Annotated in this window: 119 protein-coding genes, 2 other RNA genes, 1 pseudogene, 1 riboswitch and 2 other annotated features (1 of these 125 only partly in view); of the genes and pseudogenes, 15 read left to right on the top strand and 107 right to left on the bottom strand. The window is 44.5% G+C overall.

Annotated elements, in window-relative coordinates:
- Window positions 1-378 precede the first annotated feature (378 nt).
- The 32 genes from F9802_RS00900 to gpr all read right to left on the bottom strand — a co-directional run bounded on the left by F9802_RS00900 (window position 379) and on the right by gpr (window position 30,303).
- Window positions 379-1,185 carry a pyruvate, water dikinase regulatory protein gene (locus F9802_RS00900; protein WP_404799133.1) on the bottom strand — a complete coding sequence of 269 codons (807 nt, stop codon included), beginning with the start codon at window positions 1,183-1,185 and terminating at the stop codon, window positions 379-381.
- 31 nt (window positions 1,186-1,216) lie between these two features.
- Window positions 1,217-1,852: a helix-turn-helix transcriptional regulator gene (locus F9802_RS00895; protein WP_152149267.1), complete on the bottom strand. Its 636-nt coding sequence runs from the start codon at window positions 1,850-1,852 to the stop codon at window positions 1,217-1,219.
- A 257-nt stretch (window positions 1,853-2,109) separates the two neighbouring features.
- Entirely contained in the window at window positions 2,110-4,182 is a 2,073-nt protein-coding gene (gene glyS / locus F9802_RS00890) for a glycine--tRNA ligase subunit beta (RefSeq protein WP_152149266.1), read from the bottom strand.
- On the bottom strand, window positions 4,175-5,065 hold the full coding sequence (glyQ, locus tag F9802_RS00885; protein ID WP_152149265.1) for a glycine--tRNA ligase subunit alpha: 891 nt from the start codon (window positions 5,063-5,065) through the stop codon (window positions 4,175-4,177). The genes glyS and glyQ overlap by 8 nt, the downstream gene beginning before the upstream one ends.
- 55 nt (window positions 5,066-5,120) lie before the next feature.
- Window positions 5,121-5,292: a binding site (T-box leader), on the bottom strand.
- Window positions 5,293-5,341: 49 nt separating this feature from the next.
- A complete protein-coding gene (gene recO, locus F9802_RS00880) occupies window positions 5,342-6,115 on the bottom strand; it encodes a DNA repair protein RecO (RefSeq protein WP_152149264.1) in 774 nt (257 codons plus the stop codon).
- Window positions 6,116-6,139: 24 nt separating this feature from the next.
- A complete protein-coding gene (locus F9802_RS00875; RefSeq protein ID WP_152149263.1) occupies window positions 6,140-6,295 on the bottom strand; it encodes a YqzL family protein in 156 nt (51 codons plus the stop codon).
- Between the two features lie 111 nt (window positions 6,296-6,406).
- The gene (gene era, locus F9802_RS00870) at window positions 6,407-7,312 is read right to left on the bottom strand and encodes a GTPase Era (RefSeq protein WP_152149739.1); all 906 of its coding nucleotides are present in this window, start codon (window positions 7,310-7,312) and stop codon (window positions 6,407-6,409) included.
- A 7-nt stretch (window positions 7,313-7,319) separates the two neighbouring features.
- A complete protein-coding gene (locus tag F9802_RS00865) occupies window positions 7,320-7,718 on the bottom strand; it encodes a cytidine deaminase (protein ID WP_152149262.1) in 399 nt (132 codons plus the stop codon).
- Between the two features lie 87 nt (window positions 7,719-7,805).
- Window positions 7,806-8,195: a diacylglycerol kinase family protein gene (locus F9802_RS00860; RefSeq protein ID WP_152149261.1), complete on the bottom strand. Its 390-nt coding sequence runs from the start codon at window positions 8,193-8,195 to the stop codon at window positions 7,806-7,808.
- Entirely contained in the window at window positions 8,173-8,646 is a 474-nt protein-coding gene (gene ybeY, locus F9802_RS00855) for an rRNA maturation RNase YbeY (RefSeq protein WP_152149260.1), read from the bottom strand. Before ybeY ends, F9802_RS00860 begins: the two co-directional genes overlap by 23 nt.
- Window positions 8,618-8,776 (bottom strand): hypothetical protein, encoded by a 159-nt coding sequence (locus tag F9802_RS19470; RefSeq protein ID WP_191991720.1) that lies wholly within the window; start codon window positions 8,774-8,776, stop codon window positions 8,618-8,620. Before F9802_RS19470 ends, ybeY begins: the two co-directional genes overlap by 29 nt.
- Window positions 8,777-8,830: 54 nt before the next feature.
- Window positions 8,831-9,793 (bottom strand): PhoH family protein, encoded by a 963-nt coding sequence (locus tag F9802_RS00850; protein WP_152149259.1) that lies wholly within the window; start codon window positions 9,791-9,793, stop codon window positions 8,831-8,833.
- Entirely contained in the window at window positions 9,744-10,985 is a 1,242-nt protein-coding gene (gene yqfD, locus F9802_RS00845; RefSeq protein WP_152149258.1) for a sporulation protein YqfD, read from the bottom strand. Before yqfD ends, F9802_RS00850 begins: the two co-directional genes overlap by 50 nt.
- Before the next feature lie 12 nt (window positions 10,986-10,997).
- Window positions 10,998-11,282 (bottom strand): sporulation protein YqfC, encoded by a 285-nt coding sequence (yqfC, locus tag F9802_RS00840; RefSeq protein ID WP_152149257.1) that lies wholly within the window; start codon window positions 11,280-11,282, stop codon window positions 10,998-11,000.
- Between the two features lie 58 nt (window positions 11,283-11,340).
- Window positions 11,341-11,724 (bottom strand): hypothetical protein, encoded by a 384-nt coding sequence (locus F9802_RS00835; RefSeq protein ID WP_152149256.1) that lies wholly within the window; start codon window positions 11,722-11,724, stop codon window positions 11,341-11,343.
- 33 nt (window positions 11,725-11,757) lie between these two features.
- Entirely contained in the window at window positions 11,758-12,756 is a 999-nt protein-coding gene (gene floA / locus F9802_RS00830; RefSeq protein ID WP_152149255.1) for a flotillin-like protein FloA, read from the bottom strand.
- A gap of 12 nt (window positions 12,757-12,768) precedes the next feature.
- Entirely contained in the window at window positions 12,769-14,037 is a 1,269-nt protein-coding gene (locus tag F9802_RS00825) for an NfeD family protein (protein ID WP_152149738.1), read from the bottom strand.
- 452 nt (window positions 14,038-14,489) lie between these two features.
- Window positions 14,490-14,936: a GatB/YqeY domain-containing protein gene (locus F9802_RS00820; protein WP_152149254.1), complete on the bottom strand. Its 447-nt coding sequence runs from the start codon at window positions 14,934-14,936 to the stop codon at window positions 14,490-14,492.
- A 19-nt stretch (window positions 14,937-14,955) separates the two neighbouring features.
- Window positions 14,956-15,129 carry a 30S ribosomal protein S21 gene (rpsU, locus tag F9802_RS00815; RefSeq protein ID WP_007087607.1) on the bottom strand — a complete coding sequence of 58 codons (174 nt, stop codon included), beginning with the start codon at window positions 15,127-15,129 and terminating at the stop codon, window positions 14,956-14,958.
- A 135-nt stretch (window positions 15,130-15,264) separates the two neighbouring features.
- Window positions 15,265-15,948 (bottom strand): deoxyribose-phosphate aldolase, encoded by a 684-nt coding sequence (deoC, locus tag F9802_RS00810; RefSeq protein WP_152149737.1) that lies wholly within the window; start codon window positions 15,946-15,948, stop codon window positions 15,265-15,267.
- Between the two features lie 159 nt (window positions 15,949-16,107).
- Entirely contained in the window at window positions 16,108-17,451 is a 1,344-nt protein-coding gene (mtaB, locus tag F9802_RS00805; RefSeq protein WP_152149253.1) for a tRNA (N(6)-L-threonylcarbamoyladenosine(37)-C(2))-methylthiotransferase MtaB, read from the bottom strand.
- A 4-nt stretch (window positions 17,452-17,455) separates the two neighbouring features.
- Window positions 17,456-18,208: a 16S rRNA (uracil(1498)-N(3))-methyltransferase gene (locus F9802_RS00800; protein ID WP_152149252.1), complete on the bottom strand. Its 753-nt coding sequence runs from the start codon at window positions 18,206-18,208 to the stop codon at window positions 17,456-17,458.
- A gap of 50 nt (window positions 18,209-18,258) precedes the next feature.
- The gene (gene prmA, locus F9802_RS00795; protein WP_152149251.1) at window positions 18,259-19,200 is read right to left on the bottom strand and encodes a 50S ribosomal protein L11 methyltransferase; all 942 of its coding nucleotides are present in this window, start codon (window positions 19,198-19,200) and stop codon (window positions 18,259-18,261) included.
- Window positions 19,201-19,222: 22 nt separating this feature from the next.
- Window positions 19,223-20,335, bottom strand: a complete 1,113-nt coding sequence (gene dnaJ / locus F9802_RS00790) for a molecular chaperone DnaJ (protein ID WP_152149250.1) — start codon at window positions 20,333-20,335, stop codon at window positions 19,223-19,225.
- A gap of 169 nt (window positions 20,336-20,504) precedes the next feature.
- A complete protein-coding gene (dnaK, locus tag F9802_RS00785; protein WP_152149249.1) occupies window positions 20,505-22,334 on the bottom strand; it encodes a molecular chaperone DnaK in 1,830 nt (609 codons plus the stop codon).
- A gap of 41 nt (window positions 22,335-22,375) precedes the next feature.
- Window positions 22,376-22,954, bottom strand: a complete 579-nt coding sequence (grpE, locus tag F9802_RS00780) for a nucleotide exchange factor GrpE (RefSeq protein ID WP_152149248.1) — start codon at window positions 22,952-22,954, stop codon at window positions 22,376-22,378.
- A gap of 111 nt (window positions 22,955-23,065) precedes the next feature.
- Complete coding sequence (gene hrcA / locus F9802_RS00775) at window positions 23,066-24,094, bottom strand: heat-inducible transcriptional repressor HrcA (RefSeq protein ID WP_152149247.1); 1,029 nt, start codon at window positions 24,092-24,094, stop codon at window positions 23,066-23,068.
- Window positions 24,095-24,158: 64 nt separating this feature from the next.
- Window positions 24,159-25,355 carry a radical SAM family heme chaperone HemW gene (hemW, locus tag F9802_RS00770; RefSeq protein WP_152149246.1) on the bottom strand — a complete coding sequence of 399 codons (1,197 nt, stop codon included), beginning with the start codon at window positions 25,353-25,355 and terminating at the stop codon, window positions 24,159-24,161.
- A gap of 72 nt (window positions 25,356-25,427) precedes the next feature.
- Window positions 25,428-27,257, bottom strand: a complete 1,830-nt coding sequence (gene lepA, locus F9802_RS00765; RefSeq protein ID WP_152149245.1) for a translation elongation factor 4 — start codon at window positions 27,255-27,257, stop codon at window positions 25,428-25,430.
- A 122-nt stretch (window positions 27,258-27,379) separates the two neighbouring features.
- Complete coding sequence (locus F9802_RS00760) at window positions 27,380-27,676, bottom strand: hypothetical protein (RefSeq protein ID WP_152149244.1); 297 nt, start codon at window positions 27,674-27,676, stop codon at window positions 27,380-27,382.
- Between the two features lie 12 nt (window positions 27,677-27,688).
- Window positions 27,689-28,870, bottom strand: coding sequence for a stage II sporulation protein P (gene spoIIP, locus F9802_RS00755; protein ID WP_152149243.1), 1,182 nt, complete (start codon window positions 28,868-28,870; stop codon window positions 27,689-27,691).
- Window positions 28,871-29,199: 329 nt separating this feature from the next.
- Window positions 29,200-30,303, bottom strand: coding sequence for a GPR endopeptidase (gpr, locus tag F9802_RS00750; protein ID WP_152149242.1), 1,104 nt, complete (start codon window positions 30,301-30,303; stop codon window positions 29,200-29,202).
- 198 nt (window positions 30,304-30,501) lie between these two features.
- Between gpr and rpsT the strand changes: the two genes are divergently transcribed.
- On the top strand, window positions 30,502-30,756 hold the full coding sequence (gene rpsT, locus F9802_RS00745; protein WP_152149241.1) for a 30S ribosomal protein S20: 255 nt from the start codon (window positions 30,502-30,504) through the stop codon (window positions 30,754-30,756).
- A 129-nt stretch (window positions 30,757-30,885) separates the two neighbouring features.
- Here rpsT and holA read toward each other — a convergent pair whose 3' ends face one another.
- Window positions 30,886-31,914, bottom strand: a complete 1,029-nt coding sequence (holA, locus tag F9802_RS00740) for a DNA polymerase III subunit delta (protein ID WP_152149736.1) — start codon at window positions 31,912-31,914, stop codon at window positions 30,886-30,888.
- A gap of 284 nt (window positions 31,915-32,198) precedes the next feature.
- Between holA and F9802_RS00735 the strand changes: the two genes are divergently transcribed.
- On the top strand, window positions 32,199-32,330 hold the full coding sequence (locus F9802_RS00735) for a YqzM family protein (protein ID WP_152149240.1): 132 nt from the start codon (window positions 32,199-32,201) through the stop codon (window positions 32,328-32,330).
- Between the two features lie 71 nt (window positions 32,331-32,401).
- On the opposite strand, the gene F9802_RS00730 is transcribed toward F9802_RS00735, so the two are convergent.
- From F9802_RS00730 to F9802_RS00720, 3 genes are all read right to left on the bottom strand, one after another.
- Window positions 32,402-34,696: a DNA internalization-related competence protein ComEC/Rec2 gene (locus F9802_RS00730; protein ID WP_152149239.1), complete on the bottom strand. Its 2,295-nt coding sequence runs from the start codon at window positions 34,694-34,696 to the stop codon at window positions 32,402-32,404.
- A gap of 21 nt (window positions 34,697-34,717) precedes the next feature.
- Window positions 34,718-35,131, bottom strand: coding sequence for a deoxycytidylate deaminase (locus F9802_RS00725; RefSeq protein ID WP_152149238.1), 414 nt, complete (start codon window positions 35,129-35,131; stop codon window positions 34,718-34,720).
- A 75-nt stretch (window positions 35,132-35,206) separates the two neighbouring features.
- On the bottom strand, window positions 35,207-35,863 hold the full coding sequence (locus tag F9802_RS00720) for a helix-hairpin-helix domain-containing protein (RefSeq protein WP_225435086.1): 657 nt from the start codon (window positions 35,861-35,863) through the stop codon (window positions 35,207-35,209).
- Window positions 35,864-35,941: 78 nt separating this feature from the next.
- Here F9802_RS00720 and comER point away from each other — a divergent pair, with 78 nt between their 5' ends.
- Window positions 35,942-36,766, top strand: a complete 825-nt coding sequence (gene comER, locus F9802_RS00715) for a late competence protein ComER (protein WP_152149237.1) — start codon at window positions 35,942-35,944, stop codon at window positions 36,764-36,766.
- A 147-nt stretch (window positions 36,767-36,913) separates the two neighbouring features.
- Here the strand turns inward: comER and F9802_RS00710 are convergent, their stop codons facing one another.
- Genes F9802_RS00710 through F9802_RS00675 form a run of 8 tightly spaced genes read right to left on the bottom strand, consistent with a single transcriptional unit; the run spans window position 36,914 to window position 41,923 of the window.
- Complete coding sequence (locus tag F9802_RS00710) at window positions 36,914-37,672, bottom strand: class I SAM-dependent DNA methyltransferase (protein ID WP_152149236.1); 759 nt, start codon at window positions 37,670-37,672, stop codon at window positions 36,914-36,916.
- Window positions 37,669-38,025 carry a ribosome silencing factor gene (gene rsfS, locus F9802_RS00705; RefSeq protein WP_152149235.1) on the bottom strand — a complete coding sequence of 119 codons (357 nt, stop codon included), beginning with the start codon at window positions 38,023-38,025 and terminating at the stop codon, window positions 37,669-37,671. The genes F9802_RS00710 and rsfS overlap by 4 nt, the downstream gene beginning before the upstream one ends.
- Window positions 38,025-38,597, bottom strand: coding sequence for a bis(5'-nucleosyl)-tetraphosphatase (symmetrical) YqeK (yqeK, locus tag F9802_RS00700; RefSeq protein WP_152149234.1), 573 nt, complete (start codon window positions 38,595-38,597; stop codon window positions 38,025-38,027). Before yqeK ends, rsfS begins: the two co-directional genes overlap by 1 nt.
- The gene (locus F9802_RS00695) at window positions 38,587-39,159 is read right to left on the bottom strand and encodes a nicotinate-nucleotide adenylyltransferase (RefSeq protein ID WP_152149233.1); all 573 of its coding nucleotides are present in this window, start codon (window positions 39,157-39,159) and stop codon (window positions 38,587-38,589) included. The genes yqeK and F9802_RS00695 overlap by 11 nt, the downstream gene beginning before the upstream one ends.
- The gene (gene yhbY / locus F9802_RS00690; RefSeq protein ID WP_152149232.1) at window positions 39,156-39,449 is read right to left on the bottom strand and encodes a ribosome assembly RNA-binding protein YhbY; all 294 of its coding nucleotides are present in this window, start codon (window positions 39,447-39,449) and stop codon (window positions 39,156-39,158) included. Before yhbY ends, F9802_RS00695 begins: the two co-directional genes overlap by 4 nt.
- Entirely contained in the window at window positions 39,436-40,284 is an 849-nt protein-coding gene (gene aroE, locus F9802_RS00685) for a shikimate dehydrogenase (protein WP_152149231.1), read from the bottom strand. Before aroE ends, yhbY begins: the two co-directional genes overlap by 14 nt.
- A 14-nt stretch (window positions 40,285-40,298) precedes the next feature.
- The gene (yqeH, locus tag F9802_RS00680) at window positions 40,299-41,405 is read right to left on the bottom strand and encodes a ribosome biogenesis GTPase YqeH (protein ID WP_152149230.1); all 1,107 of its coding nucleotides are present in this window, start codon (window positions 41,403-41,405) and stop codon (window positions 40,299-40,301) included.
- A complete protein-coding gene (locus tag F9802_RS00675; RefSeq protein ID WP_152149229.1) occupies window positions 41,402-41,923 on the bottom strand; it encodes a YqeG family HAD IIIA-type phosphatase in 522 nt (173 codons plus the stop codon). The genes yqeH and F9802_RS00675 overlap by 4 nt, the downstream gene beginning before the upstream one ends.
- Window positions 41,924-42,283: 360 nt before the next feature.
- Here F9802_RS00675 and sda point away from each other — a divergent pair, with 360 nt between their 5' ends.
- Window positions 42,284-42,421: a sporulation histidine kinase inhibitor Sda gene (gene sda, locus F9802_RS00670; protein WP_152149228.1), complete on the top strand. Its 138-nt coding sequence runs from the start codon at window positions 42,284-42,286 to the stop codon at window positions 42,419-42,421.
- A gap of 30 nt (window positions 42,422-42,451) precedes the next feature.
- Here sda and F9802_RS00665 read toward each other — a convergent pair whose 3' ends face one another.
- Window positions 42,452-43,231, bottom strand: coding sequence for a phosphatidylserine decarboxylase (locus F9802_RS00665; RefSeq protein WP_152149227.1), 780 nt, complete (start codon window positions 43,229-43,231; stop codon window positions 42,452-42,454).
- Between the two features lie 123 nt (window positions 43,232-43,354).
- Here F9802_RS00665 and pssA point away from each other — a divergent pair, with 123 nt between their 5' ends.
- On the top strand, window positions 43,355-43,894 hold the full coding sequence (pssA, locus tag F9802_RS00660) for a CDP-diacylglycerol--serine O-phosphatidyltransferase (RefSeq protein ID WP_152149226.1): 540 nt from the start codon (window positions 43,355-43,357) through the stop codon (window positions 43,892-43,894).
- Window positions 43,895-43,954: 60 nt separating this feature from the next.
- On the opposite strand, the gene F9802_RS00655 is transcribed toward pssA, so the two are convergent.
- Complete coding sequence (locus tag F9802_RS00655) at window positions 43,955-45,082, bottom strand: carbohydrate-binding protein (protein ID WP_191991719.1); 1,128 nt, start codon at window positions 45,080-45,082, stop codon at window positions 43,955-43,957.
- Window positions 45,083-45,282: 200 nt separating this feature from the next.
- Between F9802_RS00655 and sigK the strand changes: the two genes are divergently transcribed.
- Window positions 45,283-45,993 carry an RNA polymerase sporulation sigma factor SigK gene (sigK, locus tag F9802_RS00650; RefSeq protein ID WP_152149225.1) on the top strand — a complete coding sequence of 237 codons (711 nt, stop codon included), beginning with the start codon at window positions 45,283-45,285 and terminating at the stop codon, window positions 45,991-45,993.
- A 213-nt stretch (window positions 45,994-46,206) separates the two neighbouring features.
- On the opposite strand, the gene mtnN is transcribed toward sigK, so the two are convergent.
- The gene (gene mtnN, locus F9802_RS00645; protein ID WP_152149224.1) at window positions 46,207-46,908 is read right to left on the bottom strand and encodes a 5'-methylthioadenosine/S-adenosylhomocysteine nucleosidase; all 702 of its coding nucleotides are present in this window, start codon (window positions 46,906-46,908) and stop codon (window positions 46,207-46,209) included.
- Window positions 46,909-47,042: 134 nt separating this feature from the next.
- Between mtnN and F9802_RS00640 the strand changes: the two genes are divergently transcribed.
- Window positions 47,043-47,249: a DUF2536 family protein gene (locus F9802_RS00640; protein WP_152149223.1), complete on the top strand. Its 207-nt coding sequence runs from the start codon at window positions 47,043-47,045 to the stop codon at window positions 47,247-47,249.
- A 38-nt stretch (window positions 47,250-47,287) separates the two neighbouring features.
- Here the strand turns inward: F9802_RS00640 and F9802_RS00635 are convergent, their stop codons facing one another.
- The 18 genes and pseudogenes from F9802_RS00635 to F9802_RS00545 form a co-directional block, all read right to left on the bottom strand.
- Window positions 47,288-47,920 carry a DUF1510 family protein gene (locus F9802_RS00635; protein ID WP_152149222.1) on the bottom strand — a complete coding sequence of 211 codons (633 nt, stop codon included), beginning with the start codon at window positions 47,918-47,920 and terminating at the stop codon, window positions 47,288-47,290.
- Window positions 47,921-48,040: 120 nt separating this feature from the next.
- The gene (greA, locus tag F9802_RS00630) at window positions 48,041-48,511 is read right to left on the bottom strand and encodes a transcription elongation factor GreA (RefSeq protein ID WP_152149221.1); all 471 of its coding nucleotides are present in this window, start codon (window positions 48,509-48,511) and stop codon (window positions 48,041-48,043) included.
- 207 nt (window positions 48,512-48,718) lie between these two features.
- Window positions 48,719-49,354, bottom strand: coding sequence for a uridine kinase (gene udk / locus F9802_RS00625; RefSeq protein ID WP_152149220.1), 636 nt, complete (start codon window positions 49,352-49,354; stop codon window positions 48,719-48,721).
- Between the two features lie 5 nt (window positions 49,355-49,359).
- Window positions 49,360-49,536 (bottom strand): annotated as a pseudogene (locus F9802_RS19840) (U32 family peptidase C-terminal domain-containing protein); the annotation flags it as partial.
- A 127-nt stretch (window positions 49,537-49,663) separates the two neighbouring features.
- Entirely contained in the window at window positions 49,664-50,308 is a 645-nt protein-coding gene (locus F9802_RS00615; protein WP_152149218.1) for an O-methyltransferase, read from the bottom strand.
- Between the two features lie 312 nt (window positions 50,309-50,620).
- Window positions 50,621-51,736, bottom strand: coding sequence for an endolytic transglycosylase MltG (mltG, locus tag F9802_RS00610; RefSeq protein WP_152149217.1), 1,116 nt, complete (start codon window positions 51,734-51,736; stop codon window positions 50,621-50,623).
- A 307-nt stretch (window positions 51,737-52,043) separates the two neighbouring features.
- Window positions 52,044-52,331, bottom strand: coding sequence for a DUF1292 domain-containing protein (locus tag F9802_RS00600; RefSeq protein WP_152149216.1), 288 nt, complete (start codon window positions 52,329-52,331; stop codon window positions 52,044-52,046).
- 10 nt (window positions 52,332-52,341) lie between these two features.
- Window positions 52,342-52,761: a Holliday junction resolvase RuvX gene (gene ruvX, locus F9802_RS00595; RefSeq protein WP_152149734.1), complete on the bottom strand. Its 420-nt coding sequence runs from the start codon at window positions 52,759-52,761 to the stop codon at window positions 52,342-52,344.
- 6 nt (window positions 52,762-52,767) lie between these two features.
- A complete protein-coding gene (locus F9802_RS00590) occupies window positions 52,768-53,034 on the bottom strand; it encodes an IreB family regulatory phosphoprotein (RefSeq protein WP_152149215.1) in 267 nt (88 codons plus the stop codon).
- Between the two features lie 82 nt (window positions 53,035-53,116).
- Entirely contained in the window at window positions 53,117-55,750 is a 2,634-nt protein-coding gene (gene alaS / locus F9802_RS00585; protein WP_152149214.1) for an alanine--tRNA ligase, read from the bottom strand.
- 335 nt (window positions 55,751-56,085) lie between these two features.
- Window positions 56,086-57,165, bottom strand: coding sequence for an AI-2E family transporter (locus tag F9802_RS00580; protein ID WP_152149213.1), 1,080 nt, complete (start codon window positions 57,163-57,165; stop codon window positions 56,086-56,088).
- Between the two features lie 345 nt (window positions 57,166-57,510).
- Window positions 57,511-57,699: a hypothetical protein gene (locus F9802_RS00575; protein WP_152149212.1), complete on the bottom strand. Its 189-nt coding sequence runs from the start codon at window positions 57,697-57,699 to the stop codon at window positions 57,511-57,513.
- Window positions 57,700-57,771: 72 nt separating this feature from the next.
- A complete protein-coding gene (gene recD2 / locus F9802_RS00570; RefSeq protein WP_152149210.1) occupies window positions 57,772-60,174 on the bottom strand; it encodes an SF1B family DNA helicase RecD2 in 2,403 nt (800 codons plus the stop codon).
- Window positions 60,175-60,195: 21 nt separating this feature from the next.
- Window positions 60,196-60,858, bottom strand: coding sequence for a tetratricopeptide repeat protein (locus tag F9802_RS00565; RefSeq protein ID WP_152149209.1), 663 nt, complete (start codon window positions 60,856-60,858; stop codon window positions 60,196-60,198).
- 115 nt (window positions 60,859-60,973) lie between these two features.
- Window positions 60,974-62,089, bottom strand: coding sequence for a tRNA 2-thiouridine(34) synthase MnmA (gene mnmA, locus F9802_RS00560; RefSeq protein ID WP_152149207.1), 1,116 nt, complete (start codon window positions 62,087-62,089; stop codon window positions 60,974-60,976).
- Between the two features lie 33 nt (window positions 62,090-62,122).
- Window positions 62,123-63,268: a cysteine desulfurase family protein gene (locus F9802_RS00555; protein WP_152149206.1), complete on the bottom strand. Its 1,146-nt coding sequence runs from the start codon at window positions 63,266-63,268 to the stop codon at window positions 62,123-62,125.
- A 15-nt stretch (window positions 63,269-63,283) separates the two neighbouring features.
- Complete coding sequence (gene cymR, locus F9802_RS00550; protein WP_152149205.1) at window positions 63,284-63,706, bottom strand: cysteine metabolism transcriptional regulator CymR; 423 nt, start codon at window positions 63,704-63,706, stop codon at window positions 63,284-63,286.
- Window positions 63,703-64,386, bottom strand: a complete 684-nt coding sequence (locus F9802_RS00545; RefSeq protein WP_152149733.1) for a YczE/YyaS/YitT family protein — start codon at window positions 64,384-64,386, stop codon at window positions 63,703-63,705. Before F9802_RS00545 ends, cymR begins: the two co-directional genes overlap by 4 nt.
- Window positions 64,387-64,543: 157 nt before the next feature.
- Here F9802_RS00545 and F9802_RS00540 point away from each other — a divergent pair, with 157 nt between their 5' ends.
- Window positions 64,544-65,809, top strand: coding sequence for a replication-associated recombination protein A (locus tag F9802_RS00540; RefSeq protein WP_191991718.1), 1,266 nt, complete (start codon window positions 64,544-64,546; stop codon window positions 65,807-65,809).
- A gap of 191 nt (window positions 65,810-66,000) precedes the next feature.
- Window positions 66,001-66,789, top strand: coding sequence for a DUF2935 domain-containing protein (locus F9802_RS00535; RefSeq protein WP_152149203.1), 789 nt, complete (start codon window positions 66,001-66,003; stop codon window positions 66,787-66,789).
- Here F9802_RS00535 and F9802_RS00530 read toward each other — a convergent pair.
- Window positions 66,680-67,735, bottom strand: coding sequence for a YndJ family protein (locus F9802_RS00530; RefSeq protein ID WP_152149201.1), 1,056 nt, complete (start codon window positions 67,733-67,735; stop codon window positions 66,680-66,682). The genes F9802_RS00535 and F9802_RS00530 overlap by 110 nt on opposite strands.
- Complete coding sequence (locus tag F9802_RS20175; RefSeq protein WP_152149200.1) at window positions 67,732-67,932, bottom strand: DUF4166 domain-containing protein; 201 nt, start codon at window positions 67,930-67,932, stop codon at window positions 67,732-67,734. Before F9802_RS20175 ends, F9802_RS00530 begins: the two co-directional genes overlap by 4 nt.
- A gap of 81 nt (window positions 67,933-68,013) precedes the next feature.
- Window positions 68,014-68,175: riboswitch (cobalamin riboswitch) on the top strand.
- Between the two features lie 163 nt (window positions 68,176-68,338).
- Here F9802_RS20175 and metE point away from each other — a divergent pair.
- Window positions 68,339-70,636, top strand: coding sequence for a 5-methyltetrahydropteroyltriglutamate--homocysteine S-methyltransferase (gene metE, locus F9802_RS00520; RefSeq protein ID WP_152149199.1), 2,298 nt, complete (start codon window positions 68,339-68,341; stop codon window positions 70,634-70,636).
- Between the two features lie 189 nt (window positions 70,637-70,825).
- Here the strand turns inward: metE and F9802_RS00515 are convergent, their stop codons facing one another.
- From F9802_RS00515 to hisS, 9 genes are all read right to left on the bottom strand, one after another.
- Window positions 70,826-71,773, bottom strand: coding sequence for an ABC transporter permease (locus F9802_RS00515; protein ID WP_152149198.1), 948 nt, complete (start codon window positions 71,771-71,773; stop codon window positions 70,826-70,828).
- Complete coding sequence (locus F9802_RS00510) at window positions 71,773-72,693, bottom strand: ABC transporter ATP-binding protein (RefSeq protein ID WP_152149197.1); 921 nt, start codon at window positions 72,691-72,693, stop codon at window positions 71,773-71,775. Before F9802_RS00510 ends, F9802_RS00515 begins: the two co-directional genes overlap by 1 nt.
- On the bottom strand, window positions 72,690-73,394 hold the full coding sequence (locus F9802_RS00505) for an ABC transporter ATP-binding protein (protein ID WP_152149196.1): 705 nt from the start codon (window positions 73,392-73,394) through the stop codon (window positions 72,690-72,692). Before F9802_RS00505 ends, F9802_RS00510 begins: the two co-directional genes overlap by 4 nt.
- Window positions 73,387-73,770, bottom strand: a complete 384-nt coding sequence (locus F9802_RS00500) for a GntR family transcriptional regulator (RefSeq protein ID WP_152149195.1) — start codon at window positions 73,768-73,770, stop codon at window positions 73,387-73,389. The genes F9802_RS00505 and F9802_RS00500 overlap by 8 nt, the downstream gene beginning before the upstream one ends.
- 3 nt (window positions 73,771-73,773) lie before the next feature.
- Entirely contained in the window at window positions 73,774-74,550 is a 777-nt protein-coding gene (locus tag F9802_RS00495) for a hypothetical protein (RefSeq protein ID WP_152149194.1), read from the bottom strand.
- 371 nt (window positions 74,551-74,921) lie between these two features.
- Window positions 74,922-75,689 carry a tRNA threonylcarbamoyladenosine dehydratase gene (locus F9802_RS00490; RefSeq protein WP_152149193.1) on the bottom strand — a complete coding sequence of 256 codons (768 nt, stop codon included), beginning with the start codon at window positions 75,687-75,689 and terminating at the stop codon, window positions 74,922-74,924.
- A 163-nt stretch (window positions 75,690-75,852) separates the two neighbouring features.
- A non-coding RNA gene (gene ssrS, locus F9802_RS00485) (6S RNA) lies at window positions 75,853-76,042 on the bottom strand.
- 69 nt (window positions 76,043-76,111) lie between these two features.
- The gene (aspS, locus tag F9802_RS00480; RefSeq protein WP_152149192.1) at window positions 76,112-77,887 is read right to left on the bottom strand and encodes an aspartate--tRNA ligase; all 1,776 of its coding nucleotides are present in this window, start codon (window positions 77,885-77,887) and stop codon (window positions 76,112-76,114) included.
- Window positions 77,888-79,165 (bottom strand): histidine--tRNA ligase, encoded by a 1,278-nt coding sequence (hisS, locus tag F9802_RS00475; protein ID WP_152149191.1) that lies wholly within the window; start codon window positions 79,163-79,165, stop codon window positions 77,888-77,890.
- A 68-nt stretch (window positions 79,166-79,233) separates the two neighbouring features.
- Window positions 79,234-79,467: a binding site (T-box leader), on the bottom strand.
- 588 nt (window positions 79,468-80,055) lie between these two features.
- Between hisS and F9802_RS00470 the strand changes: the two genes are divergently transcribed.
- The gene (locus tag F9802_RS00470) at window positions 80,056-81,390 is read left to right on the top strand and encodes an N-acetylmuramoyl-L-alanine amidase (RefSeq protein ID WP_191991716.1); all 1,335 of its coding nucleotides are present in this window, start codon (window positions 80,056-80,058) and stop codon (window positions 81,388-81,390) included.
- Between the two features lie 114 nt (window positions 81,391-81,504).
- Here F9802_RS00470 and F9802_RS00465 read toward each other — a convergent pair whose 3' ends face one another.
- A complete protein-coding gene (locus F9802_RS00465) occupies window positions 81,505-81,867 on the bottom strand; it encodes a winged helix-turn-helix transcriptional regulator (protein ID WP_152149189.1) in 363 nt (120 codons plus the stop codon).
- Window positions 81,868-82,001: 134 nt separating this feature from the next.
- On the opposite strand from F9802_RS00465, the gene F9802_RS00460 reads away from it, so the two are divergent.
- Window positions 82,002-82,535 (top strand): YceI family protein, encoded by a 534-nt coding sequence (locus F9802_RS00460; RefSeq protein ID WP_152149188.1) that lies wholly within the window; start codon window positions 82,002-82,004, stop codon window positions 82,533-82,535.
- 161 nt (window positions 82,536-82,696) lie between these two features.
- On the opposite strand, the gene dtd is transcribed toward F9802_RS00460, so the two are convergent.
- The 8 genes from dtd to F9802_RS00420 form a co-directional block, all read right to left on the bottom strand.
- Complete coding sequence (gene dtd, locus F9802_RS00455) at window positions 82,697-83,140, bottom strand: D-aminoacyl-tRNA deacylase (RefSeq protein WP_152149187.1); 444 nt, start codon at window positions 83,138-83,140, stop codon at window positions 82,697-82,699.
- A gap of 13 nt (window positions 83,141-83,153) precedes the next feature.
- Window positions 83,154-85,352, bottom strand: coding sequence for a RelA/SpoT family protein (locus tag F9802_RS00450; RefSeq protein ID WP_152149186.1), 2,199 nt, complete (start codon window positions 85,350-85,352; stop codon window positions 83,154-83,156).
- A gap of 241 nt (window positions 85,353-85,593) precedes the next feature.
- Window positions 85,594-86,109, bottom strand: a complete 516-nt coding sequence (locus F9802_RS00445; RefSeq protein ID WP_152149185.1) for an adenine phosphoribosyltransferase — start codon at window positions 86,107-86,109, stop codon at window positions 85,594-85,596.
- Window positions 86,100-88,466 carry a single-stranded-DNA-specific exonuclease RecJ gene (recJ, locus tag F9802_RS00440; RefSeq protein ID WP_152149184.1) on the bottom strand — a complete coding sequence of 789 codons (2,367 nt, stop codon included), beginning with the start codon at window positions 88,464-88,466 and terminating at the stop codon, window positions 86,100-86,102. The genes F9802_RS00445 and recJ overlap by 10 nt, the downstream gene beginning before the upstream one ends.
- A 123-nt stretch (window positions 88,467-88,589) precedes the next feature.
- On the bottom strand, window positions 88,590-88,919 hold the full coding sequence (locus F9802_RS00435; RefSeq protein WP_152149183.1) for a LapA family protein: 330 nt from the start codon (window positions 88,917-88,919) through the stop codon (window positions 88,590-88,592).
- Between the two features lie 19 nt (window positions 88,920-88,938).
- Window positions 88,939-89,847, bottom strand: coding sequence for a cation diffusion facilitator family transporter (locus F9802_RS00430; protein ID WP_152149182.1), 909 nt, complete (start codon window positions 89,845-89,847; stop codon window positions 88,939-88,941).
- A 412-nt stretch (window positions 89,848-90,259) separates the two neighbouring features.
- Complete coding sequence (gene secDF, locus F9802_RS00425) at window positions 90,260-92,524, bottom strand: protein translocase subunit SecDF (protein WP_152149181.1); 2,265 nt, start codon at window positions 92,522-92,524, stop codon at window positions 90,260-90,262.
- A 143-nt stretch (window positions 92,525-92,667) separates the two neighbouring features.
- Complete coding sequence (locus F9802_RS00420; RefSeq protein ID WP_152149180.1) at window positions 92,668-92,979, bottom strand: post-transcriptional regulator; 312 nt, start codon at window positions 92,977-92,979, stop codon at window positions 92,668-92,670.
- A gap of 114 nt (window positions 92,980-93,093) precedes the next feature.
- Here F9802_RS00420 and spoVB point away from each other — a divergent pair, with 114 nt between their 5' ends.
- Entirely contained in the window at window positions 93,094-94,632 is a 1,539-nt protein-coding gene (gene spoVB, locus F9802_RS00415) for a stage V sporulation protein B (RefSeq protein ID WP_152149179.1), read from the top strand.
- Window positions 94,633-94,640: 8 nt separating this feature from the next.
- On the opposite strand, the gene F9802_RS00410 is transcribed toward spoVB, so the two are convergent.
- Window positions 94,641-95,285 (bottom strand): DUF421 domain-containing protein, encoded by a 645-nt coding sequence (locus F9802_RS00410; protein ID WP_152149732.1) that lies wholly within the window; start codon window positions 95,283-95,285, stop codon window positions 94,641-94,643.
- A 97-nt stretch (window positions 95,286-95,382) separates the two neighbouring features.
- Between F9802_RS00410 and F9802_RS00405 the strand changes: the two genes are divergently transcribed.
- Entirely contained in the window at window positions 95,383-95,754 is a 372-nt protein-coding gene (locus F9802_RS00405) for a TIGR04086 family membrane protein (RefSeq protein ID WP_318636084.1), read from the top strand.
- A 318-nt stretch (window positions 95,755-96,072) separates the two neighbouring features.
- Here the strand turns inward: F9802_RS00405 and yajC are convergent, their stop codons facing one another.
- The 8 genes from yajC to F9802_RS00360 form a co-directional block, all read right to left on the bottom strand.
- On the bottom strand, window positions 96,073-96,336 hold the full coding sequence (gene yajC / locus F9802_RS00395; protein WP_152149177.1) for a preprotein translocase subunit YajC: 264 nt from the start codon (window positions 96,334-96,336) through the stop codon (window positions 96,073-96,075).
- A gap of 27 nt (window positions 96,337-96,363) precedes the next feature.
- Window positions 96,364-97,509: a tRNA guanosine(34) transglycosylase Tgt gene (tgt, locus tag F9802_RS00390; protein ID WP_191991746.1), complete on the bottom strand. Its 1,146-nt coding sequence runs from the start codon at window positions 97,507-97,509 to the stop codon at window positions 96,364-96,366.
- Window positions 97,510-97,791: 282 nt separating this feature from the next.
- Window positions 97,792-98,820, bottom strand: coding sequence for a tRNA preQ1(34) S-adenosylmethionine ribosyltransferase-isomerase QueA (queA, locus tag F9802_RS00385; RefSeq protein ID WP_152149176.1), 1,029 nt, complete (start codon window positions 98,818-98,820; stop codon window positions 97,792-97,794).
- Window positions 98,821-98,839: 19 nt separating this feature from the next.
- A complete protein-coding gene (locus F9802_RS00380; RefSeq protein WP_152149175.1) occupies window positions 98,840-99,046 on the bottom strand; it encodes a DUF2905 domain-containing protein in 207 nt (68 codons plus the stop codon).
- Window positions 99,043-100,044, bottom strand: coding sequence for a Holliday junction branch migration DNA helicase RuvB (gene ruvB / locus F9802_RS00375; RefSeq protein ID WP_152149174.1), 1,002 nt, complete (start codon window positions 100,042-100,044; stop codon window positions 99,043-99,045). The genes F9802_RS00380 and ruvB overlap by 4 nt, the downstream gene beginning before the upstream one ends.
- 23 nt (window positions 100,045-100,067) lie before the next feature.
- Window positions 100,068-100,679 carry a Holliday junction branch migration protein RuvA gene (gene ruvA / locus F9802_RS00370; RefSeq protein ID WP_152149173.1) on the bottom strand — a complete coding sequence of 204 codons (612 nt, stop codon included), beginning with the start codon at window positions 100,677-100,679 and terminating at the stop codon, window positions 100,068-100,070.
- A gap of 174 nt (window positions 100,680-100,853) precedes the next feature.
- The gene (locus F9802_RS00365; RefSeq protein ID WP_152149172.1) at window positions 100,854-101,159 is read right to left on the bottom strand and encodes a BofC N-terminal domain-containing protein; all 306 of its coding nucleotides are present in this window, start codon (window positions 101,157-101,159) and stop codon (window positions 100,854-100,856) included.
- Window positions 101,160-101,250: 91 nt separating this feature from the next.
- On the bottom strand, window positions 101,251-101,472 hold the full coding sequence (locus tag F9802_RS00360) for a hypothetical protein (RefSeq protein ID WP_152149171.1): 222 nt from the start codon (window positions 101,470-101,472) through the stop codon (window positions 101,251-101,253).
- A 121-nt stretch (window positions 101,473-101,593) separates the two neighbouring features.
- Here F9802_RS00360 and ssrS (F9802_RS00355) point away from each other — a divergent pair.
- A non-coding RNA gene (ssrS, locus tag F9802_RS00355) (6S RNA) lies at window positions 101,594-101,780 on the top strand.
- Between the two features lie 159 nt (window positions 101,781-101,939).
- Here ssrS (F9802_RS00355) and rpmG read toward each other — a convergent pair.
- The 13 genes from rpmG to nadB all read right to left on the bottom strand — a co-directional run.
- The gene (gene rpmG / locus F9802_RS00350) at window positions 101,940-102,089 is read right to left on the bottom strand and encodes a 50S ribosomal protein L33 (protein WP_152149170.1); all 150 of its coding nucleotides are present in this window, start codon (window positions 102,087-102,089) and stop codon (window positions 101,940-101,942) included.
- A gap of 21 nt (window positions 102,090-102,110) precedes the next feature.
- Entirely contained in the window at window positions 102,111-103,295 is a 1,185-nt protein-coding gene (locus F9802_RS00345; RefSeq protein WP_152149169.1) for a GTP-binding protein, read from the bottom strand.
- Window positions 103,296-103,341: 46 nt separating this feature from the next.
- Window positions 103,342-104,520, bottom strand: a complete 1,179-nt coding sequence (locus F9802_RS00340) for an FAD/NAD(P)-binding protein (RefSeq protein ID WP_191991715.1) — start codon at window positions 104,518-104,520, stop codon at window positions 103,342-103,344.
- A 192-nt stretch (window positions 104,521-104,712) separates the two neighbouring features.
- Window positions 104,713-105,654, bottom strand: coding sequence for a TIGR03943 family putative permease subunit (locus tag F9802_RS00335; RefSeq protein ID WP_152149168.1), 942 nt, complete (start codon window positions 105,652-105,654; stop codon window positions 104,713-104,715).
- Between the two features lie 22 nt (window positions 105,655-105,676).
- Window positions 105,677-106,678, bottom strand: coding sequence for a permease (locus F9802_RS00330; protein ID WP_152149167.1), 1,002 nt, complete (start codon window positions 106,676-106,678; stop codon window positions 105,677-105,679).
- Between the two features lie 292 nt (window positions 106,679-106,970).
- Entirely contained in the window at window positions 106,971-108,383 is a 1,413-nt protein-coding gene (locus tag F9802_RS00325) for a LysM peptidoglycan-binding domain-containing protein (RefSeq protein WP_152149166.1), read from the bottom strand.
- 415 nt (window positions 108,384-108,798) lie between these two features.
- Window positions 108,799-109,218 carry a hypothetical protein gene (locus F9802_RS00320; protein WP_225435180.1) on the bottom strand — a complete coding sequence of 140 codons (420 nt, stop codon included), beginning with the start codon at window positions 109,216-109,218 and terminating at the stop codon, window positions 108,799-108,801.
- 68 nt (window positions 109,219-109,286) lie between these two features.
- On the bottom strand, window positions 109,287-109,958 hold the full coding sequence (locus tag F9802_RS00315) for a YhcN/YlaJ family sporulation lipoprotein (protein ID WP_152149165.1): 672 nt from the start codon (window positions 109,956-109,958) through the stop codon (window positions 109,287-109,289).
- Between the two features lie 66 nt (window positions 109,959-110,024).
- The gene (locus tag F9802_RS00310; protein WP_191991714.1) at window positions 110,025-110,996 is read right to left on the bottom strand and encodes an aminoglycoside phosphotransferase family protein; all 972 of its coding nucleotides are present in this window, start codon (window positions 110,994-110,996) and stop codon (window positions 110,025-110,027) included.
- Window positions 110,986-112,323 (bottom strand): SafA/ExsA family spore coat assembly protein, encoded by a 1,338-nt coding sequence (gene safA / locus F9802_RS00305; protein WP_152149163.1) that lies wholly within the window; start codon window positions 112,321-112,323, stop codon window positions 110,986-110,988. Before safA ends, F9802_RS00310 begins: the two co-directional genes overlap by 11 nt.
- A gap of 303 nt (window positions 112,324-112,626) precedes the next feature.
- Window positions 112,627-113,730, bottom strand: coding sequence for a quinolinate synthase NadA (gene nadA, locus F9802_RS00300; protein WP_152149162.1), 1,104 nt, complete (start codon window positions 113,728-113,730; stop codon window positions 112,627-112,629).
- Window positions 113,708-114,586, bottom strand: coding sequence for a carboxylating nicotinate-nucleotide diphosphorylase (nadC, locus tag F9802_RS00295; protein ID WP_152149161.1), 879 nt, complete (start codon window positions 114,584-114,586; stop codon window positions 113,708-113,710). The genes nadA and nadC overlap by 23 nt, the downstream gene beginning before the upstream one ends.
- Window positions 114,555-115,343 carry the 3' portion of an L-aspartate oxidase gene (gene nadB / locus F9802_RS00290; protein WP_152149160.1) on the bottom strand. Its footprint extends 810 nt past the window's final position, so the window shows 789 of its 1,599 coding nt (coding positions 811-1,599); its start codon lies beyond the right edge, outside the window; the stop codon is at window positions 114,555-114,557. Before nadB ends, nadC begins: the two co-directional genes overlap by 32 nt.

The following is a 115,343-nucleotide window of genomic DNA, read 5'->3' as shown; positions in this document are numbered from 1 at the left end:
GGCTGATTTTTTCTCGAAAGCCCCGTCCAACCCCCTCCATAGAGCATTATTGTTGTTTTTTTGCTGCCGGGTCGGCGGATGGAAAGAAAATCGACAAATATTATCATATTTCTCTTTCTTTCCTATGCATTATAATTCTACAAGCTTGATTAGAATCCTTCTCCAATGCGAAATATCCTAAAAAAAAACCGAACTATTGTCCGCTATTGAGAAAATGCGTTTCTGGGCAGCACATAATTAGTTTATTCCTTTATTCAAGGCGTTAAACCTGTTTTAAATACATTTTTATCACAATTTTTTATTATAGTATATTTCCTTTAAAAAGACCATTGATTTTTTATGACAAAAAAGAAAAGCACACAATCAGAAGATTATGCGCTATTTTCTCTTGTGGTACTTGCTTAAAATGATGTTGGCTGTTTCTTCCACTGCTTTATTCGTCACATCAATGACTTCACAGCCGATGCGGTTCGTAATTTTTTCGAAGTAAGAAATTTCCGCTTTAATCCGCTCAAGGTCTGCATAACTCGCGCTGTCGTTCAAACCAAGCGAGATGAGGCGTTCTTTGCGAATTTGGTTCAGCTTTTCCGGGCTGATTTTTAAGCCGAAACATTTCTCCGGGGGAATGGCAAATAATTCTTCAGGAGGATCTACTTCCGGAACGAGCGGAACGTTCGCCACTTTCAGGCGCTTATGGGCAAGATATTGAGAAAGCGGCGTTTTTGATGTCCGCGAGACGCCGATTAAGATCACATCCGCTTTTAGCAATCCACGCGGGTCGCGTCCATCATCATATTTCACTGCAAATTCAATCGCTTCCACTTTTTTAAAATACTCTTCATCCAACTTTCTAACAAGGCCCGGCTCCATCAAAGGAGGACGCCCATACAATGATTCAAGTTCATCCATCAATGGACCGATCAAATCAAAAATGACAATGTTCTCTTTTTGCGCCTGCTGTTTCATATAATTTCTGATTTCCGGTTTAACAAGCGTATAAACAATAATGCCTTGCTCGTTTTTCGCCAAGTCGATCACTTCATCAATGTTAGCAATGTCTTCTACGTATGGAAATCGTTTAATCACGGCATGCGATCCGTTAAACTGGCTAACAGCCGCTTTTGTGACAAGCTCAGCTGTTTCACCTACTGAATCGGAAACAATATATATGATTGGATCATTCAGCAAAAATTAGGACCTCCTCTTCAAGCGTGCATCAGTCGTCATCTGCCAGCGAAACAAACGCCTTGGCAATACTTGTTTTCGTAATGCGGCCGGTTACTTCATAGCCTGTTTCTGCCTTTTTGACGACCGGCACTGCATCTATTTGTTTTTCAATTAAATTTTTAGCAACGTCAATCAGCAAGTCATCTTTTTCACAAACTGTAATATTTGGCATTCTCGTCATAATAATATTGACTGGTATCGCATTTAAATCCTGTTTGCCGATGCTTGCTCTAAGTAAATCTTTCCGCGAAAGCACTCCGGCTAAATGGCTGTGTTCATCCACAACAAATAACGTGCCGACATCTTCTAAAAACATCGTTACAATTGCTTCATATACAGAGACATTTTCTCGTACGACAACCGGGATCGCCTGATAGTCTTTTACGTATATTTTCATTAAGTTTTCCGTGAGAAGCTGAGTGCCTGACTTCCCTGTATAAAAGTATCCGACACGCGGTCTTGCGTCCAAAAAGCCAGCCATCGTTAAGATAGCCAGGTCCGGCCGCAATGTCGCCCTCGTTAAATTCAATCGCTCGGCAATATTTTCACCGGTAATTGGACCATTATCTTTGACAATTTGCAAGATTTTTTCTTGACGATTATTAAGTTCGATCTTCCTCACCACCTAACGCGCAATAGCAGCATAGGCACCTGTTTTTTTCTGTTGAAAATCATCAAAAGCTTGATTTCCTCATTATTCATAGCTGCAAACAGGCGCCTACACTTCAATCGTTCAAAAGTGTTATACCATATAATAAATATTATATACTATTTAACCGAAATGAAAAGAAAAGTTTCCATACGACCGTTGCTTTTTTGCGCTGGCATAGCTGGATAATCGAAACATATAAAATGTTTTATTGCAACGCCTGCGAACATGCGTTACTTCACTAATAATTTATTGAAATCTGCAAATTCCAAAATAAGGGCAGCCAATTTTCTCATTTGATTTAAGCGGTTTTCTTTTACAGCCGCATCATCTGCCATAACCATCGTATGATCAAAGTATTGTTCAATAGGCTGCTTTAAGCTTTCAAGGAGAGCAAATTGTTCTTCTGCCTCTCCCGTCTCTTCCAGTCCTTGCTGCACACGAAGAAATTCTTTATATAATACTTTTTCTTCTTTATTTTCGAAGAGCTGCTCATTAATCGAAGATTGCACTTCTGCTTTTTTGGCAATATTGGCGACGCGGCTGAGCGCTTCCGCTGTTTCTTTAAAGCCCGCTTCTTCTTTGTGAGTCATTAACACAGCTGCCTTGGCAAATAAGGAAGGCAAGGAACCGACACGACCTGCCAGCACTGCATCAATAAAGTCATAACGGACATTTCGTTCTTGCAGGCTGTGTTTTATTCGAAGCTTGAAGAAAGCAGTCAACTCTTCTAAAAGAAGGCCGGTTTCTTTTTCTCCAATTCCGTCTTCTTTCACGACAGCAATGGCTGTCTCTAAAACGGTTTCCAGCGGAATATTCCATTTCTTTTCCTCTAAAATAAGCACAATGCCTGCCGCTTGTCTTCGCAGAGCATAAGGGTCCTGAGAGCCTGTTGGAAGAATGTCTACAGCGAAACAGGACACAATCGTATCCAATTTGTCCGCCAGACTGACAATCGCACCAGTGAATGCTCTTGGCGCCTCTCCATCTGCATGACGCGGTTCATAATGCTCATTGACCGCTTGGGCGACTTCACGGTCTTCTCCTTTTTGCAACGCATATTTCTCCCCCATGATCCCTTGCAACTCGGGGAATTCATACACCATTTGTGTCACAAGATCAAATTTACATATTTCTGCTGCCCGGTCGACTTTTTCCTGTTCTTCTTTCATAGCACCGGCTAGCTCGCTCAACTTGGCAGACAGACGGCGAATGCGGCTCACTTTTTCAGCTAATGTGCCGATTTTTTCATGGTATACGATCGCCTGTAATTTGCTTAAAAAAAAGTCAATGTCTTTACTTTGATCTTCTTTATAGAAAAAGTCGGCATCTGCCAGCCGGGCCCGAAGCACTTTTTCATTTCCACGGGCTACTTTATCAAGGGAGCGGCTGTCGCCGTTTCTGACAGTCACAAAAAAAGGAAGCAATGTATTCGTTTCATCTTTCACCGGAAAATAGCGCTGGTGCTCTTTCATCGATGTAATCAACACTTCTTCTGGCAGCTCAAGAAACTCTCTGTTGAAGGAACCGGACAGAGCTGTCGGATATTCGACTAAGTTGTTTACTTCTTCAAGCAGCCCTTCATCGACAGGAATGACCCATGAATTTTCCGCTTCTAGCTGAGCGAGCTGACGACGAATCATATCTTTTCGTTCAGCAGGATCTGCAATAACAAATTGGGCTTTCAGCTGTTCTTCATATTCTGCCGGGGAAGTAATTGTCACTGTTTCACCTAAGAAACGGTGCCCTTGAGTTTTTTGCCAAGTGGACACATTGATGATTTCAAAAGGAATCACTTCTGATCCGAATAATGCGACGATCCATTTAATCGGCCGAATATAGCGGAGCTCATTATCCGCCCAGCGCATATTTTTCCCGAAGTGCAGCCCGACGATAACCTCCCGCAGCTGTGGCAGCAAATCGATGGCCGGCTTTCCTTTTACAAATTTATTCACATGAACATACTCAACACCGTTTACTTCTTTAAAGTAAATGTCTTCCACCGACATCCCTTGTCCCCGCGTAAAGCCGATGGCCGCTTTTGACCATGAACCGTCTTCTTGCAGCGCAATTTTCTTCGCAGGCCCTTTTGCTTCTTCTTCAATATCTTCTTGCGCTTCGGCCACTCCTTGAACAAAGACAGCTAAACGGCGGGGTGTCGAATAAAGTTTGATATTACCATAAGAAATTTTTCGTTCCTGCAAAAATTCTTCCACCCGGCTGCCAAGCTGATTCATCGAGTCTGTAACAAAGCGGGCCGGCATTTCCTCCAGGCCAACCTCTAACAGCAAATCTCTTTTATTCATGTTCCGGCTCCCCTTTCCCTTTTAACATTGGAAATCCTAGTTTTTCCCGTTCTTCGTAAAATGTTTTTGCTATTTGTCTCGCCAGACCGCGCATGCGTCCGAGGTAAGCTGTTCGTTCTGTGACTGAAATGGCCCCTTTCGCATCAAGAATGTTAAATACGTGGGAACATTTCAACACATAATCGTACGCCGGATGGACGAGCCCTTCATCCATTTGGCGTTTTGCTTCTTTCTCATAAACAGTAAATAAGTGAAACAGCATATCCGCATCTGATGTTTCAAACGTATATTTAGAATGCTCAAATTCAGGCTGGTAAAAAATATCTCTCACTGTAAACCCTTTTGTCCATTCAAGATCAAAGACGTTTTCTTTTTCCTGAATGTAGGATGCGAGCCGTTCAATTCCGTATGTAATCTCCACTGAAACCGGCTTGCACTCGAGTCCGCCGACTTGTTGAAAATATGTGAATTGGGTGATTTCCATACCATCGAGCCAGACTTCCCAGCCAAGGCCCGCACAGCCAAGAGACGGGTTTTCCCAGTTGTCTTCTACAAAGCGGATATCATGCTCCAGCGGGTCAATGCCGAGCGATCTTAACGAATCAAGATACATTTCCTGAATATTGTCAGGAGATGGCTTCATAATTACTTGAAACTGGTGGTGCTGATACAAGCGGTTCGGATTTTCTCCATAGCGGCCGTCTGCCGGGCGCCGGCTCGGCTCCACGTAGGCAACATTCCATGGTTCTGGACCGATTGCCCGTAAAAATGTATACGGGCTCATCGTGCCGGCTCCTTTTTCAACATCATACGCCTGCATTAAAATACACCCGTGATCAGACCAATGTTTTTGCAAAGTTAAAATCATTTCTTGAATATTCATAGCTATGCCCCTCTCTCTTAAATAAAAAAACTCTCGTCCCTATGCACATAATGTGCATAGGGACGAGAGTTACCCGCGGTTCCACCCTATTTGCCGTATTCACACGGCCTCTTTTAAAAAAACTGCTCCGGACCGCCTTTCCCTGATGCTCTTTCCCCCGGCTTCCACCATCCCGGGTTCGCTTGTAAAAGAGGAAATCAAGTACTCTATTCCTTCACTGCAGCTAATATTTATTTCGATTGGATATAAAAAACTTAAACGAAAATGAGCGATTTGTCAATCGTCATCTTTCTTTTCTCCAAGCATCGCCTGCATTTTCTCCATTTGGTCAAGAAACCTGCGGGACTTTAAATACAGACCTGAATATTCGTCGTAATACATCGAGATAGCTGCCCGCAGTTCTTTTTTCGTCTCTTCTTTTACGTTGATGCTGCCGAGCCGGCTTAAATCGAAGAAATAAAACAGCCGCAACAGTTTGACCGCGGCTGGTGACAGCGGCAGCAAATATGGGTCGATGTCAAAACAGCGGTGACAGAGCAGGCCGTTTTCTCGAATAGAAAAAGCAAACCGGCCTTCCTGACTGCCGCAGTTCACACAACTCGACAGTTCGGGACGAAGACCGATTACTTGCAGCATTTTCATTTCGAATATATTCGTTAAGATTTCGGCATCATAGCCTTCATTCAAGTAATGAAGTGACTGCTCGAAAAACTCATATAAATAAGGGTTCGGCTGCTTTTCTTCGGTGCTTTTATCAAGCAGTTCAGCCATATAAGCAGCGTAAGCGGTTGCCATTAAGTCTTCGCGAATATGCCGCATGGATGATAACATTTCCCCTTGTTGCAACGTGCCAAGGCCGCTTCCAGAATGGGCTAAAAAGCTGCCGTGGGTAAATGGCTGGGTAACGGAAGAGAGACGGCTGTTCGGCTTCTTAGCTCCTCGTGCCATAAAAGCGAGCTTCCCTTTCTCCCGCGTGAAAATCGTTACTATTTTATTTGTTTCACCGTAATTAGATGTTCGAATTACAATTCCTTCGATCTTTTGAAGCATGAGAAGGCCGCCCTTCTATCCTCCTCAATTCGTCATCCGGGTAACCGGGAAGTCAAGGCCAGCCAGCCGGTGCTCTTGTTCAAATGGGGAGTTCTCGTTGTCTTTTTCAATTTCCTTGTATAAAAGGTACACTTCTACACTTCCTGTCTCCAAAAAGACCTTCCACGTAAGATCCAACATGTTTTTTCCCGCCTTTCTTAATTTGAAACTGGCATTCACCTGTGGCTTCCTTATTAGCTTCACCGATTACTTTTTGATTATGAGGAGCAAAAATTTCTAATTTTTCCTTACTTAATATTCGTCTTCACGGAATCCAAAATCACGAAGATTGGAGGCTTTATTACGCCAATCTTTTTGGACTTTCACCCACAATTCCAAGAACACCTGGGAGCCGAGCAGGTTTTCAATATCATGCCGTGCCCGCTGGCCGATTTCTTTCAACAAAGCTCCGCGCTTGCCGATAACGATGCCTTTTTGGGAATCGCGCTCCACTACAATTGTCGCCATTACATTGATGATGTCTTTATCTTCGCGGCGCTCCATTTTATCGATAACGACCGCGATGGAATGAGGTACTTCTTCCCGCGTTAAATGAAGCACCTTTTCCCGAATGAGCTCAGAAACAATAAAACGCTCCGGGTGGTCTGTCACTTGATCGGCAGGATAATATTGCGGTCCTTCCGGAAGATTTTCTTCAATTTGATCGAGCAGACGCTCCACATTATTTCCTTCCAGGGCAGAAATAGGAATGATTTCCGAAAACGGATACAAATCTTTATACTGATCAATCAGCTCCATCAATTGATCGGGATGAACACGGTCAATTTTATTCATAACGAGAAAAACAGGCGTCTGAGTACCTTTTAGTTTTTCAATAATAAATTCGTCGCCACGGCCATAACCTTCTTCTGCATTCACCATAAACAGCACGAGGTCAACTTCCCTTAACGTATTGACAGCTACCTTCATCATGAAGTCTCCAAGCTTGTGCTTTGGCTTATGAATGCCCGGCGTGTCTATAAAGATCATTTGTGCGTCTTCTTTCGTATATACACCCTGTACTTTATTTCTCGTCGTTTGCGGCTTATCGCTCATGATAGCAATTTTTTGTCCGATTACCCTATTCAAAAAAGTGGATTTGCCGACATTCGGGCGGCCGATAATCGAAATAAAACCAGATTTGTATGTTGAATTCATTTCTTGTCTACTCATGTAAATCCTCCGGTGAAAATGCCCCTGGCAGCAAATTCTCAACAGTTAGTTCTTCTATATCTCCCTGCAAGTTCGTTAAAATTACTTTCATATCAGATGTGCAAAGCTCGGAAATCACTTGACGGCATGCACCACACGGAGACACAGGACGTGCTGTATCAGCAATAACAGCCATCGCTGCAAATTCCTTCTCCCCTTCAGACCATGCTTTAAATAAAGCCGTTCTTTCTGCACAATTACACATACTGTAGGCGGCGTTTTCTATATTGCATCCGTGAAAGACTTTGCCATCTTTCGTCAGAAGCGCAGCTCCTACTGGAAATTTTGAATAAGGAACATAAGCGCGTTCTCTAGCTGCTTTAGCTTCCTGAATTAATTGTTCTCTTTTCAAATTAATGCTCCTTTACTTTCTATTTTAATATAAAACAGCTCATTTGTAATCCATTTACTGAAAATATTTCTGAAAAATCTAAATTATCTAAAATAATCGCCAGACCTTCGGCAGGAAGATGATTGCTCCTGTCAGAAGAGCTAGACAAGAAAAAAGCAGGACAGCTCCCGCTGCTAAATCTTTCGCTTCTTTCGCCAACGGATGGAGATCTTCCGTAACTAGATCAACTGTTTTTTCGATTGCAGTATTTACGACTTCAAGCGCCATCACACCAAAAATCATAATTAGGATGAACAGCCATTCTGTACGTGTCAGAGACAGCCAAAAGCCTGCCATTGCGACTGCTGCCGCGGAAGCTAAGTGAAAGCGGAAATTAGGCTCTTTCGCAGCGAGACGCAGGCCGTTGAGCGCAAATCGAAAAGAGGCCACGAACCGTTTCCAGCGAAAAATATACTTATCGCTGCAGCCCGAATTCATCAAGAATTTCCTTTTGCCTTTGAAACATCTCTTTTTCTTCTTCTTCTGTCATGTGGTCATATCCGAGCAAGTGAAGAAGTCCGTGCACGGCAAGAAAACCAAGTTCCCGCTCAAAGGTGTGTCCATACTCTTCTGCCTGTTCCTTTGCACGAGGAACGGAAATGACAATGTCTCCAAGTACACGGGGCAGGTCATCCGCGCCGCTGATTTCTATTTCCTCTCCGTCCATTTCCTCGAGCGCAAAAGAAATAACATCTGTCGGCTCATCTTTCTGGCGATATTCACGGTTAATTTCCCTTATCCTTTCATTGTCAGTGAACGTTACCGACACCTCGCTGTCTTGTGCGGCGCCTTCCTTTTCTGCTGTCAACTTTAACAGCGCTTCTACAAGTTGAAAAGCTTCGGCTTTTAGTCCTTCCGTTTCATCGATTATATCTATCACTAAACTCATCTTCTTTTCCTCCGTTCTCACCGGGCACCTCTGCCGCAGCCAAGAGCTGCCGATACGGCTTTTCCATTCTTGCAGAAAATCTTTTTAGCGTTTCACGTAAAATCATAACAGGTTTCACTAAAAAAATCATGTGCCGCTCCCATGAAAGAAAAAATAGTAAAACAGACAGCCCGCAGGCTGCCTGTTAACTTTCAGCTTCTTCATACGCCTGGATGATCCGGGCAACGAGCGGATGGCGGACGACGTCACTCTGTTCTAAATAAATAAAGGAAACAGAAGACACACGATTTAAAATCTGTTCCGCCGAAATGATCCCCGATTGCGCTCCTTTTGGCAAATCAATTTGTGTGCGGTCACCGGTAATCACCATTTTCGATCCGAAACCGAGCCGTGTTAAAAACATTTTCATTTGCGCTTTAGTCGTATTTTGCGCCTCATCCAATATCACGAACGCGTCATCAAGCGTCCGGCCGCGCATGTACGCAAGCGGTGCCACCTCAATCGTACCTCTTTCAATCAGCCGCTGTGTATGTTCAGTGCCAAGGACATCGTGAAGAGCATCGTAAAGCGGCCGCAAATACGGATCTACTTTTTCCTTCAAGTCCCCAGGAAGAAAACCGAGACTTTCGCCTGCTTCTACTGCCGGACGCGTTAAAACAATTCGTTTGACCTGTCCAGTTTTCAAAGCATGAACCGCCATAACCACTGCTAAATATGTTTTCCCTGTTCCTGCCGGGCCGATGCCGAATACAAGATCCCGTTTACGGATCGCTGTTACATATTCCTGTTGGCCAAGTGTTTTAATGCGTATCGATTTTCCCTTTGCATTTTTCGTGATTTCCTGGTCATACAGTTCATCCAAGTATTCAATCGTCCCGCGCTTCGCCATTTGCACTGCATTCATAACATCCCGTTCGCCAATATTAATTCCTTTACGAATAATTAATAACAAACGGTAAATAATTTCTTTGACGAGTTCCGTTTTCTCTTCTTCGCCGGCGATATGAATCGATTCACCTCTTGTTACAATAGATACATCAAACTCTTCTTCTAAAACGCTTAGATTTTTATCTGATACCCCAAATAAGGCCGCGGCTTCATTCGGGTTTTCGAGCTGAATATTCATTATGTTTTTTTCTTCTGGCATTCTTTTTGTCTCCTTGAGTGATTGGTTTCCCTACTGCTATATTTTCTAGTACTTGGAAGTGTACAGACAATTTTACTTTACCATTCGTGAACTGCCTCTGCAAAACTTTTTCACCGCTGATAACCGCTTTTTCAGACAATTTCGCCTGCAAATCTTCTCTCGCTGCCTTGAGCGCATGAAGTTCAGCCTCTTTTTCTGTGTAAGAGCGGCTTGTCTGCTCGCTTTCATAGTACGTTTTTTCCACATAGTTCACTGGCAGTTTTATACCGAGAAAAGAAACAGAATGCACTTGCTCGTCCTTTTTATGATTAGCAAAAGAGTGATTTTTAAATCCCCATACAGGCACTCTCAATGTTTTCATTTCCAGCAAATGCTTTTGCACCTGACGGCCGGTCAAAACGTGAAAATCAGTCGTTACAGGCATTTCCACTGTTGTTTTGTACCAAGTTTCTCCTAACACTTCCCCATCAGCTGCTATTTTTGTTTGTTTTTCTTCCGTGCCGATCAATCCTGAGACGAGCAGCTGCCCTTTATGGACAAACTGGTTTCTCTTCACAGCGGCCTGTCCCTTTTTAACAAACAACTTCACGATTACAGCATCTTTTGCTGCTACGAGATGCCTCGGACCTTTCTGCTTTTTTTCCTTCGGTTCGGTTTTTTCCACGACACGAAAATGAAAGGTGCTTCCTTTTACTTCTACGCCAATCCATGTCAGCCCTTCCACGCGGTTTAACAATTTTTTCTGTACTGTTTCAGGATCGTCTAAACCAAGGATAAATTTTCCTTTTTCGACGCCCATGCGAGAAAGCTCTTTGCGTATTTCGTGTTCCATCTTCGGGCTGGCTCCGCCGATATTTATTCGCCAGACAACATTAGATAACAGCAATATAATGACCAAAAAACCAACCGCGCCGATCACAAAACCCGAACTTTTTAGCAGCCTTTTCAGTAAAAAAGGGAAACCTTCCCCTCTATAGAAACGGACATCCCCTTCGAAGGCCCGCGCTGCTTTTCTCACCTCATGGATATGCTTGAGAGAACAGGAGAACGAAATGGTCTGTTCCCCCTGTCTGCTCACTTGCCAAACTGGGACACGGGAACGGCTCAGCCGATTGATGAACCGTTCTGCTCCTTGCCCTTGCACTTTCACTACGACAACTCCTTGAAAAAAAGCAAGCCACTGATTGTTCAAGCTTTTTCCCCCTTACCCTTCCAAATAAACGAGTTTCTCAATTTTTCCTTCAATCAATATTTCTTCCGGCAAAATGGTTTTGATCGTAAACGCCTGCCCTTTAATTAAAAGCTGGCCTTTTGCAAGCAGCAGCCTCACTTCTTTATCCGAAAAAGCAAGCAGTCCTCTGTGGTTTTCAATATAAATATGCAACTGACCGATCATCGTGATCCGGGGAAGGTCCATCATGACATCTTCGGGCAGATTCATCGATTTTGTCAGCCAGCCTTTCATTTGCTCTCCCCACTTTTTCGCCATAAAAAAGAACCCCCCTCTCTTTTCATATGTATGAAAAGAGAGGGGGGAACATGTCAGTTTATTTCCTCCTTAAAGCCTTGGGAGGAGCAAGGATTTCGGAGAAAATGACTCCTCTGGCTAAATCATCAGATTCGATTTCAAAGCCGAATTCATTAGAATCTGCCGTTTCTTCTTTTTTGACACTTTCCTCCTGATAGCGGCTCAGCCGCCCCGGTGATCGCTCGCGCCTGCCTGCTTCTTTTCTGGCTTCTTCGTACTTTTCATTTAATGCCGGTCTTGCTGTTTTAATCTTTTGTTCCACCTGTGTAAAACTTTTTGCTGATGCCGGCCTTGATGGTTTATTTTTTTTAGGAGCTGATTTTTTCTCTTTCTCACTGCCGCTTTTCCGATTGGTTATGAGGGAGAAAAGCCCGACTAGAATGGCTATAATAATTGTTTCCATCGCAAAACCCTCCCTTCAAACAAGGCCGGTTGGTTAGCTTTCATCGCCTTTGCCGTCTTTTTTGCCGCCGGCCATTTTACCGATCGAACCGCGCATGCCAGTGTCAGCATCAATATTTTTATAATTCATATAATCCATAACGCCAATATTGCCAGTGCGAAGTGCTTCTGCCATCGCAAGCGGTACATCTGCTTCCGATTCCACAACTTTTGCACGCATTTCCTGTACGCGCGCTTTCATTTCCTGCTCACTCGCAACAGCCATCGCCCGGCGCTCTTCTGCTTTCGCTTGGGCAATCTTTTTATCCGCTTCCGCCTGCTCTGTCTGAAGCTCGGCGCCAATATTTTTGCCGATATCAACATCAGCAATATCAATCGATAAGATTTCAAATGCTGTACCTGCATCCAATCCTTTGCTTAAGACCTTCTGTGAAATCATATCGGGATTTTCAAGCACTTTCTTATGATTGTCACTTGAACCGATTGTAGAGACGATCCCTTCACCGACACGGGCGACGACTGTTTCTTCACCCGCTCCCCCGACTAGGCGTTCAATATTGGCTCGAACGGTGATGCGCGCTTTCGCTTTCACTTCAATTCCATCCATCGCCACACCAGCGATAAAAGGCGTTTCAATAACTTTCGGATTGACACTCATTTGCACCGCTTCCAATACGTCACGACCGGCCAGATCAATTGCTGCACACCGTTCGAAAGATAATTCGATATTAGCCCGTTGTGCTGCAATTAACGCATTGACGACACGATCTACATTTCCTCCTGCTAAGTAATGGCTTTCCAGCTGATTTGTCGTGACATTCAGCCCTGCTTTTGACGCTTTAATCATCGGATTGACGACACGGCTCGGAATAACCCGGCGAAGTCTCATACCGACTAACGTGAAAATACTGACTCTTACTCCTGCTGCTAACGCGGAAATCCACAGCATGACAGGAACAAACGTGAAGAAAACTGATAAAATAATGACACCCACTACAATTACTGCAAGAGTTAACATCAAACTAGGATCCATTCTTCTTCCTCCCTATTCTTCTAATTCTCGGACGACAATGCGCGCTCCTTCTACCTTCACTACCTTCACTTCTTTTTCCGCACCGAGAAAGCCTCCTTCGGTGACAGCATCAATTCTTTCACCATCAATCACAACAGTCCCAGCTGGGCGGAATGGGGTTTTTGTGATTCCGATTTTCCCTAAAAGTTCAGTTCGGTTTACATTTGACACATAACCGCTTTCCGAATTTGTAGAATCTGTTAAAATAATTTTTTTGAAAAATTTCATCTTTTTACCAAGCACCTTTACCATTAAAATCATGGCAGTAATGGCTACCGCCATGGCTATTATTAAAGATAAGCCCATCCATCTCACATCATCGCCCGCGAGCAAAATGCTTCCTGTTACAGCTGCAATGCCTAATATGCCGGCAATCCCGCCCGGAAGAAAAAGCTCAGCAACAATGAGTATAGCCCCTACAATAAACAGCAATACCGATTCATACCCCGCGAGACCTGCTACTAAATGACCGTAAAAAAACAACAAAAGCGAACTGAGGCCGATAGAACCAGGTAAACCAAATCCAGGCGAATACAACTCGAGAATCAACCCGAGACTAGCCAACGATAATAAAATGGGAACAACAATCGGATTCGTTACAAACCGGGCCACTTTCTCCGCCCAACTTTCTTTTAATTCCACTACGGCCGCCCCTTCTGCCTTTTCAAGCTGCAGCACCTCATCCAGGCGGCTGACTGTCGCTTTTGAATAACCCGTTTCGAGCGCTTCTTTAGATGAAAACGTTAACAATTCGCCTTTGCCGGCATTGTATTCTGGTATATTTACGTCCGGGTCGGCCATCGCAATGGCATATTTCGGGTCGAGGCCGCTTGTTTCCGCAGCGCTTTTCATCGCCGAGCGCCAGTAGCTTTGCGCTTTTTTATCCGCCATATTTCCTTGTTGATCAATGATCGCCGCAGCTCCCATTTGCGCATTCGGCACCATGTAGATTGCATCGGCGTGAAGAGAGATGAACGCACCCGCCGACAGCGCCCGGTCATTAATAAACGCAACCGTCCGGATATTCGTTTCATCCATCAGCTTGCCGATTTCTCCAGCTGCATCAACCGCTCCCCCCGGTGTATGAATATCCAATACAATTAACTGCGCCCCGTGTTCTTGCGCCTCTTTAAACGAGCGCTTCATAAAAGCATACAGCCCTTTTTCCACCTCATTATGCACCGGTACTACATACACCAACGGCTCCTTCGCCTGCGTAACAGCCGGCATTCCCAGCCCCATCAAAAACAAGGCAAGCCCAAACAACAAAGCGACATATTTCCTTATCAAACTCACCACCCCTCAAAAAACCCTCTTCCTCCTATACGTTCATTGTAAAGCAAAAGTTTCATAAATATAACTAGAAAAGCGGAAGCGCCTTGGTCAGCCCCGACAAGCAAATGTTCTTCTCCCAAAGAAGTCGCTCTTTGACTTCATTGGGAGAAGGTTATTTGACCTCGAGGGGCTAGGCGCTGCAGCTGGACACCAGAAAAGCGGAGCCGACTGTTTTGGGGCGACAAGCATATGACAGGCTGACGAAATGGTGCCTTTCAACCATGCAGTCAGACTGGCATATGCCCTCGAGCCCCAAGGAGGCGCAGTTAGACCCGCTCCATTAGCAAAGTTATCCACACTATGATTATTTTATAGTTTCCTAAACAGCAAAAAAGACGGCAGGATCACCTGCCATCTTTTTATGAGAGTTTTTGCTGCACGAGCTTGTTGACGAGACCGCCATCGGCCCGGCCTTTTACTTTCGGCATCAAAGCGCCCATTACTTTGCCGATATCTGCTTTAGAGGAAGCATTTACTTCCGCAATCGTTTCCTGAACAATTGCTTCTAGTTCTTCCTCTGAAAGCTGTTCTGGCATGTATATGTTCACGTAAGTCAGTTCAGTTTGAATTTTCGAAACGAGGTCAGCGCGACCCGCCTTTTCAAATTCATGGAGGGAGTCTTTGCGTTGTTTCACTTCGCGAGAAAGAACTGCCAATTCATCATCTTCTGATAATCCTTTGCTGCCTGCTTTAATCGCTTCATTTTGCAAGGAAGCTTTCAGCATGCGGATTACAGTTAATTTGTCTTTTTCTTTATTTTTCATCGCTTGCTTGATATCATCATTTAAACGCTCGAGAAGACTCAAAGTAATACCCTCTCTCTCATTAGAACTTACGTTTTCTAGCCGCTTCTGATTTCTTTTTACGCTTTACGCTTGGTTTTTCATAAAATTCACGTTTTCTAGCCTCTTGTAAAGTTCCAGTTTTGGAAACAGTACGTTTGAAACGACGTAGAGCGTCTTCAAGCGATTCGTTTTTACGAACAACTGTTTTTGACATATCTCTTTCCCTCCCTCCGAACACTTACGATTACATGTTCCGTAACGGAAATTCCATGTACTAAATAATTATAATACAAGCTAATATGACGGTCAAGAAATTTTCTTTACAATCGCTTCGATGTTTATTCAGACTTTAATAGTCTGACTCTCCTTTTAAGCCCTGGACAATTTTCACGCCTGAGCTGGCTCCAATTCTTGTCGCCCCTGCTTTAATCATTCCCGCAGCGTCTTCCTGGCTGCGTACGCCTCCAGAAGCTTTCACGCCAATATCAGGGCCGACAGTTTTTCTCATTAGCTGGACATCTTCGACTGTAGCTCCTCCCGTGGAAAAACCAGTAGAAGTTTTCACATAATGAGCTCCAGCTTGGACAGCAAGTGTGCACGCTCTTTCCTTTTCTTCATCTGTTAACAGGCTTGTTTCAATAATCACTTTTGTCAGCGCTTTCCCTCGTGCAGCAGCAGTGACTGCCTGAATGTCTTTTAACACGGTTTCATCATCCCCGGCTTTTAAAGCGCCAATATTGATGACCATGTCGACTTCTGTCGCTCCGTTTTGAATCGCATTTTTCGTTTCAAAAGCTTTTACTTCTGTTGTTGTTGCTCCTAACGGAAAACCGATCACTGTGCAAACTTTTACTTTTGTTCCTTCTAACTGCTCACCTGCATAAGCCACCCACACAGGGTTAATGCACACGGAAGCAAACTCATATGCTCTCGCTTCTTCACAAAGCTTCTTTACTTCTTCTTTCGTTGTTTCTGCTTTTAATAATGTATGGTCAATTGTTTTTGCCATATCGCTAAATTGATTTGTAATCATCAAAGAACAATCTCCTTTTCAACAAGTTGTCCGTACCTCTATATAGTACCATCGAATAGATAAAATGGCGAGTCCTGATCATTTTCTTTATAAAATACCCTATTTTCACAATAATAAAAGCCTTTCATGCATTTTAGGCATAAAAGGCTGCTTTTTACATCACACGGTCGGCTCTAATTCTTCTTCTATCACACGGACAAATTGTCCTTCATTATAAGGATAACCGGCTTTCGTGATTTTCACTTTCACAAGCTGACCGACCATTTCTTCTGTGGCCGGGAAGACAACTTTTAAATAATTATCTGTATACCCTACATATAAACCTTCTTCAGATCCTTCTTTAAATGGTTCTTCAGGAATCACTTCAAGCACTTCACCTTCGAAGCGGGAAGCATATTCTTTTGCCAGTTGGTCAGAAAGAGAGATAAGACGGTGCACCCGTTCATTTTTCACTTCTTCATCGACTTGGTCATCCATGCGGGCAGCAGGTGTGCCTGTCCGCTTCGAATAAGGAAACACATGAAGCTCAGAAAATTTGTGTTCTTTAATAAAATTGAACGTTTCCATAAATTCTTCTTCAGTTTCTCCCGGGAAGCCGACGATGACATCAGACGTAACCGCAAGCCCCGGAAGAGCTTTTTTCAAACGGTTTAAGCGGTCGGCGAAAAATTCCATCGTATATTTCCGGCGCATTCTCTTTAAAACTGTATTGGAACCGGATTGAAGCGGCACGTGCAAATGTCTGACGACAATGTTGGAGCGGTCGATCACTTCAATGACTTCATCCGTTAACTGGCTTGCTTCAATGGAAGAAATCCGGATGCGCTTCAAACCTTTCACTTTTTCTTCCAAATCAGTTAACAACATCGCTAAATTATAGTCTTTCATATCTGAACCGTAGCCGCCTGTATGAATACCGGTCAGCACAATTTCTTTATAGCCGGCATCTACAAGTTGCTGTGCCTGACGGATCACTTCTTCCGGATCACGGGAACGCATTAAACCGCGTGCCCACGGAATGATGCAAAACGTGCAAAAGTTGTTGCAGCCTTCCTGAATTTTCAACGAAGCCCGCGTGCGATCTGTGAAAGCGGGAACGTCCAGCTCTTCATACACCCTGTTTTTCATAATGTTGCCGACACCGTTAATAGGCTGGCGCTCTTCTTTATATTGCTCGATGTATTCAAGCATTTTAATACGGTCCTGTGTACCAACGACCACGTCTACTCCCGGAATGGCCATAATTTCCGCAGGGGACGTTTGCGCATAACAGCCGGTTACACAAATAACTGCATCGGGATTTTTGCGGACGGCACGCCGGATCACTTGCCGGCTTTTTTTGTCGCCTGTATTCGTTACTGTGCATGTATTGATGACATACACATCAGCGGTCGATTCAAATTCCACGCGATCATAATTCCGGCTTTTAAATAACTGCCAGATTGCTTCTGTTTCATAATGGTTTACTTTACATCCAAGTGTTTGGAATGCCACTGTAGGCATAATCTCACCTCATTAGTTCAAAATGGTAGGAGATGGCGGATAAGGCATAAAGGGGAGCGGTTTCTGTGCGTAAAATCCTCGGACCGAGGCCGCATGCGATAAAACCGCTGCTACGGAGCTGTTCTGCTTCTTTTTCCGATATTCCGCCTTCCGGGCCAAATACAATTAACAGCGCATCTCCTTGTTTCATTTCACTCAACAAGTGATGAAACGCTGCTTTTTCTCCTTGCTTGCTTTCTTCTTCATACGCATATAATTTAAACGGATACTCTTGTCCGATTTGAATCAATTGTTGAAAATCCACCGGAATACTTACGTCCGGCACGCGGTTCCGATGAGATTGCTCGGCTGCTTCTTTAGCAATTTTTGACCAGCGTTCCGTCTTTTTTGCTGCTTTTTTCTCATCCCATTTTACGATGGAGCGATCCGCATGAAAAGGGATAAACCGGCTTGCACCGAGCTCTGTTCCCTTTTGGATGACGAGTTCGAATTTATCCCCTTTCGGCAGGCCGCTCGCAATCGCGACGGCAACCGGCAGCTCTTTTTCATCATGCATCCATTTCACGATAAAAGCAAGGGCACAGTCATCGGAAATTTCTTCAATTTCCACCACCGCTGATTCCCCATCTGGAAAAACAGCATATACGCAGTCGCCTGCTTTCAGGCGCATGACGCGCGATAAATGGTGGAAATCTTCACCTGTGATTGTCACTTTTCCGCCGTTATCCGGCTTCTCATTTAAAAAATATCGCTGCACGATTGTCACCCCGTCTGCCTAAGTTTCTGAAAAGCTGTACAAGACAGCCACTATTTCTTCTTTGCTATAATGGCCACCCAGTCTTCCATTAAAACAGTTTCTTCAATTTCAAATCCGGCTGCTATCACAGCTGATTTTACTTCGTCACGCTTTTGACCGATGATTCCTGACGAGATAAAATAACCACCTTGCTTTACGACTTTTGCTACATCGCCGGTAAAAGAGATAATCACTTCGGCCAATATATTCGCTACGACCACATCCGCCTGTTCTTCGATGCCATCGAGCAGATTGTTTTTGGAAACCGATACGATTTCTTCTACCCGGTTTAGTTGAATGTTTTCTCGCGCGGACGCAACGGCTACTTCATCTAAGTCAAGAGCCGTCACTTTTTCAGCGCCAAGGAGAGCAGCTCCGATACTTAACACGCCTGATCCTGTACCAACATCCACGACATAGTCAGCTGGTTTCACAAAACGCTCAAGCGCCTGCAGGCACATCACCGTTGTTGGATGGGTACCCGTACCAAACGCCATGCCCGGATCAAGTTCGATGATCAACTCATCCGTACTAACTGGCTCGTATTGCTCCCAGGTCGGCACGATTGTAAACTTCTCGGAAATCTTGACCGGATTATAATATTGTTTCCATGCGGTCGCCCAGTCTTCTTCATTCACTTCTGTCATGCTCATTTCGTTGCGGCCAATGTCAATATTGTACTCAGCCAGGTTTTTAATGGACTCCGTAATGCCTTCCGCTGTTTCAGCAAGAAAGCTGTTGACAGGCAAGTAGGCTTTAACGATTACGACGCCTTCTTCAGGATAATCATGAGGGTTGAGCTCGTAAATTTCACCAAACTGATCTTCCCGCTCTCTCATCAGTTCAAAAGGATCTTCAATCACAACTCCGCTTGCACCTGCTTCATGCAAAATATTCGAAATCGGTTCCACGGCTTCATTCGTTGTTTGAATGCTAATCTCAGACCACTTCATGTATTGCCAGCTCCATTCTCATTTAGTCGCGCTTTAAGGCACGTTTCACTTTATCAAAAAAGCCTTCTTCGTGTTCATCAAGCACTTCGCCGCTCACTTCAGCAAATTCACGTAACAAATGCTTTTGTTTTTCATTTAATTTTGTAGGGGTGACGACTTTCACTTGAATGTGCTGATCACCTGTTCCGTAGCCGCGGACGTTTGGCACGCCTTTACCACGCAGTCGGAATCTCGTACCCGTTTGTGTACCCGCCGGCACTTTCAGCTTAACCTTGCCGTGGATCGTCGGCACTTCAATTTCATCTCCAAGCGCGGACTGAACGAAAGTGATCGGAATTTCACAGTAAATATCATCGCCGTCCCGTTCAAACAGTTCATGCGGAAGCACACGGAAAACGATATATAAGTCTCCCGAAGGTCCGCCATTCACACCCGGTTCTCCCTGACCCGGCACACGCAGCTGCTGGCCGTCATCGATTCCTGCAGGGATTTTCACATGAATCGTTTTATTTTTCGTGACTACGCCGTCTCCGCCGCAAGTAGAACATTTTTCCTTGATCAGTTTGCCAGTGCCGCTGCAGTAAGGACAAGAACGACGATTGACAATGCGGCCAAATGGCGTGTTTTGTTCGACATTTAATTCGCCGGATCCTTGACAGTGGCTGCACGTTTCAGGTGTCGTTCCCGGCTTGGCGCCTGTGCCGCTGCAAGTACCGCACGTTTCTTCTTTCGGAATCTGAATATCTGTTTCTTTGCCAAATACAGCTTCTTCAAAGCCGATCGTCATCGTATATTGCAAATCTGATCCTTGGCGCGGTGCATTCGGATCTCTTCTGCGGCCGCCGCCGAAAAAGGTACTGAAAATATCTTCGAACCCGCCGAAGCCTCCAAAGTCCTGTCCGCCAAAGCCTTGGTTTGGATTCGTATGGCCAAATTGGTCATATTGTGCCCGTTTTTGGTCATCATTCAACGTTTCATACGCTTCTTTTATTTCTTTGAATTTTTCATCGGCTCCGGCCTCTTTGTTAATATCAGGATGATATTGTTTAGAGAGCTTCCGGTATGCTTTTTTTAACTCGTCTTTTGAGGCGTCTTTTTCAACGCCGAGTACTTCGTAATAATCTCGTTTACTCATAATGACCCACTCCCCGATTCATTTCGCATAAAGGCTATTTTAACATAGTTGCTTAGCAATAGTGAATAGTTAATCCTAATCCTTTTCTATTGCCGCCATGAAAAAAGTCAAAGTCAAGGAAACCCTGACTTTGACTTTTTAATGCCTCTTAAAAAGGCATATGCGGCGATTATTTTTTGTCGTCTACCTCTTCAAACTCAGCGTCGACTACGTCATCGCCTTGCTGGCCGGCTTCCTGCCCCTGTCCACCCTGGGCTTGAGCTTGTTTGGCTGCTTCTTCATATAATTTCACAGATAAATTTTGAACGATTTCCGAAAGAGCGTCTTTCTTCACGCGAATATCTTCCAGCTCATTTTTTTCAATGGCTGCTTTCAGTTCTTCTTTCGCATCCTCTGCTTTTTTCACTTCATCCGCATCAACTTTGCCTTCAAGCTCTTTCAATGTTTTTTCCGTCTGGAAGACAAGCTGGTCTGCTTCGTTTTTCAGTTCCACTTCTTCTTTCAGCTTTTTATCTGCTTCCGCATTTTCTTCTGCTTCCTTCATCATGCGGTCAATTTCTTCATCAGAAAGGCCAGAAGAAGATTTGATCGTAATGTTTTGTTGTTTGCCTGTGCCAAGGTCTTTTGCACTTACATTAACGATACCGTTTTTATCGATATCAAAAGTTACTTCAACTTGCGGAATGCCGCGCGGTGCCGGCGGAATATCCGTTAATTGGAAGCGGCCGAGCGTTTTGTTGCCGGATACCATTGGACGCTCCCCTTGCAGCACGTGAATATCAACAGCTGTCTGGTTGTCAGCAGCGGTTGAGAACACTTGTGATTTTGATGTTGGAATCGTCGTATTGCGTTCGATCAATTTTGTGAACACGCCGCCCATCGTTTCAATTCCTAATGAAAGCGGAGTGACGTCTAAAAGAACCACATCTTTTACGTCGCCAGTTAACACGCCGCCTTGGACAGCTGCTCCCATGGCTACTACTTCATCAGGGTTAACTCCCTTATGCGGCTCTTTGCCCGTTGCTTTTTTAATCGCTTCCTGAACGGCAGGAATACGAGTGGAACCACCGACTAAAATGACGCGGTCAAGTTCAGAAGCAGAAAGGCCGGCATCTGAAAGCGCCTGGCGTACAGGTCCCATTGTCCGTTCAACTAAATTTGCTGTCAGCTCATCAAATTTCGCACGGCTCAATGTCAGCTCTAAATGAAGCGGTCCCGCTTCACCAGCTGTAATGAACGGCAAAGAAATTTGAGTTGACGTTACACCTGAAAGGTCTTTTTTCGCTTTTTCCGCTGCGTCTTTTAAACGCTGCATCGCCATTTTGTCTTTCGACAAGTCAATGCCATTGTCTTTTTTGAATTCCTGCACTAAATAATCGATGACTACTTGGTCGAAGTCATCGCCGCCAAGGCGGTTGTCTCCAGCTGTCGAGCGAACTTCAAAAACGCCGTCGCCAAGTTCAAGAATAGAAACGTCAAATGTACCGCCCCCAAGGTCATACACGAGAACCGTTTGGTCTTCATCCGTTTTATCCATTCCGTAAGCAAGCGCTGCGGCAGTCGGCTCGTTAATGATCCGCTCAACTTCAAGTCCGGCAATTTTACCGGCGTCTTTTGTCGCCTGGCGCTCTGCATCGTTGAAGTAAGCCGGAACAGTAATAACCGCTTTTTCCACTTTTTCTCCTAAATAATCTTCCGCATATGATTTTAAATATTGAAGAATCATTGCTGAAATTTCTTGAGGTGAGAATTCTTTTCCATCTACTGTTTCTTTATGGTTTGTTCCCATATGACGCTTGACAGACATAATTGTATTTGGATTTGTGATCGCCTGGCGTTTCGCGACTTCCCCTACTTGGCGCTCATCGTTTTTAAATGCAACAACAGATGGCGTTGTCCGGTTGCCTTCCGGATTTGGAATCACTTTCGGTTCTCCGCCTTCGAGAACCGCTACACATGAGTTCGTCGTACCTAAGTCGATACCGATTATTTTGCTCATTTAAGATATGCCTCCTTGAAAATATGTAATGGTTTACTAGTTTACTGATTCACTTTTACCATCGATGGACGGATGATACGGTCTTTCAGTTTGTACCCTTTTTGAAACTCTTCAATCACTTCGTTCGGCTGATAATTTTCATCGCTGTCTGTCATCACAGCTTGATGAACGTGCGGATCAAACTCGCTGCCAGCCGCTTCGATTACTTCTACGCCTTCTTTTTCCAATGCAGCAAGGACTCCTTTATACACCATTTCTACGCCTTGCAAAACAGACTCAGTCTGTTCATTGGTTGCTTCAACTTTCAAAGCACGTTCAAAGTTGTCAATCAATGGGAGAAGATCAGATATTAAGTCTTGAGCGCGATACTTCTCGCTTGCTTCTCGCTCTAATTGCACACGGCGGCGGAAATTATCAAAATCGGCACGCAAGCGTAAATAGCGGTTTTCTGATTCTTCCAGCTGCTGTTCAAGCTCGTTTATTTTTTCAAGAGAAGCTTCTTCCGCTGGCTGTTCTTCTTCAACTGACGCATTTTCCGTCTCGGCGGGAGCTTCTTCTGTTAATTGCTGTTCTTTAATTTCTTCTGTTTCTTCTTTGTTTAGTTGATTTTCTTCTGCCATTCGTTTCACCTCCTTCAAAGGGTGTTTAAACAGTTGTTTATAAGATTGGCACAAAGAGAAGGAAATTAGCAGTGAGACGCTAATTTCCACTCACTTTCATGCGCTGCCTCTTTAGCTGTGGTACAAGTTTGTTAACGCCTTCGTCATGTCGTGGCTTAAAAAGTCGACGAGGCTGATGACGCGCGAATATTCCATCCGTGTCGGCCCAAGAATCGCAATAGCCCCAACTTGTTCATCTCCGATCGAATAAGAAGCTGTAATTAAGCTGCAATGTTCCATCGCGGCATTTTGATTTTCTTTCCCAATTTTTACTTGGATGCCGGTTGGGACACCGCTGATTAAACGGTACATGCCTTCTTCCTGATCGATCATGTTCATAACAAGCCGGATTTTCTCCACATCATGGAATTCGGGCTGGTTTAACATGTTTGTCTTTCCGCCAAAAAACAACTTTTCACTCACCTGCACGTCTACCGCTTCGGCAAACATGGAAAGCATCGCATCATAATTGTTAATATGACGGCGCAACAGCACGACAATTTCTTTATATAATTTATCATGCAGCTCGGAAAGCGGGACGCCGACGAGCCGTTCGTTTAATATATTCACCATTTTTTCAATGTCGGACGCGTTCACCTGTTCGGGTAAAGTAAACGCCCGGTTTTCGACGTGACCAGTATCTGTCACGATAATCGCAATCGCCGCATCTTTGCTCAGCGGCACAATTTGCAGCTTTTTTACTTTATTATCTTTTAATTCCGGTCCTAATACGATCGCAGTATAATTAGTCAGCTCTGATAAAATTCTGGCTGATTTTTGGACTACTTTCTCCAGTTCATAAATGCGGTCCACAAAAATGGAGTTGATTGTCTCCACTTCCTGATGGTTCAGCTTTTTTGGATGCAGCAGATGGTCTACATAATAACGGTACCCTTTTTCTGACGGCACGCGTCCTGAAGATGTGTGGGGCTTTTCTATAAAACCAAGGTCCTCTAATTCAGCCATGTCGTTACGGATCGTAGCCGAGCTAAATGCTACTTCTTCTTTTTCTGCGAGGCTGCGAGAGCCCACCGGCTGCGCAGATCGAATGAAATCATCAATGATTACTTGCAAAATAAAAAGTTGACGATCGGTTAACATCGTTGATCACCTCTGTTAGCACTCTCTTATTATGAGTGCTAAATCTATAAATAAATTATCAAAATCAGCGATTATTGTCAACGGCGGAGCTTACATTGTAGTCGTTTCTTTCATCATTATTTTCAATAGAAAATAAAAACGATTGGAAGACTTCATTTCCGAAAAGCTTCCCTTGTTCAGTCAGCCGGATCGATTCATTATTCTCTACCACAAGCAGCCCCCTCGCAATCATCTCTTCAATCGGCTTTTTAAAAAGGACAAGCGGCGACACGCCAAACTTTTTCTCGAAACGGGCAGCCGGCACACCAGCCATTTTACGAAGCCCAAGAAACATTTCTTCTTCCATTTTCTCTTTCTCCGTTAGTTTGCTTTCCGTTAAAAGGGGTAATTTCTCTGCCTGCAAAGGAGCCATGTACTTCTTCAGCGGGCCATGATTAGAGCGCCTCACCCCATTAATATAAGCATGAGCGCCGGCACCGAACCCGTAATAAGGTTCATTATCCCAGTATACGAGATTATGAAGGCTTTCAAACCCCGGCCGGGCGAAGTTACTGATTTCATATTGGAAGAGACCTGAAGCAGCCATTTCTTCCATAAGTGTTTCATACATGGCCGCTTCCGTTTCCACTTTCGGAAGCGGCAGGGCATCTTTTCTCATTAAATTATAAAACACCGTTTTTGGTTCAATGATCAGGGAGTAGCCTGAATAGTGCGGGAGCTGCAAACTTAACGCTTGTTTTAATGTTTCCCGGAAATCAGCCAGTGTTTGCTTCGGCAGCGCATATATTAAATCAATGCTGATGTTTTCAAAGCCGGCTGATTGTGCTCTTTCCACTGTCGCAAACACGTCACTGCTTTTATGCGTGCGCCCGATTGCCTGAAGCAGCTGATCATTGAATGACTGAACCCCGATACTTAAGCGGTTCACTCCATATTCTTTCAGCACACTCAGTTTATCCGTCGTTAAATCACCAGGATTTGCTTCAAACGTAAATTCTCCTTTAATAAATGGCAAATGATTCCGAATGATGCGGCACAACTTCTCCAGCTGTGCAGCGTCGAGAGCAGTTGGGGTACCCCCGCCAACAAAAATGGTGTCGAGACCGACAGTCGGAAATTGCTGCATCGTCATCGCCATTTCTCTGCCTAGCGCATCCAGATAGTCATCAACTGGCTGATTTTTTAAAAACACTTTATTAAAATCACAATAATGGCAAATTTGCCGGCAGAAAGGGATATGGATATAAGCGGAACGTATCATTAAAAAACTCCTCTTTGTTTGTTCAATAACGAGAAAAAGGGGAAGCGTCTGCGCTTTCCCTTTCCTGTTTTTTTATTTATTATCTTCATCCATCTTCAAGACAGCCATAAACGCTTCCTGTGGCACTTCAACGGAGCCAACTTGTTTCATCCGTTTTTTTCCTTCTTTTTGCTTCTCTAACAGTTTACGCTTCCGGGAAATGTCTCCGCCGTAACATTTGGCAAGCACGTTTTTCCCCATCGATTTAATCGTTGATCTGGCAACAATTTTCTGGCCGATAGCTGCTTGTACAGGCACTTCAAATTGCTGTCTTGGGATAAGCCCTTTTAATTTCTCAACAATCAATTTTCCACGTTCGTAGGCAAAATCTCTATGGACGATAAAACTTAAAGCATCCACTTTTTCGGCATTCAATAAAATGTCCATCTTCACAAGCTTGGATGGCTTATAGCCGATCAGCTCGTAATCAAAAGAAGCGTAGCCTTTCGTGTTTGACTTTAGTTGATCGAAGAAATCATACACAATTTCCGAAAGAGGAATTTCATAAATGACATTGACTCGATTTTCATCCATATACTTCATATCGATAAAAATACCTCGTTTACCTTGAGCAAGTTCCATGACCGCACCGACATAATCATTCGGCACCATGATGGAAGCTTTTACATACGGTTCTTCGACATCATCGATTTTTTGCGGATCAGGCATATTAGATGGATTATCGACGTTCAACTCTTCGCCATTTGTCATCCTCACTTTATAAATGACACTTGGCGCTGTTGTAATTAAATCAATTTTAAATTCTCGCTCGATCCGCTCTTGAATAATTTCCATATGAAGCAGTCCAAGGAACCCACAGCGGAAACCAAATCCGAGCGCCTGTGATGTTTCCGGTTCATACTGAAGCGCGGAATCGTTTAATTCCAGCTTCTCAAGTGCTTCACGCAAATCATTGAACTTGGAAGAATCGATCGGATAAAGGCCACAGAAGACCATCGGGTTCAGTTTGCGGTAACCCGGCAAAGCTTCGACTGCCGAGTTTTTCGCCGATGTGATCGTATCCCCGACGCGTGTGTCGCCGACATTTTTAATGGCTGCGGTTAAAAAACCAACGTCCCCGACTGTCAACTCATCGCGATCGGTCGCTTTTGGCGTAAACACTCCGACTTCCGTTACTTCAAATTCTTTGCCTGTTGCCATCATTTTAATTTTATCTCCTGCTTTAACTGATCCATCAATGACACGGATGTAGGCAACTACTCCGCGGTAAGCATCGTACAACGAGTCAAAAATAAGCGCTTTTAACGGCGCAGCCGGATCACCGGTCGGTGCTGGTACTTTTTCAACAATTTGCTCGAGTATATCTTCAATGCCGATACCCGCTTTTGCGGAAGCAAGAACAGCTTCGGATGCATCGAGTCCGATCACGTCTTCCACTTCTTGGCGTACACGTTCCGGTTCAGCGGCCGGCAAGTCAATTTTATTGATAACCGGAAGAATTTCCAAATCGTTGTCTAAAGCAAGATAGACGTTTGCCAGTGTTTGCGCTTCTATTCCCTGGGCAGCGTCGACAACAAGAATCGCCCCTTCACAAGCAGCGAGACTGCGAGATACTTCATACGTAAAATCGACGTGCCCCGGCGTATCAATTAAATGAAACGTATATTCTTCCCCATTTTTCGCTTTATAATTTAATTGAACGGCATTTAGTTTGATCGTAATGCCGCGCTCGCGTTCAAGGTCCATCGAGTCGAGCAGCTGACTTTTCATTTCACGGGCAGTCAATGCATTCGTAAACTCTAAAATCCGGTCAGCTAAAGTCGATTTCCCGTGGTCAATATGAGCAATAATCGAGAAATTTCGGATATGCTCTTGTCTTGTTCGTTTTTCTTCATAATTCATGTTTTTTCTCACTCCTGTTAGTCGGCGCATGTATACTAGCATTGATTATATCAGCCAGAAAAGCAATTGACAATTTTATAAAGTGAAAAAGCCCGCTGCCGTAAAAGACGGACGAGCGGGCTTTAGCCGTTGAATAAAGAAGCAGCGGCAAATGTCACAGCTTCGGCCAATGACTGGCCAACTTTTGAAAATAAGTTCACCGACTCTTCTTCTTCCAATTTTTCTTTTTTTACACGCAAATCTATCTCTGCTGCATCCTGTTGAAAAAAAGAAAAAGCCGGGGCTTCTTCTTTTTTAACGGAAGCTGTCCTCCAGTACGGAGACGACTCTGGCCAATCCCTGCTTTGGAAAGAGCCAATCAATACGCCTAAAAAGAAAATAGAAACAACGAGGCAAATTTTCAGCAGAAAAATTTTCATTTCTATTCCTTTCTAATTGGTGCTATCGTTTGCCTGCACCGATTCTGCTTGCCAATAATAGTCCGCAAATACATCTGCAAATGCATTAGCCGTCCGGTTTAATTCCTCAAACGTGTTATCTACTCCGCCGAATTCAACCAGCATCGCTTTTTCTGACAAGTCTTGATTAAATTTCCCATTCGTATTTTTTCCTTGTTTTAAAATAACTCCTCTGGATAACCCTTTATATTTTTTCTCCAGTAAATTATGCAAATCAGTTGCCAGCTTGACGTTCTTTTCATAATTAGCATGTTCACCGCCCACAACAAACGCCAGCTTTGCATAATTTTCGCCGCGGATTTCCGCTGTTGTTACTTTTTTGCGCTGCGAATCACGGTGAATATCAATAAAATATTGCAAATCGCGATTGTTTGTCTGGGCAGAAGCCACAACAGCTCGTGATTCTTGATAAGATTGGCCATAGCTTCTCCCTGACTCGTTCAGCTTAGCGACGACATCCGTTTTGTCCACCATGGCCCCAATTCCTTTTGATTCGAGCCGCTCCTGCACCATTTCCCCGACTTTCGTCACATTTAATCCAGAATGATGAGCGGCATCCGGCGAAGAAATGCCTTGTAAATGCGGCAAGTACGACTCTCTCGTATGGGTGAAATACATATATACCCGTTTCTTCCCGTTCGTCGTTAAAGAAGGCGGTGTGTTCCCTTTTTCTTTCGGGAAGTCTTTGGCAGGCCTCACCGCTCCTTCACTGCCTTTATCGAGCGCTTCGGCCGGAGGTTCCGATTCGATCGGCATATTCGTGTAATCCGTTCCTTCCCCCGCCACTAAAATTTCCCCGTCATAAATGGAGAAGCCCGGCACTTCTCTCCCTAGAAAGCTGCGCGGATCCTGAAACCGGACATTTGTTGCATAACGAAACGCCAATTCACTTAATGATGGCGGCCCCGCAGTTTCAGGCGCGTGCGCAGTAAACAGTTTATTTTCCATCGTGTATAAATAATAAAGCGCGCCGCCTGACACATGTTCAGCCGCTTCATTTACAGAATGGGAAGAAATTCTGTAATTGTATGTAAGCGACGTTAACAAGCCCGCAATGGAAAAAAGCGAAAGGAGAGAGATCGTAAAAATCATGATTCCCTTTAAGATTGTCGACAAATTAATTGAAAAAAGGTCATACGGCTGGTTCTCCTTCATTGCTCCACCCTTTCTGCAAAAGTCTTGTACTATACGTATGACTTTATTCGAAAAAGCAGAACAACTTTATAAGAAAAGCGCAAGCGCCTGTACTGCTCCGACAGGCAAATGTTCTTTCCCCAAAAAAGTCGCTCTTTGACTTCATTGGAGGAAGGTTATTTGTCCTCGAGGGGCTAGGCGCTGCAGCTGGACAAGGAAAAGCGCAAGCGGCTGTTCTGCCCCGACAAGCAAATGTTCTTTCCTCAAAGAAGTCGCTTTTTGACTTCATTGAGGAAAGGTTATTTGATCTCGAGGGGCAAGCCGCTGCAGCTAGACAGTAGAAGAACCGCTTACTTCGTGAAGAAGCCAGTGTTTTCTTGATCAATCGCCGGATGCAAAGCAGCATTCAAGCTGTTCGCCAATAAATTGGCGGCATCCTTAATAAACAAATCCACTTCTTTCGGTGTCACCATTAAATTATGGCCAAGCGGAGCCAGCACTTCACGGATAAGCTGCCGTTTTTCGTCATCCGGCAGTACGCCGATCATCCCGAGAAAAGAACGGCGGTTTTGTTCATCAGGTAAATCGTTTTCCGTCAGTTTGCCTCTGCCGAAAGAAAATCCCGAAGGAGCCAGTGCGCCTGAAGGACGGTCCCCTTCCTGAATTTCCTTACCTAGGTGCTTTAAAATAAAATCAATCGTGTCACTTGTAATGGAAACAGCATCGACTACAGTTGGCACACCGATAGCAATGACTGGCACACCGAGCGTTTTTTCACTGATTTCTTTTCGCTTGTTCCCTACTCCCGCTCCCGGCTGGATGCCAGTGTCTGCAATTTGGATAGTCGCATTGACTCTTTCAATAGACCGGGAAGCAAGCGCGTCAATCACTAACAGAAAATCCGGTTTCGTTTTTTCAACGACACCAAAGACGATATCGCTCGTTTCAATACCCGTCGTCCCCATCACACCCGGAATGAGCGAGCTGACCGGCCGAAAGCCTTCTTCCACTTCATCAGGCTGCAACTCAAACAAATGCCTCGTTATCATCACTTCTCCGCACGCTAGCGGACCAAGGGCGTCCGGTGTGACATCGCTGTTGCCGAGGCCGACGACGAGGCAGCTGGCGTTTTCCTGAATTCCTTTCTTTTTCAAAAAGGCAGCAAGTTCACTTGCCATCACTTTCTCGACTTCATGCTGATGACTCGTGTCATGGCTGCGGATCCCTTGAGATTCAATTGTTAAATAATGACCGGCTCTTTTGCCTGTTGCCTCTTCACCTGCATCATCAATCGTGACAGAGGTCACAGTAATACCATTAATAGTCCGTTCCTCTGACAAAATGCCGGTTACTTTCCGCTTTTGTCCCTGCTGCTCTTCAGCGAGTGCCTTCACTTCTACAGCAAGATCTGTCCTTACAGCATATTGGCTCAAATCGATAGATCGTTCTTTCATTCTTTTCTCACCCTTTTATATGGACTTTAGTTTCCAGTCTACCCGACTGTGTAAAAGTTCATTCCTTGACACAAATTACAAATGTAACTATTGCAATCTCACTTTCTGTTTGATAGAATAACTTTTGTTCTTAATTGTTAAGGAAAAGTGGAAATCGAGCAAAAAATAGAATCTCGATCGTTTTAGGAGGTGACCGGAATGCCAAATATTAAATCTGCCATCAAACGCGTAAAAACGATTCAAGACCGCACAGAGCGCAACAACCACCAAAAATCTGCTATGCGCACAGCTGTAAAGAAATTTGAAACAGCAGTTGCCAACAACGATGAAAACGCAAAAGCGCTTTTCACTGAAGCAGTAAAGGGTCTTGATAAAGCTGCCGCTAAAGGTTTGATCCACAAAAACACTGTGAGCCGCACAAAATCTCGTTTAATGAAAAAGCTTAACGCTTAATAAACAGCTGTTTTGCTGAACAAAAATCCTTCAAGATTAACTTGAAGGATTTTTTATTTTGCGTCCAGCTCCGAGCGCCGCCAGCTCCATGGTCTAGCCGATTAGCGGACGCTCTCCACGCTTGTTTCTTTATCCAGTTTTCTTCATCAAGCTCTGCAGCTTGAATAAGAACATTTCCACAATAAGCGGTTTCGCCATCCCGCTCGTTTTCATTTGTAAATCACTGTCAGCGAGCAGCATGATAATCGCCGCAAGCTGCTCGTCAGAAAAATTCCTAGACTGGCCGGCAGCAAGCTTCACCCGAAACGGATGTACTTTTAGAAAGCTGGCCATTTGCTGCTGTCCGTACCCTTTTCTTGCTAATTCTTTCGTCTGGTAAATCAATCGGAACTGATTGGCAATCACCGCCAGGATTTTAATCGGCTCTTCATTTAATTTCAATAAATCGTAATAAATCCGGAATGCTTCCTCGACTTTTCCAGTTACCACTCGATCCACAAGCGCAAAAATATCCTGCTCCAATGATCGGGCAGTCAATTTATCAACAACTTCCACTGTTATCCGCTGTTCATCCTGGGCGTAAAGAGACAATTTATCAAGCTCCGAGGCAAGCATCATTAAATCCGTACCTGCGATCACTAAAAAGTGGTCTAATGCTTCTTCATCTATTTGCACCTGGTTAGCAGCAGCGCGGCCGCGAAGCCATATTTTCAAGTCTTTATCGTTTAGTTTATTCGCTTCCATGACAGCTGCACTTTTTTTCAACAGCTTTGTAATCTTTTTGCGCTCGTCCAATTTTTCATAAGGGGCTGCTACGACTAATATAGTGTAAGGGGCCGGATTAGCTAAATATTCTTCCAGCTTTTTCACATTATGATCCACTTTATCTTTTGATCGTTCAGCCGTTAAAAACACCGGATTATGTAAAATCACCAGCTTCTTCTCTCCCATAAAAGGAAAGGTTTCCGCTTCTTCAATCGCTGTCTCCACTGGCATTTCTTCCAAGTCGTATACCGAAAAATTGAAATCCATTTCCTCTTCTGTTAACACAGATTGAATGAGCTTTTGTTTTGTTTCATTAATTAAAAATGCCTCTGTTCCGTACAATAAATAAATCGGGGAAAACTGCTTTTTCTCTATATCTTTCCAAATGGGTATCAATGGCTTTTCTCTCCATTTTCATGTATGATACTCTCATGTTAAAAAAGCCAGCCTCATTTGACAAGGGGGAACTTCCGGAAAAGTTCCCCTGTGATCTATATGAACGCCAACAACGCTGTCCCGGGAAACAACTTTGCAAGCGGTGATCATGTTAATTGTATTTTCACCGAAATTGTGAATTTTATCGCAGTTAACTCTTGTCAATGAAGGAAATTAGCGAGTGCAGTCTGGATTTTTCGTAAATGATCGTCTATACTATAAATGAAATAGGAGGGGTAGTTGTGAACGAATTTGAAAAAGATGTCCAAACAAAACGGAACGACGTAGTAGATTCCGGCGTCGCGTTCGTCGCTTCTTTCGCATTTTTTGCCATTATATTTATTATTGCAACAGCTATCAAAATGATCGGATAGCAGTACAGGAAGCTCGCCAGCCGGCGGGCTTCTTTTCTTTTTTTCGTGCTGTTGCTTCTTCCTGCTATATCTTACGGAAGAACGGCTGAAAATGTGCCTCTTTCTCTTTTATACGTGTATGTTATTTCTCCGTGAAGGTCTGTGCGCCAAATACGGGCGCCTTGTTTTTGCAGACGCTCAATCACTTCTTTATGAGGATGGCCATAGCGGTTATTTTTCCCCAGAGAAATCACGGCATCTTCGGGAGCCGTTTCTGCTGTTAATAATTCCGTCGTAGAAGAGCGGCTGCCGTGATGCCCCACTTTTAAGATGTCGACGTCTGCGGAAAAATTTTCTGTGAGTTTTTTCTCTCCTTCCTCTTCCATATCCCCTGTAAACAGCCACTTTTTCCCGCCCAATACGGCATAAATAACAAGAGAGTCATCATTTCCTTCATAATGCTTATCCGCTGGTGACAAAATTTGAAAGAAAGCACCTCCCGCCTGCCAGCTTTCCATGTATTTTCCGTAGCGGACAGGTATTTTGTGCGTAGCTGCCTGCTGAATCGTTTCCTGCATGACCGGTTTTGATTCCGAACCAGGGCTGATCATCACTTCTTTTATAGTGATAAGGCCAAACAGTTCGGCAGCTGCTCCAATATGGTCATAATCACTGTGCGTCAAAATTAATTTATCAATGCGTGTAATCCCCCTGCTTTTCAAATAGGGGAGAAGCACATCCTTACCGATCGTAAAATCCTTTTTCTGCTTTTGCCATTCTTCTTTGTGAAATGGCAGCACGCCGCCCGTATCGATCAAATAATTACCATTATTGAATGGAAGAGTAATTAAAATGGCATCTCCCTGTCCGACATCAATAAATGATACTTCACCCGTTGCTGAATGCGTATGTGGCAACACAGCCGTCCCGATCATCATTAGCAGCATGAGGCCTACACGTTTTAGACCGTTTGCTTTTTCCCAAAAGAGAAAAGCAGCAACCCACATCATACATATGGCTGCCAGCAGGACACCTTCCGGCCGGCCTGTCACGACAACAGCAAACGGCCAGCCGCTTACTTCAACTGCCAGCTGGTCTATTTTATCAAGCAATAGACGAAGGGGTTCCAATAAAACAACAGCAGGGGACACAGCAAAACTAAGGAGATAAACGATAATAAGTAAAGGCAGCACGAGGAACGAATAAAAAGGAACGAAAAACAAATTGGCGGCAAATGAATAAAGAGAAACTTCAAAGAATTGATACATTAATACCGGTAAGCCGGCGATTTGTGAAACCGACGTCATCGCGGCCATTTTTCCAAGAAGGGTAGATGGGATGGATAAAATGGAGCTGGAAGAAAGAAGCAAAGAAAAACTGACGAGATAAGAAAGCTGAAACCCCGCTTGATAAATGACATACGGATCATGAAAAATAACGAACATAAAGCTCGCGCCTAAGGCATCAAGTGCAGTGAACTTATGATGAAATCGAATGGACAATAAGACGAGGAGCGTCATCAGTACAGCCCTGACGACAGGAGGCGATCCGCCGGCAATGAGTGCATAAATGGGGAGTGAAAACAGCAAAATGAACTGCGCTGTTTCTTTTACGAGGCCAATTCGGATCATCGCGTAATAAAAAATAGAAGTAACTAAACCAACATGCAGACCTGAAATCGCCAATAAGTGAATAACTCCAAGACGCTGATATGCTTCAATAATATCTTCTTCCGTCAATGTGCGGTCTCCAAACAGCAGAGCCGCCGCGACTGGCTGTAAGCTTTCAGGGAAGGTCGTTTTCAAATGATTCAACCCTTCCGCCCGCCAGAGGAAAATAAGATCCTTGAACGACTTTTCCTTTTTCAAGCAAGACGACAATGACAAACGGTTCACTTTCAGCTGCCAAAAAATATGTTTAGTTTCAAGAAAAGTCTTATAGTCAAAACCATTGCGATTGCGGGCTCCATCAGGTTTTTCAATCGACCCTGTCACATAGCAGACCGTGCCGGGAATCAGCCCTTTCCGAAGCTGACCTGCTTCTTCCCGAGAAGACACCCGATAAAGGAGGCGCAGCTTTTCCTCATTGGCTGCTTCTACAGTTGCTTTTAGCCGGTCGCCATCCACAATTGTATCTTCCGAAAAAGAAACAAGCCACTTTTCTTCTTTTCCAGTAAATGCGGTTACGTTATGCTCTTCATGATACTGACCGATCAAAAAACCAAGAATGATACAGATTAAAAAAGCTGCTTTTCTTTTCGCATCCATTCGGATAACGAAAAAGAAAGCAGCGGCGGTCAGCAGCAAGCGGACACTGCTTAAAGCAGGAAGTGCCCATAAAAGCCCCGCAAGTGTGCCAGCCGCCATATAAATGAGATTGCCGCGCATAACTCCTCCTTAAGAAGTTTTTTATTTAGATAAATTGACGACTTCAATATCTTTTAGGAAATGCTGATTCCATTTGTTCGGATATGCATGTCTGTACACAATTTTTTTGATTCCTGCTTGTGCCAATGTTTTCGCACAGTTTTCGCAAGGCTCATGTGTCACGTAGGCAGCCGCTCCTTTAAGCTTGTCTCTTTCAGCATGGAGCACGGCATTCAGCTCCGCATGTAAACATCTAATACAGCGCTTTTCATCAGACAGCAGACATCCTTCTTCGTCGCAATGTTCATGCCCGTGGATCGAACCGTTATAACCGGTTGCCACGATATGTTTATCTTTCACGATGACACAGCCGACATGCAGCCGATTGCATGTGGAGCGTGTAGAAACGACTTCTGCAATATCCAAAAAATATTCATCCCAACTTTTTCTGCTCATCCGGTTTCACTCTTTCTGTTTAAAATTCATCTTTTCTCTAGTGTAGCGACAGCAAAAGCTCCCCGTCAATCCTAATTAATGAACAGCTATAAGCGGGGCCAATTTTTCAAACGTCTTTTCTCCAATGCCAGATACATTTTTTAAATCCTCCGGCTTCGAAAAAGCCCCGGTCGTTTCCCGGTAATCGATAATAGCCTGTGCCTTCGCTTCACCAATTCCCGGCAATTCCTGGAGTTCTCCAGCCGTCGCCGTGTTCAAATTAATAGCTCCACTGCCACCGCTGCTTCCCTTAGCGCCTTCTTTCACCGGCTGCACAGGCGCATTGGCAGCAGCCAACTCTGCCGGCGGCTCTTCTCCAACTTTTGGTACGTAAATAATCATTTCATCCTGCAGTTTCTGGGCCAAATTAATAGCGGCCCGGTCCGCTTCTTTTTGAAAGCCCCCTGCTTTTGCTACCGCATCGTTAATCCGCTCGCCATTTTTCAAGGAGTAGATTCCAGGTGAAGCAACAGCTCCTTTTATATCAACCATAACAACAGCAGGTTCTTGTGGCAGCGGCTCGGCTGGCGAGGGTGTACTTCTTTCTTCCACCGCGGTTTCTTCGAAAGCAAGCGGCTCAGGATCAGGCGCCGGCTCTTCTTCTTCTGTCAGCTGATAAAGACCAAATGCCGTGAGCGCCGCTCCGATCAAGGCATACGTTTTATATTTTTCAATAAACTCTTTTATATCCAATCATTTACACCTCTTTTTCATAAATAGATTTTTCTTTCATACATTGTAAGAGCAGCTGTCATAAAGGAGGGATTCTGTATGAAAACAGGAGTAATTGGAACAGGCAATATGGGAGAAATTTTAATTGACGCGTTAGTTGCCTCAAAAGCAGCTTCCGCTTCCGACGTTTTAATTACGAACAGGACCATAGAAAAAGCACGGCGCATTCAAGAAAGACATCCGGGAATGACCGTTTGCCGTGAAGTGACTGAGCTTGTAAAAACAGCTGATATCGTCTTTATTTGTGTAAAACCTCACGATATTTATCCGCTTTTGGAGAAAGTGCGCCCTTTATTTCGCTCTGAACAATGCGCTGTTTCTATTACAAGCCCAGTCAGCACCGCCCAGCTTGAATCGATTTTGCCGTGTTCATGCATGCGGATGATCCCGAGTATTACAAATAAAGTACTATCAGGGACAGTTCTTTATACGTACGGTGAAAAATGCGAAAAAAGCTGGAAAGCGGAAATGAAAAAACGGATGGATCAATTATGCGGAGAAGCGGTGGAAATTAATGAGGCTGTTACACGCGCTGCCTCTGACCTTGTGAGCTGCGGTCCGGCATTCATCAGCTTTTTAACGAGGAAATTTATTGAAGGAGCAGAAACAACCGGCATGGATGCACAAACCGCTGAAAAGCTAGCCGAATCAATGCTTGCCGGACTCGGAGAATTATTTAAACAAAGAGAATATACACTCGCACAGCTCGAAGAAAAAGTTTGTGTAAAAGGGGGAGTGACGGGAAAAGGCATTGCCGTTTTAGAAGCAGAAACCGGAGATATGTTCACGAAGCTGTTTCAGGCCACCCATGAAAAGTTTGCCGAGGATAAACAAGAAACAATGGCACAATTCGGAATCCCTTAAATTATTCGCCGCCGGACAGGGAAATCCTTTTTATTTTTTATATTTGTTTAGAAACAGGCAGACGGGATGATCCCGTCTGCCTGTTTTATGCGCCGACCTTCTCGGCTTTTGCACAGACAATTAAGTATTCTGCACGAGTTTGGGTTATTATGCACGGATGGCCGCCTCCGCTTTTCTGCACACAAAGAATATTCTTTGGCTTTCTTCTCCCGGGGGGTGTTCGGTGAAGTCGGCCGTTGTTTCGATGTTGGTAAAGCCGGCTTCTTGAAGCCATGTTTCGTATTGTCCGGGTGCGAAAGTGCGCTGGGTGTGGAGCTCGTCGAACCGTTCGTACAAGTCCGCTTTTTCATCACGGGCAAAGAAGGTGAGTTCGTGCTCGATGCTGTCAGGCTTTTCGCCGTCGAAGCAGTTCCAGATGTAGGAGACCACTTCATCGACGGCTGTAAAGGTGCCGTCTTTAAACACATGCCGCATTTTAAATAAAGAATGCACATCAAATAAAAACAGACCGCCTGGCTTTAAATGTTTTTCTGCGCTTTGAAAAGTACGCTTCACATCTTCTTCTTCGGTCAAATAATTGAGAGAGTCGCAAAAGATAGTGATGGCATCAAATGATTCCAGTCCTTCTAGTTCACGCATATCTTGCTGAAATAGTGGAATGGATAAATTTTTCGCGGCCGCTTTTTGCTGGGCGACGAAAAGCATGTCATCTGATAGATCGACGCCCGTGACGTGCCAGCCCGCTTCCGCAAGGCGCCAAGTAAACTCACCCGTGCCGCATGCAAGATCGAGTACGCCTTTGCCGGACAGATTCGCCGCATGCCGCTGAAAAAAATCCATCCATTCTTCGTACGGTGCGTCCCCCATTAAAAAGTCATATACATGGGCGAAGCGTTCATATGTCATAACAGCAGTTCGCTCTGCACATCAATCTCAGGCGCGTCTCCCCAGAGCCGTTCAAGATTGTAGTATAGGCGCTCTTCACGATGGAACACATGGACAACAACATCGCCAAGGTCGATTAATACCCAGCGTGCTTCGTCAAACCCTTCCATACGCTTCACCTCAAGTCCTAACTCTTCCGCCTGACCTTTAACTTCGCGGGCAATTGCCTGCACTTGCTTATCAGAATTCCCGTGACAGATCATGAAATAATCAGCAATCAGTGAAATGCCCTGCATGTTTAAAACGACGATATTTTCTGCTCTTTTGTCATCTGCTGCTGCAGCGACTCGTTGTAAAATTTCAGGTTGGCCCATTAATTGGAATCCTCCTTTTTTTTCGTTAAATCGTTGTACGTATGAAAGGTATCAGGGTAAACTGGCTCGTTTCTTTTCATTAAAAATTGTATCGTGTTTTTCAGCGCCTGAATAAGCGCAGCGTCCAAGTCGTTTTTGGCTAATTCACGTACTTCTTCCACGCCCGGGAAGTGACGCCCTGGTTCAATGTAATCTGCTGCATAAATCACTTTTTCAAGCAGCGTCATGCCCGCTCTTCCCGACGTATGATATTTGATGGCATTTAATATAGCTTCATCTGCAATGCCAGCTTCTTTCTGGACTAAGAAAGCTCCTACCGGCGCATGCCACAATTCTGAATGGAACGAAAGCAGCTGCGGATCCATTTGCTGCTGTTCAATGATCGCGGCCATTTCTGCTTTCGGTCGAAATTTAGCGTAATCATGAAAAATAGCGGCCATTTCTGCTTTTTCTACGTCCGCCCCATACCGCTCGGCAAGAGTGATCGCTGATTCCACTACACCGAGCGTATGAACGTAACGGTGTTCGGTTATTTGTTCCTTTACGAGCGCCAGCGCCTGCTCACGATTCATATAAGCGATTCTCCTTTATATAGGTGATGACTTTTTCCGGCAGCAAATAACGAAGCGTACCTCCGTTCGCTGCTCTTTGTCTCAGCATCGTCGAAGAAAGATGAACTTCCGGCGTTTCAATCAACGTTACCGGATAAGGTGTTTTCGTTGAATATCCCGGCCGGCGTACACCGACAAATTGGATCATCCGACTTAGCTCGTCAATTCTATGCCACTTCGGCAAATATTCGATCATGTCTCCGCCGATGATAAAATAAAACTCCGTTTCAGGTTCTTGTTCTTTCAACAGTTTCATTGTATCAAACGTATAGGAGGTCCCTTTCCGTTCGACTTCCGTTAATTCCAGCGAAAAGCACGGATGGCCTTCAATGGCTGCGGAGAGCATGTGAATGCGGTCATCATCACGAATGTCCTCATTCATTACTTTGTGCGGCGGAATATGGTTTGGCATAAAGCGGATTTCATCAAGGCCGAGCGCCTCAAGCACTTCATTCGCCATCATTAAGTGACCGAGATGCGGCGGATTAAATGTGCCTCCTAAAATGCCTGTTTTTTTGCTCATCGCGGCAATTCAATCTTTTTATTTTCTTTTGATTGTTTATACAGGACAATAATGCTTCCGATGACCTGTACAAGCTGCGCGCGTGCTCCTTTTGCCAGATTTTCAGCCACTTCATGTTTATCTTCCCCACAATTTTGCAGCACGCTGACTTTAATCAGCTCACGGGCTTCGAGCGCTTCCGCAATTTGAGTAATCATATTTTCATTTACTCCGCCTTTTCCAACCTGGAAAATAGGGTCAAGATGATGAGCTTTCGAGCGTAAAAAAGCTTTTTGCTTAGTTGTTAACATATTTGCCTCCCAATTGTTGTAGTACGATTTCTTCCATTCGATGAATGTCAGGCGCTGTGCCTGTCCATTTTTCAAACGCCAACGCTCCCTGATAAACAAACATTTTCAGTCCACTTTGAATGCGGGCGCCTCGTTTTTTCGCTTCATTTAATAACTTTGTTTCTAAAGGATTATAAATAATATCTGAAACGAACGCTCCCTGTTTCACGTTTTCCATCGATACCGGACACTCTTCTATTAAAGGGGACATGCCGATAGACGTTGTTTGAATGATAATATCATACTCCCCGAGCTGTTTCTCTGCTTCCTCCGTTGTGAGTACCGCACCGGTAATGGGATAAGGACAGCTTTCAGCAAGGCTTGCTGCTTTTTCAAGTGTCCGGTTCGCAATGTCAATGCGGCTCACCTTCTCAGAAGCAAGCGTATAATAAATGGCACGGGCCGCGCCGCCTGCTCCAATAACTAACACCCGTTTTTCTTCAAGCGGTCCTCCATAAGCTTCCTGAAGACCGCGTACAAACCCGGCTCCATCCGTGTTGTAACCTGTCCAGCTGCCGTTTTCGCGGACAACCGTATTTACCGCTCCAATCGCTCTTGCTAGGGGGTCTACATGATCGAGCAGCGGAATGATCGCTGCTTTATGAGGAATAGTGACATTAAAACCTTCTACACCAATTGCTTTCATTCCATGAACGGCGGCCGCCAGGTCATCCGCCTTTACATGAAAAGGATGATAAGCCCCATCAATGTCAAGCTGCGCAAAAGCGTCATTATGCATGACAGGCGACATAGAATGGGCAATTGGGTCCCCTATAACTCCAAACAATTTCTTCATATTTTCCCCCTCTTTTAAATTAAAGATTGCCGTAAAAAGACGCTGACACCTTTTGGCACGTAAGCAGCCACTTTTGCGCCCGGTTCATTTACTGTGACCCACCCAAGTCCAGAAAAGACAACATCCATTTTGCCTTCTTTAATCATAAATTCATGGCGGACAAACTTTGGAAACTCCTCCATGTCTTCTCTTCTCGGCGGAGTAAGCAAGTCACCCGCGTGCGTCTCATACAATTCATCAGCTTTTTCGAGCTTCGTCCGGTGAATCGTTAATTCATTCGATACGTGACACGAGAAAGACCGGCGGCCGCCTGAAATATAATCAAAACGGGCTAAACCTCCAAAGAACAACGTTTGCTGCTCATTCAGCTGAAACACTTTCGGCTTGATTTCTTTTTTAGGCGTAATGTATTTTAAATCTCTTTTATCAACAAAGTGAGCCATTTGATGATGGTTAATGATGCCTGGTGTGTCGACAAGGTAATGTCCGTCATCGAGCGGGATCTCTATCATGTCAAGTGTCGTGCCAGGGAAATGAGATGTCGTGATGACATCTTTTTCACCCGTCCCTTCTTTAATGATCCTATTAATAAACGTCGATTTGCCCACGTTCGTACAACCGACCACGTAGACGTCCTTCCCATCCCGGTAATAATCGATCGCTTGCATAGCTTCTCCCATTGAAGATCCTTTTGCCGCACTGACAAGAAGCACATCAACCGGTTTTAAGCCAAGTTCTTTCGCTTCGTGCTTCATCCAATGAATTAATTTGTTCTTTTTAACTGACTTAGGGAGAAGATCTACTTTATTGCCGATTAAAAGAACTGGATTTCTCCCGGCAAAGCGGTGCAAACCAGGAAGCCAGCTGCCATTGAAGTCAAAAATATCAACGATCTTTACAATTAAGCTGTCTGTCTGGCCCAGTGTATTTAAAATTTTCAAGAAGTCATCGTCTGTTAAAGAAACGTCTTGTACTTCGTTGTAGTTTTTCAGGCGAAAGCAGCGCTGGCAGACAATAACCTCCTTTTCAAGAGCAGACGCCGGGGCATAGCCCAATCCTTTTTGATCTTCTGTCTGCACATCAATGCCGCACCCTGTACAAATAATTTTGTTGTTATTCACTTATTTTCCTCCCATTGAATTAAACCTTTTCGTTTAAAGAAATTCATAATCCGCCGCTCAATCCGGCGGTTGAATTTTGTCCAAAAGCCGTCTGTCTGCGCGACCGGGAGCACTAAAATCGTGTAAAAACCGCTGCGATTGCCGCCAAATATATCGGTCAGCAACTGATCGCCAATAACGACTGTTTCTTCCTTCTTTACATTTAATAACTTAATGGCTTGACGAAAAGCTCTCCCCATCGGTTTGCGGGCTTCAAATATATATGGAATATCAATCGGATGGGAAAACGCACTGACACGCTTTTGATTATTATTGGAAACAATTAGCACTTTAATGCCTGCTTCTTTCATTCCCTTAAACCATTCCAGTAATTCCGGAGTAGCGTCCGGACGATCCCAGGCAACAAGCGTATTATCCAGGTCGGTAATGATCGCTTTCACACCTTTGGCCGTCAGTTCTGACGGCTTAATATCATATATGCTTTTTACATGCCTGCTCGGCAAAAATTTCCTTAACAATCCCTACACCTCGTTCTCTCCGCTCTCATTGCTTTTATCATAGCGGATTTTAGCTATTGTGACAAAGTAAAACATATAATACCAAGCTTCTCTTTCTTTAAAAAAGAAAAAATATTTTCCGACATTTTTTTTAATTTTTTATTGTGGATAAACTTATACACATTATCCCTTAAGTTTTTGACTGTTTTATCTCACTTAACCACAGTCTACCCACAATTTATCCACTCCACCCTGTGGATAAAGGAACACTTGTTCTTTTTGTTTGTATTTGGTAAGGTTAGGTAGAAATATACTTCAACTTACCATCATATGCGGATTCACCTATTATAGACTATTTATTTTTCTGGAGGTGAACTAGTAATGAATCAAATTTCAGACGATTTGCTTTTAGAAGCTTACACAAAGGCCCGCAAACTAGACCTCAATCGTGACTTTATCTTATTAATAGAGGATGAATTAAAGAAAAGAGCTCTTTATCAACAAGTAAAAGCATATTAATAAAAAGCACCTGCTTAAAGCAGTGCTTTTTTATTTTAAAGAGCCGATTTTTTCGCCGACTTTTACTTCACAAGGCACGGTTAGTTGTTCGTTTAAGACGAAAGCGCCTGGTTCAAACAAAAGAACAACTGTGGAACCGAAATTAAAGTAAGCGACTTCCTCTCCCTGCTTCCAATACGGACGGTCGTGCGAGCGCTGAATAGAGTTTACGAACATAGCCCCTACTTTCACTACGGCCATTTTTCCGCTCTCTATTTGAAGCTCAGTGATGTCGCGGTAGTTTTTGGCGAGCGGGGCCTTGCCGTACTTCAGGCCATGTGTATTGACCGGATATGAGTGGCTGCCGAGCGTCCATTTACCAGCTATAAGGCCATCAATAGGACTATGGATCCGATGGTAGTGGCTTGGGCTCAAATAAAACACAAGGAACGTGCCTCCTTCATAGCCGACCGCTTTTTTATGGCTGCCGAGCATTTCAGTAACGGAATAGACCTTTCCTTTCACAACGATCTTACAGCCGCGGAGGATCGTTCCCGCTTCTGCCAGTTTGGCATCAACTGGACTAACAACATGGTTACGGCCATAGTCTATTGTTCTTGCTTCAGGCATAAGCGTGCGCATGAAAAAATCGTGAAGTGTCTTATAGTCTTCCACTGGGTGAGCCATTTCTTTTTCATTCACCCGATAAGCTTTTATAAAAGGCCGAATCATCGGCTTACTTAAAGAAGAGCTTGTATATTGTTCAAGCAGCCGTGAAGACCACTTTTTATTTGTTAACTCGATAAAAAAACGATATAAATGCCGCTGCACAGTTCACCCTCCAAGTTTTTTCAAAAATCCAATCCACTTTATGGTATAATAGATAATCATTAAAATATTATTATATAATAAACTATCAGCAGATTTCTTGCTAAATTCAAGGAGAGTGTAAATTTGTTTATTTCTCAAGTGATAGATTCGACCGTTAAGAAAGTAAAAGCGCAAACAGCAAACGTGCTGACATTGGGCAACTTAGCTTTAGGCGGGTTTTCTATACTGATGACGATGCAGGGGCAGTATCACCTGGGACTATTGCTGATTTTTGTCGCTGCTTTGGCTGATCGCTTCGACGGCATGGTCGCCCGCAAAATGAATATTGTGTCCGAACTTGGCAAGCAGTTGGATTCTATGTGCGACGTCATTTCATTCGGAGTGGCTCCTGCGCTTCTGCTTTACAGCGGCATTTTATCGGAGTTTGGCTTCCCGGGCGCATTTTTCACCGTCTTTTACATCGGTTGCGGCGCTTTCCGATTGGCCCGTTTCAACATTTCTGAGAATAACGGTTATTTTCACGGACTCCCGATTACAGCGGCAGGCTGCCTGCTTACGCTCAGCTATTTAACGATCCCTTATTTACCAATGCCTTCATTTATGGTTATTATTGTGTGCTTGTCTTTATTAATGATCAGCCCGTTCAAATTAAAAAAAATGTAAAGTAAAACCCCGTGGTTCCCCCGGGGTTTTTTCCATTGAAATAAAAAACATTAAAAAGTACTAGGACCACCACTTATGCCACATACGATCATTGGCTCCGCGGACAAAACAATCAATTCGATTCGGTCCCCAAGAAACAGCTGCTGGGGAATCCTCGAGACCCCCACGTGGAGCCCCAAGGTTTTCCCAGCCGCTCCATCTTGAGCCATTCCACCGCTTATGCCACATACGGTCGTCGTCCCCACTTACAAAACAGTCGAGTCGATTAGACCCCCAGGAAGCTACTGCTGGGGAATCCTCAAATCCTCCACGTGGAGCCCCAAGGTTTTCCCAGCCGCTCCATCTTGAGCCGTCCCACCACTTATGCCACATACGATCGTTCGCTCCACGCACAAAACAATCAATTCGATTTGGCCCCCAGGAAACAGCTGCTGGGGAATCCTCAAGACCTCCACGAGGAGCTCCAAGGTTTTCCCAATCGCTCCATCTTGAGCCATCCCACCACTTATGCCACATTCGATTATCGTTTCCGCGTACAAAACAGTCTAGTCGGTTAGACCCCCAGGAAGCTACTGCTGGGGAATCCTCGAATCCCCCACGAGGAGCTCCAAGGTCTTCCCAGTCGCTCCACCTTGAACCGTTCCACCATTTATGCCACATACGATCGTTCGCTCCACGCACAAAACAATCAATTCGATTTGGCCCCCAGGAAACAGCTGCTGGGGAATCCTCGAATCCTCCACGAGGAGCTCCAAGGTTTTCCCAACTGCTCCACCTTGAGCCGTCCCACCACTTATGCCACATTCGATTATCGTTTCCGCGTACAAAACAGTCTAGTCGGTTAGACCCCCAGGAAGCTACTGCTGGGGAATCCTCGAATCCCCCACGAGGAGCTCCGAGATCTTCCCAACCTTTCCAACTAGCTCTCCAGTCAGAATCTCCGTAAGACCTATATCCTGGATGGTAATTATACTCATGTTGAGAAGGATAGTAATGATAGTAGGACGGATAAGAACGGGTTGGATAATAGCAGCTTGGATAGTAGTAATATGGATAGTATAGCGGACTTGGTCCTACATGTGGGTGAGAATAAGATTGAATTCTTCCATCTACATAATCAGGATACTCATAGTTAAAGTCATTTCGTAGGTAAACCTGTTCTTCATTATTAAAATTTTGATACCGCAAAAGGATTCCCCCTCACATCTTCTCTCCCCTTTACTGTATTCAAGTCCTCATCATGTGATGTGTGAACACACAAAAAAAACAAAACAGGGGTTTGTTTTCCCTATTCTTCAAAAAACGAAATATACAGCGGACAGGCAAATAAGCCCCTTTTCTTTCATACACTTAGGACAATGGCGGATTTAGTTAAAGGAGGATCTCCTATGCTCGGCATCCTTGCTGCTTTGTCGTACGCGGTAAAAGAGTTGCTTTTTTTCGTATCGTATGTCAAAAACAATGCCTTTCCCCAGCCGTTGTCTGCCGCTGAAGAAAAATTATACTTAAAAAAAATGGCAGACGGCGACATGGATGCGCGCAACAAACTGATTGAACATAATTTACGGCTCGTCGCGCATATCGTTAAAAAATTTGAGAACACAGGGGAAGACTCGGAAGATTTAATTTCCATCGGCACGATCGGTTTAATCAAAGCAATCGAAAGCTATTCAGGAGGAAAAGGCACAAAACTTGCCACGTATGCGGCCCGTTGTATCGAAAACGAAATCCTCATGCATTTGCGCGCATTAAAGAAAACGAAGAAAGATGTGTCACTCCAAGATCCGATCGGCCACGATAAAGAAGGAAATGAAATTAATCTTTTGGATATTTTAAAGTCAGAAGATGAAGATGTACTCGAACATATTTTATTAACAATCGAGCTGAAGAAAGTATTAAAGTTTCTCCGTGTGCTTGATGAACGGGAGCAGGAAGTGATCATCGCCCGCTTTGGCCTGCAGCAGGATGAAGAAAAAACACAGCGGGAAATTGCCAAAGAACTAGGCATCTCTCGCAGCTACGTTTCGCGCATCGAAAAACGCGCCTTAATGAAAATGTTCCACGAGTTTTATCGGGAAGAGAAAGGCCAGGGCAATTAAGGATCAAAAAACCGGCTTCGCCAAAGGCAGCCGGTTTTTAACTTATTAGTCAATTGTTACAGCAATCAAAACGCCAGTAACCGTAGCAAGCAGCAATCCCATAATCATCATGACCATCTTTTTTCACTCCTTACACACTCACAAAAGCTATTTACTAATAATGTACCACAAAACGAACAGATTGTAGCACATTTTTCACAAATTGTTCACACTCTACTTACGGGACAGCTGCTCGACGATGCTCATCACAAGATTAGCGGAATGGCGGGCGGCTTTCGGCAAAAACTGTTCAAATGAAATACCTGATTCCTTGCCGGCAATATCTGAAATGGAACGGATCACGACGAAGGGGACGCCGAACTGATAAGCGACTTGCGCAATAGCAGCCGCTTCCATTTCAACCGCCTGTAAACCAGTAAATTTCTTTCCTATTGCAAGCACACGCTCCGGATCGCTCATAAACGAGTCACCTGTCGCGATAAGCCCTTTCATGACTTGTATCCCTTCTGCTTCCGTGGCACGACTCTCAGCAACCTCAATGAGCTTGGCATCGGCTTCATAGGCGGCTGGCAGTTGCGGTACTTGTCCGTACTCGTAACCAAACACCGTTACATCCACATCATGATGGCGCACTTCCGTGGAAATGACTACATCACCAACATTCAGCTGCGGGTTCAGTCCACCGGCAGAACCTGTGTTAATGACCGCGTCCGGTTGAAATTGATGAAGTAAAATGGATGTTGTCATCGCCGCATTTACTTTCCCAATGCCCGAGCGCAGCAAAACAACTTCTGCCCCGTTCAGCGTTCCCGCTGTAAATTCACTGTTAGCGATCGTTTCCACCCGGCAGTTTTCCATTTGCTCACGCAAAATCACTACTTCTTCTTCCATTGCTCCGATAATCGCAATTTTCATCGTTCATTCCTCCGTTTTCTTCACGTTCAACTGTTTCATTCTAGCATTTTTTCAGCAGAATAGCTTGCCAGTTCTCCCTATTATCCTGTATACATAGAAAGGGAATGACTTCATCTCGGGAGGAGAAAAAAACAATGCAGTTTCAACTCGATTTAATTGAAGACAAAATAGAATTTTTCGAAGCGGCTGACCTCGTTTCGCTAGAAAAAAAGATAGCTGAAAAAATTGAACTAAACCGGGCAATTCTACTTGGCGTCTATTCCGTTTCTCACGAAATGCAAGTGGATGCAGATGGGCGCAGATACTTTTCAGCTGTTGTCCATTTTAAAGCGAAAAAGTAAAGGAACCCGCTGTGAAGCGAGTTCCTTTTTTCTGCGGTTTACCGCGCTTTATCATTATGCTCCAATTTGTACACTTTTGTTGGTTTCCAGCCTTCGCCATCCACCCAGCTTATGTATACACGGTATGCATCATTTTTGTCGCTCTTAGGAGATACTGTCCCGATGGCTCCTTTTGGCCCGTCTCCGCTAATATACCAGACGGTCATTTCTTCTTTCGGAATACCGGTTGCATAAGACAGCGCGTCTTCTTTCTCTTGCCAATCCACCGAATTGGTGTTAAAAGAGGAGGTGTGCTGACCAGTTTGTGAAGTTCCGACGCCTGTCCAATTCGGATCAACAATTTCTTTCTCCACGTTCGGCTCAGCGCTTTCTTTCTCGATCACTTCTTCTTGTTTGTCCTCTTCTGCCTGTTCGTCTTCTTTATCTTCTTGTTCAGATTCTTCAGCCGCCTCTTCTTCTGTGGCCGGCTGTTCTTCTTTTTCATTGACAGCAGTTTGCTGCGTTTCCGTTTTCTTTTCTGGCGGCTGTGCTACTTCTTCTTTTTCACCGCCGGAAAAAATGGTAAAGGCGACAATAATGATTAAAAGGACGACAACCGCAATCGCGGTATTTAAAATCCGATTGGTTTTTCTTCGTTTTGACTTTTTTTGTGCACGTGTTGGCTGTGCCATATTACTACCCCTCTCTCTACAGCATCATTCACATTTTATCATGACTCTACTTGAACATGAAGTCATTTTCATCGAAAAAAGCGCTAAAGGCCTACACCTTTAGCGCTTTTTTAAGCTTCATTACTTAATTGAAACAATTTTTACTTGCATTTCCCCGCCAGGTGTCTGGACAGTCACTTCATCGTTTACTTCTTTGCCAAGCAGACTTTTCGCGATAGGAGAATCGTTTGAAATCTTTCCTTCAAACGGATCTGCTTCCGCACTGCCGACAATCGTATACGTTTCTTCTTCCCCATCTGGCAGCTCAATAAAAGCAACTGTTTTCCCTAAAGAAACGACATTGCTATTGTCTTCTTCAATAATTTTAGCGTTGCGGATCATTGCCTCAATCGTGCCGATGCGCCCTTCTACAAAGGCTTGTTCTTCTTTTGCTGAATCGTATTCGGAGTTCTCCGATAAATCACCGAAACTGCGGGCAATTTTAATCCTTTCCACTACTTCTTTACGTTTTACCGCTTTTAAATATTCCAATTCCTGTTCTAACTTTTCTTTTCCCTCTTGTGTCATAGGATATACTTTTTCTGTTGACAAGTCCCTTCCACTCCTTTTCATCTCGACGCCTTCCTTGGTGAAGGAAAACAAATAAACATGAGCAGGCTGCCTCCCTTAGAGCAGCTTCTGCCGCGTTCATATATAGCGAAAACATTTTCCCCTATATATGGACGCGCCAGAGGCATTCTTCCAATGGTTGAGACAGCCTTTATTTTTAAAAGATTATGTCTGTTTCATAAAAAGATACTATAAAATAGCTTTTTGTTCAAGAACCGTTTGAATTTTCGTTACCATCAGGTCAATGGCGACACGATTTTGGCCGCCTTCCGGAATAATAATATCGGCATAGCGCTTCGTCGGTTCAATAAATTGATTATGCATCGGGCGGACAACATGTAAGTATTGATCCACGACCGATTCAAACGTGCGGCCGCGCTCTTTCATGTCACGTATCATCCGCCGGATAATACGCAAGTCCGCGTCCGTATCAACAAATAGTTTAATATCCATTAAATCGCGGAGCCGTTCATCTTCAAGCACGAGGATGCCTTCAAGGATGATGACATCTTTCGGTTCCATGCGGATCGTTTCTGCCGAACGGGTATGGCGGGCATAATCATACACCGGTTTTTCGACTGCCTCGTATTTCAACAGCTTTTCGATATGATTGATTAACAGATCATTATCAAAGGCAAGCGGATGGTCATAATTCGTTTTCAGCCGCTCTTCAAACGGCAAATTACTTTGATCTTTATAGTAATAATCTTGTTCAATAATCATAACGGAATGCCCTTTAAAATAATCGTCGATTGACTTAGTGACACTTGTTTTGCCGGAGCCTGATCCGCCGGCAACACCGATTACAACTGGCTTCTGATCCATGAAATTTATTCAAGCCCCTTTCGCATCATGTTGTTTGGATACACTGGCTTCGCTGCTTTAAAACGGACAATTTGCAGCGGGTAGCGGGCCGCATCCAATTCGTTTCCTTTTTCATCCCAGTTTGTTTCAACTGTTTGTTTGAATTTGGCGATTTCCGGACGGAAAAAGTTGCGCTGCTGTAAAAATTCTCCTGCAAGACGCAGCCCATACCACTGTTCGCCGACGACAAATGCGTCAGCGCCTGCCTCAGCCAGCGGCAAAATCGTATCCACACTATGAGGAGCGACGAGCAATTCCAGTTTTTTCATATTACTTTCCACCTCTTTTACGACTGATGGCCAAACCGTCCCCAACCGGAATAATCGCCGTATCATAGCCCGCGTGATTCATCAGCCATTCATTATAAGATTGAATTTTTTTCACTAAATTGACGATACGCTTTGATTCCACCGGTACACCAGCTACGTATCCTTTAAATAACACGTTGTCTGTGTAGACCGTTCCGTTTTGTGTTAAAAAGCCCGAATAGCTTTCGAAAAACTTCGTGTACTGGCCTTTTGCTGCATCAATAAAAATTGCATCATACGGACCCTGTTCTTCTGCTTCTGCGACTACTTCAAGCGCATCACCAAATAAAACAGTTACACGGCTTCCGCTGCCTGAACGGCCGATATAGTCCAGTGCCTGCTGATAGCGCTCTTCATCCCGCTCGATAGTAGTAATTTCTGTATCCGGAAGCGCCTCTGCCATACGCAAAGCTGAATAGCCGATCGCTGTCCCGATTTCCAGAATGCGCTTCGGCTGTTGGATCCTCATGATTTGCAGCATCGCTTCTATGCCGGCGGACTCCATAATCGGCACACCATTTTCCTGGGCGAACGCTTCCATTTCAGCGAGCAGCGCGGGTCTATCTTTAATTAACGATTCTATATAACGATGGATAATGTTGTCCATGAAATTCCCCTCTTCAAAAAGGCTTGATTAGAAAAGCGTAAGCGCCTTGCCCACCCCCGACAAGCACAAGGCGAGCCTCACGGAAAGGTGTTTTTGCCTTTCTGGGAGGCTTGGCTTGTGACCTCGAAGGGGGAGGCGCTGGAGCTAGACATCAAAACTAATTACAAAAAATTTATACTTTTTATTCACAGAAAAAGAAGAAAGCCCGTCAGCTTTCTGCTTCATTGTTTTTATTTACGTTTCTTTTCCAAAAAACACTTGAATTATTCTACCATAACGGAGAGAGAAAAGCGATATTTCTCTCTCCTTTCATTACTTTTGTTTTTCGTAATAACTTGTAATGTATTTTTTCTTCAGTTCATTATGTTCCTTCAGCGTCTTCGCATAGTAAACATCTCCTGCTGGTGAAGCGAGAAAAAAGAGAAAATCCGTTTCTTCCGGATTTAATGCCGCTTCCATGGATGACACGCCACTGTTGCCGATCGGACCTGGCGTTAATCCTTTCACTTTATACGTGTTGTACGGCGACTCTACTTTTAAATCTTCATAGAGCACACGGCTTTTATGCTTGCCTAGTGCATAAAGCACAGTCGGGTCTGTCTGCAGCGGCATATCAGCGGCCAGACGGTTATAAAACACGCTGGAAATTTTACGGCGGTCCGCTTTTTCTGTCGCTTCTTCTTCAATTAATGAAGACAGCGTTAGCAGCTTATGAGACGTCATTTTTTTTGCCGCCATGGACGTCCGGTATTGAACAAGCACGCTGTCTGTTTTTTCGAGCATATCTTCCACGATTTCTTTCACCGGCTTCTTCTTATCTCCATAATGATAAGTAGCCGGATATAAATAGCCCTCAAGCGGATATTTAATATTTTTAGCAAACACTTCTTCTGTTAAAAGCTCAGGATATTTCTGCATCATTTCCTTAATAAAGGTGTGATCGTTCATCACTTTTAGTACATCATTTGCCGGCCGTCCTGTTTCTTTGCCGATGAGAGCGGCAATTTGTGTCAACTGGTAGCCTTCTGGAATGGCTAGTCTCACTTCTCCTTGGCCGATCACTTTTCCGGTTTTCAAACTGCTGATCAATTCATCCATTGTCATACTTGGGGTAAATGAATATTCTCCTGCCTGCAAGTTGTCTTCATTCTTATACTTCACATAGTACTTGAAGACCTCCGCATTTTTGACAATTCCTTTTTTCTCAAGCGTTTCCGCAATGACCGACAAGCTAGAACCGATCGGTATGTTGACCTGCACAGGCGTGCGGTCTTTTTTGTCTACAGGTTCAAGCGCGGATTTAATGAAGAAATAGCCACCTGCTGCCAATCCTCCAATGATTAGCAAAAACGAAACAACAGCGAAAAAAATAGCTTTTTTTAATCGCCGCTTTTTGCCTGGCGGCTGAATATATGATTGTTTCGACATAAACTTACTCCTTTCAACAAATACCGAGTCTTTCTTTGCTTTTACATTATACTACAACTCATTAAAAAAGACAGAATGAACAAAAGCGCAAGCGCCTTGATCAGCCCCGACAAGCAAATGTTCTTTCCTCAAAGAAGTCCGCCTTTTGACTTCATTGAGGAAAGGTTATTTGACCTCGAGGGGCTAGGCGCTGAAGCTGGACGTAGACCCGCTCCATTAGCAACGGTATACACTATGCGATTATTTTATCATTCCCTAAACAATAAAAAAGGACCGGGCAGCCCCGGTCCTTTTAAGCCTAACTTGATTATTCTTCTTCCTCTTCGTCAAGGAACGTATTCAGCATTTCTTCGATCAATTCCCATTCTTCATCGGATTCGATCGGCTTTAGTTCGCCATCTTCCCCGTCTTCACCGGGAACAAATGCAGAAGCATGAATTTCGATTTCTTCATTGTCATCTTCTTCTGCTCCAACCGGAAAGTAAAGCACGTATGACTTTTCAAATTCATCAGAATCAAATGTAAAAAGCACCTCGCATAACTGTTCATTTCCGTCTTCATCAATAATTGTAATTTGTTTTTCACCATGTTCCATTTCGTTCACCTCATTGTTTTTGGCTGTCCAGAAATCCTTGCAGGATCATAATGGCAGCCATTTTATCAATTACTTTTTTGCGCTTTTTCCGGCTGACGTCCGCTTCAAGCAGCACTCTTTCCGCTGCCATCGTTGTGAGCCGCTCATCCCAAAGTACAACCGGCAGCGAAAAGCGTTTTTCCAACTTTTTAGCAAAAACTTTAGAAGCCTCTCCACGCGGACCAATTGTGTTATTCATGTTTTTCGGCAGTCCGACAACGAACTTTTCAATTCCGTATTCTTTGCTCAATTCTTCAATGCGGACAAGCCCGAAATCGTGTTTTTCTTCATTGATTCGAACCGTTTCAATGCCCTGCGCTGTCCAGCCTAACTCATCGCTGATCGCTACGCCGATTGTTTTTGAACCGACGTCCAGCCCCATTACTCTCATAAACATTTATTCCTCTCGCTGCTGTTTCAAATACGTTTTCACAAGCTCTTCGATGATTTCATCGCGTTCAAGCTTGCGGATTAAATTACGCGCATCGTTATGCCGTGGGATATAAGCAGGATCACCGGACAGCAAATAACCGACGATTTGGTTAATCGGATTATATCCTTTTTCCTGAAGAGCCCCATACACTTTAAAAAGTACCTCTTCTACGTTCTGTTCAAACGGTTCTTCCGGAAAATTAAATTTCATCGTTTGATCAAAAGAGCTCATTGGTAGCACCTCGCTTTAAGCTTGAAAGTGAAAACTCTCTTTTGTACAAGTTATTCCCATTGTACATTAAATTTTCATGGAATCAAATGGATTTGACCCACTCTTCCACAATTTTGAGAGCTTCCTCTGTTTTAGCTGGATCTTTTCCTCCTGCTTGCGCCATATCCGGACGTCCGCCTCCGCCTCCGCCGCAGCGTGAAGCAACCTCTTTAACGAGCTTGCCGGCGTGGTAGCCTTTTTCAATTAAATCTTTTGTGACAGCAGCAATAATATTCACTTTATCTTCTGTTGGGGCAGCAAGAACAATAATGCCGGAATCAAGCTTTTGTTTTAATTCATCCGCCATCGTACGCAAATTGTTCATATCTGCAGCTTGAACGCGGGCAGCAAGGAATTTGACGCCATTCGCTTCCTGCACATGATCGAGCAGACTTCCTGCTTCTATATTAGACAACTTTTGAGAAAGTGATTCATTTTCACGCTGTAGTTCTTTCATTTCTGCCTGCAAGCTGTCCACTTTTGCTACAATATCTTTCGGATTTGTTTTTAGTTTATTCGCCGCTTCTTTCAATAACGCTACTTGGCTGTTTAAAGAGCGATAAGCTGCTTCACCGGTCACTGCTTCAATCCGGCGCGTACCAGCTCCGATGCCGCTTTCAGAAATGACTTTAAACACCCCAATGACTGATGTGTTCGGCACGTGGCAGCCGCCGCACAGTTCTAAGCTGTAATCGCCGATAGATACGACACGGACGACGTCGCCGTATTTCTCACCGAACAGTGCCATCGCTCCCATTTTCTTCGCTTCATCGAGTGATTTGCGGGCAATATCTACTTGTAAGCTGTTCCAAATTTTCTCGTTGACAATCGCTTCGATTTTCTCGAGTTCTTCAGGCATAACCTGTCCAAAATGAGAAAAGTCAAAGCGAAGGCGCTCCGGCCCGACGAGCGAGCCCGCCTGGTTAACGTGGGTGCCGAGCACATCTTTTAATGCTTGGTGAAGAAGGTGAGTTGCCGTATGATTTTTAATAATTTTGCTGCGGGAAGCCGCATCAACACGGGCGGTCACCGTTTGCCCTGTGCTTAACGTTCCACTTTCAATTATTGCGTGCTGCACATTCTGCCCATTTGGCGCTTTTTGGACATCTTGGATGGCTGCACGTACACCGTCAGCTTCAATCACGCCTTTATCGGCAATTTGTCCGCCGCTTTCTGCATAGAAAGGTGTTCGGCTTAAAATAAGCTGCACCGCTTCACCCGCTTGTGCTTTATCCACCATTTCACCGTTAGCAATAATCACTTCAACTGTTGCTTCAGCTGTTAATTCATCGTAACCTGTAAATTCGCTTTCCACTTTAATGTCACCGAGCACGCCGCCTTGCACCTTCATGGAATCCACATCCTGTCGGGCAGCGCGTGCGCGTTCCCTCTGGTTCGCCATTGCTTTTTCAAAGCCTTCGTGGTCCACTTTCATGCCTTCTTCTTCGGCATATTCTTCCGTCAGCTCCACAGGGAAACCGTACGTATCGTATAAACGGAATACATCCGCTCCGGCAATCGTATCCGAGCCGTTATTTTTCGCTGTTTGAATAACCGCTGATAAAATCGCCAAACCTTCATGGAGCGTTTCGTGAAAGCGTTCTTCTTCATTTTTAATGACGCGCTGGATAAATTCCTGCTTTGCTTTCACTTCCGGATAAAAATCGTTCATGATCTCGCCGACAACCGGGACGAGTTCGAACATAAATGGACGGTTAATCTGGATTTGTTTCGCATAACGGACAGCCCGGCGCAGCAGGCGGCGCAGTACGTATCCACGTCCTTCATTTGATGGCAGCGCTCCGTCTCCAACCGCAAAAGCAACGGTGCGGATATGGTCAGCAATCACTTTAAACGCCACATCTTTTTCTGTGCTTTCCCGATATTTTTCACCGGAAATGGCTTCTGTTGCTTCAATGATTGGCATGAACAAATCAGTATCAAAGTTCGTCGGCACTTCCTGCAAAACGGAAGCCACCCTTTCCAATCCCATACCGGTATCAATATTTTTCTTCGGCAGTGGTGTGTACGTGCCGTCCGGATTATGGTTAAACTGGGAAAAGACGAGATTCCAAATTTCTAAATAGCGCTCATTTTCTCCGCCTGGATAAAGTTCCGGATCATTTTCATCATTTCCGTAGGACTCTCCGCGGTCATAAAAAATTTCCGTATTCGGCCCACTTGGCCCTTCACCGATGTCCCAATAGTTTCCTTCCAAACGGATAATCCGCTCTTCCGGCAAACCTACTTCCTCATGCCAGATAGCAAACGCTTCATCATCTTCAGGGTGAATCGTAACGGACAGTTTATCCGGCTCAAAAGCCATCCATTTTTCATCTGTCAAAAACTCCCATGCCCAATGAATCGCTTCTTTTTTAAAATATTCTCCGATAGAAAAGTTGCCGAGCATTTCGAAAAAAGTATGGTGGCGGGCTGTTTTCCCTACATTTTCAATATCGTTCGTCCGGATCGACTTTTGTGCATTGACAATTCGTGGGTTTTCAGGAACAACCCGGCCGTCAAAATATTTTTTCAGCGTGGCTACACCGCTGTTGATCCATAGCAAGCTCGGATCTTCATGCGGGACAAGCGGCGCGCTCGGCTCTACCCGGTGGTCTTTTTCTTGAAAGAACTCTAAAAATTTCTGGCGGATTTGTGCACCTGTCAAAGCTTTCATTCATGATTCCTCCTATCGAATAATAAATTCAACGTTTACTTTTAAGACAACAAAAAAAGCCCCGTTCCCCGGACAGGGACGAAGCTTTTCGCGGTACCACCCTGATTATGAACCGGCTTGGCCGGCTCATCTCTCGTACACCTTAACGCGGCAGACGGCAGGGATTAACTGCTCTCCGGACTAGCTTTCTGTTATTCTTCACCCAGAATTTCTTCCAGCCATGGAAATTCCTCTCTGATGTGCTTTGCACTCGGGCGGGCTATAACATACTCGGTCCTTCTTTGATTTAAATATGTTGATATATATCGAATTATAAAAAACTTACTACCTATTTGTCAACGCGGGACTTTTTGCAGCCTTACTTTCACTTTTCTTTCTGCAGAAAAAGCGGCTTTAAAAATAATTAGGACCGGTACAGCAGCTATCAAGCCAATGACTCCACCTGCTTCCCCGCCAATCAATAGAGCACCGATAATAAAAAGCGGGTGCAGATGCACACTTTTGCCGACAATCCACGGCGACAGTACATTTCCCTCGACAAATTGCAAAACAAAGACGATAACCGCCGTATAAACCGCGATCTGCACAGACATCGTCAGCGCCACAAAGACAGCCGGCACCGCTCCAATAATCGGGCCAAAATACGGAATGACATTCGTGATGCCAATAATGATTCCAAATAAAATGGCATACTTAAGCCCAATAAAGGTAAACAATAAAGCTGCCGCAGCGCCTGTCAACAAGCAGACGAGCAGCTGCCCCCTTATATAGCCGCCGAGCGACTGGTCCAATTCTCTAACGAAACGCAGCGCTCTTGTCCGCCATTTTTTCGGCGTGAACTTCCAAGCTGCTTTTTTTACCCGGCTCATATCCTTCAATAAGTAAAAAGATATAAAGGGAACAATCGCCAGCAGAAGCAAAAAATTCACTGCTTTCATGAGCGTATTCATAAATACTTCCACGAGACCGGACAACCAGCGTTCAAAACTTATAATCCGATTATGGATTTTTTCCTGCACACCATCCGGCCAGCTCAGCGTCTCCACCTCGAGGGCAATGATTTGTTCTTCATACATCCGCGACAGCTCAGGAGCGCTTTGGGATAGTTCTTTCAACTGTCCGATAAATAATGGTATGCCTTTGAATAAACCGAAGCCGATAAGACCAAAAACTAATATATAAATAAGTAAAATGGCCATCATCCGCGACATGCCCCGCTCTACTATTTTTTCTACGAGCGGGTGCAGCAAATAAGCCATAAATCCGCCTAATAAAAATGGCATCAGGCTGATCACTAAACCATGAAAAAGCGGGCTTAACACTGGACTCAGTAAGTACACGACATATACCGACAATAGCGTCAATAGCACCGCACATGCCAAATAAAGCCACTTTAACTTCAACTTATTTTCCATTAGGTCCAACACCTTTTTAACGAACTGTTGTCATTCTATTTTGCGGCTGAACAAGGCTTGTTTATTCATCATTATGAAAAGATTGGCGTGAGTTGCATGGAAAAACCCTTGGAATTGATGAACAAATGGCGTGAACAAATTTTAAAATTTGATGAACAATTTTCCTTTACAATGAAAAAAGCTTGCAAAGAAGAGGTCTTCTTTGCAAGCTTCCGCTTTTCGTGTCCAGTTGCAGCGCCTAGACGCTCGAGGTCATAAGTTGATTCAGCTGTATGGCTGAAAAACGCCATTTCGCCGAATCGCCTTATGCTTGTCGCGGCTGGGCAGGCGCTTCCGCTTTTCTACTTAACCCATCCTTCTTTTTTCTTCTTCGAACAAGTCGTTTAGGGAGCTTAGGGAGCCGTCTTCTTCGACTTGGTGGACGGAGATAATGTTTTTGTCGATGGAGAGTTCAATGAAGCAGTTCCAGCAGTAAAATTGGGTTGTGCCGATTTTGCCGATTTCTTTGCTTTGGCAGTTTGGGCATGTGATCATGGGCGTCACCTCGCACGCTTTCGCTTTTTGCTAACAGGGTGCCCGGCTGTGCCCATTTTTATACGTGTTTTTTTATAGAAAATCGTACGGTGTTACGTTTTCCATGCCAATCATCGGATCGATGGCGGCGATGGTATCTTCAGTTAATGAGAGCGGTGGCTGCACTTTATTTTCTTGTGTGTCGCTCTGTTTGTCTGTCTCTAGAACAGCCACGAGTTTTTCTTTTAATGCTGTTTTGCGCGTAAGGTCGTCATTTCTCTCGATACCGATGCGAAATGCTTCTTCTTCCCCGCATAAAATCAGGAATTGCTTACTGCGCGTAATAGCTGTATAAAGCAGGTTGCGCCGCAGCATGCGGTAATAGCTTTTGACGACCGGCAAAATCACAATGGGAAATTCGCTTCCTTGCGATTTATGAATCGAGCAGCAAAAAGCATGGGTAATCTGATTTAAATCCTGTCTCGTATATGTCACCTCATTGCCTTCATAAGAAACGATGACCATATCCTGTTTTTCAGTATTTTCTTTAGCAAAAAAAATGGATACAACTTCTCCAATGTCGCCGTTAAAAATGTTTTGTTCCGGCTGGTTGACGAGCTGAAGTACCTTGTCGCCGATTCGATAATGAACGTCCCCAAAGTCGATCTGCTTGCGGGACCCGTCGGGGTTGGCGTTAAATATTTCCTGCAAAATGACATTTAAGCGGTCAATGCCCGCCGGTCCTTTATACATCGGAGCCAACACTTGAATGTCTTTAGCGGTAAACCCTTTTTTCATCGCATTTTTAACGACCTGTTCCACTACTTCCGGAATTTGCTGAACGCGGCAAGCTAGAAAAGAACGGTCCTTTTGCTGTTTCGTTAAATTGGATGGCATAAGTCCGTTCTTCATTTCATGAGCCATTTCAATGATGGAAGACCCTTCTTCCTGCCGATAAATATCAGTCAGCTTGACGGTCGAAATCGTACCCGATGCAAGTAAATCTTTCAGCACCTGACCAGGACCGACGGATGGCAATTGATCTTCATCGCCGACAAGTACGACTTGCATATCATCCGGCAGCGCTTTAAATAATTGATGGGCGAGCCACGTGTCCACCATCGACATTTCATCGATAATCAACAGGCGCCCTTCCACTTCACGGCTTTCATCGTCTTCCAACGTTTCTTGACCGCTGAAGCCGAGCAGCCGGTGGATCGTCACCGCCGGCAGCCCCGTTGATTCAGCCATCCGCTTCGCTGCCCGGCCGGTTGGCGCGGCAAGCTTGACCGGAAACGGTTCGTCTTTCCCGTATGACTTCGGGTCGAGCGAACAGCCGTGCAGTTCAGAATACAGCTCAACGATTCCTTTTATGACGGTTGTTTTGCCCGTCCCCGGTCCTCCGGTTAACAGCATCATTGGCGACATCAGCGCTTTTTGAATCGCTTCTTTTTGCGAAGGGGCATATTGCACGCCCGTCCGCTCTTCCAGCTCGCCGAGCGCAAGCAAAAACTCCGACTCCGGAAACTGATCTTCATACTGGTTCTGTCCAAGCATACGCTCAATGTTGGAAACAAGTCCTTTTTCAGAAAAATAAAGTGACGGTAAAAAGACACGGTCGTTTTCTCCAATGACCTTTCCTTCTTCTTCAAGCGCAATCAACTGCGCAGCAATCGCTTCATAATTGATTTGGCCTTTGCCACTTTTTTCAAGAAGCGCTTTTACTTCTTTTAACAGCGGTTCCGCTTCTAAATAACAGTGCCCATCCTGCAGGCTTTGCTGTTCCACAGTAAATAAAATTCCTGCTTTAATTCGGTCGGGATGTTCGCCGTCAATGCCAATTTGGGCACCAAGTTCGTCCGCCCGGCCAAAGCCGATGCCTTCCACGTCTTCGACGAGCTGGTACGGATTCTTCTGAATGACTTCAATCGCCTGCTGCTGATACGCCTGGTAAATTTTCATGGAAAGCTGCGGACCAAAACCATATTGGTTGAGCGCCACCATCACCTGTTCAAGCCCCTGGTGTTCCAGCAGCGTTTCGTACAACTTTTGCGCTTTGTCGGCAGGCAGACGGGGTACATCATCGAGCAGGGATGGATGATCAAGAATTTTAGAAATCGCGCCTTCACCGAGTGTTTCCACGATTGTTTCCGCTGTTTTTTTGCCGATGCCTTTAAATAGTTCGCTTGATAAATAAGTAACGATTCCTTGTTTCGTTTGAGGAATTTCCTTTTGAGCGTGCCGCGCATGAAACTGGCGGCCAAATTTCGGATGGTCTTTGAACTGCCCGTAAAAAGTGTACACTTCCTGTTCATGAATTTGCGGAAAATACCCGGTCACGACCGCTTCTTTTTCTTCATACGTATCGTTTGTTTCTGTCACACGGATGCGCATCACCGAATAAAAGTTCTCCTCATTGTGGAAAATCGTCACAAGATGGCGGCCTTTCACATATTTTTCTCCATCTGCGAACAAATCCATCGAACTTTGCTCCATACATGCCACCTCTTACTTTGATCAGTTTTCTTCTGCTTTTTCTATCATTTTCTTCCCGTATCCGGCCAGCATATGGTCGGGCTGCACGTCAAGTGCGCGATTGAACATCGTCATCGCTTTTTCCGTATCTTCTAAATGGCCGGCATAAGCCACACCGAGATTATAATATGCATCCGCATGTTCCGGGTCTTCTTCAATGACCCGCTCCAGTTGGCGGATTGCTTCATCATAAGCTTTCGCTTTTGCCAGTGCCAAACCAAGCTGAAAACGCGCTTCCGTATCCTCTTCGTTTAACTCAACAGCGCGCTGTAAATATGGCAGAGCAAACATCGACTGATCGAGCTGCATCAACGTCATGCCAAGCATGAAAAAGGCATCGCTTTCCTCAAGCCCTGACTGGACTGCCTGCTCAAATTGGCGGCAGGCATCCTCAAGACGTTCCTGTTCATAATAAAACGTGCCGAGTGCATAATGTGCGGCTCCTGCTTCCGGATCCACTTCAATCGCTTTTTCATAAAACTTCTCGGCTCTTTCCAGCTCACCGACCGTCGCCAGTACGTGGCCAAAATTGATATAGGCAGTCGGCTCTCCGGGCGCTTCTTCAATTCGTTCCGAAAACAATTTCAGTGCTTCTTCTACTTTTCCTTGCTGCAAATATTCAATACCTTGTAAGTTTTTATCCATAGGACACCTCTGATTTTCTGTCTAATAAAAAAAGTATAACATAGTTCAAAGAGCTGGAAATCAAAACAAAAGCCTCTAAAGCAGCTTCCCGCTTTAAAGGCTTTTTTCAGGCACTCTAGCCGACATACGTCAGCCGTTCTCCCGCTTTAAACACTGTATCGATCGTAGCGCCGCCGAGGCACTCTTCACCGTCATAAAAAACAGCGGCTTGTCCCGGAGTAATCGCCCGCACCGGTTCGTGAAAATCAACTTTCACTTTTCCGTCTTCGAGCAAGTGAACCGTCACTTTGTTGTCCTGCTGGCGGTAGCGGAATTTCGCTGTGCATTCGAATGACTGCGGCTTCGGCTTATTCGATACCCAGCTGACATGATCAGCAATTAAGGAATCGGAATAAAGAAGATCATTATGGAACCCTTGATCAACATAGAGAACATTTTTTTCTAAATCTTTGCCGATCACGAACCACGGTTCGCCTGACCCGCCGATGCCAAGCCCATGGCGCTGACCAATCGTATAATACATCAAGCCGTCGTGGCGGCCTTTTACTTCTCCGTCCATCGTTGTCATCAACCCGGGCTGAGCCGGCAAATAGCCGCTCAGGAATTCTTTAAAGTTGCGTTCGCCGATAAAGCAGATGCCAGTGCTGTCTTTTTTCGCTGCTGTCGCGAGGCCCGCTTCCGCTGCGATTTCGCGAACGCGCTTTTTATCAATATCACCAATTGGAAACAGCACTTTTTCGAGCTGATCCTGCTGCAATTGATTTAAAAAGTAGGTTTGATCTTTATTTTCATCGAGGCCGCGAAGCATTTTCACTTCTTCGCCGCTGTGATCGACTCTTGCATAGTGGCCGGTCGCAAGAAAATCAGCGCCGAGACTGACCGCATGCTCAAGAAAGGCTTTAAATTTAATTTCTTTGTTGCACATCACATCCGGGTTCGGTGTGCGGCCAGCTTTATATTCATCCAGGAAATAAGTGAATACTTTTTCCCAATATTGCTTTTCAAAATTGACGGCATAGTAAGGTATGCCGATTTGATTGCACACGCGTATGACATCGTTGTAATCCTCTGTTGCTGTGCAGACGCCAAATTCATCTGTATCATCCCAGTTTTTCATGAAAATGCCGATGACATCATAGCCCTGCTCCTTCAATAAAAGGGCGGCAACCGAAGAGTCCACACCGCCGGACATGCCGACAACGACACGGGTATCTTTCGGTGCTTTGTTCATTCTGTCCACTCTCTTTCCGGCAGGAGCGGCCATTTACTTTTTCGTTAAGCGGGCGGTAATTTTCGCCACAGCTTCTCCTGCTTGATCTATTTGTTCTTCCGTGTTTGTTAAACCAAAACTGAACCGGATAGAGTTGCGGAGGCGTTCAGATTCTTTGCCAAACATCGCCACAAGCACATGCGACGGTTCAATCGATCCCGCTGTACAAGCGGATCCGCTTGAAGCAGCGATGCCAGCAAGATCCAAATTAACAAGCATTGCTTCCACATCCGTTCCGGGAAAGCTCAAGTTTACCACGTGGGGTAATGTTTGTTCAAGCGATCCGTTCACTGTAAATTCTACCTGCTTCTCTGTTAATGTACGGATGAGTTGCTTTTTAAATGCTGTATACTGCTCTCTTTTTTCCTCCATAGATGCCATCGCGATTTCGATCGCTTTTCCAAAACCGGCAATCACCGGGACGTTTTCTGTTCCGGCCCGCCGTTTTCTTTCTTGCTCGCCGCCAAACAGGCCAGGTGTAAGAGACAGCCCTTCTCTCGCATATAAAAAACCGATGCCTTTCGGGCCGTTAATTTTATGACCGGAAACCGACATTAAATCGATGTGTTCTGCTTTTACATTCATCGGCATCATGCCATACGCCTGTACCGCATCAGTATGAAAAACAGCTTGATGCTCTTTTAGCAGCCCGCCGATTTCCGCAATAGGCTGGACCGCGCCGATTTCATTGTTCCCGTACATAATCGAAACTAAAATCGTGTCTTCACGCAGAGCAGACGCAAGATCAGACAAGCTGATGAGGCCGTCTTCATCTACCGGCAAATATGTGACTTCAAATCCTTCTTTTTCAAGCTGGCCGCACGTATGAAGCACCGCATGATGTTCGACCGCTGTTGTAATAATGTGGCGGCCTTGATGCTTCATCGCCTGCGCCGTGCCGATGACCGCTAAATTATCTGCTTCTGTCCCGCCGCTCGTAAAAATGATTTCATTAAAATCAGCACCAATACTCGCTGCTGCAGTTGTCCGTGCCGTATCTACGACATGACGCGCCGTCCGGCCAAATGAATGAATGCTGGACGGATTGCCAAACACGTCAGCCATTTGTGCGGCGACCGTTTCAATCACTTCCGGGTGAACAGGAGTCGTTGCCGCATGATCTAAATAAATGCGTTCCATCAGTACCGTCACTCCTTAAATATAAAACATGTACGCATCAGATTCACCGTGCTCGTCTGTGTGCTTCGCCAAGTCGTCGAGCGTTGTATTTTCCAGCACGCTTTTAATGGCATCGCTGATCCGAATCCACAGTTCGCGCTTCGCCGGCTCTTCTTCTTCAATTCCTTCAACAAGGGTGATTGGTCCTTCAAGCACACGGATAATGTCCCCCGCAGTAATCGTTTCCGGCTCCCTCCCAAGTACGTATCCGCCGTAAGCACCACGGATGCTGCGGACAAGCCCTGAATTGCGGAGCGGAGCAACTAATTGCTCTAAGTAATGCTCGGACAAATTATGGGCACCGGCAATCACCCGTAAAGAAGTCGGACCTTCACCGTGCCGTTTCGCCAATTCAATCATAATCGTTAATCCATATCTTCCTTTAGTAGAAATTCTCATATATTTGCCTCCTGTTTATTATCATTTTTCCATTCATTTACTTTGCTTATAAGCAAATCGGAAAATCGCTGGCATTGCGGCAGTGAAATACCGACTGCTGTTCCCATTAAAAAGCTGAATAAAAACGTGCCAAAATGCACCGGACCGCCAATCAACCAGGCAAGCGCAAGCACAATGAACTCCATTCCCCGGCGAATGTGGGATACTTTCCAGCCGGTTTTTTTCATGACAGCGAGCATAAAACTATCCCGCGGCCCGGCTCCAAGCTGGGCGGAAAGGTAAAGTGACATCCCGTAAGCCATAATGATGACACCTGCCACAAACATGATCAGCTTGCCAATGAAACCTTCAGGCGTGGCAATTGCCGGCATAAGTAAAAAGAGATCGATAAATACGCCAACGAGCACCATATTTAAATAAGCTCCAAATTGCGGCCACTCCCGTAAATAAAAGGAAGCAGCGCCTAAAATAAGAAAGCCGACGAGCACCGACCAGGTACCGACTGTCAGCCCAATCTGTTCGTACAGCCCTACATGCAAGGCGTCCCATGGCGTCGCTCCGAGATCAGCTCGAATTAACAATACAATGCCGAGCGACATAAATAAAAGGCCGATAGTAAAGATGATCAGCCGAATCACAATATTCCCTTGTCTTTTCAGCTTTCTTCTTTCTTTTTTCATCACTCATTTTCCCCTAACTAAATGAGCTGCCTGTTTTTTTATCAACAAAGTCAGCTTTCATCATTATATCATAGAAAACAGATCAAATAACATGCCCCGCCTTCATTTCCTATGATACAGTGGAAGAAAACACCTGGAAAAGAAATGAGGAATTTCGATGAAACCATTAGCTTTCCGCATGCGCCCTCGAACAATCGAGGAAATCGTTGGACAGGAGCACCTTGTCGGCAACGGAAAAATTATCCACCGGATGGTTGCAGCGAAACAATTGTCTTCGATGATTTTATATGGGCCGCCCGGCATCGGCAAAACATCGATTGCAAGCGCCATTGCCGGTAGTACGAAATATGCTTTTCGCACACTTAATGCAGTCACAAGCAATAAAAAAGATATGGAAATTGTCGCCGCGGAAGCAAAAATGTCCGGGAAAGTCATTTTATTACTCGATGAAGTGCACCGTCTGGATAAAGGAAAGCAGGACTTTCTGCTGCCGCTTTTGGAAAATGGAATGATTACGTTAATTGGCGCAACAACGAGCAATCCATATCATGCCATCAACCCGGCGATCCGCAGCCGCTGCCAGATTTTCGAACTGACCCCGCTGACACCCGCTGAAATTGAGGAAACATTGAAGCGGGCTCTTCGAGATGAAGAACGGGGACTTAGTAAATATAATGTAGAAATAAACGAAGCGGCTCTGCACCATCTCGCGCAGGCAAGCGGCGGCGACGTGCGCAGCTCATTAAATGCGCTGGAACTCGCAGTTCTGTCCACACCACCCGATGAAGACGGCGTGATTACGATCAACCGGGAAACAGCGGAAGAGTGCCTGCAAAAGAAAAGCTTTTCCCATGATAAAGACGGTGACGCCCATTACGACGTCCTGAGCGCCTTTCAAAAATCGATTCGCGGCAGCGACGCGAATGCCGCTCTTCATTACCTTGCACGGTTGATCGAAGCAGGCGACTTGCCGAGTATCGCAAGACGGCTGCTCGTTATTGCTTACGAAGACATTGGCCTCGCGAGTCCACAAGCTGGACAGCGGACGCTCGCTGCCATTCAAACCGCGGAAAAAATCGGCTTCCCGGAAGCGCGCATTCCGCTCGCCGCAGCTGTCATCGAACTATGCCTGTCACCAAAATCGAATACAGCCATCACTGCCATCGATTCGGCTCTTGCCGACATCCGCGCCGGCAAAAGCGGCGACGTGCCCGATCACTTGAAAGACGCCCATTACCAAGGCGCTAAAGAACTCGGCCGCGGCGTCGACTATAAATACCCGCACAATTTCGACAGCGGCTGGGTGAAACAACAATACTTGCCTGATAAATTGAAAAACAAACGCTATTATGAACCGAAGCAAACCGGGAAATTTGAACAAGCTCTATCTAGCATTTACGAGAAGATTGAAAGAGGAAAGTAAATAGAACCCCCCCTTCCTTATTTGAATGGGGGCTGTTTGCTATGTATACACGTTATTTTACTCAAACTAAAAAATTTAATAGTAGAAACTTGCTGCTTTTAAAAATTAGCCTTTTCTTTTTCTCTACAAAGACGGATTTATGATTGTTTAGCGTTCACTGGCATAAAGCTCAACACACTCCATAAAATTAGATGAATGTACAAAAAAGGAGAGGTTATATAGTGAAAAATTATGAGAAAACAGCCAAATTCGAACATAGATTTTGGCTGCAAATATTAGGGGATCATGCCCGGTTTATTCACGATTCACTTGCTCCCAGTGAAAAAAAGGAGATTGAATTGGCTAATAACTTCATCCAAACATTTGACCAACTGTTAGGAAGAGTTGAAGTGGATAACTTAATACACTTAAGCAAGAGGGCTGACGAAGAAGCGAAAAGATTAAGAGCATTTAAACTAAATATTTTAAAGAGACATCTAATTGGGAAGATTTCCATTCATCTTGGTCCAACGTTTATTAATCATATGGTAAATGAGCTTGACGAGTATTTACGAATAGTAGAGTTTTTAAATAAAGGAGACATTCCTCCTGTTTGCCATGAGCTCCACCACCATTTAATTTGGCTTTTGGACGCAGCAGGCCACGCCGGAGCCATATCAGCTAATATGGACCAAATTGAAAAGAAGATTAAGAAAAAAAGTGACGAGTTCACAAAGGACTTTGGAGCTTTTTATTTAAAAGCGATAGAGTTGACAGGATATTTACGAACAAACCTCTCTGCTTTCCCCGCATTAAAGAAGTTTAATCAAGACACCGCACTCGAAATGAAACTGTTTATGAATTTTCTCCGAGAAATTGAAGAATTAGAGCTCAGCAAAAAAGCATTAGGCACATTCGCCCCTTTAATGGCTGATCACATGATGAGAGAAGAATGTTATTACTTAACGAAGCTCGCTGAGTTTGCTGAATATGACGGCTGATTTTTTCGTAAATAAACGCAAATGGCTTAAACCAGAAGACCCATTGAATGTTAGCTTTTAACTGGTAATCATTTGTATTCTCGTAAAAATCAATAATTCCCGGCGCCAATTTTCGGTCATCAAAACAGACGGAGCGAAATTGTTCCATCCGGTTCGTCAGTCCTTCAGTCAAATCGACGCGCCCGGATGCATAAATGAATGAAAACAAAATCGTAATTAAAAGAACGGCAGCGGACACTGAAAGCAAACCTTTTGCCCATTTGTTATGAAACTTTGTTTTAAATACAAAAAAGCCATATCCATAAAGAGCAGCAGCATAGATGAAAACAGCTAAAAATTCGATCCACCGCGAATAAGTAATTCCCATAGCGATCGTCATCGGCGACAAAATAATTACAGCGGTGATCATGGCATAAATACAACTTTTTTTCTGCCATTTCCGGCCGAGCAGACCGCAAATGACCGGAATGATGAATGCTGAATAATGAAAGTGAACAGCGGTTAATAAAATCATTTCTTTAGAGAAATGCATGACGGATAGATCGGCTGTATAAGCAAAAAACCAGAAGCCGCCGAGACCTAAATAAATCAAGCCGCTGTCAATCGCTGTTTCACTGATCGGCCGCACGCCTCCTTCAAGCAGCGGGAGCAATCCGGATAATGATACTATCAACGTATAAACGAACCAGATTAAAGCAAGCAAAGCTGTATCAACTGTGACAGCAAATACGGCTGAAAAAGCAGCTAAAGGGTAAAACAAAGAAAGAAAGCCGATAAGCGGCAGTTTCGTTCTGTCTCTTTTTTGTCTACCCGTTAACTGTTGCGTGAGCGGAACGAACAGCAACACCGACAATAATAACAGCGTTTCAGCCGGCTCGAGCATCGGCCATTGAATGAAAATATAAAAAAGAAAAAGCCCCATCCCAACGATCGTTTGAATATTCATTCCTCGCCACTCCCCATCTCTCGAAAGCTACCTTTATAAGCAAAAAGAGTGCCGAGAAGTGGATTGCTCACATGAACATTAATATGGAATAAGCCGCTTTCCTCCTGATAAGATTCGATGACGCGAGAATTTCCGTAAAGAAACGCGGGCAGCGGGATCTTCCTGCCAAACACGATAAATAAACTTCCGGTATTCAAGACTAATTTAAAATATTAATAAATTCCAATTTGACAGACACTTTTATATGTGCTAATTTTGAACACAATCATCAGTTATACTACATAGCAATGGAAATAGGTGGCTTGACAACGGTCAAGTCTTAAAAGGGAAGCCGGTGAAACGATAATCCGGCGCGGTCCCGCCACTGTAACAGCACACTCCGACTCGTGAAGAACAGAGTAACGCTGAAGCCAGATACCTGCCTATTTTAACGACGCTGACTAACCTACGGTGAATGGGGAGGTGTTAGAATATATGCGAATTAAATGTTTGCTTCGGCAGGCATTTTCCCCGATCTTGATGGGATACACGTACATTTCTAACCTTCGTTAGAAATGTTTTTTTGTGTTTATCAATTATTTTTCTTAAAGGAGCCGATCAATCATGACAGCATTAAGCAGCAATCTAGGTTACCCTCGTATTGGAGAAAACCGCGAATGGAAAAAAGCACTTGAATCATTTTGGGCAGGCAAGCTCGAAGAAAGCCAATTTCTCGAGGAGATGGAGAAAATCAGGTTAGGGAATTTGCAAAAGCAAAAGGATGCCGAAATTGATATGATTCCAGTTGGTGATTTCACGTTTTATGATCAAATGCTAGATGCGGCTGTTATGTTCGGCATGGTGCCTGAGCGTTTTGCTTATGCTGGCGGAAAAGTTCCGCTAAACACTTATTTTGCGATGGCGCGTGGAAACGACACAGCTGTCGCCTGTGAAATGACGAAATGGTTTAACACAAACTATCATTATATCGTTCCAGAGTTTGAAGGAAAAAAGTTAACGTTAACAGAAAACAAACCGCTGAACGCTTACCGGGAAGCAAAAGAAAAATTAAATATAAATGGAAAACCAGTGCTCATCGGGCCTTATACATTTTTAAAATTGTCCAAAGGATATGAAAACAGCGATATCCCTGCTTTTCTTTTACAGCTCATTCCACTATATGCTCAAGTACTGCAAGAATTAGAGACAGAAGGAGTGAAGTGGATCCAGATCGACGAGCCCATCTTAGCTACCTCTATTACAAAAGAAGAAATGAAAACAGTAGCAGAAATTTACAAACAGCTAAATCAAGCTGCTCCGGCTCTGCAAATCATGCTGCAAGTGTATTTTGATTCGATAGAATGGTATGAAGAAGTTACCCAACTGCCCGTGCAAGGAATAGGAGTCGACTTTGTCCACGGATTGGAAAAGACGATCGAAAATTTGAAATCAAATGGATTTCCAACGGATAAAGTTCTCGGTGCCGGCATCATTGACGGGCGAAACATTTGGCGTTCTGATTTACAAGAAAGATGGGAGTTAATCACCACTCTTTCTAATTACGTGCCAGCTGACCGGATTTGGCTCCAGCCTTCGTGCAGCCTGCTTCACGTGCCTGTGACAGTCGCTCAAGAAAAAGCTTTGGATCAAACGATTCATTCAGCGCTCGCTTTTGCTGATGAAAAATTAGTAGAGGTTACAACATTAACGAACGCACTACACAACGGAGAAAGTGCCATTGTTGAAGCAATTCAAGAAAGCCGGAATGCGCGCTTGAAACTGGCTCAGTCCCCAGCTAGAAACCGGGCTGGTATCCAGTATTCCGCCCGTACAATTAGTGAACAGCAAACGAAACGCACTCTTCCTTTTAATGAACGCCGCAAACAACAACAGGACGCCTTCAGCTTGCCGTTGTTGCCGACAACTACGATAGGAAGCTTCCCGCAAACGACTGAAGTACGCCAAGCAAGACAAAAGTGGAGAAAAGGAGAATGGTCCGCTGAAGCATATGAACAGTTCATTCAAAATCAAATTAAAGACTGGATCGTTTTACAAGAGCAAATCGGGCTTGATGTGTTCGTTCACGGTGAATTTGAACGAACCGACATGGTGGAATTTTTCGGAGAAAAGATGGGCGGATTTGTTTTTACACAAAAAGCCTGGGTACAATCTTACGGTTCCCGCTGCGTCAAACCGCCAATTATTTACGGAGACGTAGAATTTTTGCAGCCAATGACTGTCAAAGAAAGCGTCTATGCTAAGTCTCTAACAGACAAACCGGTCAAAGGCATGCTCACCGGACCGGTAACCATATTAAACTGGTCATTCGTCCGCGATGATCTATCGAGAGAAGAAGTAACGAATCAAATCGCCCTGGCGCTAAGAAAAGAAGTCGAAGCATTAGAGGCAGCTGGTATCCACATGATTCAAGTGGACGAACCGGCACTGCGAGAAGGACTGCCATTGAAAAAATCAGCCTGGGATAATTATTTAAATTGGGCCGTAAAGGCGTTCCGGCTAGCTACCTCTTCAGTTCAAAACACGACACAGATTCATACACATATGTGTTATTGTGAATTTCACGATTTCATTGACGCTATCAGCGCATTGGATGCCGACGTTATCTCTATTGAAACGTCCCGCAGCCACGGCGAGCTCGTTTCTGCTTTTACCGATCAATCTTACGACAAAGGCATTGGTTTAGGTGTGTATGATATCCATAGCCCACGCATTCCTGCCGTTGAAGAAATGATCGATATTATCGAACAAGGCTTGCAAGTGCTAGAGCCGATTCAATTTTGGATTAATCCCGATTGTGGCTTAAAAACTAGAAAGATCGATGAAACCGTAGCTTCTTTAAAAAATATGGTGGCTGCTACAAATACAATCCGTGACCGTTATTCTGTTTTACAGGAAAGCTAAATTCGTAAAAGCAAAATTACTTTGCGAAACCTCCTCATTTGCTTGCAATGACGCGGAGATGAGATGAAAAGAAATCAATATTGAAACAGGCTGCCCGGTGTCGCACCAGCAGCCCGTTCTCTTTTTAAAATTATTATTATAGTCAATGAAAGTGATTTTGCAGTCCCCTCACTCAATTTGCGGCCACACTTAAGCTGCTACATCCCGTTTCGCAAATGTAATAAACGCGAGCAGCTGGAAGACAATAAAGTAGCCGGCAAGAACAGCAAGGGAAAAACCAAACGTCATTCCTTCCACCAACACCCGGCCGTTTTCAAACTGCAGTAAATTTGTATTAGCAAACAGCAAGTATTTCGCCCATTCGTATTTTATCGCGATGAGCATCGTAACGTTTGTACCGATGAATAGGAGAAATAACGAAATACCAATGGCGAGTGAGCTGCTGCGAAACACAGCGGAGATCATAAACGCCATTGTCGCGAGCATGAATACGTCGGCTGATTTTAATAAATAGACTTTGAGCAAATATAGGAACATGCTTTGTTCAATGACTTTACCGCCTTCATACGCAAGATGAACGGCTTCCCCGGACGCACCAAACAAGATGGCGCCGATCAGTGCAGACACTAGGAAGAGCACGGAGATCATAAACAAGCCAAACAGCACAACCGCCGCATATTTAGAAAAGAGAATTTTCGTACGGCTAATCGGGCGGATTAATAACAGTTTTATTGTACCCCACGTATATTCACTGGCGACGATTCCTGCAGCGATAATGATCATGAATAAACCTGCAAAGCTGAGCAGTTCACTCCCATCTTCCACAAATGAGAGCATCGTTGTTTTCGTATCGGCCGGCACATTATGTTCGAGTCGATATTCATTTACCTTGATTAGCCCCTGTAAATATTCTTTGCGGTCTTTCGATAAATCGTAGCCTTCTTTTATTTGTTTCTCATAAGCGGCATTTTCTGCTTTGACGATTTGCTGCCAGTTTTTCGCTTCTTTTTGTTTGCTTTCATCGTACTTCGTAAACCCGGCAAATGTGCCGGCCATGAGGACGAGCAGCCCGATCATCACATACGTGCCCGGCCGTTTGAATATTTTAATCCATTCATTTTGAATTAAGCGTACCATCAGCTCACCGCCTCTTGTTTTTCAGTTATTTCTAAAAATCTTTCTTCTAGTGTTTTAGACAATTGTTTCACTTCATAAATTTTAATATTCTTAGAAGCAAGTAAGCTAATTACAGCCGGAATTTGTTCTTTTTCCGCTTCTATCGATAGCCGCCCCCCTGCTATTTTGACGCGCGTTTTCGGAAATGCTGCTGCCATTTGTTTAGCGGCTGTTTCTGAATCATTGACTTCAATTGAGTAAGCTTCCCGGTCGTCTTCCTCCCAATCATGAACGGATTGGACATTAATTAACCGGCCTTTTTGAATGATACCGATACGGTCGCATATCATTTCCATTTCCGACAGCAAGTGGCTTGATACAATGACGGCCATGCCTTCTTTCTCAGCCAAGTCCCGAATGTATTGTCGTATTTCTTTAATGCCGGCGGGGTCGAGTCCGTTCGTCGGTTCATCGAGGATTAAAATTTTCGGGTCATGCAACAGAGACTGGGCGATGCCAAGCCGCTGCCGCATACCGAGTGAGTACGTTTTTACTTTGTCGTGAATACGTTCACTGAGACCGACAAGCTTGATGACGTCATCGATTCTCGCTTTCGTTATCCCTTTTTGCATACGGGCGTACTGCTGTAAATTTTCATAGCCCGATAAAAACTTATACATTTCCGGATTTTCAACAATTGCCCCAATTTGACTGACCGCTTTTTCGAAATCTTTTTGAATGCTGTGTCCACAAATAACAATATCTCCTTCAGTCAGTTTCATTAAGCCGACAATCATCCGGATCGTCGTCGTTTTTCCCGCTCCATTCGGTCCGAGAAACCCGAACACTTCCCCTTTCTGTATAGTAAAACTTAATGAGTCAATGATTTTTTTGCCTTTAATCACTTTTGTGACATTTTTTAATTCCACCAATGCAGTCATGAGTTGATCCCCTCTTTATAAGTAGTTTTCAGCCACTGCAATACAGACATCCCTTCTTCTTCGCGAAGAGCTTCCACGTGGCAGCGGGCGCGCACTTGGCCTTCATCTAAAATGACCGCCTCTTCTAAAACCGGTTCAATTTCAGTAATTTCATGGGTTGTAATAATGACCGTCTGCTCCCCGAAATCGATAAAAGAAACGAGCCCTTTCACAACCGTGTCGCGGACCATCGGATCGAGCCCAAGAAACGGTTCATCCAAAAGCAGCACCGGTGCCTCGCGGGAAAGAACGAGTAAAAGCTTCAGCCGGCCCTGCTGTCCTTTTGACAGCTTAGCCGTTTTTTGATGAGTCTCCAGATTCATAAATTGGATAAGCTCCTCTGCTTTTTCCATTGAAAAATCAGGGTACTGTGAAGCAAAAAAGTCAATCATCTGCCGAACGGTCAACCCCGGATAAATCATGCCTTCACTCGCTAAGTAAGCAACATCTTTTGCGATGTGACGGTTCACTTTTTGGCCGTTGATCAGCACTTCACCTTTTGTTGGAAATAAAAGACCCGCCGCCATTTTCATCATCGTGGATTTTCCGCTGCCATTCGGTCCGAGAATGCCGTACACCTTGCCTTTTTCAAATATTAAGTCAATGCTATCGAGCGCTTTTCTTTTCCCATACTTTTTCGTCACGTTCCTCATTTCAATCATCGCCCGTTTTCTCCTTTTCGGTTAAAAATTGTTCGACCGCCTGCGAAATCTCGCCATCTTCTACGCCAATTCCCCGCATATTTTGTATAAACGTTTCAATCATTTCTTTTTGTATGTCCGCTCTTAGTTTCTTCTTCATATCTATCTGTTCTGTCATAAACGTACCCTGCCCTCTTTTGGATTCGACGACGCCCATGCGTTCCAGCTCCCCATACGTTCGTTGTATCGTGTTCGGATTGACGCCTGACTGGATTGCCATCTCCCTCACTGATGGCAACTTTTCACCCGGCTTAATTTCCCCCCGGACAAATTGTTGAATAATCCGGTCAGCGATTTGACTGTATATTGGTTTCGATGTTTTGAATTCTTCTGTCATGTGTTACACCTCTACTTTTCGATTGAGCAGCCAGGCAGCAGCTAAAAACAATGCCATATGAAAGATAACAGAAAGGATAATGGGCCATAACTGAATGTCTCCATTCTCTACGGAAAAATGCATTCCACCTATTCCCCACGCTTTCGTTTCCGATTCCCCAATATTCATTGTCCAACTTGCGAACCACTTTTGAATGAGCGGGATTTGCAGCACTTTCGCTGTCGCTGCCTGGATAAAAATATAGATGGCAAGGATGAGAAACCAGCGTATTTTTTTCAATGTCGGATACGCATTTAATGAATGATAAACGGCCCAGAGAAACAGTCCCCAAACAGCAAAGTATAGAGCTCCCCCAGTGAGTCCCATATTTAACAAAATCCCTTCTGCATAAGGCATTCTATTGTCCGGGGTGTCGACAAAACCTTGCGGCAAAGCAATTTTCAGCGAAATGAGCGCCAATAGATCCGTCAGTATGAGAGAGACAATAAATGCGAAAAAGGCAATCAGCAGTTTGGATAGCAGCTGCTTCACTCCACCGGCTGTACTATGCAGCCAGTAATGTCCTTTCTCTTCTGCCTTCAGCAAAACCATTTCCGCTATCGGCAGCAGCACAATATGAAAAAAATAAATGAAAAAAATAAACGGAAAAACTAAATAAAACTCGCCTTGATAAACAGCAAAGGCTGCCGCGCAAAAGTACAGCGCCAGCACTAAAACAAGCCATACTACTAAATAATTTTTAATGAGTAAAAAATCTTTTTTTAACAACCCTTGAAACATACGCGATCCCTCCGTGTATTACTGTACTAGTCGAATAGTACACTAGGACAAGTTTAACTGTCAACTCCATTTTCCATTTTTTTCACACAAAGAAAAGCGGAAGCGCCTGCTCTGCCCCGACAAGCAAATGTTCTTCTCACAAAGAAGTCGCTCTTTGACTTCATTGTGAGAAGGTTATTTGACCTCGAGGGGCAAGGCGCTGCAGCTGGACAATAAAAGCGGAGCCGACTGCTTTGGGGCGACAAGCATATGACGGGCTGGCGAAGCGGCGCTTTTTGCCGCACAGCCAGACTGACATATGACCTCGAGCCCCAAGGAGGCGCAGCTGGACAACAAAAAAACGCCCTAGACACTAGGGCGTCTGTTCTCACTTATTTTTCATCGCTTACACGGGTAACTTTTATATCTTTTAAACATTCTCTGACGACGTAGCTTGCCATAATCAAACCGCACGCAGACGGCACAAATGCATTGGAAGCCGGCGGCATTTTCGCTTTGCGGATTTCTGCTTGATCATTACCGACCACTTTCCGAACATCTTCGCGGATGACGATCGGACTTTCATCGGAAAACACAACTGGAATTCCTTTACGGATGCCTTCTTTTCGCAAGCGGGTACGGATTACTTTAGCGATTGGATCTGTATGAGTTTTGGAAATATCGGCGATTTGAAAGCGTGTCGGATCAAGCTTATTCGCTGCGCCCATGCTGGAAATAATCGGGATGTTCCGCTTTAAACACTCTTTCATTAAATGAATTTTATAAGAAATCGTGTCGGACGCATCTACGACAAAGTCCAAACCATAACTGAAAAAGTCTTCATACGTTTCTTCCGTATAAAACATGTTCAGCGTGATGACTTCACATTCCGGGTTAATATCGGCAATGCGCTCTTTCATCACATCCGTTTTCGGCTGGCCGATCGTTGACAAGAGAGCCGGAAGCTGACGGTTAATGTTCGTAATATCGATGGTGTCTTTATCAACGAGCACAAGACGGCCGACACCGGAACGGGCGAGTGCTTCTACCGAAAATGAGCCGACGCCGCCAATGCCAAGAATAGCAACCGTACTGTTTTTTAAAATATCAAGACCTTCTTGTCCGAAGGCAAGTTCATTGCGGGAAAATTGATGCAGCATTGAGTGTTCACTCCATAACTTTATTAGTTTAGTTTGACTATCTTTTTCAGATAGAATTAATCTTACTGGAAAATAAGCATCCATTCAATCTTTTCCCTGTTTTCTACAAAGAAAAAACAGCCCCCCGGCAATGAGAGGCTGTAGATCGTATGCGTTATGAAGGGTAGGTCCCAATTGTGCCGTCCTATGGATCTATATGTTTTGAACCCGCTCTAGGCAGGTGGGTGCGCTGCAGTAAGCTTTGTAAGTCCTCTGCAAAAGAGGCATGTACGCCGCTTACAAACCCGGGCTCCCGTCACATATATTGTTCGGTCAAAACAGATAGTGAAAATAAACGTACACATCAGGACTTCCCTTCGATGAAATTATCATAACATACCCAAATTTTGTTTTCAACTTTGAATTGTCTAAATATTTAAAAATTATTTTTTCGCTGTTTCACGAATAGCTAAATGCAGCTCCTGCAGCTGGCTTTGACTCACTTCACCTGGCGCATCCATTAACAAGTCACTGGCGCTCGCTGTTTTTGGGAAAGCAATCGTATCGCGCAAGTTCGTCCGGCCAGAAAGCAGCATGACAATCCGATCAAGACCAAGTGCAATGCCGCCATGCGGAGGCGTGCCGTATTCAAATGCATCAAGCAAAAAGCCAAACTGTTCTTTTGCTTCTTCTTTCGTAAACCCAAGCACTTCAAACATTTTTTCTTGAATGTCACGTTCAAATATCCGAATCGAACCGCCGCCAAGCTCATAGCCATTTAAGACGATGTCATACGCTTGCGCCCGAACTTTTTTCGGCTCTTCATCTAAGAGCGGCAAATCTTCACGGACAGGCATTGTGAACGGATGGTGAGCAGCATAGTAGCGCTTTTCCTCTTCATCATATTCCAACAGAGGCCAGTCTGTGACCCAAAGGAAATTAAATTTGTTTTCATCAATCAGCCCGCGCTCTTTCCCAAGCTTCAGACGAAGCGCACCGAGCGCGTCTGCGACAACCGCTTTTTTATCAGCAACAAATAAAAGCAAATCTCCTTCAGCTGCTTCCGCCGAAGATATGAGTCCCGCTTGTTCTTTTTCTGAGAAAAACTTAGCGATCGGGCCTTTTAAACCTTCCGCTTCCACTTTCAGCCAAGCGAGCCCTTTCGCCCCGTACACAGCTGCAAATTCAGTGAGCGCATCAATGTCTTTTCGAGAATAGTCAGCCGCGCCGCCTTTCACGTTGATCATTTTCACTTGACCACCGCTTGCAACAGCACCGGCAAACACTTTAAATCCAGAGTCCTGGACTCTTTCTGACACATCCACCAGTTCCATACCGAAGCGTGTATCTGGCTTATCTGAACCGAAACGGCTCATCGCCTCATCGTAAGTCATCCGCGGAAATGAATCGGTGATCTCAACGCCTTTCACACGCTTCATTACTCGCTTCAACATTTCTTCTGCCATCGCCATAATGTCTTCCTGGCTCATAAAGCTTGCTTCAACATCAATTTGCGTAAATTCCGGCTGGCGGTCAGCACGCAAGTCTTCATCGCGGAAACAGCGGGCAATTTGGTAATAACGGTCAAAACCCGACACCATTAACAGCTGCTTGAAAATTTGCGGCGACTGCGGCAGCGCATAAAATTCCCCTTCGTGCACGCGGCTCGGCACTAAATAATCGCGGGCGCCTTCTGGTGTACTTTTTGTTAAAATCGGCGTTTCCACATCTAGAAATCCTTCTTCGTCGAGGTAATCACGCACTGTTTTTGTAATATCGCTGCGCATTTTAAATGTTTCGTACATAACTGGTCGGCGCAAGTCCATATAGCGGTATTTTAAACGAATATCTTCCGCTACTTCTGTCTTATCTTCAATCAGGAAAGGAGGTGTTTTCGCTTCACTTAAAATCGTCACTTGCTTTGCCTGAATTTCAATTTTTCCCGTAGCGATATTTTCATTCACTGTGCTTTCATCGCGGACAACAACTACTCCCCGAATGTCTAATACATATTCACTGCGCACTTTTTCAGCTACAGCAAGTGCTTCAGATGAAGTTTCCGGATTAAATACTACTTGAACGATGCCTGTACGGTCGCGAAGATCAATAAAAATCACCCCGCCCAAGTCCCTGCGGCGCTGCACCCATCCTTTTAATGTCACTTGTTCTCCAATTTGCTGCTCTGTAATTTTTCCGCATTCATATGATCTGCCAAACATTTATTTCGCCTCCACTTTCTTCAATAATGTCTCTGTTAATTCGGCGAGTGCTACTTCTTGCTGCTCACCCGTTTCCATGTCTTTGACGTTGATTTTGTTTTCTTTCAGCTCGTCTTCACCAAGAATCGCAACAAACCTTGCTTTCAGGCGGTCTGCTGCTTTAAACTGAGCTTTCATTTTTCGATTTTGATAGTCGCGTTCCGCTTTGATTCCCGCTTTCCGCAAATCATGCACAAGTTTGACCGTATAGTCTTTTGCTTCTTCTCCAAGGGAAGCGACGAAACAATCGAGACGGTTCTCCTCTTGCCATTCAATCCCTTCTGCTTCGATCGCAGCAAGGAATCTTTCCATACTAAAAGCAAAACCAATCCCCGGCACATCCGGTCCGCCCATTTGGCTGACGAGGCCATTGTAGCGCCCGCCTCCGCAAAGAGTCGTAATTGCCCCGAACCCTTCAGCATTGCTCATGATTTCAAAAGCGGTATGATTGTAATAATCTAGTCCGCGTACGAGCGTCGGATCGACAGTAAACTCGATTTCAAGTGCAGTTAAATAGCTTTGCACCTTTTCGAAATATGTACGGGAATAGTCATTTAAGAAATCTAAAATGGATGGAGCAGATTTCATCAATTCATGATCACGGTCTTTTTTACAGTCAAGAATACGCAGCGGATTTTTTTCCAGACGACTTTGACAGTCTGTGCAAAACTCTCCGATCCGCGGCTGAAAATGATTGACGAGCGCTTCTCTGTGAGCGGTGCGGCTGTCTGTGTCACCGAGTGAATTGATAACGAGCTCAATTTTTTGCAGGCCGGCCGTTTGATAAATATCCATTACGAGCGCTAACACTTCTGCATCGATAGCCGGATCTTCACTGCCGATCGCCTCTACGCCAAACTGTACAAACTGGCGGTAACGACCCGACTGCGGACGTTCATAGCGGAACATCGGCCCATTGTAATACAGCTTCACCGGCTGATTTGGATCGCCGAACATTTTGTTTTCTACAAAGGAGCGGACAACAGCGGCTGTTCCTTCCGGGCGAAGAGTCAAGCTGCGGTCTCCGCGGTCAGTAAATGTATACATTTCTTTTTGGACGATGTCGGTCGTATCGCCGACGTTGCGCTGAAACAATTCTGTATGTTCAAAAATCGGCGTCCGTATTTCTTTATATTGATAGTTGCGGCAAATGTCCGTGGCGATTTTTTCAATGTGCTGCCACTTTTCGACCGTTCCCGGTAAAATATCTTGCGTGCCGCGCGGAATGTTTACACTCATGATTGTTCCTCCTTTAAATTATGTATCAGGGTTTTTTTTCCAAATAAAAAAAACTCTTCATCCCTATGACAAGGGACGAGAGTTTTATTCCCGTGGTACCACCCTAGTTAAAGCTGACTTGCTGCTTTCACTTTTCCAGTTAACGCCTGTTCACGTTTTCCCCTACTAAAAGCACAGCTTCTTTCAAGGAAAAACCTCCGGAGTGTTCGTTCACTAAGGCGCTTATGAGAATGACTTTCAGCCATGGCCATTCCTCTCTGGGCGTGCGGTTCTTAATTACTTTTCTCCATTATTGGTTTGGTGATTGAGTTGTCTAGCTGCAGCGCCTAGCCGCTCGAGGTCAAATGTCTGTCAGCTACGGCGGCTGAAAAACTGCCTCCTCACTGCCAGCCATTTGCTTGTCGCGGCTGGACAGGCGCTTCCGCTTTTCTTTGTCTAGCTGCGCCTCCTTGGGGCTCGAGGTCATAAGCCAATCCGGCTGCATGGCTGAAAAGCGCCATTTCGCCAGCTCGTCTTATGCTTGTCGCCCCATTGCAGTCGGCTCCGCTTTTCTTTGTCCAGATGCAGCGCCTAGCCGCTCGAGGTCAAATGTCTGTCAGCTGCGGTGGCTGAAAAACTGCCTCCTCACTGCCAGCCATTTGCTTGTCGCGGCTGGACAGGCGCTTCCGCTTTTCTTTGTCTAATTAACATTCCCATTATAAGAAACTTTGCGGATGCATTCAAGTTTCTTTTTTGCAACTTTTTTCATATATTGAATTTTTTCGTTCTTATTTTTCTAACTATACTGACCTTTTTCTTAATTTGAGAAAAGTGCCGGAAAGAAGCACCAAAAGGTGAAATAGATGCTAAAATAAATGATGAATTTATTTATTTTTTTGAGGCGGTGGATTATGGAAAGAAAGCACGTAAGTATGATAATTGCATTTATTTTTTTCTTAAGCCTTCTTCCGGCAGGAACTACTTTTGCGGAAGTATCGCAAAGCACGGTAGAGATTGCGGTAAACAAGGCAAATGTCCGCAGTGAGCCGAGTATGTCCGCAAGCGTAGTTGGACAGGCAGAGCGGAACTCCCAGTATCAAATATTAAGCGAAAAGTATGACTGGTATCAAATCCAGCTCGCAAGCGGGGAAAAAGGCTGGGTCGCTGGCTATATCGTCAAAAAAGCAGACAACTCCTCACAGCCGGCACGAGAGAAAGCGGTAAAAAGCGTATCAGCGGGTAAAACGGCTACGATTATAGCGGATGACTTAAACGTCCGCAGCGAGCCATCTTTGTCGTCAAATGTTCTCGGCAAATTACATATCGGTGACCAAGTATCAGCATCAGCTGGCAAAAACGGCTGGGTAAGCATTCGCTACAAAGGACAAGACGCCTGGGTGAGCGAGCAGTTCGTCCGTTTTGCTAATGAGACAAGCAAGCAAGTCAGCAGTAAGTCCGCGGCTGACGGCTTTGCAGTGATTTTATATGATGGCACAAACATCCGCTCTGATGCCAGCACCTCTTCTTCGGTCGTTGCAAGAGGTTCCCAAGGAGAGCGTTATCCGATTCATGGGCGGGTCGGCGATTGGTATGAAATCAGCCTGGAAAGCGGCAGGCAGGCGTATGTAGCCAGCTGGGTTGTCTCGATAAATAAAAAAGCTTTCACTGAGGAACCCACTGCCCGTCCCGTTGCAAACCATACACCTGGATTGCAAGGCAAAACGATTATTTTAGACCCGGGCCATGGCGGCATAGACGGCGGCACAACTGGAATGCAAGGAACGTTTGAAAAGTTTATTACATTAAAAACATCCGAGCGCTTATACCATAAGCTGAAACAAGCTGGGGCGAACGTTATTTTAACGCGGTCAGATGACCGATACGTATCGCTTCCTTCACGTGTCGCTGCAGCCAAATATCATCGTGCAGATGCATTTATCAGCCTGCACTACGACAGTACACACCATATCGGCGCTAATGGCTTTACTACGTATTATTACCATAACTATCAAAAACAACTCGCCAAAAATGTGAATCGTGGATTGGATCAAATCCTCCCTATTAAAAACCGAGGTGCCCGCCAAGGAGATTACTACGTTTTGCGCGAAAACAGCCAGCCTGCTATTTTGCTTGAACTCGGCTATTTAAGCAATCCGCAAGAAGAGTCTATTGTGGTCACGAGTCCGTATCAGGAACTTGTCACGAACGGGATTTATAATGGCTTGAATTCCTACTTTAATGAATGATGAAAAAAGCAGCTCGGCAAATTTTTGTCCGGCTGCTTTTTTATCTCTGCTTGTAAACAGCTATGAACAACTTTTAGGCATTCGTGTATGAGTTCCGCTTAACTGACTAATTATTCAGCTCGATTTATCATCAGCACCAAGTTCTTTCTCTTTCTTTTTCATATGCTCCAAATGAGCCATTCCCCACTCATGCATCGAATCTAACAAAGGTTCCAGGCTTTTTCCGTATTCTGAAATCGAATATTCTACTCTTGGTGGAACTTCCGGATACACGACGCGTTCGATAATGTCCTGCTCTTCCAGTTCACGCAAGTTCAGCGTCAGCATTCTTTGCGTGATATCAGGCATTAGTCTTCTGAGTTCATTAAAACGCTTTGTCCCCCCAATAATCAAATGCTGCAAAATAATGGGTTTCCATTTTCCGACGATCATATCCAACGCGACGACCACTTGACAGTGCTGTGGATGCTTTTCCATCCTTCATCCCTCGTTTCCCTAAAAGTATTCTTTTTGATACTATACCACATTTATGTGCCTACTTACTTTTTTATCTTATGTATACAATAATGAGTTTAGAGCAATAATCATTTATAAAAAGGAGAGATTAAGTGATGACAAAAACTAAATGGACGGTAGACACTGCACATAGTAGCGTTGATTTTTCTATTCGCCATATGATGGTAAGTAACGTAAAAGGAACATTTCATGACTTTTCTGCCGACATTGAAGCGGATCCGACTGATTTAACAACAGCAAACATTTACTTTGCCATTGACCTTGCCAGCGTTGATACGCGTAACAATGACCGCGATGCTCATTTGCGCAACGCCGATTTCTTTGATGTAGAAAACCATCCTCAAATGACGTTCACAGCGACGAACATCGTCAAAACAGATGAAAACGAATACGATGTAACGGGTGACTTCACATTACACGGCGTTACTCGTCCAGAAACATTCGCTGTTATATTTGAAGGTGCGGCAAAAGATCCTTGGGGCAATGAGAAAGTAGGCTTTAGCGTCATTGGCAAACTTAACCGAAGCGACTACGGCCTAACGTATAACGCTGTCCTAGAAACAGGCGGCATCATGGTAGGCGATCAAGTAAAAATTTCCCTTGATATTCAAGCATCCAAAGAAGCTTAATGTTATTAAACAGTCCGGCGAACAATTCGCCGGACTGTTTTTTGTCGTTTTATGAAGCTTATCGGGACTGTGCACCGACTTCATGAATTTATGCGCACCCCTCAAGTTTTTGCACAGATCCGCGGATTTATGCAAAAAAACGGCCCTTTAAAAGGAGCCGTTTACTTATTGCTTTCCAATATAAGTGTGACCGGTCCGTCGTTTACGAGCGCCACGTCCATCATCGCACCGAACTGACCGGTTTCGACGTGAACACCTTTTTCCTCCAGCAGTTCATTGAACCGATCGTATACTTTTTTCGCCAGTTCCCCTTTGGCCGCCGCCATAAAGTTAGGACGGCGCCCTTTGCGGCAGTCGCCATACAGAGTGAACTGGGAAACGGATAAAATGGCACCGCCTGCATCTAAAAGCGAGCGGTTCATTTTTCCTTCTTCATCCTCAAAAATTCGCAAATGGACAATTTTTTCTGCTAAATAGGCAGCTTCTGTTTCACCGTCTTCATGAGTGACACCGACGAGAAGAACGAGCCCGCTGTTTATTTGACCAACCGTTTCTCCGTCAACTGTAACAGAAGCTTCTTTACTTCTTTGTAAAACAACTTTCATTTGTTAAACACCCTTAATTTAAGATTCTGTGAACGGAATAAACATCCGGGATTTGCTTAATGCGTTCCACGACTTTATGCAAATGGCTAATACTATGGATAGAAATAGCCATGTCGATCTTCGCGACTTTGTTGCGGTCTAATCTTCCGGAAACGGTGGAAATATTCGTTTTCATTTCGCTGACAGCTTGAAGCACTTCATTCAAAAGTCCATGCCGGTCATAGCCCGAAATCTCGATTTCCACTGTATATTCTTTTTGATTAGCTGCACCGCTTTCCCACTCGACTTCAATGAGGCGGTCCGTCGACTCTTCATCAGTCACATTCGGACAATCGGTCCGGTGGACGGAAACCCCCCGCCCTTTAGTAATATAACCGACAATGTCATCACCTGGCACCGGATTACAGCAGCGCGACAGCCGGATAAGCAAATTGTCGATTCCTTTGACCGTAACGCCCGAATTTTTCTTTTGGTGTGGTGCCTGCGGTGCAGACGGTTTTGATTCTTTTAATGTTTCCTGTACAATTGCTTCCTGGTCTCTCAATTTCCGCATTTTTTCCGTCAAGCGGTTGACAACTTGAAGGGCGGTGATGCCGTTATAGCCAACTGCCGCGTACATATCTTCATCATTCGCAAAGTTGAATTTTTCTGCGACACGCTTGACGTTTTCAGGCGTGATTACACTCTTCACATCAAACTCCATGCTCCTAATTTCTTTTTCAACTTGTTCCCGGCCTTTAACGACATTTTCTTCTCTATTTTGCTTTTTGAAAAATTGCTTAATTTTATTTTTCGCCTGAGACGTCTGGGCCATTTTCAGCCAGTCTTTACTCGGCCCGTACGAGTGCTTCGATGTTAAAATTTCAATGATATCGCCAGTCTTTAGCTTATAGTCGAGCGTCACCATTTTTCCATTTACTTTCGCGCCGATCGTTTTATTGCCGATCTCCGAGTGGATCCGGTAAGCAAAATCAAGCGGCACTGAGCCTGCCGGAAGTTCAATGACGTCGCCTTTTGGCGTAAAAATAAATACCATATCTGAGAAAAGATCAATCTTTAACGATTCCATAAACTCTTCCGCATCCGCAGAGTCATTTTGGTATTCCATGATTTCTCGGAACCACGACATTTTCTTATCAAATGACGCATTTTCGTCAATAGACCGTCCTTCTTTATAGGCCCAGTGAGCGGCTACCCCGTACTCGGCGATATGGTGCATGTCTTTCGTGCGGATCTGCACTTCCAGCGGATCTCCTTTTGGCCCGATGACCGTTGTGTGCAGCGACTGGTACATATTTGTTTTGGGCATCGCAATATAATCTTTAAACCGGCCGGGCATCGGCTTCCAGCACGTATGGATGATGCCAAGCACTGCGTAACAGTCTTTAATACTGTCAACAATCACACGAACGGCGAGCAAATCATAAATTTCATTAAACTGTTTATGTTGAAGGGCCATTTTGCGATAAATACTGTAAATATGCTTCGGCCGCCCGGACAAATCTGCTTTAATTGAAAGCTCATCGAGACGGTCTTTTACATCATCAATGACTTCGTCCAAATAAAGTTCCCGTTCCGCCCGCTTCCTTTTCATTAAATTGACGATCCGGTAATATTGCTGCGGGTTTAAATAACGGAGAGCAATATCTTCCAGCTCCCATTTAATTTTTGAAATTCCGAGCCGGTGAGCAAGCGGGGCAAAGATCTCCAGCGTTTCATTGGAAATGCGCCGCTGTTTTTCATGCGGCAAATGCTTTAATGTCCGCATATTATGAAGTCGATCCGCTAGTTTAATTAATATAACGCGGATGTCCTGTGCCATGGCGACAAACATTTTTCGGTGATTTTCCGCCTGTTGTTCTTCTTTTGATTTATATTTAATTTTCCCGAGCTTTGTTACCCCGTCCACGAGCATAGCCACTTCTTTTCCGAAGGCTTCTGCAATATCTTCCAGCGTCACATCTGTATCTTCTACGACATCATGTAAAAAACCGGCTGCTACAGTGGCCGGATCCATTTCTAAATCTGCCAGTATCCCTGCGACTTGAATCGGATGGATAATGTAAGGTTCCCCTGACTTACGATACTGGTCTTTGTGTGCTTCTTCAGCATATCGATAAGCTTTTTCCACGAGCTTGACATGTTCTGCGTTTAAATATCCACTCGCCTTCTCGATCACTTGGTCGGCAGTCAATACCCGATCTTTCGCCATATGTTTACTCACCTTTGCCATCTATAAAATATTTTTGAGTGCTTCTAAAAGATTCTAATATTTCTTATTATCGAAAAAAAAAGAGAAGATGTAAAGCCATCTTGCTCATTTTTTGAAGAAAACGAAAAAATATGTCGAAATTATTCACTTTTTTTTCGGCTTTCTGTGAAAAACACCCTGTTGTGGCAGAGAAAATATAAAAAAACAGGCACTTCTCACAGTGCCTATCTTCTAGCATTATTTATTCATAAGGAATTAACGTTAATACGTCATAGCCGTCCAATTTGCTGCGGCCGTCCAAATAAGAAAGCTCTACTAAAAATGCAATGCCGGCGACGATGCCGCCAAGCTGTTCAACAAGTTTGATCGTCGCTTCAATAGTACCGCCTGTAGCGAGCAAATCATCCGTAATCAGCACACGCTGGCCTGGTTTTACTGCATCTTTATGGATCGTTAGCACGTCGTCACCATATTCTTTTCCGTAAGTTACCTTTACCGTTTCACGCGGAAGTTTTCCGTCTTTACGAACAGGAGCAAAGCCAACGCCAAGTGCATAAGCGACCGGACAGCCGACGATAAAGCCACGGGCTTCTGGACCAACGATCAAATCAATTTGTTTCTCTTTCGCATACTCGACAATCTGGTCTGTCGCATAGCGAAAGGCATCGCCATTATCCATTAAAGGGGTAATATCTTTAAATTTAATGCCTGGCTTTGGCCAGTCCGGCACAATTTTAATATACGGTTTTAAATCCATGATTCAACTTCCTCCTCATTATCTACAGGCGCATTCACGTGTTCATCCAGCCAGGCTCTTAACTCCTGGTAGGAAGAATACAGCAGCTTATTTTCCAGTTCAAGCTGCAGTTTCTTATTTTGATAAGACGGTGATTCATTTAAGTCCCTTTTTGGGGCTGTTTCTTGTAAATGAATGATTCCCCCATTTATTGTAACAAAGCCGAGCTCAAAAAACACTTTTGACATAAAATCTATTGTTTCGCGAGACCAGCCTCGATGCTTAGCAAGCTCATCGCCATATTTATTTAAATCAAAACTTTTTCTTTTTAATAAGAAGCCATACAGCCATTTAAAATGCTCCCTCGTCGGCATCGTGCTGAAAAAATGACTGTCCTGTTGATGAAAATGAACGTAAATACGTCCGGGGCAGCCATTTTGCAGCAAAGCTTCCACGTATCCTTCTGCAGGCGGCAAATCAACAAACACAATATTTTTATCATGAACAGACAATTGAGCCGCTTCTTTCGGCCCGCTAATGTGCACAATTTCAGGCTTGAATGTTTCTAAGTTCAATTCGCGGACTGTGTCTTCTTTAAACGTTATGAGCAGACGCTCACGAGGAACTTGGCCAATCCATTTTTCAAGCTGCCGGTGCCCCCTTGCATCAAACAACTGCCAGTTATCCACTTGAAGATCTTTCAAAAATAATTGCGGCTTGCGAATATTATTCCATTCATTTACAGCGAGCTCTCCGATCACAGACACTTTAGAAAAAGGAGCAATATGATCCGCATAATGCCCCATACCGAAGCCGATGCCATCGAGAGATCCCGCTTCATTTTCCAATTGGAGCTTTAAGTGAGTTTGATCGGAACCGATTTTGCGCAAAGTCGACAATCCAGCTTTTTCAATCAGCACTTTCGGTTTCGGGTTGCTCATCCCATACGGCGCCAGCATATTCAATTGTTCAATGATTGGGAGATTTACTTGGTCGAGCGGCACGGCCGCGTCAAGCTCAGTCACCGGAATAAAGTCTTCAACTGTCAGCTGTTCATTAGCCAGTGCACAAAGCCGCTCTCTTAGTCTATCTACATCGGATAATTCCAATGTCATCCCCGCAGCCATCGGATGGCCGCCGAAATGAGGAAGCAATTCGCGGCACGTTGATAAATTTTTGAATAAATCAAAGCCCGTAATACTTCTTGCTGACCCTTTTGCCTTATTCGTTTCCGGGTCAAAGCTCAGCACGATCGCCGGACGGTAAAAAGTATCAACTAATTTGGAAGCGACAATGCCAATAACCCCCGCGTTCCAGTTTTCTTTTCCGATCACGATGACCGGGTATTTTTCCGGAGGATAGTGAGATTTCACCATCTCAACCGCTTCTTTCGTAATCTCTGCAACAATGGCTTGGCGCTCTTTGTTCATCGCATCAATTTCCTGTGCCAGCTCGGCCGCCGTTGCCTTATCTTTTGTCAGCATCAGCTCAACGGCGGGATCGGCATCTGAAAGACGCCCTACCGCATTGATACGCGGTGCAATCATAAAACCGATCGTCTCTTCATTGACCACTTCTTTTTTAGTTGAGGTCAATTGCAGCAGCGCTTCAATGCCAAGCCGCGATGTTTGCTGCAGTTTCTTTATGCCAGCTTTGGCAATGGTTCTATTTTCTCCTCTTAATGGGACAAGGTCAGCGATCGTTCCTATAGCTGCCAGATCCAGCAAATGCTCTGGCACGCGTCCGTAAAGCGCATGCGCTACTTTAAAGGCGACACCGACTCCCGCCAAATAAGGGAAAGGGTAGCTGCCACCTGGGAGCTTCGGATGGATGATCGCCAGCGCCTGCGGAAGCTCCGGCCCCGGTTCATGGTGGTCGGTAATAATTAAGTCAATGCCGATCTCCGCTGCCACAGCTGCTTCTTTCACCGCTGCAATACCTGTATCAACCGTTATAATTAACTGATAGCCGTTCTCCTTCGCTTGGCGGAAGGCAGCTTCATTCGGTCCATATCCTTCTGTAAAACGGTTCGGAATATAAAAATCTACTTTGGCTCCTAAATCGGTTAAGACGGTCATCATCACGGATGTACTGCTGACACCGTCCGCGTCATAGTCGCCAAAAATTAAAATGGGCTCTTCATTTGCAATTGCTTGATGAATCCGTTCACTCGCTTCTTTCATTCCGCTAAGCAAAAACGGATCATGAAATTCATTTCCTTTATCATATAAAAAATTCCGCGCTGTCTCCGCCTCAGTCATACCGCGATTAATCAACAAAGAAGCGAGCAGCGGGCTTATCTCTAGTTGTTCTGCCAGTTGATCTCGCATTTGCTTGTCAGTTTCCCGGACAATCCAGCGGGTTTTTGATTTTAACATAAAGTCACCCCTCAGCCTTACTATTATACAAGAGTAAAAATGGGGATTCAATGCAAGGACTTATTTTCACAGAAAAAGAGACCTTGCATTCAAGGCCTCTATTCTCTAACCATAGCTTATTTCTTATTCTCCATCTGGCACCGTACGCTTTATTTCACTTGTCCCGCTTCTCCCCCGGCTTTCCAATTTCAAGTCGTGAAGCTCCTGTTTCAGCTTCTCAATTTGATGAATGAGTACTTTGTTTTGTCGTCTCAAGCCAATTGTCCGAAACAAGCTAAGCAGCCCGGAAATCAATCCACCCATCAGCACCGAAAAAATAATGACGAGAACGAGCGGCCATTGAGACTGCCCGAACAAATAGTTCACTGTGACAGGGTTCACATTAATGACGGCAAACACCGCAACTATTAAAGCGAAAAGAACGACAAGCAATAAAGTCGATTGTGTTTTCATCCGCTTCCCTTCCTTTCAATTATTTGCCTTCTTCCGTAAGCGGCTGGTCGGGATTAATGTGTATAAACGCATCTTGCACGTTGGCGAGCTCGAGCAGCTTTTTTTTCACCTTTTTTCCAATCCGGTGCCCTTCCTCGACTGTCATTAAGGGATCGACTGAAATTTTCAAATCAATAATTACGTAATGGCCGTGCTCCCGTGCATAAAGAGAATCGATTTTTCTGACATCGGGTTCTGATAAAATAGCTTTTTTAAAAGTCTCGGTCTCTTCTTCGTGAAGCACATGATCAAGCGTACTGTGAATGGATTCTTTTCCGACTTTCCAGGCAATTTTCAACACGAGCAGAGAAACGAGAAGACCAGCGACAGGATCTCCGTAAACGAGCCAGTCTATCCCAAGCTTTCCGCCCAGCATCGCCGCTCCAATCCCGATCAGTGCCGCTATGGAAGAATAAACATCGGAGCGATGCTCATAAGCGTTCGCAATTAACGCATCACTCTTTACCCTTTTTCCCAGCCGGTACTTGTATTGAAACATCGCTTCTTTCACAAGGATTGAAAAAATGACGGCATAAATAGCGATAGCATTAGGCGGCTCAATCTCTTGAAAAAAAGCTTTCACAGATGAAATGCCGATCTCCACACCAACGATGACGAGCAAAACGGCCACAATGATAGCCGCAATGGATTCTGCTTTCCCGTGTCCGTATGGATGATCTTCATCGGGCGGGCGCTTAGCGGCTCTTAGCCCAATCCACACGGCCAGCGACCCAGCGACATCTGATGCCGAGTGCGCAGCATCGGCAATGAGCGCCCGGCTGTTGCCCACAATCCCGCATACCCATTTCAAAATAGCTAGAGCAATATTTCCGACGACTCCCACCATTGCCGCAAACTCTGCTTTTTTAAACCTTTCCTCTGTCTCCATCCCATCTCCTCCTCCACTTTTTCCTACCGTTATTATGGACAAGAGCGCCCTGAATCATGAAAAAACGAAGATGTCTCAAATACCTCTTTTGTTTTATTAGTTGACAGCGTGTCTATTGTGGTGGTTCTTGTGCATAAATCAGACGCGGATGTACAGAAATTCGAGTAACCCGTGCACAATGCTGCACCGCTCTTCTTTTTTATAGAAAAAAGGGCTGCGAAAAAGTCAGTGGATAACAGACTTTTTCGCAGCCCTAGGTTGTTATTTATCGCGGCTGTCGGCGCTTCCGCTTTTCTATTGTCCAGCGCCTTGCTCCTCGGGGTCAAATAACCTTCCCCCAATGAAGTCAAAGAGCGACTTCTTTGGGGGAAGAACATTTGCCTATCGGAGCAGAACAGGCGCTTCCGCCTTTCTAGACTTGTGGTTCGTCGCTCCATTGTTTTTTCTCTTTGTAGGTAGTGAGGGTGCCTTTTTTCTTTAGTTCTTTTTTCTTCCACACGAGCCACAGTTGGGCGGCGATGAAGAGGGAAGAGTAAGTTCCTGAAATTAATCCGACTAGGAGGGCGATCGAGAAGTTACGGATCGATTCGCTTCCGAGCAGGAGCAGGGCAACAACGGCGATGACAACGGTCAGGACGGTGTTAATGGAACGCCTCAATGTTTGACGCAAGCTGCCGTTGACGATATCTTCAAGTTCTTTTTCTGTTTTGATTTTACGTCTTTTCGCCAAGTTTTCGCGCATGCGGTCGAATGTAACGATTGTATCGTTAATGGAGTAACCGATGATCGTTAAAACAGCGGCGATAAAAGTGATATCGACTTCGAGACGTGTCAAGCTGAAGAAAGCGACGATGAAAAAGGCGTCATGCAGCAAAGCGATGATGGCACCGAGCGCCATATAAATTTCAAAGCGCAGCGTAACGTATAGCACAATACCAGCAGAAGCAATAACAAGAGCAATCATCGCATTCTTTGCCAGCTCTTTCCCAACGATTGGCGAAACGGTGCTGATATTCGGTTCACTGCCGTATTTTTTCGCGAAGTGATCTTTCACTTCAGCAATTTTATCTTGAGAAAATGATTCTTTAAAACGAGCCACACCGACTTCTTTTTGTTCACCCGAAAGGACAATATCGTCGGTGGAGAGTTTTACTTCCGCCAAGTCTTTCTTAAGCACTGCTTCTGTCAGCGGTTCTTTCGCCATAATTTCCATGCGCGTCCCACTCGAGAAGTCAATGCCAAGGTTCAGGCGGAAAACTCCGAGAACGATCATGCCCGCAAGGATCGCAATGGCTGACAATGCGAACAGCTTGCGATGATGCTTCACAAAGTCAAAGCGATCAAATCTTGTCGGCAAATCAAGTGTATCGTAGTTTTCACTAATGTCTTTAATGTCTTTTTTATTGACACCGAACCAACCTGGCTTGTCCTTCAGCCAGTTGCTATGGACAAACAGGCCAAGGAGCAGGCGTGAACCCCAAATAGCTGTCACAAAGCTGATGAGAATGCTGATGATGAGCATTGTCGCGAACCCTTTGACAGAGCTTGTTCCGAAGTAAAACAAAACCGCTCCTGCTAAAATCGTCGTTAAGTTGGCATCGAGAATCGTCAGGAATGAGTTTTTATTCCCTTCTTTAAAAGCGGCACGGATCGTTCGGCCCACTTTGATTTCTTCTCTGATCCGTTCATACGTAATAATATTGGCATCGACCGCCATCCCAACTCCGAGAATCAATGCGGCAATACCCGGCAGCGTCAAGACGGCATTCATCCAGCCAAAAATTAATAAAATTAAATAAATATAGACTGAAAGAGTAATGATCGCTACAATTCCCGGCAATCGGTAGTAAAGAAGCATAAATAAGAAAATAACTAAGATCCCGGCAATTCCGGCGAAAATGGTTTGATCAAGTGCTTTTTCACCAAATTGGGCGCCGACAGAAGTGGAATACACTTCATCCAGCTTCACTGGCAAAGCACCGGCATTTAATAGTGAAGCAAGATTTTGCGCTTCCTCGACAGTGAAACTTCCCTGAATCGTTACTTCATTTGTATTAAAAACTTCATCTACATTTGGTGCAGATAAAAACTTAGGGTCTTTCTGTTGAATTTCTTTTTGGAAGGAATCTTTCCCTTCTTCGAAATCAAGCCAGATGACGAGCTGGTTGTTTGGCGTCAAACTGACAATGTGCTCAGTGACTTCTTTGAATTTCTTACTGCTTTTCAGCTTCAAGGCGACATTTGGCGCACCTTGCTCAGTAAAAGACTGAGTGGCTCCCCCTTCTGCAAGGTCACCTCCGTCCATCATGAGCTTGTCCGTCACGTCACGGAAAGACAAATTCGCTTGCGTGGACAGCATCTTCCGGGCTTCAGTCTGATCTTCCACGCCTGCAAGCTGAACGCGGATACGGTTGCCTTCTTCAATTTGAATGCTCGGCTCGCTTACTCCGAGGGCATTGACCCGCTTGTCGAGTGCATCAGCCGTATTGGCTACAACTTGTTCTGTAATCTTTTGTCCTTCTTTTGCCGGCTTCACTTCATACAGCACTTCGAACCCGCCTTGAAGATCAAGGCCAAGTTTTATATCTTTGACAATATCCTTCGCCGTAAGCCCGATTGTACTTGCAAGCAACAGTACAATAAGAAAAAAGGCTACGATCCGGCTGCGTTTTACCATTGTGCAACTTCCTCCTTAGTCCAGATCATTTCTTAAAAATTGAATAAATGATTGCCAGCTGATAAAAAAAATTCTGGTAAAAGGATACCAGAATTCCTTAACAAAACTATTATGAAGCAGAAAATAACCGCTGTCAATTTTACTCAATTCTTTTTCGTTCCTAACAATTCCTGCAGTTCTTCCTTGCTGATTTCTTCGAGCCAATTCGTCGAGCGATACGATTCGATCGTTGCATAATTCATATAGTCTCCCGGCATGGTCGATACAATATCAGCAACAAGCTGGTACATATGTACGTCTTCTACCGGCTTCCGCCATTTCTTTCTCGTTAAATACTCCCACAAAGATGGTATATCGATAGTGCCGTAATTCAGCAGCCGAAATTCTTCAACTTTGCTTTTTAATGCCGGCAGCAGGTGTTGAAAATATTTTTCGTATGGATGTACTCCCGCCATTCTCCCCATCCCCTTTTTGTTAGAAGAATAAATGAACTTGTCATGCTTGCCCGACTAGAAGGCATATATATCATTGTAAAGCAATTCATCTATTTTGAGAAGGCAGGGAGACAGATGTCGAAGTTTTTAAAAGGGACGCTCGTTTTAATGGCTGCTATGTTTATTACAAAAATACTTGGTTTTGTCAACCGGATTGTGATCGCCCGCCTGATCGGCGAAGAAGGCGTCGGCTTGTATATGATGGTATTTCCGACGTTCATTCTCGTCGTCACGCTCACACAGCTAGGTCTCCCTGTAGCCATTTCCAGAAGCATTGCCGCCGCTGAAGCACGAGGAGACACAGCAAAAATGAAACGAATATTAGCTGTGTCACTGTCGATCACCATATCTTTATCGCTTCTTTTTACACCGGCTCTCTTGCTGCTCGCGCCATATTTATCTGAAGTGTTATTTACCGATCCGCGCACATATTATCCTTTAGCGGCCATAACGCCTGCCATTCCAATCATTGCGGTCTCTTCTGTGCTGCGCGGGTACTTCCAAGGCAGACAAAATATGAAGCCAGCCGCTTATTCGCAAATTATTGAACAGGTCGTCCGCATCGGCTTAATTGCCTTGTTTACGAAAGAAATGCTGCCTTACGGGATAGAATTTGCGGCAGCCGGAGCGATGGCCGCTGCTGCTGCAGGTGAATTGATTTCCCTGCTTTACTTGCTGCTAATGTTCCGCTTTAATAAAACCTTTTTGCTTCGCCGCCGCTTTTTCCGAGCGATTCGCAACGGCAAAGAAACGGCAAAAGAGTTGTTTGAAGTCGCTATTCCGTCTACCGGCAGCCGAATGATCGGATCGCTGGCGTGGTTTTTTGAGCCGATTGTTGTTACGCACAGTCTAGCCATTGCCGGTGTAACCGCCGTTGTCGCCACAAAAGAGTACGGTGTCCTTACCGGTTACGCGCTGCCTGTTATGTTTTTGCCTTCTTTTGTAACACTGGCGTTGTCTACTTCTCTCGTTCCTGCTGTCAGCGAAGCGTATGCAAAAAAACAACATCAGCTGCTTGAGCACCGCATTCAGGAAGCGCTGCGTTTTTGCCTCGTCACCGGCGGAATATCTGTGCTGATTTTATTCTTATACGCTGAACCGCTCATGCAATTTATGTATCACTCATCCAATGGCGCACGTTTTATTACATTGATGGCTCCGTTTTTTTTGTTTTATTATTACCAAGGTCCACTCCAGGCTGTTTTGCAAGCTTTAAACTTAGCCAATGCAGCTATGATCAACAGTCTCATCGGGGCAGTTGTTAAGTTATCTGTCATTTTCATCTTTGCTTCGCAGCCGCAATTCGGTATTTACGGAGCAGCACTCGGTATGGCTGCAAGTATTTTGCTCGTCACACTGCTGCATTTGGCCACTGTGTTTAAAAAAATCTCCATTTCAGTGGATGTGCGCCAATATGTTAAATTTCTCCTTGTCCTGGCAGTTTCTTATTTCATCAGCCGCTCGTTAAATCACATGTGGCTCAATGGCTTAAGCTCATCTCTGTACCTTGCAGCGGGGGCGCTTATCACTTCCTTTTGCTATTTATGTATTTCTATTCTGTGCGGACTCGTTACGAAGCAAGATTTATCCCGCCTGCCTTTCATAAAAAAATAAGCCAGCTTTTATCGATCCTTTTCATCGATAAAAAACCGGCCGTCATGAAAGCTGCAAAAAGAAACCTTTTCTATATTTTTGTACCCTCTTTTCGTTAATTCCCGAATCAGCCATTGCTCTGTCTGGTTGATCATCTCTAAATGCTCATGGTGGACTTTGCCGTCAAGCACGAGCGGCAATGTAAATGAACCATTTTTCCGTTTATTCTCTTTTGGCAATACCGATAGGCTTCCTGATGTTTCCAATATCGCAAATTCTATATCATCAATGTGCCGGATATCTTTTTCACGCATTTGAAGAAGCAGATCATGATAGTTATATCGCTGTCTTCTCATCGCCTTTTCATCGATTTTCCCATGTTTTATGATGATTTCCGGCTTTCCTTCGATAAACTCACGGAATTTGACACTTTTAAGTGAAATGTAAGCAGAAATGATTTGAATAAGTACTAAAACAGCAATTGGCACGAGCGTATGCATCAGCGGATCCTCGTGTTTTTCAATAGCTAGAACAGCCATTTCACCGATCATCAAGAAGACAACAAGATCCAGAATGCTAAGTTCACCAATTTCTCTCCGGCCCATTAGCCGGAATATAAATAAAATGACGATATATAAAAATATCGCCCGCAAAATGATTGTCCAATAAATCATGAGACTCCCTTTCATATTCATTAGTGTTTACTTCTAGTGTGAACCTGTATCAAAAAAACATGAAGAACAAACAATGGTAATTAAGGAGGACTTTAACGTGAAGCCTTTCAGCTATGGCATTATGTATGGAACGCTCGTGATTTTCGTTTTTGCCGCGGTGTGCAGTTTAGTTTTTTCGTTAATTTTACGGTTCAGCTCATTAAATGAATCGTCATTACAGCTTTCCATTACGATCGCTTCATTTCTCGTTTTATTTTCAGGAGGATTTATTTCAGGGAAGCTTTCAGGGAAAAAAGGCTGGCTTTCCGGGGGAGCGACAGGTCTTTTATACAGCGCTGTAATGATGATGTATCAATATCTTGGCTATAACACTGGCTTTCACTGGGAGCAGCTTATCTACCACCTTTGTTTTATCATCACAGCAATGATGGGCGGTATTTTAGGAGTAAACATCTATTCGAGAAAATAATAAAAAAAGCAAATCACTCAATGATGAGGATTTGCTTTTTTATCGTGCGTATTCAAAACAAAAGCGGAAGCGCCTCGATCAGCCCCGACAAGCAAATGTTCTTTCCTCAAAGAAGTCCGATTTTTGACTTCATTGAGGAAAGGTTATTTGACCTCGAGGGGCTAGGCGCTTACGCTTGCCGTAGGCCCGCTACATTAGGAAAGTTATCCACCTTGCGATTATTTTGTAATTTTCCAACAACAAAAAAGAGCCGCGAAGCAAGCTGTCGAAAACATTCGACAGCTGTTTCCCTCCCGACATGTTGACCAGTCTCTTATCTTATAGAACGGCTGCTTTTTCAGACACTTCGCGAATAGCAGAACGGTCATATGTAAGACGGCTGCCATCGCCGCATTTAATAACAACTGTGCCTTCCTCGATTGCATCGATAAAGCCGTGCAAACCGCCGATAGTAACAATTTTGTCGCCTTTTTGCAAGTTATTCTGCATTTCCATCACGTTTTTCTGGCGCTTTTGCTGTGGACGGATAAGCAAAAAGTAAAAAATAACGAACATCAACACGAGCATAATAATTGATTGCATAAAATTCCCCCCTTTCCGAGAACGATATTAGAAGTTTTTTGCATCCGGCCGGTTAAAGCCGTATGTTTCGAAAAATTCGTCTCTGAAATCACCGAGACGATCTTCTTTAATCGCTTCTCTTACTCTTTCCATTAATTTTATCAGAAAATATAAGTTATGGTAAGTTGTAAGCCTGATACCAAATGTTTCATTTGCGCGAATTAAATGACGGATATAAGCGCGCGAATAATTGCGGCACGTATAGCAGTCGCAATTTTTATCAAGCGGTCCGAAATCACGGGCGTATTTCGCATTTTTTACGACGAGGCGGCCTTCGCTCGTCATGAGAGTGCCATTTCTGGCAATCCGCGTCGGCAGTACACAGTCAAACATATCCACTCCACGAATCGCACCGTCAATTAAAGAATCCGGCGAACCAACGCCCATTAAATAACGCGGTTTCTGGGCCGGCAAAAGCGGTGTTGTAAATTCGAGTACGCGGTTCATGACATCTTTCGGCTCCCCAACAGACAACCCGCCAATCGCATAGCCCGGAAAATCAAGGGAAACGAGATCATTCGCACTTTGGCGGCGCAACTCTTCATATTCGCCTCCCTGAACGATACCAAACAATCCTTGGTCTTCGGGGCGGGCATGGGCTTTCAAGCACCTTTCCGCCCAGCGGGATGTCCGCTCAACCGACCGCTTCATATAATCATGTTCCGCAGGATAAGGAGGGCACTCATCAAATGCCATCATAATATCAGGTCCGAGTGCATTTTGAATTTCCATCGCTTTTTCCGGTGACAAAAACAGCTTGTCTCCATTTAAATGATTGCGAAAATGAACGCCTTCTTCTTCAATCTTACGAAACTCACTTAAAGAAAACACCTGAAAACCGCCGGAATCAGTTAAAATCGACCGGTCCCAGTTCATAAACTTGTGAAGACCGCCCGCTTCCTTAATGATTTCATGCCCCGGACGAAGCCAAAGGTGATACGTATTGCTTAAAATGATATTAGCACCCATTTCCTTCACTTCATCGGGAGACATCGTCTTAACAGTAGCCAATGTCCCGACAGGCATAAACACAGGCGTTTCAAAACTCCCATGCGGTGTATGCACACGGCCGAGACGCGCACCTGTCTGTTTGCACGTTTTAATTAATTCATATTTAATCGCTGGCAAATCCATGCCACTCCTTTCTCTAAAAGCGGAAGCGCCTTGGTCAGCCCCGACAAGCAAATGTTCTTCTCCCAAAGAAGTTGCTCTTTGACTTCATTGGAAGAAGGTTATTTGACCTCGAGGGGCTAGGCGCTGCAGCTGGATGTATTAAAAGCGGAGCCGACTGCACTGGGGCGACAAGCATATGACAGGATGACGAAATGGCGCTTTTCAGCCATGCAGTCAGACTGGCATATGACCTCGAGCCCCAAGGAGGCGCAGCTAGATAATCTAAAAGCGGAAGCTCCATTCTTATTTAATCATCATCGCATCACCGAAACTGAAAAAGCGGTATTTTTCCCGTACCGCTTCCTCATAGGCGTTCATCACATGTTCTTTCCCGGCGAGTGCACTGACGAGCATAATTAATGTCGACATCGGCAAATGGAAATTCGTGATCATGCCGTCGATCGCCTGGAATTCGAAGCCCGGGTAAATAAAAATATCCGTCCAGCCGCTCGCCGCTTCTATCCGGCCGCCGTGGTCACGGGCGACCGTTTCCAATGTACGAGTAGACGTTGTACCCACACTGATGATGCGGCCGCCTTCGTCTTTCACTTGCTGAATGAGACGAGCTGTTCCTTCTGAAACGTGATAAAACTCCGCATGCATTTCATGTTCTTCAATCGTATCGACAGACACCGGGCGGAACGTGCCCAAACCGACGTGAAGTGTTAAAAAAGCGGTATGCACGCCCATGCTGCGGATTTCCTCCAGCAGTTCTTCCGTAAAATGAAGCCCTGCCGTTGGGGCGGCGGCCGATCCTCGCTCTTTTGCAAAGACAGTCTGATAGCGGTCGCGTTCTTCCAGCTGCTCTTTAATGTACGGCGGCAGCGGCATTTCCCCAAGTTCGTCAAGTACTTCGTAAAAAATGCCTTCATAAGAAAACTCCAACATTCTTCCGCCATGCTCTTTTTCACCTGTGCAGACAGCCGTGAGCCGCCCGTCTCCAAATATAATTTTACTGCCCGTTTTGATTCGCTTCGCCGGCTTTACAAGTGTTTCCCAGCGGTCGCCCTCTTCTTGTTTTAAGAGCAGCACTTCAATTTTCGCGCCTGTTTCTGTTTTCACACCGTACAGGCGGGCCGGCATTACTTTCGTGTCGTTGAGCACGAGACAGTCGCCCGGCTTAAGATAAGAAGTAATATCTTTAAATACTTCATGACTAATGGCGCCTGTTTCTTTATCGAGCACCATGAGCCGGCTTTTTGTCCGCTCAACAAGCGGGGTCTGTGCAATCAATTCTTCCGGCAGATTAAAGTCAAAATCTTCTACTTTCACTTTCTTCATCCTTATCTGTTTATTTCCATTTTCCGATTACATAAAAAAGCAGGGACAGCACGATGCTGACGATAATAGAAGTCATAATTGGAAAATAAAAAGTTGTATTTCCTTTTTTAAATAAAAAATCCCCGGGCAAGCGGCCGATTTTGACAAACTGCATAACGAGGCCGATGACAAAAATGATGACACCGAGCAGCATGAGCGTTTTGCCGACTCCACTCATTCAGCCGGAACTTCCATTTGAAAGTGGCGGTATACTAAGCCGCTGACAATCCGCCCTCTCGGTGTCCGCTGTAAGAAGCCAATCTGCAGCAAATACGGCTCATACACATCTTCAATCGTCCCCGACTCCTCACCGATGCTCGCCGCTATCGTTTCGATACCGACCGGACCGCCGCGGAAGCGCTCAATAATCGCTTTTAACAGCTTATGATCAATATGATCAAGACCCATCCGGTCGACTTGCAACAGTTCAAGCGCTTCTTCGGCCACGTCATAAGTAATCGTACCATTGCCGCGCACCTGGGCATAATCGCGCACCCGCTTCAGAAGACGGTTGGCGATTCGCGGCGTGCCCCTCGAACGGCGGGCGATTTCTCCGGCACCAACCGGATCAATCGCTGTTTCAAAAATATCTGCTGTGCGCATAACGACGTCTGTCAGCTGTTCTTCACTGTAATATTCAAGCCGGCTTAACACGCCGAAGCGGTCACGGAGCGGGGCGGAAAGTGAACCAGCCCGCGTTGTGGCACCGATTAATGTGAACGGCGGCAAATCAAGGCGGACAGAGCGTGCACTCGGTCCTTTGCCAATCACGATATCAAGGCAAAAGTCCTCCATCGCCGGATACAGCACTTCTTCGATCGAACGTGGCAGGCGGTGTATTTCATCGATAAACAACACATCACCCGGCTCCAGCGCCGTCAAAACAGCAGCAAGATCCCCAGGCCGTTCGATCGCCGGCCCTGAAGTCGTTCTCATTTGCACGCCCATTTCGTTAGCAATGACAGCGGCAAGCGTTGTTTTACCAAGTCCGGGCGGACCATACAGCAGCACGTGATCGAGCGTTTCCCCGCGCTGCCGGGCCGCTTCAATAAAAATTGCCAGATTGTTCTTTACTTGCTCCTGGCCAATATATTGTTTTAACGTCTGGGGACGCAGTGATTGTTCCTCGTACAACTCATTCATTTCAGCCGTTCCGGAAACGATGCGTTCTTCCATCGCATGATCACTCCCTCATTCATTTATCCATTCAACAGCAGCTGCAGTCCTTTACGGATGTACTGATCTGTCGTTAAAGACTCTGCCTTCAGCTTCAGGCTGATTTTTTTAATTTCCCGGGCTGAATAACCAAGCGCTTCAAGAGCGAGCAGCGCTTCTTCCAATTCACCAGAAGAAGCCGGCTTTTTCTCTGTGCCGTCAGGATGAAACAAATTCGGGAAAAACTCCGGCACAACATCAGCCAGCTTCCCTTTTAAATCAAGGATCATTTGCCGTGCTGTTTTCTTGCCAACGCCTGGAAATTTCGTTAAAAACTTTTCATCTTCCTGTTCAATCGCCGACACGACTTGCTGAGGTTCTCCGCTCGCGAGCACAGCGAGCGCTCCTTTCGGTCCAATGCCCGATACAGAAATCAGCTTTTCAAACAATCGCTTCTCTTCCATAGAAGAGAAGCCATATAGCGCCAGCACATCTTCGCGCACATGCTGGTACGTATACATTGTTACGTTCTGCTGTTCATATTTTGAAAAAGCAAATGGATTCGGCGTCAACACTTGAAAGCCGATGCCGCCATTTTCAATGACAACATACTCCGGCCCTACGAACGCCACAGTGCCCTTTATATATTCGTACAAAATGATTCTCTCCTCTGCATTGCACACTACCCTTCATTGTATCATACCATGATTTATTCGTGGAAAAAATTAAAAAGAAACATCTGTTCTTAAGAATTGAAAAGAAAGATTGAATACCAATTTGGATTCGTGAACAAACAGCTAAAATGTTGAAATAATTAGACAATGCATCACTTATCTTTCCCTGCTTCTTGTTTCAAAGATCACTTCTTTCTCATTCATATCCACAAGCTGATATCCCTCATATTGAGCCCAAAAGTCTTCCATTGCCCAAATCGTTTCAGCGTGGGCTTTCGTTTTCAACTGGCCATGTTCATCTGTCTCACGAATAATTACTTGAACGCTGTGTGGACCTGATACCACTTTGGCGGAATCTACTGCTTCAATCGCCTCCACTTGTTTGTTTCTTGATGTTTCTGTTAAATATGTACCGGCGGTGGTTGAAACGAGAAATAAAATAAAAGGAATTACCCACTTCATCTGACTCTCTCCTTTTTTATTTCATTTTCGCCAAAAAGGAAAAAGAACAAACAAAAAGACCGCCCCTAAAGGCGGCCAAGCTGCATATTTGTTAATTTGGAGAAACCATACCTCCTGCGCCTGCTGAATTAATGTCAGACACGGCGTCTTTGTTTTTCGATCTCGGATAAGGGCTGGCTGGCTCTGTATTTTTATTTTTATCGACAGAAATGACTTCAATGCCTTCTTTTTTCAAGATGTTCTTCAACGTGTCAGTAAAGTCGCCTTTGATTTTATCTTCGTTATATTGTAATTCCGCATTTACTACTCTCATGCCATTCTCCTCACTTTCAACTAGTGTATAATTATTTTTTTCCCTTCTCTTTTCGATTTAAACACTAGATAATAGAAAAAATTGGCGTTGCATTTTATGACGACATTCGGTATAGTGTACATATCAGCTGCGTTGTGCGTAATCTTAATAAAGTTTTAACCTTTAAGCTGAAATAGGGAGTTTTAACATTGAAGCGGGAATATCATGCCTCATCGCTATGAGGACGATAGGAGCGTTTCTGCAAACACCCACTTTATGGAGTGGTGGTTTTAAAACTTCATTAAATGTACGGCAAACGCGGCCTTTCCATTACATAACTAAGTCCGGCTTCCTTTAAAGGAGCCGGATTTTTTGATGCTATTTTAAAAAAAGCCAGCCGCTGCATTTATTTTTGCATGCGGCTCATTTCTGTTCGAAAATGGACACGCTCTTTTTTGCCGGTAGAGAAAAAGTTTTCTCTCTTCCTTTTACTTCGTTTCACGATGCAGTGTATGTCTTTTTAAACGCGGGCAATATTTTTTTAATTCCAAACGCTCTGGATTTGTACGCTTATTCTTCGTTGTAATATAGTTTCTGTCCCCTGTTTCTGTGCATGCTAATGTAATATTTACTCTCATTATGTGATCCTCCTCTTTTCATTAAGCTTCTACAAATGGCGGAAGCGGGTCTTTGAACGAAGTCCAATCCTTTTTTAGTTCTTCTTCTGTAAGCAAACATTCGTCTAAAGACTGTTCAATTTCGGTTTTATCCATGTCAATCCCAATTAAAACAAGTTCTGTTATTCGATCGCCGTATTCTTCGTGCCACCTTTCCAATAATTCAGGTTCTTCCTGCAGCGTTTGCTGTCTCTCTCTTTCGGAATAGGTCGCAATCCATTCCCCGGCTCCTTGAAAAATAATGGACGGACCGGCTTGCGACAATATCCCTGCCGTATTATTGCGGGAAGCGAGCCAAATAAAACCTTTCGCCCGTACGACATCTGCCGGCCAATCCTCCAGCCAGTTCATAAAGCGCTGCGGGTGAAGTGGAAACCGTCTGCGATAAACGAAAGACGAAATCCCATACTCTTCCGTTTCCGGGGTATGTTCATTATTCAATTCTTGTATCCACCCGGCACTTTGACTAGCCTGTTCAAAATCAAATAAATTCGTATCGAGCACTTGATCTAATGAAAGACGGCTATGATCCGTTAAAACAATGCGCGCTTCCGGGTTTAATTTTTTCAAGACAGCTTTTAATTCAAGCACGTCTTCTTCTTGCACTAAATCGATTTTATTCAGCACGATCACATTGGCAAATTCAATTTGATCAATTAATAAATCGACGACTTCTCTCGTATCCGTTTCATCTGTCGCTTCTTTGCGGTCAAGCAGGCTCTCCCCGGAAGCAAAATCATGCCAGAAACGGTTAGCATCGACAACCGTCACCATTGTGTCAAGCCGGCAAAAAGCGGATAAGTCAATTCCCAAGTTTTCATCCACATATGTAAATGTTTGGGCGACTGGCACCGGCTCACTAATGCCCGTTGACTCGATGACGATATAATCGATATCTCCCGATGCGGCGAGCTTTTCCACTTCTTTAATCAAATCTTCCCGGAGCGTACAGCAGATGCAGCCATTTTGCATTTCAACAAGCTTTTCTTCTGTCCGTGAAAACCCGCCTTGTTTAATAAGAGAAGCATCCACATTAATTTCACTCATATCATTCACAATGACGGCCACTTTTTTCTCTTCACGATTTTTTAAAATGTGATTTAAAAGAGTTGTTTTCCCTGACCCTAAATAACCGCTTAATACGGTGACCGGAATTTTTTTCTGCATTTCATGTTCTCTCCCTTAAATTTGATAACCGATATCATTGCGGTTATTATTGCACACTCGTTACAATTCTTTCCGCCGCCATCCTCGCTCCCGAAACATTTCTGGCTGCAGGTCCTACTTCCAGTTCAGCAAGAGCGCCTGCCACAAATAAATGAGGACACCACTCTAATGTTTTGGAAACAATCGGGTAGCCGCAATCAGCACACATCAAGTGTTCTTGCCGAATGAGAGATTCAAGCCAATCCCCTCCTGGCAAAGAAGGATCAAACCCATTTGCCAGTACTATACTCCCTGCCTTTATCCACTCTTTTGAATGGCTAAGACAAACGTTAATATGCTGGCTGTCCCTAATGATAGATTCAGCATCGATTTCACCTTCGATAATAGCCAAGCTTTGCTTCTTTTCAAGGGCACGCAATGTACGATACACGTCTCTTGGCATCGACCCCTTATGCCTTGCCTGCCTGATCTTTTTTCTTCGCTCACCAAAACAGCTGATTTGGTGGAACGAACGTAAATATTTTTGTCCAAGCCAGCCGGGGTCGCTATCGAAATCATGAAGACGAAACGGATGGCGTGTTAAGAGTGTAACTTGACCCGGAAATTGCCTTCCTAACTTAATAGCCAAATGTGCCGCTGTGATCCCGCCGCCAATGATTAGAAAAGGAGGTGAGAATTCTTCAACTGTCTGGACCTCTTGATCAAAAATATGAAAAATCCGAGAAGGGTTTATCGTCTTCACATGTTTCGCCCACTCCGGCCAAACCGGCTGTTCTGTTACGCCGATTGCGATAACAACATATTTACTTTTCAGTACAGACCCATCTTCTGTTTGAACAGCCCAATGGTTTCCATCTCTCTCAACCTTCTTTACCCGCCCTTGAAGCCAGCATTTCTCAACCCCTGCCTCCTCTAGCGTTTCATCACAATGAGCATTGAATAGTTCAAGCGAAGGCCGCTTGTAATCTCCGTAAAAATGATTTCGAGAAAAACTCTTCTTTGCAAAGTTTTGAAGACTAAATGGCGCAACGTCTATATGGTGAACAAACGGTGATCGAAGAAACGGCATTTCAATTAAGCTCGTCATTCTTTTCCAATTAGTTAATGGTTTAGAACCTGGGTCAATAATACGTAATCGTTCTGTTGTTGTTTTTCGGCTCTTTAACAAGAATGAAGCAACAGTACAGCCTTGTATCCCTCCGCCAATGATCATCCAATCAACCAAGAAAAAGACACCTCCTTTCTCCTTAAATCAAAATCATTACGATTTAAAAGATAAAAAAATAATGAGGTTCCTCCGTGTTCTCGCCTTCCAATTTTTTAATGTACTCAATCATTTTAAAACGTAACCATTCCTATTTGCAAGCGTTTTTTCCAAAACACTGAAAAATTGATCCATTATCCTCTTTTTCCCTTGTTACTTTATTCTCGTAAACACCGGATACACATAAGGCTCGGCTGGTTCCGAGATCTCTTTCCAAGAGACTATTTTCAGCACCGGCACTTCTGCATTATTATATGTTGTCGTATGAAAGGTTCCTTCTATTTCGAGCCATGCATTCTCCTTCACTGTATGAGCCTTATCAAACTCCGTTAAAAAACCGATAACATTCGCATCTGCAACACAGTGAGTGATTAAAAATCGGGCCAGTACGAACTGATTCGGTTGAAAATCTTCTTCTCTGTATACAAAGCCTTTCAGCTTCAGTGTTCTGCCTATATACTTGTGAGGCTCTGCATTAATCTCTCCGTAGTATGGCTCAAACACATTATCCTTCATATCGATCATCGTTGAATTGTCCAGCTGCTTCATTTTTTCTTTATACTCCTCGTCCGCCATTTCATTTGGATTTGGTAACGGGACTTGATCGTCAAAACCATCTTCTCCATTTTCATAGAGAGAAAGATTTGGTTCTACTTCAGCTGCTGATTCATCTAGGTGACTCAACTCCGATTCGTTCTCTATCTGTTCTTGAGCCTTAACCGGCTTAGTCAGTAATGTCCCTTTTTTAGCAGCAATGGAAGCATCCAGTGTTTTAGCAGGTAAAAAAAAGCCAGTGACTAATGGAAAAATTAAAATCGAATAGGAAATCATTTTTTTAACAGGAGAGGCGGACTCGCCGTGGTCATGACTGCATCCATGATGGCAATCATGATCATGTATATGCCTCTTCCCCCAAATCCGCTGAATTTGTACATAGAATAAACAGAGGAACAGAACAGCCGCCGTTTGACTAAACAAAACATATTTTGGATTGACGTATTTTGTGATTTCTTCTCCAAGATGAAGTTTGATAAGAAAAAGAAAAAAAGCAAATAATGTGACTGCCCGCAAGGCTTGTTGAAAGTGAAACTGCATCTTTTAATCCTCCTTTTTACAATCAGTTTAAAAAGCTGATACAGATAAAAACGATGATCGTAATTAACGCAATTAACTGGAGGACAAATTTCATCTTAAATACACTTAAAAGCATAAACGTATTTTTCAAATCGATCATCGGACCATATACTAAAAAAGCCAAAATTGAAGTTGCGGGAAATATATTTCGGAAGGAGGCGCCAATAAACGCATCAGCTTCAGAACAAAGCGATAAGATGAAGGCCAGTCCCATCATGACTAATGTGGAAGAGATCCATCCTTCGCCGACTTGCAGCAGCGCTTGTGCCGAGACGTACGTTTGAACAAACGCAGCAAAAAACGCTCCTAAAATTAAATATTTTCCCATATCAAAAAACTCATCAATGGAATGTTTCAGCATGTCCCAAAATCGAATGGAAAAAGGTATCTTTCTGTTTTTCGTCTGAATCGCCGCTTCATGATGATGAGCCTCTTTCAACTGATTCCCGTTAAAAAGCAGGCTCACAAATAAAGAAATAATCATCGCGGCAATAAAGCCAACAGCCATTCGCATGCCTGCTATTTTCAGATCATTTCCGAAAGCCATGTACGTAGAAAAGATGACAATCGGATTGATCAGCGGCCCGGTTAAAAGAAAGCCGACGCCCGCGTATATAGGCACTCCCTTAGCAACGAGCCGCCTGACAATCGGCACAATCCCACATTCACAAGCCGGAAAACAAGCACCTACCACACAACTCATCGTCACGGCTAAAAACTTATTTTGGGGAATCCACTTCTCAATATGTTCTTCGGTTACAAAGATTTGAATAAACCCTGCAATAAGTACACCTATTAAGACAAACGGCACGGCTTCAATTAAAATACTCAAAAAGATGGTGTTTAGCTGCAAGAGTGAGGCTGGAATTTGACTAATAAAATCCTGCTTCATTACCCAGCCGCCAAACAAAGAGAAATAAACCACTACAGCTGCCGCCAGCAATCCCGTAAAATCCAATAAACTTGTCTGAGCCCAACGATTCATACACTCCCCCATTTCCTTATCATTTTTCTTTCTAACTTATGTATATGCGTTTGAAGGAAAATAGAACTGAAAATCAAATTCGCTCAATTAATTTAAAAAGAGTGTTCGGTACTGTTTGATAACATACTTCTAAAATGATTTCCCCTTGAATGCTTTATCATGAAAATGATTTATAGATCCAAAAAAGAGTGTTAAATAAGTTGCCATTTAACACTCCGAATAAGGGACTATTTTATTTCTACATGATCGAAATGACTAACATTCAAGTCACCCTGCTCTTGTTTCTCATCATTTATCCTATTTTGCGTATTCTGAAATTGTCCTGCAACAGCCGCCAGTTTTGCGGAAATGGATAGCCGAGCACCCAGTAGCTAATACCGCGGAGGCCGTATTCTTTTACAATATCAAATTTCGCCTGGGCGCTGCGGGCGTCTTCAAACCACACTTCATGCGTGCGCCCTCTTTCATCTGTATATCGGTAAAATGGTGACTGCGCGGCAGTATTATACTGAATGGCGGCGCCGTATTTCGTCGCCCGACGGACGGCTTCCTGCATATCGAAGGTTTGTGCTTCCTGGCCCTGCCTATGCGGAAGAAGCCAGTCGCGGGCATACAGCTGGAAACCAAAAAAGATTTTGTTTCTCGGAATAACCGAAACGGCATAATCAAGAACGCGCCTAATTTGATTAAGCGGGGAAATCGCTTGTGGAGGACCTAACCTGTAGCCCCACTCATACGTCATTAACACGACAAAATCGACAATCCGGCCATGCGCCTCGTAATCATGCGCTTCATACAAGAGCCCTGGTTGATCGGCTCTTGTTTTAGGAGCAAGTGCGGTAGAAACAAAGAAACCTTCTGGATGAAGACGGTCCACTGCCCGCTGCAAAAACTGATTGTACCGCTCGCGGTCAGCCGGAAACACATTTTCAAAATCGACATTTAATCCTTGGTATCCTTTGTTTTTCATAATGCGGATTACATTCGTTAAAAGCCTTTCTTGCAGTTCTCTGCTTCCTAAAATTGTCTGGGCGAGGCGGGATCCCGGATCTCTCGAAGTGAAATTCGTAATCGACATCATCGGAATGACCTGTTCGGCCCGAGCCGCTTGAATCGTAGCAGCGTCATTGATTGATTCGAGTCCGCCGTCTGCTTTCATAATGTAGGCAAATGGAGAGACATACGTTAAATAATCTCCGATTTCGCGGACTTGCCGGGCCCCTTCTTCCCCCATTTCAATCGTATATGCATTCACATCAATAACCGGTCTTTCAAGTGGAAGTTGCAGGACGAGCCCGGGATAAATGGCGGACGGATTTTGAATGTTATTTAATCTCATCAATTCTTGCACCTCTGCACCATAGTGCTCAGCAATTTGCCATAATGTCTCTCCTTCTTGAACCGTGTGCTTTCGGGCTGGAATGTATAAGACTGCTCCTGGATTAATTCTTTCTGGATCACTTATTTGATTCGCCTGTACAATGTCGCTCACTGTCACCCCATACATTTGGGCAATTCGCCGAAGCGTTTCTCCTGAGCGAACGGTGTGCCGCCTGGCTAAAACAGGTATAATAAGCGCCTGGCCGATCACAAGCCGATTGCGGTCAGGCAATTCGTTAGCCGCTGCTATTTGTGACGCACTTACCCCATACTGCCGGGCCAATTGGCTGAGCGTCTCTCCTCTTCGTATCACATGTATAATCATTGGAACCTCCTCAAACTTTAGTCATACCACTATACATATGCAGAAGCAGCCTACGGGAAACCGTCTAATTCAGAAACACCTTATTAAGTGAGTTGAAGGGGAATGCAGACACTAAAAAAAGATGCTGGCAGCTTACAACTCCTTAATATTATTTGCTATAATTGATCGTTTTGCACTCAGCTGTACAGCTAAACTAAAAAAATCCCCTGGTTATTAACCGGAGGGTTCATAGAAGGAATATAAAATTCTAAAAAGCGGTCATCGACCTCTCATTGCCATAGTTGGTCATTAGTAACAGGTAATCGTTTAATGGGTCATAGGATAAGTGGTTTGTCCGTTCGCCATAACAAAGGTACCATTGTACATAAGAGTGTCTCCTTCTATGCCTTGAAAAGGAGTCTCACCTCTTCAAGGATTAAAAGTACTTTTCACTGTCAAATGGCAATTCAACCGAATAGTTTTTCGCATTGATTAAATTAGACAGCCTGTTTGCCTGTCTTTCCAGTTCCAGCCCTTTCAAACGATAAGCTTCCGGATCAAACATCGCTACTTTAATCAACGTAACCGCTTCTCCATAAGTATATGGATACTCTTCTTTAGCTGAAGCGCCATATTCTTTGTATTTTCGCGCTTTTGCACGTAGCTGCGTCGCTAGTTCGATCGCTTCCACAATAGCGAGCTGCTCTTCATTAAAACTCAACTCATTTTCGACATTCGCCTTGTACATCGGCTTATCCAGCAGCCGAAAATCTTTGCGGACCGCATCTATTTCTCTTTCCGTATCCAGCATTGTACGGCTCTGTTTCGGAAGTTTGCTGCCTTTTTCAATTTCCATAAACAAACAGGAGCCCGCAGGCTCCTGTTCATCTGTATTTTTCTTTGCTGAAACGGGTGTTGTTTAAGTCAATGGGTTCCATCACGCAAGTCATTATCCAGAACACGAATATAGTTAAAGGTACCACTATCACTCGCTACTTTGACATCAGCACCCTTCGCATAGCGTGCTACTGTTTGCTTAACTTCACTTTTTACTGCTTTCTCATCGCTCTTTTTAGAAATCTGTACAGCGACGATTATTTCCTTTTTCCCAATATATGCCTGGGCGTCTAGCACACCTTCTACTTGTTCTGCTTTTCTAACTACTTTTTCCGCCAGTTTTCCATTGTAGTTTGTGTAATAAGAGTTTTTCGCTTGGACGTTTTGAACACTTAGGTGACCGTGATAATTTGCATCGCTGTTATAGGGCTGCTTATTATCACGTTCAAAGAAGCTGCGATCCTCTTTAGCAAGCGGTTTCGATGGGTTTTGCGGATGGCCATTGTCATCAACCTTTTGCAAATAACGGTCTTTTTCTTTTCGTATAACTTTTTGTTCTTTTCCAACGGAATGGTCGTACCATTCTGTCAGCGGTCCATCTTGCCGGTCATTGGCGTCTCCGTGGCCGGCATCCGAGTAATATCCTTGTGGCTCATACTGATTGGCAGTGCCGCCATAGCCGCTTTCTTTTTCAGTTCCGCAAGCAGCAAGGCCAGCCATTAAAGACAATACAGCAAAAGCTTTCAGCGTTTTCTGCATGATCCCACCCCTGAACCTTTATTCGGGCAGTCAGTGCCCTTCTTAGTTTGCAGTAGTGGGGCTTTCTTATTCTTTTTGATTCTCCCATTCCTTTTTCCATTTTCTGAAGAAGTACTCTCGCTGTGCGAAGGAACTTACTGTGAGCTCATACGCATGTTTGTAAAACAGCTTTTTTTCTGCTGATCCCAAATGCATCATCCTCCTGCATTCACGAAAGATATCTGCAGGAAACAACGTATAAAGCAGCCAGTCTTTCTCACGCGTATAGGTGGAAATCACACTATGTTCCTTTAATTTTTCCAAGTGCCAGCCAACGAGCGGCAAAACCCGGTTGATCCACTGTACGTAATCGCATATGACAGGAGCGCGGGCAGCTAAATCAAAATCAATTAAATACAGCTTTCCATTCGCTGCTCGAAAAAAATTATGGGCGGCCACATCTCCATGAATAACAGCCGGTTTCCTTTCATTTAGCTGCCTGCTGGCAAGCTGAGCCAGACACCATTCACCCATTTCCGCGCAGCGCCTTAAAATAGCAGAAGGTAAATAACGGGAAAGCTCAGGAAGGTCAAGTTGGAAAGCAGTCAACCTATTTTGCCAGCAGCTTAGCTGGTCAAATAGAGGGAAGCTAGTGGTAAGTTCTGTTGAAAACAATTCTGTACGATGATGAAAAGAAGCGAGCAGACAAAGCGCTTCTTCCCTTTCGGCCGTTGTGTGAAATGTAAATGATTTTTTCGCCGGCTGCACGAATGGCATAACAGCAAAAATTTGCTTTTCGAGCTTGATTGGAGAAACCGGATGAAAGGGAATCACTTGTGTAAACCCGCTTTCAAGAAGGGCGGCACATAACTTCATTTGTTTTTCTAATTGAGACAAAGAGGCGTACCTTTTTACAAACCATTTGTTTTTATTTGTTGTAATCAGCCATTTCTCTGTTTTTAACGGAAGGATAGATTGAATGTGCTCTTGCAAAGAAGCGGATAATAAAAAAAGGAGACGCGGTGAAAATCCGTCTCCTGCCTTAAAGTTATTCTTCATCCTCTTCATCAAGGCGCTGGCAGCCGCAGTCTAACTTTTTCGGATGCTGATGGTGCGGCATGCCCATGCTTGGATGCATCGGCTGTTGATGATAACCATGCATGTAAGGCTGCTGCATCACCGGCTGCGGATAGTGAGCTTGCGGCTGATAAGCGCCCATCACGTGTGAAGGGGAGCTGTATTCTGGTGATTCCATTCCATATCCCATCGGCTGATAAGGCATCGCTCCGTAAGGCGAGTGATAGCCCATGCCAGGCATAACCGGCGTCATAGGTATACATTGGCCATATGGCGGATAGTTTGGCATTTGATAAGGCGGTGCCGGATACATTTGCGGAGCATAAGGCATCGGCATGAATGACATTTCATCTTGTACTCCCTGTACTTGATCAGGTGACGGGTAATTCATCATCGGATAGTTTGGTGATACATCAAGCGATTCCATCATATTTTCTTCCGCTGTTTCGTATAAAGGATGCATCATATTTTCTCCTGCCATCCCGTGTGGAGGCGGCATCATATTTTCTCCCGCCATCTCGTATGGAGGATGCATCATATTTTCTCCCGCCATCCCGTGTGGAGACGGCATCATATTTTCTCCTGCCATCCCATATGGGGGCGGCATTATATTTTCTCCTGCTATCCCGTATGGACACTGCATTGGCGGCGCTGTGTGAATCGGTGCCGGCATGCACCAGTGCGGCTGAAGTCCATGATGCATCCCGTGCCCTTGAACTTGCGGTGCCATTTGATACATATTCGCATGTGGATTCATTTGATAAGTACATCCCCCTTGTAATTTTGGTGCTATTTCCATTTCAGGCATAACCGGCGGCGCTATTGGCAGGCTCGGGCTTTCCATTACCTCTTCTTTTTTACCGAGACCTGGAAAAATATTGTCCGGTTTAGCAGGTGCTTGCGGCTGTACCGTTTGCTGCATTTGCTCCATATTCATTTGAAAAATTTGATTAATTTCCACTTCCGGAATAATAGGCGGAAGCGGCGGCATCGCTGGCATTTTTGGTTGTTGTTTCACCGGAGGAGCCGGCTGCACTTGTTCTTTCACCGGGGGAGCCGGCTGCACTTGTTCTTTGACTTGTTCTTTGACTGGTGCTGGCGGAGGAGCAACCGGCGCTTCCTTTTGCGGCTTCGGCATTTCTTTCTTCGGCGTCCCTGCCGGCGCGGGCACTTTAATTTTCATCCCCGGCATGATCAGGTCTGGATTGGATAATTGCGCGTTCATTTTTTTAAGTTCATCAAAGTTCACTCCGTATTTTTTAGCGATCGTCCAGAGTGTATCCCCTTTCTGAACAATATGGATTCTCATTTTTTCCCTCCTCAAGCATTCGTCGGTATAGTGTATGTGGGCGATACGAATTTGCGAACGAACTTACACCAAATTGTATGAGCATGTGGCCAAGATTATGAGTAAAGATTGGAGACAGGCGGCAAACAGTTTGATGGAGATTGGATATTTTTCAATAAATCGGCTGCGCTGTTTGCCACTTTGAAGGTGTTGTTCACGATTTCGGTGCTTTGTTCGTCATTTTGAAGGCGTTGTTCACGATTCCGGTGTGTTGTTCATCCATTTTCCCGCAAAAAAACCATCCGCTGGCGGATGGTTTCATCGTTATTTATTCAGCATACGCTCTAACGCGAGGATGGCTTCGCGGGCTGTTTGTTCCTCTACTTTAATGACATTTATCATGTCGCCTTCTACGATCGTTTCAAGCGACCATAATAAATGCGGCAAATCGATGCGGTTCATTGTCAAACATGGGCACATATTCGGATTCAGCGAGATAATGTGTTTGTCTGGGTGCTGTTGAATAAGGCGATTGACGAGGTTCATTTCCGTCCCAATTGCCCAGGCGCTGCCCGGTTCTGACTGCTCAATTGTTTCAATAATATATTTTGTTGAGCCGTTGTCATCAGATAACCCGACTACTTCGCGTGTGCATTCCGGGTGGACGATAATCTTCATATCCGGATGCGTACTGCGTACATTTTCAATATTTTTCACCGTAAAATTTTCGTGGACAGAGCAATGTCCTTTCCACAAAATCACTTTTACACGCTTTGGATTGCCTTCGAACTCCAATTCTCTGCTGATCGGATTCCATACGGCCATTTCATCCAGGCCGATACCTAAATCAAAGGCAGTGTTGCGGCCTAAATGCTGATCCGGCAAAAACAATATTCTTTCTTTTTGCCCGAAAGCCCATTTGACCATGGCATGCGCATTGGAGGAAGTAACAGTGGCCCCGCCATTGCGGCCGACAAATGCTTTAATCGCTGCTGTAGAGTTTACATACGTAAGCGGCAGCATCGTGTCACCGAACAAAGACTGCAGTTCTTCCCAAGCTGTTTCTGTTTGATAAATGTCCGCCATATCTGCCATTGAACAGCCCGCACGCATGTCTGGCAAAATAACCGTCTGGTCCGGAGTCGTTAAAATATCTGCTGTTTCTGCCATAAAGTGAACGCCGCAAAAAACAATATGTTTCGCTTGCTTATTATTGGCAGAAATTTGTGCGAGCTGCAACGAATCACCGACCGCATCCGCAAATTGAATGACTTCATCCCGCTGATAATGATGACCGGGAATAAACAGCGTCTCGCCGAGCTGCTGTTTAATTTCTCTTACGCGCTCTTCCATCTCTTCTTTTTTCAACTGACGGTACTTTTCTGGCAATGTAAAAGATGGCTGTTTAAGCTTTTCCATGATAGACATGACTTATTTCCCCCTTTAAAGATGCCGCCAGCACTTTGGCGCTAATATCTAAAGCGCGAACTGAATGAGTCAGTGCGCCGAGCGAGATCCATTCGACTCCGCTTTCTGCAAATGGGCGGATGTTGTCGAATTCAATACCACCTGAAGCTTCCGTGGCAATTCCTTCCGGTACGAGCGGCAGCCATTGTTTAATTTCATCAGGCGTCCGGTTATCAAGCATAATAATGTCGGCACCGGCTTCTACAGCTTCTGTGAGCTGCTGTTTCGTCTCTATTTCCACTTCAATTTTGACGGTATGGCCAACAGCTGTACGCGCTTTTGCGACCGCTTGTTTAATTCCACCGGCGAAAGCAATGTGATTGTCTTTCAGCATCACCGCGTCATATAAACCGCGCCGATGATTAAAGCCGCCGCCTGTTTTTACCGCATACTTTTCGAGCATGCGCAAGCCAGGCGTTGTTTTCCGCGTGTCGCAAATTTTCGCCCGGGTGCCGGCAGTTTGTTTGACCGCTTCTGCTGTTGCAGTGGCTATCCCTGACATGCGTTGAATTAAATTAAGAATGACACGCTCTCCTTTTAACAGCCCCTGCATCGTTCCTTCCACTTCCGCAATCGTTGTTCCGGGAAAAACGGCGTCTCCATCTTGAACGTTCACTTGTACAACTGAAGACGAATCGATGAGGGCAAAGCCGCACTGCAATACTTCTTTCCCACAAAAAATTCCGCTTTCCTTTGCGAGCAGCGTGAACGATCCTCTTTCTTCTAAAGAAAAAAGTGCTTCCCCGCTCAAATCACCTTCTCCAATGTCTTCGATAAAAAATTGTTTAAGCATGGATTCCAATTGGATTCCGTTCATGCTGTCCACCCCTTATCTCTGTTCCGTCCACTGTCTGGACAATTCTTCTTCCTTGCCAGTTTTCTTCTTCCTTACAAAAATCAGCCCGGATATGCGCCCCGCGGCTTTCTTGCCGGAGCAAAGCAGCCCGGCTCGTTAAATAACTGTTTATATGCAAATGAACAAGCTCAATGTCATCAAAAGACAGCAAATCCATTCCGGCTGTCATCCACTCTGGCAAGCCTTTTGCTTCCAAGTAACGAATGTGCTGCCTCAATCCTTCCCCTGTGCGTATAATCCCTGACGCTTCTATCATTCGTTTTTGCAACTCTCTCTTAGAAAGATCAGTTAGTGAGCTGTCATCTAGTTGTTTTAAATAGCGGTAGACGATGTTTCGCTTCGTCCGGATTCCTCCTCCATAGCCATTAAGAAAAGCGGCCAGCCGCCGGCCAAACACGAGACCTTCCAGCAATGAATTGCTGGCGAGGCGGTTGGCGCCATGGACGCCGCTGTGAGCCGTTTCCCCGATTGCATAAAGCCCCGGCACAGTTGTGCGGCCATCTGTGTCAATTGAAATGCCGCCCATTAAAAAATGACTGCCGGGTGCAACTGGTATTAATCCTTTGCTGATGGATACATCATTTCGTTCACATAGTGCAGTAATTGTCGGGAATTTTTTTTCAAATTGTTTAATCGAACGAATATCTAGAAAAACAGCTTTTCCTGCCGCCCGCGCCTGATAAATTTCAAAAGCCATTATGTGGCGTGGAGCCAAGTC

It is taken from the genome of Bacillus aerolatus (assembly GCF_009183655.1).
GTDB lineage: Bacteria > Bacillota > Bacilli > Bacillales > Domibacillaceae > Pseudobacillus > Pseudobacillus aerolatus.
This window is presented reverse-complemented; position numbering and strand designations above follow the sequence as displayed.

Coding starts and splice junctions, on each gene's coding strand:
- F9802_RS00555 (WP_152149206.1), bottom strand. CDS start 63,268: ATGGAACGCATTTATTTAGATCATGCGGCAACGACTCCTGTTCACCCG.
- F9802_RS00875 (WP_152149263.1), bottom strand. CDS start 6,295: ATGTTGGATCTTACGTGGAAGGTCTTTTTGGAGACAGGAAGTGTAGAA.
- F9802_RS00710 (WP_152149236.1), bottom strand. CDS start 37,672: ATGACATATGAACGCTTCGCCCATGTATATGACTTTTTAATGGGGGAC.
- F9802_RS00315 (WP_152149165.1), bottom strand. CDS start 109,958: ATGCAGAAAACGCTGAAAGCTTTTGCTGTATTGTCTTTAATGGCTGGC.
- ybeY (WP_152149260.1), bottom strand. CDS start 8,646: ATGAGTTTAGTGATAGATATAATCGATGAAACGGAAGGACTAAAAGCC.
- F9802_RS00450 (WP_152149186.1), bottom strand. CDS start 85,352: ATGGCGAAAGATCGGGTATTGACTGCCGACCAAGTGATCGAGAAGGCG.
- F9802_RS00590 (WP_152149215.1), bottom strand. CDS start 53,034: ATGAGCTCTTTTGATCAAACGATGAAATTTAATTTTCCGGAAGAACCG.
- alaS (WP_152149214.1), bottom strand. CDS start 55,750: ATGAAAGCTTTGACAGGTGCACAAATCCGCCAGAAATTTTTAGAGTTC.
- sda (WP_152149228.1), top strand. CDS start 42,284: ATGAATCAAATTTCAGACGATTTGCTTTTAGAAGCTTACACAAAGGCC.
- dtd (WP_152149187.1), bottom strand. CDS start 83,140: ATGAAAGTTGTTTTACAAAGAAGTAAAGAAGCTTCTGTTACAGTTGAC.
- F9802_RS00345 (WP_152149169.1), bottom strand. CDS start 103,295: ATGCAGAAAAAAATTCCGGTCACCGTATTAAGCGGTTATTTAGGGTCA.
- F9802_RS19470 (WP_191991720.1), bottom strand. CDS start 8,776: ATGATTTTTTTAGTGAAACCTGTTATGATTTTACGTGAAACGCTAAAA.
- floA (WP_152149255.1), bottom strand. CDS start 12,756: ATGGATCCTAGTTTGATGTTAACTCTTGCAGTAATTGTAGTGGGTGTC.
- aspS (WP_152149192.1), bottom strand. CDS start 77,887: ATGTTTGGCAGATCATATGAATGCGGAAAAATTACAGAGCAGCAAATT.
- hrcA (WP_152149247.1), bottom strand. CDS start 24,094: ATGTTAACCGATCGTCAACTTTTTATTTTGCAAGTAATCATTGATGAT.
- comER (WP_152149237.1), top strand. CDS start 35,942: ATGAAAACAGGAGTAATTGGAACAGGCAATATGGGAGAAATTTTAATT.
- F9802_RS00495 (WP_152149194.1), bottom strand. CDS start 74,550: ATGTTTCAAGGGTTGTTAAAAAAAGATTTTTTACTCATTAAAAATTAT.
- nadC (WP_152149161.1), bottom strand. CDS start 114,586: ATGAACGGAATCCAATTGGAATCCATGCTTAAACAATTTTTTATCGAA.
- dnaJ (WP_152149250.1), bottom strand. CDS start 20,335: ATGAGTAAACGAGATTATTACGAAGTACTCGGCGTTGAAAAAGACGCC.
- F9802_RS00505 (WP_152149196.1), bottom strand. CDS start 73,394: ATGATTGAAATGAGGAACGTGACGAAAAAGTATGGGAAAAGAAAAGCG.
- lepA (WP_152149245.1), bottom strand. CDS start 27,257: ATGAATTATGAAGAAAAACGAACAAGACAAGAGCATATCCGAAATTTC.
- F9802_RS00860 (WP_152149261.1), bottom strand. CDS start 8,195: ATGAATTCGGGCTGCAGCGATAAGTATATTTTTCGCTGGAAACGGTTC.
- aroE (WP_152149231.1), bottom strand. CDS start 40,284: ATGAAGAAATTGTTTGGAGTTATAGGGGACCCAATTGCCCATTCTATG.
- F9802_RS00575 (WP_152149212.1), bottom strand. CDS start 57,699: ATGATCACATGCCCAAACTGCCAAAGCAAAGAAATCGGCAAAATCGGC.
- F9802_RS00320 (WP_225435180.1), bottom strand. CDS start 109,218: ATGGAAATTGAAAAAGGCAGCAAACTTCCGAAACAGAGCCGTACAATG.
- F9802_RS00500 (WP_152149195.1), bottom strand. CDS start 73,770: ATGACAGAAGAATTCAAAACATCGAAACCAATATACAGTCAAATCGCT.
- F9802_RS00410 (WP_152149732.1), bottom strand. CDS start 95,285: ATGATTTATTGGACAATCATTTTGCGGGCGATATTTTTATATATCGTC.
- deoC (WP_152149737.1), bottom strand. CDS start 15,948: ATGATTACAAATCAATTTAGCGATATGGCAAAAACAATTGACCATACA.
- F9802_RS00420 (WP_152149180.1), bottom strand. CDS start 92,979: ATGGCGGGAGTACATCCATACGAAAAATATTTTCAACACCTGCTGCCG.
- dnaK (WP_152149249.1), bottom strand. CDS start 22,334: ATGAGCAAAATAATCGGTATCGACTTAGGTACGACGAACTCATGTGTA.
- F9802_RS00430 (WP_152149182.1), bottom strand. CDS start 89,847: ATGGAGACAGAGGAAAGGTTTAAAAAAGCAGAGTTTGCGGCAATGGTG.
- F9802_RS00330 (WP_152149167.1), bottom strand. CDS start 106,678: ATGAATCGTTGGGCTCAGACAAGTTTATTGGATTTTACGGGATTGCTG.
- secDF (WP_152149181.1), bottom strand. CDS start 92,524: ATGGTAAAACGCAGCCGGATCGTAGCCTTTTTTCTTATTGTACTGTTG.
- hemW (WP_152149246.1), bottom strand. CDS start 25,355: ATGATACGTTCCGCTTATATCCATATCCCTTTCTGCCGGCAAATTTGC.
- ruvB (WP_152149174.1), bottom strand. CDS start 100,044: ATGGAAGAACGCATCGTTTCCGGAACGGCTGAAATGAATGAGTTGTAC.
- safA (WP_152149163.1), bottom strand. CDS start 112,323: ATGAGAATCCATATTGTTCAGAAAGGGGATACACTCTGGACGATCGCT.
- spoVB (WP_152149179.1), top strand. CDS start 93,094: ATGTCGAAGTTTTTAAAAGGGACGCTCGTTTTAATGGCTGCTATGTTT.
- F9802_RS00825 (WP_152149738.1), bottom strand. CDS start 14,037: ATGGGGCTGGGAATGCCGGCTGTTACGCAGGCGAAGGAGCCGTTGGTG.
- gpr (WP_152149242.1), bottom strand. CDS start 30,303: ATGAAAGAACGATCTATCGATTTGAGCCAATATGCTGTAAGGACAGAT.
- glyS (WP_152149266.1), bottom strand. CDS start 4,182: ATGAATAAAAGAGATTTGCTGTTAGAGGTTGGCCTGGAGGAAATGCCG.
- spoIIP (WP_152149243.1), bottom strand. CDS start 28,870: ATGAAGGAGAACCAGCCGTATGACCTTTTTTCAATTAATTTGTCGACA.
- recJ (WP_152149184.1), bottom strand. CDS start 88,466: ATGTTAAAATCAAAAACCCGCTGGATTGTCCGGGAAACTGACAAGCAA.
- grpE (WP_152149248.1), bottom strand. CDS start 22,954: ATGGCAGAAGAAAATCAACTAAACAAAGAAGAAACAGAAGAAATTAAA.
- F9802_RS00635 (WP_152149222.1), bottom strand. CDS start 47,920: ATGGCACAGCCAACACGTGCACAAAAAAAGTCAAAACGAAGAAAAACC.
- F9802_RS00540 (WP_191991718.1), top strand. CDS start 64,544: ATGAAACCATTAGCTTTCCGCATGCGCCCTCGAACAATCGAGGAAATC.
- F9802_RS00465 (WP_152149189.1), bottom strand. CDS start 81,867: ATGGAAAAGCATCCACAGCACTGTCAAGTGGTCGTCGCGTTGGATATG.
- mtaB (WP_152149253.1), bottom strand. CDS start 17,451: ATGCCTACAGTGGCATTCCAAACACTTGGATGTAAAGTAAACCATTAT.
- rpmG (WP_152149170.1), bottom strand. CDS start 102,089: ATGAGAGTAAATATTACATTAGCATGCACAGAAACAGGGGACAGAAAC.
- F9802_RS00435 (WP_152149183.1), bottom strand. CDS start 88,919: ATGAAAACACAATCGACTTTATTGCTTGTCGTTCTTTTCGCTTTAATA.
- F9802_RS00460 (WP_152149188.1), top strand. CDS start 82,002: ATGACAAAAACTAAATGGACGGTAGACACTGCACATAGTAGCGTTGAT.
- mtnN (WP_152149224.1), bottom strand. CDS start 46,908: ATGAAAATTGCGATTATCGGAGCAATGGAAGAAGAAGTAGTGATTTTG.
- F9802_RS00335 (WP_152149168.1), bottom strand. CDS start 105,654: ATGCAGTTTCACTTTCAACAAGCCTTGCGGGCAGTCACATTATTTGCT.
- F9802_RS00545 (WP_152149733.1), bottom strand. CDS start 64,386: ATGAAAAAAGAAAGAAGAAAGCTGAAAAGACAAGGGAATATTGTGATT.
- mnmA (WP_152149207.1), bottom strand. CDS start 62,089: ATGAACAAAGCACCGAAAGATACCCGTGTCGTTGTCGGCATGTCCGGC.
- glyQ (WP_152149265.1), bottom strand. CDS start 5,065: ATGAATATTCAAGAAATGATTTTAACTTTGCAAAAACATTGGTCTGAT.
- rpsU (WP_007087607.1), bottom strand. CDS start 15,129: ATGTCAAAAACAGTTGTTCGTAAAAACGAATCGCTTGAAGACGCTCTA.
- udk (WP_152149220.1), bottom strand. CDS start 49,354: ATGGATCAGAAGCCAGTTGTAATCGGTGTTGCCGGCGGATCAGGCTCC.
- F9802_RS00640 (WP_152149223.1), top strand. CDS start 47,043: ATGCAGTTTCAACTCGATTTAATTGAAGACAAAATAGAATTTTTCGAA.
- yqfC (WP_152149257.1), bottom strand. CDS start 11,282: ATGGCGAAAAAGTGGGGAGAGCAAATGAAAGGCTGGCTGACAAAATCG.
- recD2 (WP_152149210.1), bottom strand. CDS start 60,174: ATGGAGCAAAGTTCGATGGATTTGTTCGCAGATGGAGAAAAATATGTG.
- F9802_RS00490 (WP_152149193.1), bottom strand. CDS start 75,689: ATGCTGCATCAATTTTCCCGCAATGAACTTGCCTTCGGACAAGAAGGT.
- F9802_RS00565 (WP_152149209.1), bottom strand. CDS start 60,858: ATGGATAAAAACTTACAAGGTATTGAATATTTGCAGCAAGGAAAAGTA.
- F9802_RS00530 (WP_152149201.1), bottom strand. CDS start 67,735: ATGAATATTCAAACGATCGTTGGGATGGGGCTTTTTCTTTTTTATATT.
- F9802_RS00310 (WP_191991714.1), bottom strand. CDS start 110,996: ATGAAGAATAACTTTAAGGCAGGAGACGGATTTTCACCGCGTCTCCTT.
- ruvX (WP_152149734.1), bottom strand. CDS start 52,761: ATGAGAGTAATGGGGCTGGACGTCGGTTCAAAAACAATCGGCGTAGCG.
- era (WP_152149739.1), bottom strand. CDS start 7,312: ATGAATTCAACATACAAATCTGGTTTTATTTCGATTATCGGCCGCCCG.
- F9802_RS00365 (WP_152149172.1), bottom strand. CDS start 101,159: ATGAAGTGGGTAATTCCTTTTATTTTATTTCTCGTTTCAACCACCGCC.
- F9802_RS00325 (WP_152149166.1), bottom strand. CDS start 108,383: ATGATTATACATGTGATACGAAGAGGAGAGACGCTCAGCCAATTGGCC.
- sigK (WP_152149225.1), top strand. CDS start 45,283: ATGCTCGGCATCCTTGCTGCTTTGTCGTACGCGGTAAAAGAGTTGCTT.
- F9802_RS00850 (WP_152149259.1), bottom strand. CDS start 9,793: ATGCCAGAAGAAAAAAACATAATGAATATTCAGCTCGAAAACCCGAAT.
- F9802_RS00360 (WP_152149171.1), bottom strand. CDS start 101,472: ATGAGAGTAGTAAATGCGGAATTACAATATAACGAAGATAAAATCAAA.
- F9802_RS00580 (WP_152149213.1), bottom strand. CDS start 57,165: ATGGAAAATAAGTTGAAGTTAAAGTGGCTTTATTTGGCATGTGCGGTG.
- F9802_RS00470 (WP_191991716.1), top strand. CDS start 80,056: ATGGAAAGAAAGCACGTAAGTATGATAATTGCATTTATTTTTTTCTTA.
- F9802_RS00615 (WP_152149218.1), bottom strand. CDS start 50,308: ATGGACAACATTATCCATCGTTATATAGAATCGTTAATTAAAGATAGA.
- F9802_RS00725 (WP_152149238.1), bottom strand. CDS start 35,131: ATGAGCAGAAAAAGTTGGGATGAATATTTTTTGGATATTGCAGAAGTC.
- yajC (WP_152149177.1), bottom strand. CDS start 96,336: ATGCAATCAATTATTATGCTCGTGTTGATGTTCGTTATTTTTTACTTT.
- hisS (WP_152149191.1), bottom strand. CDS start 79,165: ATGAGTGTAAACATTCCGCGCGGCACGCAAGATATTTTACCGGGAACG.
- rsfS (WP_152149235.1), bottom strand. CDS start 38,025: ATGGGCCAACCTGAAATTTTACAACGAGTCGCTGCAGCAGCAGATGAC.
- cymR (WP_152149205.1), bottom strand. CDS start 63,706: ATGAGAATTTCTACTAAAGGAAGATATGGATTAACGATTATGATTGAA.
- F9802_RS00515 (WP_152149198.1), bottom strand. CDS start 71,773: ATGGTACGCTTAATTCAAAATGAATGGATTAAAATATTCAAACGGCCG.
- F9802_RS00380 (WP_152149175.1), bottom strand. CDS start 99,046: ATGAGTGGAGTCGGCAAAACGCTCATGCTGCTCGGTGTCATCATTTTT.
- F9802_RS00760 (WP_152149244.1), bottom strand. CDS start 27,676: ATGAAAATTTTTCTGCTGAAAATTTGCCTCGTTGTTTCTATTTTCTTT.
- prmA (WP_152149251.1), bottom strand. CDS start 19,200: ATGAAGTGGTCTGAGATTAGCATTCAAACAACGAATGAAGCCGTGGAA.
- F9802_RS00835 (WP_152149256.1), bottom strand. CDS start 11,724: ATGGAAACAATTATTATAGCCATTCTAGTCGGGCTTTTCTCCCTCATA.
- rpsT (WP_152149241.1), top strand. CDS start 30,502: ATGCCAAATATTAAATCTGCCATCAAACGCGTAAAAACGATTCAAGAC.
- yhbY (WP_152149232.1), bottom strand. CDS start 39,449: ATGTTAACAACTAAGCAAAAAGCTTTTTTACGCTCGAAAGCTCATCAT.
- recO (WP_152149264.1), bottom strand. CDS start 6,115: ATGCTTCAAAAGATCGAAGGAATTGTAATTCGAACATCTAATTACGGT.
- F9802_RS00510 (WP_152149197.1), bottom strand. CDS start 72,693: ATGACTGCATTGGTGGAATTAAAAAATGTCACAAAAGTGATTAAAGGC.
- F9802_RS00445 (WP_152149185.1), bottom strand. CDS start 86,109: ATGGATTTAAAACCGTATATTAAAATTGTGCCGGACTGGCCAAAGCCA.
- metE (WP_152149199.1), top strand. CDS start 68,339: ATGACAGCATTAAGCAGCAATCTAGGTTACCCTCGTATTGGAGAAAAC.
- yqeK (WP_152149234.1), bottom strand. CDS start 38,597: ATGAATCGTGAGCAGGCGCTGGCGCTCGTAAAGGAACAAATAACCGAA.
- F9802_RS00695 (WP_152149233.1), bottom strand. CDS start 39,159: ATGAGCAAAAAAACAGGCATTTTAGGAGGCACATTTAATCCGCCGCAT.
- mltG (WP_152149217.1), bottom strand. CDS start 51,736: ATGTCGAAACAATCATATATTCAGCCGCCAGGCAAAAAGCGGCGATTA.
- tgt (WP_191991746.1), bottom strand. CDS start 97,509: ATGGATTTGCCAGCGATTAAATATGAATTAATTAAAACGTGCAAACAG.
- F9802_RS00535 (WP_152149203.1), top strand. CDS start 66,001: ATGAATGTACAAAAAAGGAGAGGTTATATAGTGAAAAATTATGAGAAA.
- F9802_RS00730 (WP_152149239.1), bottom strand. CDS start 34,696: ATGCGCGGCAATCTCATTTATATGGCGGCTGGCACACTTGCGGGGCTT.
- F9802_RS00600 (WP_152149216.1), bottom strand. CDS start 52,331: ATGGAACATGGTGAAAAACAAATTACAATTATTGATGAAGACGGAAAT.
- nadA (WP_152149162.1), bottom strand. CDS start 113,730: ATGTCTATCATGGAAAAGCTTAAACAGCCATCTTTTACATTGCCAGAA.